The 115,343-nt window shown below is 39.5% G+C and carries 111 protein-coding genes, 2 tRNA genes and 1 pseudogene (1 of these 114 running past the window's edge); 81 read left to right on the top strand and 33 right to left on the bottom strand.

Annotated elements, in window-relative coordinates:
- The 14 genes in view from F3G76_RS07060 to F3G76_RS06995 are tightly spaced (at most 12 nt apart) and all read left to right on the top strand, a layout consistent with a single transcriptional unit that may run on beyond the window.
- Positions 1 to 71 carry the end of a hotdog family protein gene (locus tag F3G76_RS07060; protein WP_149706309.1) on the top strand. 373 nt of this gene lie to the left of the window's left edge, so 71 of the gene's 444 nt are visible here — the last part of the coding sequence; the start codon falls outside the window, past its left edge; the stop codon is at positions 69 to 71.
- Positions 64 to 783 (top strand): 3-oxoacyl-ACP reductase FabG, encoded by a 720-nt coding sequence (fabG, locus tag F3G76_RS07055; protein ID WP_149706308.1) that lies wholly within the window; start codon positions 64 to 66, stop codon positions 781 to 783. The genes F3G76_RS07060 and fabG (F3G76_RS07055) overlap by 8 nt, the downstream gene beginning before the upstream one ends.
- Positions 783 to 2,036 carry a beta-ketoacyl-ACP synthase gene (locus tag F3G76_RS07050; RefSeq protein WP_149706307.1) on the top strand — a complete coding sequence of 418 codons (1,254 nt, stop codon included), beginning with the start codon at positions 783 to 785 and terminating at the stop codon, positions 2,034 to 2,036. The genes fabG (F3G76_RS07055) and F3G76_RS07050 overlap by 1 nt, the downstream gene beginning before the upstream one ends.
- Before the next feature lie 12 nt (positions 2,037 to 2,048).
- Entirely contained in the window at positions 2,049 to 2,465 is a 417-nt protein-coding gene (locus F3G76_RS07045) for a hypothetical protein (RefSeq protein ID WP_012140384.1), read from the top strand.
- Entirely contained in the window at positions 2,465 to 3,133 is a 669-nt protein-coding gene (locus F3G76_RS07040) for a beta-ketoacyl synthase chain length factor (RefSeq protein WP_149706306.1), read from the top strand. The genes F3G76_RS07045 and F3G76_RS07040 overlap by 1 nt, the downstream gene beginning before the upstream one ends.
- Complete coding sequence (locus tag F3G76_RS07035; RefSeq protein ID WP_223227442.1) at positions 3,060 to 3,869, top strand: lysophospholipid acyltransferase family protein; 810 nt, start codon at positions 3,060 to 3,062, stop codon at positions 3,867 to 3,869. Before F3G76_RS07040 ends, F3G76_RS07035 begins: the two co-directional genes overlap by 74 nt.
- Positions 3,853 to 4,110 (top strand): phosphopantetheine-binding protein, encoded by a 258-nt coding sequence (locus F3G76_RS07030; RefSeq protein ID WP_012140381.1) that lies wholly within the window; start codon positions 3,853 to 3,855, stop codon positions 4,108 to 4,110. Before F3G76_RS07035 ends, F3G76_RS07030 begins: the two co-directional genes overlap by 17 nt.
- Positions 4,111 to 4,112: 2 nt before the next feature.
- Positions 4,113 to 4,358 carry an acyl carrier protein gene (locus tag F3G76_RS07025; RefSeq protein ID WP_087582919.1) on the top strand — a complete coding sequence of 82 codons (246 nt, stop codon included), beginning with the start codon at positions 4,113 to 4,115 and terminating at the stop codon, positions 4,356 to 4,358.
- A complete protein-coding gene (locus F3G76_RS07020) occupies positions 4,348 to 4,893 on the top strand; it encodes a COG4648 family protein (RefSeq protein ID WP_149706304.1) in 546 nt (181 codons plus the stop codon). The genes F3G76_RS07025 and F3G76_RS07020 overlap by 11 nt, the downstream gene beginning before the upstream one ends.
- Positions 4,883 to 6,439, top strand: coding sequence for an AMP-binding protein (locus F3G76_RS07015; protein WP_149706303.1), 1,557 nt, complete (start codon positions 4,883 to 4,885; stop codon positions 6,437 to 6,439). The genes F3G76_RS07020 and F3G76_RS07015 overlap by 11 nt, the downstream gene beginning before the upstream one ends.
- Positions 6,436 to 8,046, top strand: a complete 1,611-nt coding sequence (locus F3G76_RS07010) for a glycosyltransferase family 2 protein (protein WP_149706302.1) — start codon at positions 6,436 to 6,438, stop codon at positions 8,044 to 8,046. The genes F3G76_RS07015 and F3G76_RS07010 overlap by 4 nt, the downstream gene beginning before the upstream one ends.
- Positions 8,043 to 8,471 (top strand): acyl-CoA thioesterase, encoded by a 429-nt coding sequence (locus F3G76_RS07005; protein WP_188116272.1) that lies wholly within the window; start codon positions 8,043 to 8,045, stop codon positions 8,469 to 8,471. Before F3G76_RS07010 ends, F3G76_RS07005 begins: the two co-directional genes overlap by 4 nt.
- Positions 8,468 to 8,986 (top strand): LolA family protein, encoded by a 519-nt coding sequence (locus tag F3G76_RS07000; protein WP_149706300.1) that lies wholly within the window; start codon positions 8,468 to 8,470, stop codon positions 8,984 to 8,986. The genes F3G76_RS07005 and F3G76_RS07000 overlap by 4 nt, the downstream gene beginning before the upstream one ends.
- A complete protein-coding gene (locus tag F3G76_RS06995) occupies positions 8,983 to 11,211 on the top strand; it encodes an MMPL family transporter (RefSeq protein WP_149706299.1) in 2,229 nt (742 codons plus the stop codon). Before F3G76_RS07000 ends, F3G76_RS06995 begins: the two co-directional genes overlap by 4 nt.
- Positions 11,212 to 11,261: 50 nt before the next feature.
- On the opposite strand, the gene F3G76_RS06990 is transcribed toward F3G76_RS06995, so the two are convergent.
- Together F3G76_RS06990 and F3G76_RS06985 are read right to left on the bottom strand one after the other, a co-directional pair.
- The gene (locus F3G76_RS06990) at positions 11,262 to 12,512 is read right to left on the bottom strand and encodes a pectate lyase family protein (protein WP_149706298.1); all 1,251 of its coding nucleotides are present in this window, start codon (positions 12,510 to 12,512) and stop codon (positions 11,262 to 11,264) included.
- Between the two features lie 88 nt (positions 12,513 to 12,600).
- Positions 12,601 to 13,698, bottom strand: a complete 1,098-nt coding sequence (locus F3G76_RS06985) for a CinA family protein (protein ID WP_149706297.1) — start codon at positions 13,696 to 13,698, stop codon at positions 12,601 to 12,603.
- 95 nt (positions 13,699 to 13,793) lie between these two features.
- On the opposite strand from F3G76_RS06985, the gene ileS reads away from it, so the two are divergent.
- From ileS to dapE, 15 genes are all read left to right on the top strand, one after another.
- Complete coding sequence (gene ileS / locus F3G76_RS06980; protein ID WP_149706296.1) at positions 13,794 to 16,550, top strand: isoleucine--tRNA ligase; 2,757 nt, start codon at positions 13,794 to 13,796, stop codon at positions 16,548 to 16,550.
- A 99-nt stretch (positions 16,551 to 16,649) separates the two neighbouring features.
- Complete coding sequence (gene gatA, locus F3G76_RS06975; protein ID WP_149706295.1) at positions 16,650 to 18,008, top strand: Asp-tRNA(Asn)/Glu-tRNA(Gln) amidotransferase subunit GatA; 1,359 nt, start codon at positions 16,650 to 16,652, stop codon at positions 18,006 to 18,008.
- Between the two features lie 4 nt (positions 18,009 to 18,012).
- A complete protein-coding gene (gene guaB, locus F3G76_RS06970) occupies positions 18,013 to 19,461 on the top strand; it encodes an IMP dehydrogenase (RefSeq protein WP_149706294.1) in 1,449 nt (482 codons plus the stop codon).
- Positions 19,461 to 20,567 carry a homoserine O-acetyltransferase MetX gene (metX, locus tag F3G76_RS06965; RefSeq protein WP_149706293.1) on the top strand — a complete coding sequence of 369 codons (1,107 nt, stop codon included), beginning with the start codon at positions 19,461 to 19,463 and terminating at the stop codon, positions 20,565 to 20,567. The genes guaB and metX overlap by 1 nt, the downstream gene beginning before the upstream one ends.
- 3 nt (positions 20,568 to 20,570) lie before the next feature.
- The gene (gene xseB / locus F3G76_RS06960; RefSeq protein ID WP_004317712.1) at positions 20,571 to 20,762 is read left to right on the top strand and encodes an exodeoxyribonuclease VII small subunit; all 192 of its coding nucleotides are present in this window, start codon (positions 20,571 to 20,573) and stop codon (positions 20,760 to 20,762) included.
- Positions 20,755 to 21,549, top strand: a complete 795-nt coding sequence (locus tag F3G76_RS06955; protein ID WP_149706292.1) for a carbon-nitrogen hydrolase family protein — start codon at positions 20,755 to 20,757, stop codon at positions 21,547 to 21,549. Before xseB ends, F3G76_RS06955 begins: the two co-directional genes overlap by 8 nt.
- Positions 21,546 to 22,103, top strand: a complete 558-nt coding sequence (locus F3G76_RS06950; protein ID WP_149706291.1) for a DNA-3-methyladenine glycosylase I — start codon at positions 21,546 to 21,548, stop codon at positions 22,101 to 22,103. Before F3G76_RS06955 ends, F3G76_RS06950 begins: the two co-directional genes overlap by 4 nt.
- 154 nt (positions 22,104 to 22,257) lie before the next feature.
- Positions 22,258 to 23,793, top strand: coding sequence for a flavocytochrome c (locus tag F3G76_RS06945; RefSeq protein ID WP_149706290.1), 1,536 nt, complete (start codon positions 22,258 to 22,260; stop codon positions 23,791 to 23,793).
- Between the two features lie 339 nt (positions 23,794 to 24,132).
- Positions 24,133 to 24,486, top strand: a complete 354-nt coding sequence (locus F3G76_RS06940) for an MmcQ/YjbR family DNA-binding protein (protein WP_149706289.1) — start codon at positions 24,133 to 24,135, stop codon at positions 24,484 to 24,486.
- 86 nt (positions 24,487 to 24,572) lie between these two features.
- Positions 24,573 to 25,880, top strand: coding sequence for a UDP-N-acetylmuramate--L-alanine ligase (murC, locus tag F3G76_RS06935; protein ID WP_149706605.1), 1,308 nt, complete (start codon positions 24,573 to 24,575; stop codon positions 25,878 to 25,880).
- Entirely contained in the window at positions 25,880 to 26,197 is a 318-nt protein-coding gene (locus F3G76_RS06930; RefSeq protein ID WP_149706288.1) for a hypothetical protein, read from the top strand. Before murC ends, F3G76_RS06930 begins: the two co-directional genes overlap by 1 nt.
- Complete coding sequence (locus F3G76_RS06925) at positions 26,191 to 26,532, top strand: hypothetical protein (protein ID WP_149706287.1); 342 nt, start codon at positions 26,191 to 26,193, stop codon at positions 26,530 to 26,532. The genes F3G76_RS06930 and F3G76_RS06925 overlap by 7 nt, the downstream gene beginning before the upstream one ends.
- A complete protein-coding gene (locus F3G76_RS06920; protein WP_149706286.1) occupies positions 26,532 to 28,736 on the top strand; it encodes an endonuclease MutS2 in 2,205 nt (734 codons plus the stop codon). The genes F3G76_RS06925 and F3G76_RS06920 overlap by 1 nt, the downstream gene beginning before the upstream one ends.
- Before the next feature lie 96 nt (positions 28,737 to 28,832).
- Positions 28,833 to 30,743, top strand: a complete 1,911-nt coding sequence (locus F3G76_RS06915) for an EAL domain-containing protein (RefSeq protein ID WP_149706285.1) — start codon at positions 28,833 to 28,835, stop codon at positions 30,741 to 30,743.
- On the top strand, positions 30,743 to 31,834 hold the full coding sequence (dapE, locus tag F3G76_RS06910; protein ID WP_149706284.1) for a succinyl-diaminopimelate desuccinylase: 1,092 nt from the start codon (positions 30,743 to 30,745) through the stop codon (positions 31,832 to 31,834). The genes F3G76_RS06915 and dapE overlap by 1 nt, the downstream gene beginning before the upstream one ends.
- 48 nt (positions 31,835 to 31,882) lie before the next feature.
- On the opposite strand, the gene F3G76_RS06905 is transcribed toward dapE, so the two are convergent.
- Entirely contained in the window at positions 31,883 to 32,104 is a 222-nt protein-coding gene (locus tag F3G76_RS06905) for a hypothetical protein (RefSeq protein WP_188116271.1), read from the bottom strand.
- Positions 32,105 to 32,307: 203 nt separating this feature from the next.
- Between F3G76_RS06905 and F3G76_RS06900 the strand changes: the two genes are divergently transcribed.
- Positions 32,308 to 32,613 carry a hypothetical protein gene (locus F3G76_RS06900; RefSeq protein ID WP_223227441.1) on the top strand — a complete coding sequence of 102 codons (306 nt, stop codon included), beginning with the start codon at positions 32,308 to 32,310 and terminating at the stop codon, positions 32,611 to 32,613.
- An 86-nt stretch (positions 32,614 to 32,699) separates the two neighbouring features.
- Here the strand turns inward: F3G76_RS06900 and F3G76_RS06895 are convergent, their stop codons facing one another.
- Positions 32,700 to 33,530: a peptidylprolyl isomerase gene (locus F3G76_RS06895; RefSeq protein ID WP_021088961.1), complete on the bottom strand. Its 831-nt coding sequence runs from the start codon at positions 33,528 to 33,530 to the stop codon at positions 32,700 to 32,702.
- 70 nt (positions 33,531 to 33,600) lie between these two features.
- Here F3G76_RS06895 and gltX point away from each other — a divergent pair, with 70 nt between their 5' ends.
- The 6 genes from gltX (at position 33,601) to F3G76_RS06865 (ending at position 38,412) form a co-directional block, all read left to right on the top strand.
- The gene (gltX, locus tag F3G76_RS06890) at positions 33,601 to 34,980 is read left to right on the top strand and encodes a glutamate--tRNA ligase (protein ID WP_012140345.1); all 1,380 of its coding nucleotides are present in this window, start codon (positions 33,601 to 33,603) and stop codon (positions 34,978 to 34,980) included.
- The gene (locus F3G76_RS06885; RefSeq protein WP_149706283.1) at positions 34,977 to 36,230 is read left to right on the top strand and encodes a malic enzyme-like NAD(P)-binding protein; all 1,254 of its coding nucleotides are present in this window, start codon (positions 34,977 to 34,979) and stop codon (positions 36,228 to 36,230) included. The genes gltX and F3G76_RS06885 overlap by 4 nt, the downstream gene beginning before the upstream one ends.
- 90 nt (positions 36,231 to 36,320) lie before the next feature.
- Positions 36,321 to 36,947, top strand: a complete 627-nt coding sequence (upp, locus tag F3G76_RS06880; protein WP_004317747.1) for a uracil phosphoribosyltransferase — start codon at positions 36,321 to 36,323, stop codon at positions 36,945 to 36,947.
- A 9-nt stretch (positions 36,948 to 36,956) separates the two neighbouring features.
- A complete protein-coding gene (locus F3G76_RS06875; protein ID WP_021092069.1) occupies positions 36,957 to 37,463 on the top strand; it encodes a ribonuclease domain-containing protein in 507 nt (168 codons plus the stop codon).
- A complete protein-coding gene (locus tag F3G76_RS06870) occupies positions 37,460 to 37,732 on the top strand; it encodes a barstar family protein (protein ID WP_149702019.1) in 273 nt (90 codons plus the stop codon). The genes F3G76_RS06875 and F3G76_RS06870 overlap by 4 nt, the downstream gene beginning before the upstream one ends.
- Positions 37,729 to 38,412, top strand: coding sequence for an MqnA/MqnD/SBP family protein (locus tag F3G76_RS06865; RefSeq protein WP_087581328.1), 684 nt, complete (start codon positions 37,729 to 37,731; stop codon positions 38,410 to 38,412). Before F3G76_RS06870 ends, F3G76_RS06865 begins: the two co-directional genes overlap by 4 nt.
- A gap of 199 nt (positions 38,413 to 38,611) precedes the next feature.
- Here F3G76_RS06865 and cooS read toward each other — a convergent pair whose 3' ends face one another.
- Positions 38,612 to 40,651, bottom strand: coding sequence for an anaerobic carbon-monoxide dehydrogenase catalytic subunit (gene cooS / locus F3G76_RS06860; protein WP_087586796.1), 2,040 nt, complete (start codon positions 40,649 to 40,651; stop codon positions 38,612 to 38,614).
- 153 nt (positions 40,652 to 40,804) lie between these two features.
- Here cooS and F3G76_RS06855 point away from each other — a divergent pair, with 153 nt between their 5' ends.
- From F3G76_RS06855 to F3G76_RS06840, 4 genes are all read left to right on the top strand, one after another.
- Positions 40,805 to 41,722: an ABC transporter substrate-binding protein gene (locus tag F3G76_RS06855; protein WP_149706282.1), complete on the top strand. Its 918-nt coding sequence runs from the start codon at positions 40,805 to 40,807 to the stop codon at positions 41,720 to 41,722.
- Complete coding sequence (locus F3G76_RS06850) at positions 41,719 to 42,444, top strand: ABC transporter permease (RefSeq protein WP_103566546.1); 726 nt, start codon at positions 41,719 to 41,721, stop codon at positions 42,442 to 42,444. Before F3G76_RS06855 ends, F3G76_RS06850 begins: the two co-directional genes overlap by 4 nt.
- Entirely contained in the window at positions 42,441 to 43,184 is a 744-nt protein-coding gene (locus F3G76_RS06845; protein WP_107915356.1) for an ABC transporter ATP-binding protein, read from the top strand. The genes F3G76_RS06850 and F3G76_RS06845 overlap by 4 nt, the downstream gene beginning before the upstream one ends.
- Positions 43,185 to 43,389: 205 nt before the next feature.
- A complete protein-coding gene (locus F3G76_RS06840) occupies positions 43,390 to 45,225 on the top strand; it encodes an aryl-sulfate sulfotransferase (RefSeq protein WP_149706281.1) in 1,836 nt (611 codons plus the stop codon).
- Positions 45,226 to 45,270: 45 nt separating this feature from the next.
- Here the strand turns inward: F3G76_RS06840 and F3G76_RS06835 are convergent, their stop codons facing one another.
- Genes F3G76_RS06835 through gatC form a run of 10 tightly spaced genes read right to left on the bottom strand, consistent with a single transcriptional unit; the run spans position 45,271 to position 53,384 of the window.
- Complete coding sequence (locus F3G76_RS06835; RefSeq protein WP_149706280.1) at positions 45,271 to 45,867, bottom strand: hypothetical protein; 597 nt, start codon at positions 45,865 to 45,867, stop codon at positions 45,271 to 45,273.
- A gap of 27 nt (positions 45,868 to 45,894) precedes the next feature.
- The gene (locus F3G76_RS06830; protein ID WP_103642992.1) at positions 45,895 to 46,683 is read right to left on the bottom strand and encodes a shikimate dehydrogenase; all 789 of its coding nucleotides are present in this window, start codon (positions 46,681 to 46,683) and stop codon (positions 45,895 to 45,897) included.
- Positions 46,680 to 47,573 (bottom strand): SPOR domain-containing protein, encoded by an 894-nt coding sequence (locus tag F3G76_RS06825; protein WP_149706279.1) that lies wholly within the window; start codon positions 47,571 to 47,573, stop codon positions 46,680 to 46,682. Before F3G76_RS06825 ends, F3G76_RS06830 begins: the two co-directional genes overlap by 4 nt.
- A 9-nt stretch (positions 47,574 to 47,582) precedes the next feature.
- Complete coding sequence (locus tag F3G76_RS06820) at positions 47,583 to 48,125, bottom strand: DUF1882 domain-containing protein (RefSeq protein ID WP_012140331.1); 543 nt, start codon at positions 48,123 to 48,125, stop codon at positions 47,583 to 47,585.
- A complete protein-coding gene (locus F3G76_RS06815; protein WP_149706278.1) occupies positions 48,125 to 49,369 on the bottom strand; it encodes a serine hydroxymethyltransferase in 1,245 nt (414 codons plus the stop codon). Before F3G76_RS06815 ends, F3G76_RS06820 begins: the two co-directional genes overlap by 1 nt.
- On the bottom strand, positions 49,366 to 50,874 hold the full coding sequence (gene lysS / locus F3G76_RS06810; RefSeq protein ID WP_223227457.1) for a lysine--tRNA ligase: 1,509 nt from the start codon (positions 50,872 to 50,874) through the stop codon (positions 49,366 to 49,368). Before lysS ends, F3G76_RS06815 begins: the two co-directional genes overlap by 4 nt.
- A gap of 4 nt (positions 50,875 to 50,878) precedes the next feature.
- Positions 50,879 to 51,346 carry a Fur family transcriptional regulator gene (locus tag F3G76_RS06805; RefSeq protein ID WP_002941362.1) on the bottom strand — a complete coding sequence of 156 codons (468 nt, stop codon included), beginning with the start codon at positions 51,344 to 51,346 and terminating at the stop codon, positions 50,879 to 50,881.
- Positions 51,343 to 51,960, bottom strand: coding sequence for a CvpA family protein (locus F3G76_RS06800; protein ID WP_035160621.1), 618 nt, complete (start codon positions 51,958 to 51,960; stop codon positions 51,343 to 51,345). Before F3G76_RS06800 ends, F3G76_RS06805 begins: the two co-directional genes overlap by 4 nt.
- Positions 51,960 to 53,093 carry a type IV pilus twitching motility protein PilT gene (locus tag F3G76_RS06795; RefSeq protein WP_021085022.1) on the bottom strand — a complete coding sequence of 378 codons (1,134 nt, stop codon included), beginning with the start codon at positions 53,091 to 53,093 and terminating at the stop codon, positions 51,960 to 51,962. Before F3G76_RS06795 ends, F3G76_RS06800 begins: the two co-directional genes overlap by 1 nt.
- Positions 53,094 to 53,096: 3 nt before the next feature.
- The gene (gatC, locus tag F3G76_RS06790) at positions 53,097 to 53,384 is read right to left on the bottom strand and encodes an Asp-tRNA(Asn)/Glu-tRNA(Gln) amidotransferase subunit GatC (protein WP_021085025.1); all 288 of its coding nucleotides are present in this window, start codon (positions 53,382 to 53,384) and stop codon (positions 53,097 to 53,099) included.
- A 124-nt stretch (positions 53,385 to 53,508) separates the two neighbouring features.
- Here gatC and F3G76_RS06785 point away from each other — a divergent pair, with 124 nt between their 5' ends.
- Genes F3G76_RS06785 through F3G76_RS06760 form a run of 6 tightly spaced genes read left to right on the top strand, consistent with a single transcriptional unit; the run spans position 53,509 to position 56,984 of the window.
- The gene (locus F3G76_RS06785; protein WP_103602128.1) at positions 53,509 to 54,072 is read left to right on the top strand and encodes a hypothetical protein; all 564 of its coding nucleotides are present in this window, start codon (positions 53,509 to 53,511) and stop codon (positions 54,070 to 54,072) included.
- Entirely contained in the window at positions 54,072 to 55,079 is a 1,008-nt protein-coding gene (locus tag F3G76_RS06780; RefSeq protein ID WP_103589950.1) for an L-seryl-tRNA selenium transferase, read from the top strand. The genes F3G76_RS06785 and F3G76_RS06780 overlap by 1 nt, the downstream gene beginning before the upstream one ends.
- The gene (locus F3G76_RS06775; RefSeq protein ID WP_103637364.1) at positions 55,076 to 55,408 is read left to right on the top strand and encodes a hypothetical protein; all 333 of its coding nucleotides are present in this window, start codon (positions 55,076 to 55,078) and stop codon (positions 55,406 to 55,408) included. Before F3G76_RS06780 ends, F3G76_RS06775 begins: the two co-directional genes overlap by 4 nt.
- Positions 55,395 to 56,024 (top strand): type III pantothenate kinase, encoded by a 630-nt coding sequence (locus F3G76_RS06770; RefSeq protein ID WP_103637365.1) that lies wholly within the window; start codon positions 55,395 to 55,397, stop codon positions 56,022 to 56,024. The genes F3G76_RS06775 and F3G76_RS06770 overlap by 14 nt, the downstream gene beginning before the upstream one ends.
- Positions 56,021 to 56,635: an ATP phosphoribosyltransferase gene (hisG, locus tag F3G76_RS06765; RefSeq protein ID WP_002941288.1), complete on the top strand. Its 615-nt coding sequence runs from the start codon at positions 56,021 to 56,023 to the stop codon at positions 56,633 to 56,635. The genes F3G76_RS06770 and hisG overlap by 4 nt, the downstream gene beginning before the upstream one ends.
- A 37-nt stretch (positions 56,636 to 56,672) precedes the next feature.
- On the top strand, positions 56,673 to 56,984 hold the full coding sequence (locus F3G76_RS06760) for a DUF6980 family protein (protein ID WP_199906762.1): 312 nt from the start codon (positions 56,673 to 56,675) through the stop codon (positions 56,982 to 56,984).
- Between the two features lie 409 nt (positions 56,985 to 57,393).
- Here F3G76_RS06760 and F3G76_RS06755 read toward each other — a convergent pair whose 3' ends face one another.
- The 10 genes from F3G76_RS06755 to tupB form a co-directional block, all read right to left on the bottom strand.
- Entirely contained in the window at positions 57,394 to 58,719 is a 1,326-nt protein-coding gene (locus F3G76_RS06755; protein WP_103637366.1) for an aminotransferase class V-fold PLP-dependent enzyme, read from the bottom strand.
- An 88-nt stretch (positions 58,720 to 58,807) separates the two neighbouring features.
- Positions 58,808 to 58,996 carry a hypothetical protein gene (locus F3G76_RS06750; RefSeq protein WP_002941192.1) on the bottom strand — a complete coding sequence of 63 codons (189 nt, stop codon included), beginning with the start codon at positions 58,994 to 58,996 and terminating at the stop codon, positions 58,808 to 58,810.
- A 25-nt stretch (positions 58,997 to 59,021) separates the two neighbouring features.
- Complete coding sequence (locus tag F3G76_RS06745) at positions 59,022 to 59,765, bottom strand: winged helix-turn-helix domain-containing protein (protein ID WP_002941311.1); 744 nt, start codon at positions 59,763 to 59,765, stop codon at positions 59,022 to 59,024.
- Complete coding sequence (fdhD, locus tag F3G76_RS06740; protein ID WP_149706277.1) at positions 59,758 to 60,540, bottom strand: formate dehydrogenase accessory sulfurtransferase FdhD; 783 nt, start codon at positions 60,538 to 60,540, stop codon at positions 59,758 to 59,760. The genes F3G76_RS06745 and fdhD overlap by 8 nt, the downstream gene beginning before the upstream one ends.
- Positions 60,541 to 60,759: 219 nt before the next feature.
- The gene (gene fdh3B / locus F3G76_RS06735) at positions 60,760 to 61,401 is read right to left on the bottom strand and encodes a formate dehydrogenase FDH3 subunit beta (RefSeq protein ID WP_149706276.1); all 642 of its coding nucleotides are present in this window, start codon (positions 61,399 to 61,401) and stop codon (positions 60,760 to 60,762) included.
- A gap of 1 nt (position 61,402) precedes the next feature.
- On the bottom strand, positions 61,403 to 64,225 hold the full coding sequence (locus F3G76_RS06730; RefSeq protein ID WP_223227440.1) for a formate dehydrogenase subunit alpha: 2,823 nt from the start codon (positions 64,223 to 64,225) through the stop codon (positions 61,403 to 61,405).
- Between the two features lie 30 nt (positions 64,226 to 64,255).
- Positions 64,256 to 64,429: a twin-arginine translocation signal domain-containing protein gene (locus F3G76_RS06720; protein ID WP_002941238.1), complete on the bottom strand. Its 174-nt coding sequence runs from the start codon at positions 64,427 to 64,429 to the stop codon at positions 64,256 to 64,258.
- Entirely contained in the window at positions 64,419 to 65,114 is a 696-nt protein-coding gene (locus tag F3G76_RS06715; RefSeq protein ID WP_103599520.1) for a TorD/DmsD family molecular chaperone, read from the bottom strand. The genes F3G76_RS06720 and F3G76_RS06715 overlap by 11 nt, the downstream gene beginning before the upstream one ends.
- A gap of 245 nt (positions 65,115 to 65,359) precedes the next feature.
- Positions 65,360 to 66,313 carry a tungstate ABC transporter ATP-binding protein TupC gene (tupC, locus tag F3G76_RS06710; RefSeq protein WP_149706275.1) on the bottom strand — a complete coding sequence of 318 codons (954 nt, stop codon included), beginning with the start codon at positions 66,311 to 66,313 and terminating at the stop codon, positions 65,360 to 65,362.
- A 9-nt stretch (positions 66,314 to 66,322) separates the two neighbouring features.
- Positions 66,323 to 67,015: a tungstate ABC transporter permease TupB gene (gene tupB, locus F3G76_RS06705; protein WP_149706274.1), complete on the bottom strand. Its 693-nt coding sequence runs from the start codon at positions 67,013 to 67,015 to the stop codon at positions 66,323 to 66,325.
- Between the two features lie 71 nt (positions 67,016 to 67,086).
- Between tupB and tupA the strand changes: the two genes are divergently transcribed.
- Together tupA and F3G76_RS06690 are read left to right on the top strand one after the other, a co-directional pair.
- Entirely contained in the window at positions 67,087 to 67,905 is an 819-nt protein-coding gene (gene tupA, locus F3G76_RS06700) for a tungstate ABC transporter substrate-binding protein TupA (RefSeq protein ID WP_103558927.1), read from the top strand.
- A 258-nt stretch (positions 67,906 to 68,163) separates the two neighbouring features.
- A complete protein-coding gene (locus tag F3G76_RS06690) occupies positions 68,164 to 70,407 on the top strand; it encodes a molybdopterin oxidoreductase family protein (protein ID WP_223227439.1) in 2,244 nt (747 codons plus the stop codon).
- Between the two features lie 277 nt (positions 70,408 to 70,684).
- On the opposite strand, the gene F3G76_RS06685 is transcribed toward F3G76_RS06690, so the two are convergent.
- The 8 genes and pseudogenes from F3G76_RS06685 to mraY all read right to left on the bottom strand — a co-directional run bounded on the left by F3G76_RS06685 (position 70,685) and on the right by mraY (position 82,401).
- Positions 70,685 to 71,707, bottom strand: a complete 1,023-nt coding sequence (locus F3G76_RS06685) for a tyrosine-type recombinase/integrase (RefSeq protein WP_188116270.1) — start codon at positions 71,705 to 71,707, stop codon at positions 70,685 to 70,687.
- Between the two features lie 147 nt (positions 71,708 to 71,854).
- Positions 71,855 to 71,945, bottom strand: a tRNA-Ser gene (locus F3G76_RS06680).
- 30 nt (positions 71,946 to 71,975) lie between these two features.
- Positions 71,976 to 72,051, bottom strand: a tRNA-Phe gene (locus F3G76_RS06675).
- 126 nt (positions 72,052 to 72,177) lie between these two features.
- Positions 72,178 to 77,473, bottom strand: a pseudogene (locus F3G76_RS06670) (hypothetical protein).
- Between the two features lie 66 nt (positions 77,474 to 77,539).
- Positions 77,540 to 79,420, bottom strand: a complete 1,881-nt coding sequence (locus F3G76_RS06665) for a hypothetical protein (protein WP_149706272.1) — start codon at positions 79,418 to 79,420, stop codon at positions 77,540 to 77,542.
- A 174-nt stretch (positions 79,421 to 79,594) separates the two neighbouring features.
- Positions 79,595 to 80,812, bottom strand: coding sequence for a UDP-N-acetylmuramoyl-L-alanine--D-glutamate ligase (gene murD / locus F3G76_RS06660; protein ID WP_149706271.1), 1,218 nt, complete (start codon positions 80,810 to 80,812; stop codon positions 79,595 to 79,597).
- A gap of 5 nt (positions 80,813 to 80,817) precedes the next feature.
- Complete coding sequence (locus F3G76_RS06655; protein WP_149706270.1) at positions 80,818 to 81,333, bottom strand: hypothetical protein; 516 nt, start codon at positions 81,331 to 81,333, stop codon at positions 80,818 to 80,820.
- 3 nt (positions 81,334 to 81,336) lie between these two features.
- Complete coding sequence (gene mraY, locus F3G76_RS06650) at positions 81,337 to 82,401, bottom strand: phospho-N-acetylmuramoyl-pentapeptide-transferase (RefSeq protein ID WP_149706269.1); 1,065 nt, start codon at positions 82,399 to 82,401, stop codon at positions 81,337 to 81,339.
- A 79-nt stretch (positions 82,402 to 82,480) separates the two neighbouring features.
- Here mraY and gpmI point away from each other — a divergent pair, with 79 nt between their 5' ends.
- The 33 genes from gpmI to F3G76_RS06485 form a co-directional block, all read left to right on the top strand.
- The gene (gene gpmI, locus F3G76_RS06645) at positions 82,481 to 83,944 is read left to right on the top strand and encodes a 2,3-bisphosphoglycerate-independent phosphoglycerate mutase (protein WP_149702986.1); all 1,464 of its coding nucleotides are present in this window, start codon (positions 82,481 to 82,483) and stop codon (positions 83,942 to 83,944) included.
- A 36-nt stretch (positions 83,945 to 83,980) separates the two neighbouring features.
- Positions 83,981 to 84,724, top strand: a complete 744-nt coding sequence (gene fabG / locus F3G76_RS06640) for a 3-oxoacyl-ACP reductase FabG (protein ID WP_021083753.1) — start codon at positions 83,981 to 83,983, stop codon at positions 84,722 to 84,724.
- 86 nt (positions 84,725 to 84,810) lie between these two features.
- Positions 84,811 to 85,044 (top strand): acyl carrier protein, encoded by a 234-nt coding sequence (acpP, locus tag F3G76_RS06635; RefSeq protein ID WP_002941395.1) that lies wholly within the window; start codon positions 84,811 to 84,813, stop codon positions 85,042 to 85,044.
- A gap of 34 nt (positions 85,045 to 85,078) precedes the next feature.
- Positions 85,079 to 86,290: a beta-ketoacyl-ACP synthase II gene (locus F3G76_RS06630; RefSeq protein WP_149706268.1), complete on the top strand. Its 1,212-nt coding sequence runs from the start codon at positions 85,079 to 85,081 to the stop codon at positions 86,288 to 86,290.
- Position 86,291: 1 nt separating this feature from the next.
- Positions 86,292 to 87,227: an acetyl-CoA carboxylase carboxyl transferase subunit alpha gene (accA, locus tag F3G76_RS06625; protein ID WP_002941254.1), complete on the top strand. Its 936-nt coding sequence runs from the start codon at positions 86,292 to 86,294 to the stop codon at positions 87,225 to 87,227.
- A 204-nt stretch (positions 87,228 to 87,431) separates the two neighbouring features.
- Positions 87,432 to 88,286 carry a CbrC family protein gene (locus F3G76_RS06620; RefSeq protein WP_149706267.1) on the top strand — a complete coding sequence of 285 codons (855 nt, stop codon included), beginning with the start codon at positions 87,432 to 87,434 and terminating at the stop codon, positions 88,284 to 88,286.
- A gap of 11 nt (positions 88,287 to 88,297) precedes the next feature.
- Positions 88,298 to 89,140: a YwqG family protein gene (locus F3G76_RS06615; RefSeq protein ID WP_149706266.1), complete on the top strand. Its 843-nt coding sequence runs from the start codon at positions 88,298 to 88,300 to the stop codon at positions 89,138 to 89,140.
- Between the two features lie 432 nt (positions 89,141 to 89,572).
- Positions 89,573 to 90,187 (top strand): riboflavin synthase, encoded by a 615-nt coding sequence (locus tag F3G76_RS06610; RefSeq protein WP_103557720.1) that lies wholly within the window; start codon positions 89,573 to 89,575, stop codon positions 90,185 to 90,187.
- Positions 90,188 to 90,197: 10 nt separating this feature from the next.
- Positions 90,198 to 90,917: a purine nucleoside phosphorylase YfiH/LACC1 family protein gene (locus F3G76_RS06605; RefSeq protein ID WP_149706265.1), complete on the top strand. Its 720-nt coding sequence runs from the start codon at positions 90,198 to 90,200 to the stop codon at positions 90,915 to 90,917.
- Positions 90,907 to 91,116 carry a hypothetical protein gene (locus F3G76_RS06600; RefSeq protein ID WP_002941393.1) on the top strand — a complete coding sequence of 70 codons (210 nt, stop codon included), beginning with the start codon at positions 90,907 to 90,909 and terminating at the stop codon, positions 91,114 to 91,116. The genes F3G76_RS06605 and F3G76_RS06600 overlap by 11 nt, the downstream gene beginning before the upstream one ends.
- A 10-nt stretch (positions 91,117 to 91,126) precedes the next feature.
- On the top strand, positions 91,127 to 92,266 hold the full coding sequence (iadA, locus tag F3G76_RS06595) for a beta-aspartyl-peptidase (protein WP_149706264.1): 1,140 nt from the start codon (positions 91,127 to 91,129) through the stop codon (positions 92,264 to 92,266).
- Between the two features lie 190 nt (positions 92,267 to 92,456).
- Complete coding sequence (rpsB, locus tag F3G76_RS06590) at positions 92,457 to 93,245, top strand: 30S ribosomal protein S2 (protein WP_107770635.1); 789 nt, start codon at positions 92,457 to 92,459, stop codon at positions 93,243 to 93,245.
- A complete protein-coding gene (tsf, locus tag F3G76_RS06585) occupies positions 93,245 to 94,309 on the top strand; it encodes a translation elongation factor Ts (protein WP_002941206.1) in 1,065 nt (354 codons plus the stop codon). Before rpsB ends, tsf begins: the two co-directional genes overlap by 1 nt.
- Complete coding sequence (locus F3G76_RS06580) at positions 94,309 to 94,953, top strand: ABC transporter ATP-binding protein (RefSeq protein WP_002941236.1); 645 nt, start codon at positions 94,309 to 94,311, stop codon at positions 94,951 to 94,953. The genes tsf and F3G76_RS06580 overlap by 1 nt, the downstream gene beginning before the upstream one ends.
- Positions 94,954 to 95,043: 90 nt before the next feature.
- A complete protein-coding gene (gene fliR / locus F3G76_RS06575) occupies positions 95,044 to 95,805 on the top strand; it encodes a flagellar biosynthetic protein FliR (protein WP_149706263.1) in 762 nt (253 codons plus the stop codon).
- 56 nt (positions 95,806 to 95,861) lie between these two features.
- Positions 95,862 to 97,415, top strand: a complete 1,554-nt coding sequence (locus tag F3G76_RS06570; protein ID WP_149706262.1) for a Highly acidic protein — start codon at positions 95,862 to 95,864, stop codon at positions 97,413 to 97,415.
- Positions 97,416 to 98,027, top strand: a complete 612-nt coding sequence (gene gmk, locus F3G76_RS06565; RefSeq protein ID WP_149706261.1) for a guanylate kinase — start codon at positions 97,416 to 97,418, stop codon at positions 98,025 to 98,027.
- A gap of 51 nt (positions 98,028 to 98,078) precedes the next feature.
- Positions 98,079 to 98,300 (top strand): twin-arginine translocase TatA/TatE family subunit, encoded by a 222-nt coding sequence (gene tatA, locus F3G76_RS06560; protein ID WP_021087958.1) that lies wholly within the window; start codon positions 98,079 to 98,081, stop codon positions 98,298 to 98,300.
- Positions 98,301 to 98,309: 9 nt separating this feature from the next.
- Positions 98,310 to 99,893, top strand: coding sequence for an arginine--tRNA ligase (argS, locus tag F3G76_RS06555; RefSeq protein ID WP_149706260.1), 1,584 nt, complete (start codon positions 98,310 to 98,312; stop codon positions 99,891 to 99,893).
- A 32-nt stretch (positions 99,894 to 99,925) separates the two neighbouring features.
- Entirely contained in the window at positions 99,926 to 100,891 is a 966-nt protein-coding gene (locus F3G76_RS06550) for a Gfo/Idh/MocA family oxidoreductase (protein ID WP_107930122.1), read from the top strand.
- Positions 100,891 to 101,466, top strand: a complete 576-nt coding sequence (locus tag F3G76_RS06545; protein ID WP_188116269.1) for an acyltransferase — start codon at positions 100,891 to 100,893, stop codon at positions 101,464 to 101,466. The genes F3G76_RS06550 and F3G76_RS06545 overlap by 1 nt, the downstream gene beginning before the upstream one ends.
- 3 nt (positions 101,467 to 101,469) lie before the next feature.
- On the top strand, positions 101,470 to 102,558 hold the full coding sequence (locus F3G76_RS06540; protein ID WP_149706259.1) for a DegT/DnrJ/EryC1/StrS family aminotransferase: 1,089 nt from the start codon (positions 101,470 to 101,472) through the stop codon (positions 102,556 to 102,558).
- Between the two features lie 13 nt (positions 102,559 to 102,571).
- Entirely contained in the window at positions 102,572 to 103,558 is a 987-nt protein-coding gene (locus tag F3G76_RS06535) for an NAD-dependent epimerase/dehydratase family protein (RefSeq protein ID WP_149706258.1), read from the top strand.
- Positions 103,559 to 103,920: 362 nt separating this feature from the next.
- Positions 103,921 to 105,909, top strand: coding sequence for an asparagine synthase (glutamine-hydrolyzing) (gene asnB / locus F3G76_RS06530; protein WP_149706257.1), 1,989 nt, complete (start codon positions 103,921 to 103,923; stop codon positions 105,907 to 105,909).
- Complete coding sequence (locus F3G76_RS06525) at positions 105,902 to 106,744, top strand: methyltransferase domain-containing protein (RefSeq protein WP_149706256.1); 843 nt, start codon at positions 105,902 to 105,904, stop codon at positions 106,742 to 106,744. The genes asnB (F3G76_RS06530) and F3G76_RS06525 overlap by 8 nt, the downstream gene beginning before the upstream one ends.
- 5 nt (positions 106,745 to 106,749) lie before the next feature.
- Positions 106,750 to 108,192 (top strand): lipopolysaccharide biosynthesis protein, encoded by a 1,443-nt coding sequence (locus F3G76_RS06520; protein WP_149706255.1) that lies wholly within the window; start codon positions 106,750 to 106,752, stop codon positions 108,190 to 108,192.
- An 11-nt stretch (positions 108,193 to 108,203) separates the two neighbouring features.
- Positions 108,204 to 108,911: a polysaccharide deacetylase family protein gene (locus F3G76_RS06515; RefSeq protein WP_149706254.1), complete on the top strand. Its 708-nt coding sequence runs from the start codon at positions 108,204 to 108,206 to the stop codon at positions 108,909 to 108,911.
- Positions 108,908 to 109,816 (top strand): DapH/DapD/GlmU-related protein, encoded by a 909-nt coding sequence (locus F3G76_RS06510; RefSeq protein ID WP_149706253.1) that lies wholly within the window; start codon positions 108,908 to 108,910, stop codon positions 109,814 to 109,816. Before F3G76_RS06515 ends, F3G76_RS06510 begins: the two co-directional genes overlap by 4 nt.
- Positions 109,817 to 110,245: 429 nt before the next feature.
- Positions 110,246 to 111,121: an NAD-dependent epimerase/dehydratase family protein gene (locus F3G76_RS06505; protein WP_149706252.1), complete on the top strand. Its 876-nt coding sequence runs from the start codon at positions 110,246 to 110,248 to the stop codon at positions 111,119 to 111,121.
- Positions 111,118 to 112,176, top strand: a complete 1,059-nt coding sequence (locus F3G76_RS06500) for a glycosyltransferase family protein (RefSeq protein ID WP_149706251.1) — start codon at positions 111,118 to 111,120, stop codon at positions 112,174 to 112,176. Before F3G76_RS06505 ends, F3G76_RS06500 begins: the two co-directional genes overlap by 4 nt.
- Before the next feature lie 6 nt (positions 112,177 to 112,182).
- Complete coding sequence (asnB, locus tag F3G76_RS06495; protein ID WP_149706250.1) at positions 112,183 to 114,012, top strand: asparagine synthase (glutamine-hydrolyzing); 1,830 nt, start codon at positions 112,183 to 112,185, stop codon at positions 114,010 to 114,012.
- Between the two features lie 17 nt (positions 114,013 to 114,029).
- On the top strand, positions 114,030 to 115,109 hold the full coding sequence (locus F3G76_RS06490) for a glycosyltransferase family protein (RefSeq protein ID WP_149706249.1): 1,080 nt from the start codon (positions 114,030 to 114,032) through the stop codon (positions 115,107 to 115,109).
- A 14-nt stretch (positions 115,110 to 115,123) separates the two neighbouring features.
- Positions 115,124 to 115,343 (top strand): glycosyltransferase (locus F3G76_RS06485; protein WP_223227436.1); only part of this gene is annotated, 220 nt, incomplete at its 3' end.

Genomic DNA, 115,343 nt, shown 5'->3' with positions numbered 1-115,343 from the left:
TTGGCGCAAGGGCGGTTTTAAACGTGATGAGCCCTGATGAAGAATTTGTAAAAAAGGCACTTAGTGAGTAAGAGAGTATTGATAACTGGATCAAGTAGAGGCATAGGAGCTAGCATCGCTAGGAGCCTTGCTAATGAATACGAAGTGGTGCTTCACGCAAGAAGTAAGAGCGATGAGCTTTTAAAGATGGCTAGCGAGCTTGGGGCTAAATTTATGACATTTGACGTGGCTGACACTGCTGCGGCTAAAGAAGCTATAGAAGCTGACATGGAGGCAAATGGCGTCTACTACGGCGTTATTTTAAATGCTGGCATAACAAGGGATAATACCTTTGTTGGGCTAAGTGATGAAGAGTGGTTTGACGTGATAGATGTAAATTTAAATGGCTTTTACAACGTCCTAAGACCAGCGCTAATGCCTATGATAAGGACTAGAAAGCCAGCTAGGATAGTGACATTAAGCTCTGTTTCAGGGGTCATTGGCAACAGAGGTCAGGTGAATTACTCAGCTAGCAAGGCAGGCATCATAGGTGCTAGTAAAGCCCTTGCAGTCGAGCTTGCCAGCAGGGGCATAACAGTAAACTGCGTGGCACCAGGGCTTATAAAGACAGATATGAGCGAAGAAATTTTAAATAGCGACTTTTTAGATGAGGTGCTAAAGGCCATACCTGCAAAAAGAGCTGGCGAGGCAGATGAGGTGGCAGGACTTGTTAAATTTCTACTAAGTGACGAGGCTAGCTACATCACAAGGCAGGTCATCGGTGTAAATGGAGGACTTTGCTAATGCGTGTATTTGTCACAGGTATCGGCGCAGTCAGTGCTTTTGGCAACAGCTGGGAGGAGATGAGGGCTAAATTTCTTGAAGGCAAAAATGCCGTGAGATATATGAGCGAGTGGGAGGACTATAAGGAGCTAAACACGCGCCTAGCAGCACCCATCATAGACTACAAACACCCGCAGGAGTGGGACAGAAAACAGCTAAGAAGCCTTGGCAAGGTCTCAACTTATAGCGTGCACGCAGCTGGGCTTGCCTTAAAAGACGCTGGCTTGCTAAATGGAGAAGATTTGCAGGCTACAAATTTAGACCCAAGTGTGCAAGATGGCAGGATGGGCGTGGCAAGTGGCTCAAGCACTGGTAGCACCGACTCTATCCTTGACATGGCAAAGCTAGTTTTGGACATGGATAGCGGCTTTAACGCAAATACCTACATAAAAATGATGCCTCACACCACGGCGGCAAATATCGCGCTATTTTACTCGCTAAAAGGGCGCATCATCCCTACATCTTCGGCATGTACGAGCGGCTCACACGCCATTGGCTACGCGTACGAGAGCATAAAAAATGGCAGCATAGATATGATGCTAGCTGGCGGGGCTGAGGAGCTTTGCGTGAGCGAGGCGTACGTCTTTGACAAGCTCTATGCGACTAGTGTCAAAAACCACGCGCCAAATTTGACACCAACGCCGTTTGAAAAAGATAGAGATGGCTTGGTGCTTGGCGAGGGGGCTGGATTTTTAGTGCTTGAAAGCGAAGAGAGCGCCTTAAAAAGAGGAGCTAAAATTTACGCTGAGGTCGTTGGCTTTGGCTCTACGTGTGACGGCACGCATATCACTAGACCACAAAGTGCTACGATGAAAGCAGCGATGAGCCTAGCACTCCGCGCGGCAAAACTAGAGCCAAAAAGCATTGGCTACGTAAATGCCCATGCCACCGCGACAAAACATGGCGATATAGCTGAAAGTATCGCTACAAACGAGCTTTTTGGAGAGGATATCGCCATTAGCTCACTTAAAAGCTATCTAGGTCACACGCTTGGCGCTTGTGGCGGGCTGGAGGCGATAGCAAGCATAATGATGATGAGAGAAGAGCTATTTTTCCCAACTATAAATTTAAATGTAACTGATCCTGAGTGTGCAAAGCTAAACTACTTAAAGGAGCCAACGCCGATAAAGACGGACTTTGTGATGAGTAACAACTTTGCATTTGGCGGTGTAAATACATCTTTGATATTTAAAAGAGTAGATAACAAATTTTAAAAAGGATAAAAAATGAAAAGATTAGTTTCATTAGTTGCCGTTTTGGCATTTGCCTCAAGCCTTAGCGCAAGAGATGACGTGAAGTACCACTCACTTGACTTTCTAAACGGCCCAAAGGCTAAAGAATTTTTGCTACCAAACGTTAGCATCAGCTTTGGCACAGGATACACTGGCAAGGTGATCGTAAGAGATCTAACGTCAAACAAAAAGACAAATGGCTTTAATAAAAGCGACGAAGAGGCTTGCCAGATCGCACTTCTCTCTGCTTTAAAGTCATTTCAAGAAAGAGCGGTGAAAGAGGGCGGCACGAAGGTTGTAAATTTGACTGGATATTACAAAAAACAGCCATTTAACTCTAAAACTCAGTTTCAGTGCGGCAGCGGTTCTTTGATGTCTGGCGTCACATTAAGAGGCGACATCGCGAAATAATGAAATTTCAAGTTGATTTTTATGACGCTATAGCTTATGGCGAGATCAGCAAGGATCTGGCTAGATATAAAAAAGAATTTGATCTAGCAAAGATCCCGCCGATGCAAAGAAGAAGGCTAAGTAGTGCCGCAAAGTGCGCTTTTAGCCTGCTTAGTAGTTTTGAGAGTATCGACATGCCAGTCATTTTTAGCTCTTATGAGGGCGAGATAAATCGCTGTTTTGAGCTAGAAACTGCGCTTGCAAAGGCTGAGCCAGTATCGCCAACGTCGTTTTCACTCTCTGTGCATAATGCTATATCGTCGCTTCTTGGCATCGAAGCTAAAAATCATAATGAAATTCTAGCCATATCCTCTTTTAGCCCAGTAGAAGATGCGCTGCAAGCTGCGTTTTTGAGGCTAAATGACGGATATGAAAAGGTGCTCATCCTTGCCTATCATGAGTCGATATCGCAGAGCTATTTTGATGAGAAAAAGCCATCATTTATGCTAGCGCTCGTCGTTTCAAAGGCAAAAGATAAGAGAGTCTTAACTCTAAAAAGAGTGGAAAAAGAAGAAGAAATTTCAGAAAATTTACTGCAAAGCTTTATCGTAAATTTTGACCCAAATTTGGCAAAAACGTGGCAAAGCAGTAGCCATTTTTCATCTTGGAATTTTAGTTATGAGCCTTAAAATTTTAAGAGCTGGATTTTTATTTTCTTTTTTTGCGCTCATTTGCATAAGTGGCGATCTTTTGTTAGTGCCAGTCGTGCTTTTAGGGCTAAATAAATTTAAATTTTTGCAAAATTTATGCCGAGATCTTGTTAGAGTTTCTTGGGGATTTTTTATAAAAGTTACTAAAATTTGTGGGTATCTGGACTATAAATTTGAGCTTACTAAGCTAAATGGCGGCTCAAATTTAGTCATCGCAAACCACCCTTCGCTGCTTGATGTGGTCTTTTTGGTCTCAAGATTTAAAAGGATAAACTGCATCGTAAAGGGCGAGCTTGGCAAAAATGTATTTTTATTTGCGGCTATTAGGGCGTGCAACTACATACCAAACACAAATAACGAGGAATTTTTACAAAAAAGCGTAGATGTTTTAAAAAGCGGCGAAAATTTGCTCATTTTCCCAGAGGGCACACGCACGAAAGAGGAGATCATCTTTCATAAAGCAGCCGCATATATGGGCATAAAAGGCGCGTCTAACGTGGTTTGTGTGGGTATAAATATGGCTCCAAGAAGCCTTAGAAAAAATGAGCCATGGTACAAAACGCCAGATGAAAAGATAAAGTACGTCTTCAAAGAGCTAAAGAAATTTGAAGTTGGTGAGTTTTTAAAAGATAGGCCAAGCCCCGTAAGGGCTAGAGCACTACACGAAGAGATAAGTAAAATTTATAAGGAGGAATTTAGTGAAAGAACTAGTTAATGAGATAAAAGAGCTGATCATCACAAGCTTAAATTTAGAGGATATGAAGCCAAGCGATATCGACGAGAACGCGCCGCTTTTTAGCGAGGGGCTCGGGCTTGACAGCGTCGATGCACTAGAGCTTGGGCTAGCTGTGCAGAAAAAATATGGCCTCGTGCTTGACTCAAAGACAGCAAATTTAAAAGAGATATTTTTTAGTGTATCTTCTCTTGCAAAATACATTTACGAAAATAGGAAATAACAATGAGCGAAGTAGAAATTTTTGAAATTTTAAAGAAGGCTTTGATCGAGCTTTTTGAGATAGACGAGAGCAAGATAAGGCCTGAAACTAGGATATATGAGGACTTGCAGATAGATAGTATAGATGCTATTGATATGATTGATTACATCAAGCGCCAAACTGGTTATAGACTGATGCCAGAGGACTTTAAAAACGTAAAAACGCTCGATGATATCGTAAAAGCCGTAGCAAAGAAATTTGAAGCATAAGATAGTAAAAGTAGCGCTAGTTTTAGCAAGCATCGCCTACCCTTTGGTGCTATTTTTTTGGCAAAAAGGTGCAACTCTTATCTTTTGCGCTCTTTGTGCTCTTTGGCTGGCTAGGGCTTATTTTGAAAGCGCTAAAACAAGGCAGGTTTGCTTAGCGGCTGGGCTATTTTTTGCAGTTTGTGCTATTTTTAGAAGTGTAAATTTAGCGCTTTTATACCCAAGTATCGTAAGTCTTGGCTTTTTGGCGATATTTTTTTACAGCTTAAAGGGCGAGGCAGTCATAACAAGGCTTGCTAGGCTAAAAGAGAAAAAGATAGATGAAAAAGTCGTTAGCTACACAAGAGGGCTAACTAAAATTTGGTGCTGGTTTTTCGTTTTTAACGCAGCTTTTGCCTTTATTTTGGCGCAGTTTGAGGATAAAATTTACTGGAGCATTTACTGCTCATTTGTATCTTATATCTTGATGGGAGTTTTGTTTTTTGGCGAAATTTTATATCGTAAAATTTTTATTTTAAAGAGGGAAAATGGATTTTAAAAAGTGTCTAAAGGCATTTAAATTTGTGGATATCAACAAGGATCTTTATGAGTACGCAGCTACTTTTGGGGCAAATTTAAAAGAGAAAAATTTAAGCGAGATAGAAATTTATCTAAGCCAGAGTTTTGACTTTTGCGCTGCTTTTTTTGGAGCACTTGGGGTTGGTGTAAAACCTATCTTGCTTGCAAAGCCGATATATAGCGGGGATAAATTTGTCATTAATGATGAAAATTTTGGTGATTTTTTAGACTTTAGCAAGAGCATGGAGCTAAAATTTGATCAAAATTCTACATTTTTTATCCAGACCTCAGGCTCAAGTGGAGCTAGTAAAAATATCCAAAAAAGCCTTGGCGCGATGATAGATGAGGGGATATTTTTAAAAGATGAGCTGGGATTTGGCGAGGAGGATAAATTTTTTGCTAGCGTCTCGCACCAGCACATGTTTGGCCTTACATTTAAGGTCTTTTTGCCGCTCATCTCTGGCGCAAAGGCCGTTAGCAAGGAGCTAAACTACCCAGAGGCGATCTTTGAACTTGACCTTACAAATTTAAGCTTCGTAACAAGCCCAGTCCTGCTTCAAACGCTAGTTTCTAGCCCAAGAGCGGCTGAAATTTCAGGGCTAAAAAACATCATCTGCGCAGGCTCAGCGCTAAAGAGCGAGCTAAGAGCAAAGATAGAAAGCTTAAGTAGCGCTAGGATAATTGAAATTTATGGTAGCACCGAAACTGGCATAGTTGCTAGAAATTTAGGCGATGAGCTTTTACTTTTTAGCAAGGTAAAAGCTGGTCTTAGCGAGGACGAGGCGCTAAATGTGAGCTCGCCTTGGTGTGAGTTTTTCCAAACTAGCGACTGGGCGCAGATAGATGGTAGCAGGCTCACGCTAAAGGGCAGGATCGATAGGATCGTTAAGCTAAATGACAAAAGGGTCAATCTAATAAGTATCGAAAATAAGATGTTTGAAAGCAGCCTTTTAAAAGACTGCTACTGCGACACGCATCCTAAGTTTAAGCGTCTAGCTGCGCTTTTGGAGCTTAGCGACGAGGGGGTGAAGCTCTTTAGAGATAGCGGCAAAAAGGGCGTTGTAGCAAGGCTAAATGAGCTTTTAAGGCCTGAGTTTAAAAATAGTGTTAGATATTTTAAGATCGTTAGCTCGCTTTGCAAAAACGCTCAGGGCAAGTTTTTAAAGGCAAATTTTAAGCTGCTTTTAGAAAAAAACGAGGAGCTTTCTTGGGAGAAAAGTAGCGAAGAGGGCGTTTATAAATTTAAGACAAAGCTAAGTCCTGCGCTTGGCATTTTTATGGAGCATTTTCCAAATTTACCGCTTTTGCCTGGCTTTGTGCAGCTCGATTTTGTGTTTAAATTTGCAAGAGAGATTGGCGCAGAAATAGGCGATCAATGTGTGGTGGAGAATTTGAAATTTTTAAAATTTGTAAGGCCAAATGACGAGCTTTGCATAGAGATTTCGCAAAGAGATGAGAAGATTTACTTTGAGATATTTTGTAATGGCGCTAGAAGTGCTGTTGGCAGGATAAAGCTTGGCTTATGAAGACGCTCTTTATCATACCATTTTACAACCATCCAGAAAAGATAAAAGCCCTTTGTGAGGCGCTTGCGAGATATGATCTACCCATTTTAATAGTCGATGATGGATCAGATGAAACTTCAAAAAAAGCTTTGCTAAATTTGAGCGAATTTGGTGTAGAAATTTTAACAAGAGCGCAAAACGGCGGCAAGGGAGCTGCGCTAAAAGATGGCTTTAGGCACGCTTTGCAAAATGGCTACACGCACGCGTTTCAGATCGACGCTGACTTTCAGCACGATATAAGCTTGGTAGCGGAGTTTTTAGAGCTTAGCAAAAGATATCCAAATGACCTAATCATGGCTGATCCAATTTACGGCGAGGACGCGCCAAAGTCGAGGTTTTATGGGCGAAAGATCACAAATTTTTGGGTTAAGATCAACTCTTTAAATTTTGACATCAAAGACGCGATGTGTGGCTTTAGAATTTATCCGCTAAAAGAGCTTGAGAGTGCGACCCTCCAAAGTAGCTCAAATAGGATGGAATTTGACATGGAGATCTTGGTAAATGCCGTGAGATCTGGCGTAGAGATAAAGTGGATAGCGCTAAAAGTAAGCTACGAAGCTGGCGGCGTTTCGCACTTTAAAATGCTAAAAGATAACGCACTAATAAGCCTCATGCACGCTAGATATTTTTTTACTTTAGTGCCATTTTTGCTCGGTAAAGCCTTTAAAGGACAAAAATACGCATGGTGGCAAAAGGGCGAGAGATCAAACGAATTTTTTCTTAGAGTTAGCCTATTTTTAACTAGAAATTTGCCTATATTTCTCATAAAACCTATCGTTATCATCGTCGTTTGCTTTTACTATCTCTTTTCAAAAGTTGAGAGAGAAAATATAAGAGAATTTCTTTTAAATGTAGAAAAATTTAGCGGTAAAAAGCCGGCAACTGGCGTTTTTAGCAACTTTTACGACTTTGGCATAGCAATATGTGATAAATTTCGCATCTGGCAAAATGGCGTGCTTGAAAGCGAGCTAGAGCTTAGTAAATTTAACAGCATTAAAGATGAGTTTGAAGCTTCAAAGCGTGGTAGGATCGTGCTTACAAGCCATCTTGGTAATGTAGAAATTTGCAAGGCGCTCTCACTTAGATCGCCAAATTTTCGCATGATCATCTTGGTTTATAGCAAGGGTAGCGAGAATTTTTATAAAATTTTAGAGCAGATCAGCAAGGGGCAGATCAAATTAATAAGCGTTGAAAAGCTTGATGCGGCTGCGATGATGCAGCTAAAAGAGGCGGTTGAAGATGGCGTAAATATCGGCATAATGGGCGATAGGACGCCGCTTAATGGAGATAAATTTATAAGGCTTAGCTTTCTTGGCAAGGAGGCTAAATTTAACTACGGCCCATACCTGCTAGCTGGCATTTTGGGAGTAAAAATGAGCGCACTTTGGTGCATAAAAAAGGGCGATAAATTTGACATAGAGCTAAGCGATATCGCTGATGAGATAAAGCTTAGCAGAGACCGCAAGGCAAGCGTCCTGCCATACGTGCAAAGCTATGTAAGGCAGCTTGAAGCAAGAGCGTGCAAGAACCCGTCGCAGTGGTTTAACTTTTTTGATTTTTGGAGATGAGAGTGAAAATTTCACACGTTAGCACATTTAAAGTGGCGTTTTTTGACGTTGATAGTATGGAGGTGATGTGGCATGGCAACTACGTCAAGTACCTAGAAATAGCGCGTTGCGAGCTACTTGACAAGCTAGGATACAACTACATCGCTATGAAAAAAGATGGTTACGCCTTTCCTATCGTAAAGCTTGACGTAAAGTACGTGCGACCAGCCTTTTTTAACGACGTCATAAAGGTCACGACGACGCTTAGCGAGTGCGAAACATTTTTGAAATTTCACTACCTTATAGAAAATGAAAAGGGTGAAAAAATAAGCGAGGCAAATACAGCCCAAGCTGTCATCGAGATGAAGAGCTTGCAAACTTGCTTTGAGATGCCAGAAGCCCTAAAAAAAGCGCTTAAAGCCTACAATGAAAAGGAGAAAAGATGAGAAAAATAGCTCTTTTTTTAGCCATTTTTATATCTTGCTTTGGCTATGAGCTAGGTGAGCTTAAAAATATAGTAAAAACAGATGGAGTAAGCGGAAATTTTACGCAGACAAAGAGTCTGGCTGGCTTTAACAAAAGCATAAAAAGCTCTGGCGAGTTTAGGCTCGAAAATGGCGGTCTTTACTGGGATACGCTTGAGCCTGTCGCTTCAAAGGTTTTTATAAACAAAGATGGCATTTTCAAAAACGAAAATGGCAAGCTTGAAAAAACAACGGCAAATTTTGATGAAAAGCTCTTTCTTGCTATCATCAGCCTTGATGAGAGCGAGCTTAGAAAAGAATTTGACATAAAGACAGGCGGCAGCCTAAAAGAGTGGAGTATAGAGCTAAGCCCTAAAAATTTACTCTTTAAACAAATTTTTAAAACTATAAAGATAAGTGGCGACAAGGCGGTAAAAAAGATCGAGCTTGACGAGGTAAGCGGCGATAAAACGCTAAATGAGTTTAGTATAAAATGAAAAAACTAGCCACGATTTCGGCTTTTATCTTTGTTTTTTTAGCCTCGCTTGGATATTCGCTTGCGAGCCTAAAAAACGTCCAAACTGATATCTTTTCACTGATAAATTTCAAAGACGCCAAAGAGGCAAAGGTGCTAAAAGAGGTGCAAGATGAGATGGCGTCAAATTTTTTGGTACTGGTAAATTCTAAAGAGCTAGCCAAAAACGTGCAAAGCTTGGCGCTTAAAAGCTCGCTTTTTAAGAGCTTTGAGGCGAACATCGACTTAAATTTAAATGATATAAAAAGTGACATCAATCGCTCAAAGATCGCTCTTTTAAGTAGGGGTGATTTGGAGCTTTTAAAGAGTGACAAAAACGCCTTTTTCAAAAAGCGCGCAGAGGAAATTTTTAACAGCTTTAGCTTTAGACTTTTAAATATAAATGATGATTTTTTCTCGCTAAGTAGCGGTTTTAGCGCAAAAAATGGCAATGTGAGCTTAAATTTAGCAGATCTCATGCTTGAGGTAAAGGACGGCAAAAAGAGCTTTTTCTTGCTAAAAGGCGAGCTAAAAAAGGGAGCTTCGAGCGAGGGGCTAATAAATTTTTATAACGAGCTAAATGCGCTAAAAGTTGGGCAAAACGAGCTTTTTGTACACTCAAGTGCGCTTTATCAGGCATTTTCAAAGCAAAAAAACGAGAGCGAGAGCCTTTATATGAGCGTGGTTTCGCTTAGCCTAACCGCTATATTTTTGATGCTTGCTTTTAGAAATTTGCGAATTTTTTATGTGATATTTATCGCTGCATTTGGCTTTAGTGTGGCATTTGCAGGCACTTTGCTCTGCCTAAATGAGCTAAATATCCTTACTATTTTAATAAGCACTAGCCTCATTGGCCTTATGTTTGACTACGTCTTGCACTGGCTTAGCAAAAACGAGGGCGAAGCGATCAGGGCTAGCAGCATAAAAAATATGCTAAAAATTTTCTTACTAGGCCTACTTATCACGCTTAGTGGCTATCTTGCTTTTACTTTTTCTGATCTTAGGCTGCTTAAAGAAGTGGCGCTATTTTCGGCATTTGCGCTAGTTGCTGCTTTTTTAGCTAGCTACTTTTTCATGCCTTTAGTCTTTGAAGGGGTGAAATTTTATAGATCAAAGGTTTTTGATGCGTTTTTAACTAAATTTTGTAAGCTCTCAGACGTGGCTGCAAGGCATTTGGGGCTTAAATTTCTAGCTATCTCACTTATTTTGCTAGCTATTTTTCTTGGTTTTGATCTTAAAAATTTATCAAAAAGCGAAAACGTAAAAGACTACTCAAATATGCCAAAGAGCCTGCTAGCGGACTCTTCTTATATCTTAAGCCTAACTGGCAACAACCAAAACACGATGATCGTGACAAGATCAAGAGGTGACATTTTGGGAGGTGAAAAGAGCCTTTTAGATGAGCTAAAAAAGAGAAATTTGATAAAAGATGAGAGCTCGCTAAGCGATATGTTTTTAAGTAAAAGCGAGCAGAATGAGCTAAAAGAGGCCTTTAAAAAGGCGCTTGATGATGAGCAAATTTACGCGATTTATGAGAAATTTGGCTTTAGTAAAGATGAAGTGCGAAGTGAAATTTTAAAGGTTTTGAGCGAAAAAGAGCTTAGCGCGAATGAAATTTTGGCTCTAAAATCTATGAAGGATTTTAAGAAATTTATGCTTGATGAAAATGCAAGTGTGGCTTACGCGAGTGGCTTTGTAAAAGGGGCGGCAAGTGATGAGCTACTAGAGCGCCACAACGCTTTTAGTCTAAATTTCGCTAGCTCGCTAAATGAGAGCCTAACTCAGGCAAAAGAGCTTGCACTAAAGCTAAAAATAGCAGCTCTTGTGGTCGCGTTTTTGCTGCTGTGGGTTTATTTTAGTGCGCTTATCTCGGCACTTGTGATGGGCGTCATCATCTTTGGCGTGCTTCTTACGCTCTTTATCTTTGCTGTTTTTGGCGTAAATTTAAGCATTTTTGGCGTCTTTGGGCTTATCCTTGCAAGCGCTGTGGGGATTGACTACATGATATTTGCGCTAAATGAGAGCCTTAGCGAAAAAGAGCGAATTTATGGGATATTTTGCGCATTTATCACGAGTTTTATCTCGTTTTTTACGCTCTCTTTTAGCCAGACCGCCGCTCTTAGCGTCTTTGGGCTAAGCGTTAGCCTTTGCGTGCTGATATATGGGCTATGTGCTAGCGTTTTGGCTTGTAAAAATATAAAAATTTAGCTTTGTTTTTATGCCCCAAGCGTTTTGGCTAGCTCGGGGCTTTGGTGATATTATTTTATAACGGCTAGTTTGCCTGTGCCTGCGTTTTTATTTACCTCGTTTTGGACGCTTAAAGCTTCTAGGAGCTCAAATTTATATGGAGGCTCAAATGGCGGCTTGGTTAGCTTTTCGCAAACGCTGCCTTTTTTAGAAAGGTCTATGTTGCCGCTTTCAAAAATGGTACCTTTGTTACATTTGTAGCTTATCTTGACGCCATTTGTAAAGTAGTTGTTTTGAGCGTATATTAGTGAGCCAAAGCGCACTCCAATGGCGTATTTTTGGTCATAAAAGCCATCTTTTGAGTCGTAAAAGTTGTTATAGATGTGCACCTTTGCATTGCGTGCCATAGGTAGGCGTTGCGCGCAGTTGTCAAAAATGTTATGAGCGACCGTTATAGTTCTAGTTTCGCTGCTGCCGTCCGAGTCTCTTGAGCCTATTAGCATCGTTTTGTCGTGGTTTTCAAAGATGTTGTGCGAGATCGTGATAGCCGCACTATCCCCCTTGATGTCGCACAGTCCGTCGTAGGTTTGCCATTTAGTAAGCTCTCCGCCTGCTAAATGCACATGGCTAAGATCCACAGTGTCCTTAAAATGGCAGTGATCTACCCAGATGTTTTTGCTTGATTCTATACTAACGCCGTCATATTGCGCGTTAAAGCCGTCATTTTTTTGTACATCTGGAAATGGATCAAAAGCATCTTCGATCAGCATGTTGCGGATCGCGATATTTTGGACATTTTTTAGCGAAAGTGAGCCACCTTTTATGCCTGAGTTTTCGCCTAAGCCGATTATCGTGGTATTGCTAGCTACCGGCACTACGATGAGCTTTTTGTATTCGTTGGCTAAATTTTTGCGAAGCGCTGCTAGCTTTGGATCTTGCGAACCATCTAAAAATGCACGGCACGAAGCGCCGTAAGCCTGCATAAATTTAGTATAAGTGTCAAACTCGCCACTGCTAATCTCACTTATAAATTTATCCAGCCCATCGCTATTGCCATTTTGCGGGATCTTGCCTTCGCTAAGGTCTATGAGCCCATCCACATAGATGACGTAACCACCCATTTTGGCGTATTTTACGAGCTCTTGCCTATTTTGGATGGCGACTTCTTTGCTCTCTTTGCCGGCGTATCCGCCAAAATTTTGCTCTGCACCAATGCTAGCGTAACCAAAGGGCGAGTCGCTTGCTTTTATCTCGCCTGCTTGTGTTTTGGCACTAAATGCAAATAACGAAAAAACAGCTAGAAACAATATCTTTTTAAACATCTTTAGCCTCCTAAATTTGGCTTTTGTTTTTGATATTTTATTGCAAATGTCGCCGTTAAATTTAGTGCTATTTTTAAAAAGATAAAATTTACGCGAAAAATATCTCGCTTTTTAGACGAAGCAGGCATAGATAGGCGCTTAGCACGCTTTGCTCTCTAACGTAGTTGCGCTCCCCTTTTAAAAGTAGCCTCTCAACCTCGATGTTGCCGTTTCTATCGCCAGCTGCGACATATACCGTGCCAACTGGCTTGCTAGCTGTGCCACCGCCTGGTCCTGCGATACCGCTAATAGCAAGCGCAAAGTCCGCATTTGTCGTGCTTAGCGTGCCTTTTACCATCGCTTTTACGCAAGGCTCGCTCACGGCTCCGTAAGTATCTAAAATTTCATCCTCAACGCCTAGCCACTCGTGCTTTATGTGATTTGCGTAAGTCACCAATGAGCCATCAAAGCTGGCTGAGACGCCGCCATATCTTGCAAATTTAGCCGCCGCAAGCCCAGCCGTGCAAGACTCAGCAAATGAAATTTTAAGCCCCTTTTGCATGAGCTTTTTTGCTACAAATTTGATCACATCTTTTTGCGGGATAAATTTTTGCGAAAATAGCGTTTTTACCCCTTGTAAAAAACTCTCGATCTGGCCAAATTTATTGCTTTTTGCCCTTACTAGTATCAAATTTGGCAGGATCTGCGCAAGAGTGATATCAACTTCATAAGTTTTAGCAAGTGGCAGCATAAGGATCTTCGCGCTATCTGCGTCGATGTCTATTAGATGAAAGTAACTAAAATCAGGCTCATAGTCGGTGAGAAACTCGCCTAGTTCTTCATTTGGATTAGCTTTTATGAGATTTATCTGAGCGTTATTTAGGCTGGCTAGAAAGCTATTTTTTGAGTAGTCTAAGCTATCTTTAAGGGCAAGTGTCGTGCTATCTTTTAGCTCGAGCGAGCCCCCTGTTAGCGTCGCTACGATCTTTGCAGCGATGGCAAAATTTTCATCCGAGCCAAAAATGCTTACAAAGTCGTAATCTTTTGATAAATTTTCGATGATAAAAGGTAGCTCTTTGCTATTTTTTGGAGCAAAACTGACCACTCCAAGCTCGCCAAAATGATCCTCGTAACTTTGAAAAATGTAGTTTAGAAATTCTCTATTTATCTCAAGATCTTCGCCTATTATCAAGATACTTTGTCTCATTTTTAAGCTCCTTTTTTTGCCTCATTATACTATTTTTCAGTGTGATTTAACCAGCACAGGTGTAAAATTAGCAAATTTTAAAATCAAGGTAAAAAATGGACTACAAAGAGACACTTTTACTCCCAGAGACAAATTTCCCGATGCGCGGAAATCTCCCACAAAATGAACCACAAAGACTAAAATCATGGTACGAAGAGCGCAAGGTTTATGAAAAAATGAAGAAAAACCGCCAAAATACGGCTAAAAGCTTCAACATCCACGACGGCCCTCCGTATGCAAACGGACACCTTCACATCGGCCACGCATTAAATAAAATTTTAAAAGATATCATCACAAAAACGCACTATTTTTACGGCGAAAACGTCCGCTATGTGCCAGGCTGGGACTGCCACGGCTTGCCTATCGAGCAGCAAGTCGAAGTAAAGCTTGGCGATAAGAAAAAAGAGCTTAGCAAGGTCGAGATCAGAGAGCTTTGCAGACAGCACGCGAGAGAATTTATAGACATTCAGCGAAATGAATTTAAAAGCCTTGGCATCATCGGCGACTTTGAAAATCCATACATGACGATGAAATTTGAGTTTGAGGCCGACATCTACAAAGCACTTTGCGAGATCGCTAAAAAAGGGCTTTTGGTTGAAAGAAGCAAGCCAGTTTATTGGAGCTGGGCGGCTAGATCAGCGCTAGCTGAAGCTGAGGTCGAGTACGAGGAGAAAGAAGACTACTCTATTTACGTAGCGTTTGAGCTTGATAGTGACGCGTTAGAAAAGCTTGGCGTAAAAGAGGCAAGCGCTGTCATTTGGACGACCACGCCTTGGACACTTCCAGCAAATCAAGCCATAAGCCTAAATCCAGATGAAATTTATGTGCTAACGGCTGAAAATTTGATCTTTGCAAAGCCACTACTTGAAAGCGTTGTGCAAAGTGGCCTAAGCAAAGGCGAGGTCAAAAAAGAGTTTAAATCAAGCCTACTTGAAAACACTCACGCGATAAATCCACTAAACGGCAGAAAGTCTAAATTTTTACTAGGCGATCACGTCATGATGGATGGAGGTACTGGACTTGTTCATACAGCTCCAGGACACGGCGAGGACGACTACTACGTCTGTTTGAAATATGGCTTTAGCGAAATTTTGATGCCAGTTGATGATGGTGGCTGCTACGATGAGAGCATAAAACATCACGGACTATTTAGAAGCGACGTGGTAGATGAGTTTGTCGGCATGCACATCTTTAAAGCAAATGAGAAAATTTTAGAGCTACTTGGCAAAAGCTTGCTTAGCGTATCTAAATTTAGACACTCTTATCCATTTTGCTGGAGAACGCACAAACCTGTCATTTATAGAGCCACAAAGCAGTGGTTTATTGCTATGGACGAGGCTAAACTAGGTGGCAAAACGCTTAGACAAACAGCGCTAAAAGAGCTTGAAAAGGTTAAATTTTACCCAAGCGTAGGCATAAAAAGAATAGGCTCGATGATAGAAAATCGCCCAGACTGGTGCATCTCTCGTCAGCGTGACTGGGGCGTGCCTATCGCGTTTTTCAGAGATAAAGCGACAAAAGAAGTTATATTTGATAGTGAAATTTTAGACCACATCGTGGCTATCTTTAAAGAAAAAGGCGCTGATGCGTGGTGGGCGCTAAGCATAGACGAGCTTTTACCAAAGGGCACAAAATACAAGTCTGAAAATTTAGAAAAAGTGATGGACATCCTTGACGTTTGGTTTGATAGCGGCTCGACGTGGCATGCGGTCTTGCAAAGCGACAACTACGACGCTGGCAAATACCCTGCAAGCATGTATCTAGAGGGCTCAGATCAGCACCGCGGCTGGTTTCAAAGCTCGATTCTAGTAAGCACAGCTATAAATTCTCACGCACCTTATGAGAGCATCCTAACTCACGGCTTTACAGTCGATGCTAAGGGCGAGAAGATGAGCAAAAGTAAGGGCAACGTCATCGCTCCACAAGACGTGGCTAAGACTCACGGCGTGGAAATTTTACGCCTTTGGGTTGGCATGAGTGATTACTCAAGCGACCTAAAAATAAGCGAAGATATATTAAAACAAATAAGCGAGCAGTATCGCAAAATCCGCAACACTATCCGCTTTTTACTAGCAAACGTAAATGACCTTGAAAGCTTAAATACAGAGTTTAACATCCTTGATAAGTGGATCTTAGCACGTGCTAAAAAGGTCTTTGACGAGGCGAGCGCTTGCTTTAGAAATTACGACTTTTCAAAGGGCTTTAACATCCTTTTAAATTTCCTATCAGCCGATCTTAGCGGCGTATATCTTGACGTTTGTAAAGATAGACTTTACTGCGACGCAAAAGACGCCCCAAGAAGAAGATCAGCTCAAAGTGCGATGGCGATCATAACAAAGGCGCTTTTGCCACTTATCGCTCCAACGCTTACTTACACTGTCGATGAGGTGATGGACTACGCTCCAAAGATCATCAAAGGCGAGGCAAAAGACGCGTTTGATCTAGTCTATAAGCCAATCAAATTTGATCTTAGCTTTGAAGATGAGCTGCTTTTTGCCAGCAGGGAGAAATTTAACGAGATCGTGGACGTTCTTAAAAAGGACAAAAAGATAAAATCAACCCTAGAGCTAAGCCTAGAGACCACAAACCACAACATCACAAGCTACGACGAGCGCGAAGTGGCCGACCTTTACATGGTAAGCTCAGTTAGACCTTACGATGATAGCGAGCCACTAGCTGAGTTTGAGCTTGAGGGTGATAAATTTAAGATCATAGCAAGCAACCTTCACAAATGCCCAAGATGCTGGAAATTTAACGCTAGCAAAGAAGATGCGCTATGCCCAAGATGTGAAGAGGTCATAAGTGCTAAGTGAGCCAGTAAGCGCAACTATCATAGTCGCAACGATCGCTGCGGTGGTCGTTGTTAGCTTGTTTGGCATATTTTTGGTTAATAAATTTAAAGGATAAAAATAGTGGTAACTTTAAAAGAAGCTTTGAAATTGTCAGCTGAAGAGATAAAAAATTTAAGAGCCGAGCTTGAGGCGAAGATCATAAAAGAAAAAGAGCTTGGCGCTTATGTCGAGCAGCTAGCAAATTTAGAGATCGCAAAACTAGGCGAGGGTGTGCCCATCGCTATAAAAGACAACATCCAAGTAAAAGGCTGGAGCGTCACGTGCGCTTCTAAAATTTTACAAGGCTACGTAGCGCCTTACAACGCAACCGTTATCGAGAAGCTACTTAGTAAAAATTTAGCTCCATTTGGTCGCACAAATATGGACGAATTTGCGATGGGAAGCACGACTGAGAGCTCATTTTATGGCAAAACACTAAACCCACTAAATCACGCTCACGTCCCAGGTGGCAGTAGCGGTGGCTCAGCAGCAGCAGTCGCAGCTGGCCTTGCAGTAGCCGCACTTGGTAGCGACACTGGTGGCTCGATCCGCCAGCCAGCGGCATTTTGCGGATGCGTAGGACTTAAGCCAACTTATGGCAGAGTGAGCAGATATGGCCTTGGCGCCTACTCAAGCAGCCTTGATCAAATAGGTCCGATCGCTCAAAACGTAGAAGATGCAGCCATTTTATATGACGCGATCGCTGGACACGATCCAAAAGATAGCACGAGCGCAGATGTGCCGTTTGTGAGCGTTAGCGACAAGATAGATGGCAACAAAAAGCTAAAAATTTGCGTCATCAAAAACTACGTAGAAAACGCAAGCGAGCAGACAAAAGCTGCTTTAAATTTAGCTATCGAAAAGCTAAAATTACACGGCCACAGCGTAACTTACACAAATTTTGAAGACTCAAAATATGACGTCGCTGCCTACTACATCATAGCAACCGCAGAGGCAAGCGCAAATTTAAGCCGCTACGATGGCGTGAGATATGGCAGACGCGCAGATGCTAAAAATTTAAAAGAGCTATATATCAACTCACGATCTGAGGGCTTTGGCGAAGAAGTAAAAAGAAGAATTTTGCTTGGTACATTTGTGCTAAGTAGCGGATACTACGATGCTTACTACATCAAAGCGCAAAAAGCAAGAGCGCATATAAAAGCTCAGTACGAGAAAATTTTAGAAGAAAATGATCTCATATTCATGCCAGTTGCCCCAAGCACAGCTTATAAATTTGGAGCACACAGCGATCCGCTTCAAGCCTACCTAAGCGACATCTACACGATCAGCGTAAATTTAGCAGGTCTGCCAGCTATCTCTGTGCCAGTTGGCAAAGATGATCAAAATTTAAACGTGAGCGCCCAGCTCATCGCAAAAGCGTGGGACGAACAGACCTTGATAAATGGTGCTAAGAGCCTAGAAAATTTAATAAAAGGATAAAAATATGAAGATAGTAAAGAGAGCTTTAACATTTGAGGATGTGCTTCTTGTGCCGCAATACTCTGAAATTTTGCCAAAGCAAGTTGATGTAAAAACCAGGATCAGCAAAAATGTCACGCTAAATATCCCGATCGTCTCTGCTGCGATGGATACGGTGACTGAGCATAGAACTGCTATCATGATGGCAAGGCTCGGCGGTATCGGCGTCATCCACAAAAATATGGACGTCGAAAGCCAAGCAAAAGAGGTCAAACGCGTTAAAAAAAGCGAAAGTGGCGTCATCATCGATCCTATCTTTATAAATCCAGAAGCAACCGTGGCTGAAGCTCTAAGCCTTATGTCAGATCTTCATATTTCAGGTGTTCCAGTCATCGACAAAGACCGCAAACTTATAGGAATTTTAACAAACCGCGATTTGAGATTTGAAACAAATATGAGTACTTTGGTAAAAGACCGCATGACAAAAGCACCTCTTATCACTGCGCCAAAGGGCTGCACGCTTGATGATGCGGAGAAAATTTTCTCTCAAAACAGGGTTGAGAAGCTACCTATCGTCGACAAAGACGGCAAGCTTGACGGCCTTATCACCATAAAAGATCTAAAAAAACGCAAAGAGTATCCAAACGCAAACAAAGATAGCTACGGCAGACTTCGCGTGGCTGCGGCTATTGGCGTGGGTCAGATAGAGCGCGCTAAAGCGCTAGTCGATGCTGGCGTAGATGTCATCGTCATCGACTCAGCTCACGGCCACTCAAAGGGCATCATCGATACTTTAAAAGAGGTAAAAGCAAATTTTAAAGTTGATGTCGTAGCTGGCAATATCGCAAATCCAGCAGCCGTAAAAGACCTAGCAGAAGCAGGAGCTGACGGCATAAAAGTAGGCATCGGACCAGGGTCTATTTGTACTACAAGGATCGTTGCTGGCGTTGGTGTGCCTCAAATTTCAGCGATTGACGACTGTGCAAGCGAAGCAGCGAAATATGGCATCCCAGTTATCGCAGACGGCGGTCTAAAATACTCAGGCGACGTGGCAAAAGCTCTTGCAGCAGGGGCAGCTTGCGTTATGGCAGGTAGCTTGCTTGCAGGTTGTGAAGAGAGCCCAGGCGAGCTTATAACATTCCAAGGTCGCCAGTACAAAGTATATCGCGGTATGGGATCGATCGGCGCTATGACAAAGGGCAGCTCTGACCGCTACTTTCAAGAGGGCACCGCTCAAGACAAGCTTGTACCTGAAGGTATCGAAGGCCGTGTGCCATTTGCTGGCAGCATAAAAGATGTGATCCATCAGCTAATAGGCGGCCTAAGAAGCGCTATGGGCTATGTAGGCGCAAAAGATATCCCAACTCTTCAAGAAAGAGCTGAATTTGTCGAGATAACAAGTGCAGGACTAAAAGAGAGCCACGTCCACGACGTAGTTATCACTCACGAGGCACCAAACTACAAAGTTAATTAGTGTTAGAGCTGCAAACTAGAACTATTAAATTTAACGAGCCACTTTATCTTGAGAGTGGCCGTATGCTATCAAATTTCAAGCTTATTTATGAGACTTACGGCACGCTAAATGCTGATAAAAGCAACGTTATCGTGATCTGTCACGCCCTAACTGGCTCGCACCACGCTGCTGGCACATACGCAGGCGATGAGAAAGCTGGCTGGTGGGACGGGCTAATAGGCAGCAAAAAGGCGGTAGATACCGATAAATTTTACGTTATTTGCGTAAATATCTTAGGCTCATGCTTTGGCTCGACCTCGCCGCTAAGTGTTGATCGAAGTAACGGCAAAGAGTATAGGCTAAATTTCCCAGTCCTTGCCATAAGCGACGTGGTAAAGGCGCAGATGAGGCTATTTAGCGAGCTTGGCATCACGAGGGCAAGAGCCGTGATAGGCGGCAGTCTTGGCGGTATGCAGGCACTTTGCTACGCTATCGAGTTTCCAGAATTTGCGCAGGATATCATAATGCTTGCAAGCACCTACCAGACTAAGCCTTGGGCGATAGCGTTTAATAAAATAGCCATCGAAGCCATTTTAAACGATGAAAATTTTAAAAACGGCGAATACGACGTGGAATTTATAAGAAAAAATGGGCTAAAAGGCATGGCTTACGGCAGGATGGCAGGGCATATCAGCTTCTTAAGCCCTGATAGCATGGATAAGAAATTTGGACGCAACTACGTCGAAACTGACGGCCTTTACGATCTTTTTGGACATTTTCAGGTCGATCGCTATATGGAGTACAACGGCTATAACTTCCCAAAGAGGTTTGACCCACTAAGCTACCTATATATCGTAAAGATGATGAATATCTTTGACTGCACAAGGCACTACGATAGCCTAAAAGACGCCCTTGCGCCGATCAAAGCAAATTTGCATCTAGTTGCTTTCAAAGGCGATCTACTCTTTCCGCCAAGCTGCATGAGAGAAATTTATGACGCACTTTGCGAAATGGGGCGGGAGGCAAAGACAAATTTTATAGAGATAGATAGCAACTACGGCCACGACGCATTTTTGGTCGAGATAGAAAAATTTGATGGATATATAAAAAATATATTAAAAGGATAGAAAATGGAGCAAAAAGAGCAAAGTTTTGAAGAGAAATTAGCCCTTGCTGATAAAATTTTAAACGATCTAAATAAAGATGATGTGAGCTTAGAAAACAGCATAAAGCTGCACGAGCAGGGCAAAAAGCTCTTAAACGAGGCAAGAGAAATTTTAGAAAACGCAAAACTTAGCATAAAGCAGGTGGATGATGAGTAAAATTTGCGCCCTTCAGCTACCAACGCAGCCCTTAAGCGAGGCGAGGCTTGATTATTACCTTAAAATTTGCGCGGATGAAAACGCAAGGCTGGTTGTGCTTGGCGAATACGTGCTAAATAGCTTCTTTAAAGAGCTTGCTAGCATGCCAAAAAGCCTCATAAAAGAGCAGAGCGAGCGCAAAAAAGAGGCGCTCTTTGCGATGGCAAAAAAGTATGATCTAAACATCATCGCACCTATCATAAATTTAAAAGGCAAGGAGATATTTAAAAGCCTAGCTAAATTTAGCCAAACGCAAGTAAAGCTATACGACCAGCAAATTCTCATGCCATATGCGCACTGGAACGAGGCTAAATTCTTTAGCAACGCAAGCGAAGAGCTAAATTTACCTATCTTTACATACGATAAATTTAAGGTTGGCGTCATGTTTGGCTTCGAGGCGCACTTTGATGTGTGCTGGGCCTATATGAGCGCTAAAAAGGTCGATATCGTGCTTGTGCCAACGGCTTGCACGTTTTTCTCGCAGGCGCGCTGGGAGGAGCTTTTAAAGGTTAGAGCTTTTACAAACAACGTCTATGTGCTTCGTGTAAATCGCGTGGGGAGCCACAAGAGCGATGATGAGCAGTGGAGTTTTTATGGCGATTCGATGCTTATTAGCCCATTTGGCGAGGTTAAGAACAGGCTTGGCAAAAATGAAGAGATGATGATCGATGAGCTTAGTAAAAAGGAGCTTAGCGAGGCTAGAAGCACCTGGGGCTTTATGCAGATAGAGGCGAAATTTAAAAGATGAAGCGCTGCGTCTGGGCTGAAAAGAGCGAGTTTAGCAAGAGCTATCACGACTGTGAGTGGGGCAGGGCGGTCAAAGATGATAAGAAATTTTTTGAAATGCTCATTTTAGAGGGCTTTCAAGCAGGCCTTAGCTGGGACTATGTGCTACAAAAAAGAGCTGGGCTTGCTCAAATTTTAGACGGCTTTGACGCAAAAAAGATCGCTAGCTATGACGAGGCAAAGCTTCAAAGCCTTTTAAGCGACGATCGAGCGATCAAAAACCGCCTTAAAATTTACTCTCTGCCAAAAAATGCCAAGGCTTTTTTAGAGCTTTGTGCCGAGTTTGGCTCGTTTTATAACTACATCTATAAATTTACAAATGGTAAGCGCGTGATAAACGACATAAAAAGCGCCAAAGATATGCCAGCAAGTAGTGAGCTTTCAAAGTGCATCTCAAAAGATATGAAAAAGCTTGGCTTTAAATTTGTAGGTGCTGTGATCATCTACTCGTTTTTACAAGGCGTTGGCGTCATCGATGATCACGAAAATGAGTGCTTTTGCAAAGGTAAAATTTAAACTCACCACCACCTTTAATCTTAATACAAAATAAATAATTTTAAGTAATCTTTATCATAAATAATCCTATAATTTTAGTAATCACAAAGGGTTTTAAACTAAGGTGTAAATTTAAAATTTACAGGCTTGTGCGTAACACTAAAAAGGAGACGCTATGAGTAAAGTTTCTAGACGTGATTTTATAAAATTTGGTGCTGTTTCGGCTCTTGCTGCAAGCGGACTTTATGCGAGCGATATGCCAGTCTTTAGAGATAAAGATGTCAAATTTGACGAAGAGTGGGATGTCGTTATCATCGGTAGTGGCTTTGCTGGTCTTGCAGCTGGTATCAAGGCAAATGAGCGAGGCAACAAGGTTCTTATCTTAGAGAAAATGGGGCGAGTTGGTGGCAACTCTGTAATAAATGGCGGAATTTTTGCCGTGCCAAACAGCGAACTTCAAAAGAAAAATGGAGTCAAAGACTCAAAAGAACTCTTCATCTCAGACTGCGTAAAAGCTGGCCTTGGGCTAAACCACGTGGAGCTTCTTGGTATCCTTGCTGATAGAGCGGTCGATACTTTTAACTTCACCGTAAAACACGGCGCAAAATACCTAGATAAGCTACTTCTTGAGGGCGGTCATAGCGTGCCAAGGACTTACTACACTGAAAATACAAGCGGCTCTGGCATCGTTCAGCCTCTAGCTGAGACGTTTAAAAATTTACAAGACTGTGAGCTTAGAACAAGGTGCAAATTTGATGAGTTTGTAACCGATGAAAATGGCGCAATAGTAGGCGTTGCAGTCCGAAATGACTATAAATTTGATAAAAATTTATTTAGCGATGACAAAGAGAACAAGAGTGGCGAGCGTAAATTTATAAAGGCTAAAAAAGGCGTCGTGCTAGCAAGCGGCGGCTTTTGCAGTGATAAATTTTTTAGAAAGCTTCAAGACCCACGCGCTGTGCCTGAATTTGACACTACAAACCACCCAGGCGCAACTGCAGGCGCTTTGATCTCAGCCCTAAAAATAGGCGCTTTGCCTGTTCAAATTGGCTGGATACAATACATCCCATATAAATGCCCTGACGAAAAAGGCAACGGCATCACAAGTAAATTTGCCTCACAAGCTGCCTTTAGATACGGCATCTCAGTCGATCCAAAGACCGGCAAACGCTATATGAATGAGCTTGCTGATCGCAAGATAAGGGCTGATGCTATGTTTAGGATAATTGATGCTAAAAACGACAGCTATCCTATAAATTTATGTGACTCAGTAGCTGCTGCAAAGCTAGTCGAGAGCGACCTTGCAAATCCTATGAAAAACGGCGTCATAATGAAATTTGACACGCTAGCAGACCTTGCTAAACACTACAAAATGCCAGCTGGCGAGCTAGAAAAAACGGTTGAGAGATATAACGAATTTGTTAAAAAAGGCAAGGATGATGATTTTGGTAAGCCAATCAAGCTAACTGATGGTATCACCATCTCGCAAGCTCCATTTTACGCTATGCGCGGCGCTCCAAAGCTTCACCACACAATGGGCGGCGTAAAGATCAACACCAAAGCTCAGGTGCTAAACATAGACGATGAGCCGATCAAGGGACTTTACGCTGCTGGCGAGGTCACTGGCGGTACGCACGGAGCTAGTAGGCTTGGTAGCTGCGCGATACTTGACTGCTTGACATTTGGTATGATAGCTGGTGAGAATATCTAAATTTACTCGTGCTAAATTTGGAGGCAGTTTGTTTTGTTATTGGCTTATGCAGGCAATGCTAGCCTCCATATCATCGGTACAGAGTTTAAAATTTTGTTTTTTATTAGTAAATTTAAAAACTTTCATTCGCTCACAAGAATTAGCTACTAAATTTTGGCTTCGCTTACAGCTTAGCTCAAAATTTAGAGCCGAAATTGCTCGCTCATGAAATTTTAAAATTTACAAATAACGTGCGAGGGGTTTAGGGGATTTAAAAAGGGGGATAAGGGGACGGCTTCGTAATTCAAGTCCCCTTGTCTCCCTTTTAAATAAAATGATAATTTTATTTCGGAGTGAAATTTGAAACGAAGCGACGTTGAGAGATATATAAAAGAGAAATTTGACATTTTGGGTGAGCAAATTTTCCCAAAATATCCAAAATTTAGTGTCTTTCGTCACAAGAAAAATGAGAAGTGGTTTGCGCTGCTTATGCAGCTAAGCGCTAGTAAGCTTGGCCTTGAAAGTGACGAGATGATCGAGGTTTTAAATCTAAAATGCAGTCCAGATCTAGCCATGGTGCTAGTTGATGAGAGGCAAATTTTTAAAGCATATCACATGAATAAAAAGCACTGGATAAGTGTAAATTTAAACTCCAAAATCTCACAAAAAACCGTTTTTGACCTGATAGATGAAAGCTTTAGCTTAAGCAAATAAAAGCCATTTTTCAGCCTTAAATTTAGTAGTTTTTGTTAAAATCACGAAAAACTTAAGGATAAAATTTGCAAGAGCTAAACAACGAGATCAAAAAAGTCCATTTCATAGGCATCGGCGGCATCGGCATCTCAGCCATCGCTAGATTTTTACACGAAAAAGGCCACAAGATAAGCGGCAGCGACATCAAAGAGAGCAAGACGACGCTTGAACTTCAAAATGAGGGCATCGAGGTCATCACGCCACACTGCAAAGAAGCGATAAAAGACCAAGACTTCGTGGTCTATTCAGCTGCGATAAAAGAGGACAACATCGAGCTAGTGGAGGCTAGAAGAAAGGGCATAAAGTGCTTTTCAAGAAAAGAAATTTTGCCTTATGTGCTTGAAGATAAGTGCGTTTTCGCAGTTGCTGGCGCGCACGGCAAGAGCACGACTTCAGCGATGCTAGCAAGTCTCATCGAGGGCTCAGTCATCATCGGCGCTATCTCAAAGCAGTTTGGCTCAAATATGCGCTACGCCAAAAGCGATAACGTCGTATTTGAGGCTGATGAGAGCGATTCTAGCTTTCTAAACTCAAACCCATATCTAGCCATCGTCACAAACGCAGAGCCAGAGCACATGGAGCACTACGACTACGATCTAGCTAAATTTTACGCAGCATACAAGGGCTTTTTGGAGCGCGCGAAAGTTAGGGTGATAAACGCTGAGGACGAGTTTTTGAGCACGCTTAAGCTTGATGCGATCAGGCTTTATCCAAGCACCGACATCACGGAGCTTACGATGGTGGTAAGAGACTATCAGCCATACACCAGCTTTAACCTTAAAAATTTAGGTAAATTTGAAGCCTTTGGCATGGGCGAACACATCGCTATAGACGCATCTTTGGCTATCCTTGCTGCGATGCATGAGACGCCGCTTAAAGACATAAGAGAAAATTTACTAAATTTTAAAGGCATCAAAAAGCGTTTTGACATACTTAGCGCAAACAAAAATTTCGTCCTAATCGACGACTACGCACACCATCCAACCGAGATAAAAGCGACGCTAAAATCAGTCTTTGAATACGCCAAAATTTTAGGTATAAAGAGCGTCACAGCGATATTTCAGCCACACCGCTACACAAGACTTAGCACAAATTTACCTGGCTTTAAAGAGTGCTTTAAGGGCGTTGATGAGCTTGTCATCTTGCCAGTTTATGCAGCTGGAGAAAATCCTATCGAAGTTGATATGAAGAGCGAATTTAGCGAGTATAACCCGATCTTTACCGACAAGGTCGAGAGGGTTGAAGAGGGGATAGAATTTATAGATGAATTTGGCGTGAAAAACCGCCTAAGTGACGGCATCGTAGTTGGCTTTGGAGCAGGCGATATCAGCGTGCAGCTAAGAGGCGGATATTGATGGATCTAAGCAGCTTTAAGCCTCAAGATGAAAATGAAATTTTAAAAGAGATAAAAGAAAAAGAGCTTAGTGAAGAAGAAATTTCAAGCCTTATAAATTTAGGTAAAAAAGATATCTTGATAGCCCTTGCAAGGTCGCAAAAGCTAAGTAGCGCTCAGATAAAAAATATGCTGCCAAATGCCCCATATCTAGCCGTTTGCTTGCTGGTTGAAAAGCAAGATATCAGCGAGGTTAGAGCTGAAATTTTAGAAAAGATCAAGCCTCATGCTGAGCTTTACAAGGAGCTCATCGCAAAATATAAGGGCGTAAAATGGTAAGAAATTTGATAATAATCGCCGGCGTGATGCTGCTTTTTGGAGCGATCTGGGCGATAAAAGATGAAAAGATCAGCAAAGGCATAAAAGCGCTTGTTAGCGCGGTGCTTGTAGCGATCCTTGTTTGTGTCTATTTTTACGAGCAAAATTTATCCAAAAACGAGGACGCCATTTCAAAGCTAGTGACTGACTTTAAGCAGGGCAAAGTGCTAAAATGTGGAGAATACAATGTTAGCGCTGAGAAATTTAACTACGAATTTGGCACGGCGTCATTTTTAGCTAAAAGAGAATTTAGCGATCTCTCAGGCGTCATCGTGCCTATAAAAAGTTGTGAGTAATGACTGAAGAGATATTTTTAAAGCTAGATCTAGGCGAGTATCTGGATAAATTTAACTCCTTTTTAGCAAGGCAAAAACCGCTATTTTTACAAGGCGACAGCAAAATCCACTTTGAAAACATCAGTGAGCTTTCAAAGTATGATTTTAAAGCGCCTGATGAGATAAAAGAGCTTGATGATGCGCTTATGAGACTTAGCAAGCAAGCAGTGCTTCACATCAGCGAAATTTACGAGTTTGCAAAGATCATTAAGTATTTTTCATATCTAAAAAAGCAAAAATTTGAAGGCAGGCTTGGCGAGTGGATCGCTAAAGTTGAAATCCCTGAAGCGATGAGCCAGATGGCAAACAGCTTTGATGAAAACGGCGAGTTTAGCGACAGCGTGGATGAGAGATTTGCTGCGATAAAGCAGGCATTTAGCGAGAAAAAGCGCCAGATCGACGCTGAGCTTAAAAAGCTCATCTACTCAAAGCACATCACGCCCTATCTAGTCGATACCCAGACGCACTACATCAACGCGCAAGAGGCACTTTTGGTGCGTGGCGGCTTTAATCACGCCCTAAAAGGCACCGTGATCGCTAGAAGCTCAGGCGGCTACTTCTACGTCGCACCTGCAAGCACCGAGCGCCTAAAAAAGGAGCAAAGCGAGCTACTTGATAGAAAAGAGGAGATTATTTTTGAGCACTGCAAGAAATTTAGCCTGCAGATGAGCAAGAGCCTGCTCTTTTTGAAATTTATAAATAACGCTTTTGATCAGTTTGACGCCTATCAAGCGCGTGTAAATTTGGCTAGATCACGTGACTATGAGTTTGTTTTACCAAATAGCTCGCATGTTATAAAGCTTGAGAAATTTGCCCACCCAGCGCTAAAAAACCCAAAAAGCGTGAGTGTGGATTTTAGCAAAAAAGTGCTTTTAATAACCGGCGTAAATGCTGGCGGTAAGTCGATGCTTTTAAAATCAATCATCTCAGCCACGCTGCTTGCAAAGTATCTGCTGCCTATGCGTATCGACGCAAACCGCTCAAGCATCGGCTCTTTTAAAGAATTTGATGCGATCATAGAAGATCCGCAAAGCGTGAAAAACGACATCTCGACCTTTGCTGGCAGGATGGTGCATTTTGCAAGGCTTTTTACTAAAAAATCGATCATCATCGGCATCGACGAGATTGAGCTTGGCACCGACTTTGAGGAGGCTGCGAGCTTGTATGGCGTCATGATAGAGCGCCTCATCACTCAAGATATCAAAATGATCATCACGACCCACCACAAGCGCCTTGCGATGTTGCTAGCTAAGAATCCAGAGGTTGAGCTAGTGGCGGCACTTTACGACGAGGCGGCTCAAAGGCCTAAATTTGAGTTTTTAAAGGGCACGATCGGCAAGTCTTACGCCTTTGAAACGGCGGCAAGATACGGCATATCTCAAAATTTAGTGGCGCAGGCAAAGAAAATTTATGGCGAAGATAAAGAGAATTTAAACGAGATCATCACAAAGACGCTAAATTTACAAACCAAGCTTGATGAGGGGATAAAAGAGGTTACGTCAAAAGAGGAGCGGCTGGAGCGCTTGCTTGAGGAGCAAAAAGAGCTAAAAGAGAGAAATGAGATCAAACTAAATGCGACTATTTCGCGCCTTGAAAAAGAGTATTATGAAGCGATAAATGCGGCAAAAGCTGTTATAAATTTCAAAGACATTAAAGACAAGCAAAGAGCGCTAAACGTGGCAAATGAGAAAAAAGCTGCCATCGTTAAGCCTAAAAAAACTGAGCGTGAGAGCCTAAAAGTAGGCGATAGAGTGAAGTATGAAAATATAAAAGGCACGGTTTTAAGCATCTCTAAAAATGACGCGATGATCGAGTCAAATGGCATAAATTTACGTGTGCCACTTGAGCTTTTAAGAAAAAATGGCAACGAAGTGGTCTTGCCTAAAAAAGGCGGCGTAAGTTTAAGCGTAGATAAGCCAAAAACAGCCTCGCTCTCGCTTGATCTGCACGGCATGAGAGCTGACGAGGCGATAGCTAAGCTTGATAAATTTATCTCAGATAGCCTTGTTATGGGATTTGACGAGGTTAGCGTATTTCACGGCATCGGCACTGGCAAGCTTGCCTTTGCTGTTAAAAATTTCTTAAAAGAGCATCCAAGCGTGAAAGAATTTCACGATGCACCGGCAAATCAAGGCGGATACGGTGCAAAGATCGTTAAGCTTTGAGCTAAATTTTTAATTAAAAAATGAAAGAAATTTTTTATTTAGCTTGGATATAATCCAGTAGAAAAATTTAAATTTAAGAAAGGAAGTTTAAACTTTATGCCAGGTGACGAATCGCAAAAAAAGCACTTTAGTATGGTTAAAACTGTCACTTTGGTCGTTGTTTTGCTTCTTGCTTTCTTTGTAACTGAAAATTTAACTATCTACTCGTATAAATACAACAACGCGCTCTCTACAAACAACTTTGATCTCAAAAAAAAGACCGAGTATCTAACATCTCAATATGTAAATTACCTTAAAAATATAAGTAAATTTAATATTATAGATTTTCAAAATTATATAACCGATAACGCTGTTGGCGATGTCTTTTTACTAAAAGAAAATGGCAAAAACGGCTTTAAGATAGAGGCTTCTTCAGACAAAAGCCTCGTAAATAAAGACTACGAAGACAAGAGCTGTGGCGACATCTACTCGCATGATTTTCAAAAGGATTATTTCTGGGCTGAAATTTTGCCAGAAAACAGCGCCAAAGTATGTATGTTTGTTGCCGTGAATGACTATATTTTAGGCTTTAAAGCGCATATAGATCAAAGGATAACTGGCACTAGCGACCCATTTTATTTTCAGTGGCTGATGAAAAACATGGCTCTCACTTTGATCTTAAGCTCGATTGGTCTATTTTTAGGGCTTGCGGTCTGTCTTTGGTTTGTATTTAAGTATCTTAACATCAAATTTGACTATCTAAAAGTAAAAGAAGAGAGCACTACTAAGATCGCCCAGTTACAAGAGAAGCTATATATCGATCCGATGACTGGGCTTTTTAACAAGGCAGCGCTCATAAAAGATGTGAGCGAGTATAAATATCCAAAAGTGATACTTATGGATATCGATGATTTTGGCAAGATGAACGACTACTACGGCAAATACGTGTGCGATCAGATACTAAAACAGATGGCAAATCTCATCAAAGAATTTGCAAAAAATGAGAATATGAAGGCTTATTGTATCGAGGCGGACAGATTTGCTTTGGTCGAAGATAATAACGACTTTATCGACAGATACGAAGAGCTAGCTGAAAATTTACTAGATATCTTTAAAGGCAGGATGCTTAGCATAAAAGATGAAAACGGCGTAGAGGTCGATGATATAGAAATTCACAACACCATAGGCTTTGCGCTTGATAGCGATCAGACTTTAAGAAAGGCAACCATCGCGTTAAAATCAGCCAAATCACTCGATAAAGACTATGTTTGCTACTTTAAAGGGCTAAGTCAAAAAGATGAATACGCAAATCAGATCGAGCGCTCAAAGCTTATCCAAAACGCTACGATAAACGATAACATCGTGCCGTATTTTCAGCCGATATTTGACGAGAAAAAGATCCCTATAAAATATGAATGCTTGATAAGAATTTTAGACCGCGACGATGTCATCTCGCCAAGCGTATTTTTGGATATCTCAAAGCGTATCAAGCGTTACGCAGACCTTGAAAAACAGCTCATTAAAAAGTGCTTTGAGCACCTCACTGAAGATCCAAATTTGGTTCTTTCTATAAATTTAAGCAGCCGAGATATGATAGATGGCGACGTCTCTGCGCTGGTTTTAAATTTACTAAACAAGCACAATGTCGCTGGCAGGATAGTTTTTGAGATAGTCGAAGACGAGGAGCTAAAGAGCGCTGAGCGCGTCTCAGTCTTTGTTGAGCGTGCAAAGAGCATGGGCGCTATGATAGCGATTGATGACTTTGGTTCTGGCTACTCAAATTTCTCTTACATCATAAAGATCAAGCCAGACTACGTGAAGATCGACGGCTCTATCATCAAAGATATCGATATCAATAAAGACTCATACGCCATCGCAAGCGCGATCGTGGCATTTGCAAAAGACCTTGGCATAAAAACGATCGCAGAGTATGTTCATTCTAAAGAAATCTTTAACGTCTGTAAGGAGATAGGCATCGACGAATTCCAGGGATTTTACTTGGGAATTCCTTCTAAAAAGGCGTTTTAGTGGTAGTTAGCTTTTTAAAAGAGCTTTTAAAATTTCGTTCTATCACGCCAGATGATGCTGGGAGTTTGGAATTTATCGCTAAATTTTTGCCTGACTTTGAGGCTAAATTTATAGAAAAAAATGGCACAAAAAATCTCATACTTTCTAAAATTTATGGAGACGGCGAGCATCTAGCCTTTGCAGGGCATGTCGATGTCGTGCCACCAGGAGATGGCTGGGAGAGCGAACCATTTACACCGCTTGAAAAAGATGGCTACATCTACGCAAGGGGCGCGCAGGATATGAAAAGCGGCGTGGCTGCCTTTGTTTGTGCTGCTAAAGATGCAAAATTTAATGGCAAACTAAGTCTTATCTTAACAAGTGACGAAGAGGGTGATGGCACTTACGGCACGCCTTTGGCACTTGAATATCTGCGTGAGATAGGGGATCTGCCCAAATTTTGCGTCGTGGCTGAGCCAACTTGTGATAAGAAATTTGGCGATAGTATAAAAGTCGGCAGACGTGGCTCGATAAATGGCAAGATCGTGATAAATGGCGTTCAAGGTCACGTGGCATACCCAGAAAAGTGCCTAAATCCAGTAAATTTAATAGCTCCACTTTTAAGCAAGATTGCAAATCACGATATGGACGGAGGGAGCGAGTTTTTTAGCCCAAGCAAGATCGTGGTGACGGACATTCGTGGTGGTATGCAGGTTTGCAACGTCACGCCAAGCGAGCTTAGCATAATGTTTAACGTTAGAAACTCAAATTTAACCGATGTAAATGACGTTGAGAGCTATCTTAGAAGCGTTTTAGATGGGCTTAGCTACGAGCTTAGTATAAAGCAAAGCTCAAAGAGATTTTTAACCAACAAAGATAGCAAGATCGTAAGAAATTTAATGGCATCTGTCACAAAGATCACAGGTGCTGCACCACTTTTAAATACAAAGGGTGGCACGAGCGATGCTAGGCATTTTGCTGAATTTGGTGTAGATGCGATAGAATTTGGCGTCATAAATGACCGCATACACGCTAAAAACGAACGAGTTAGCGTTGATGAAATAAATAAACTTTATGAAGTTTTTAAAGACCTGATAGAAAATTTTTACTAATCTCATTTGTCATCAAATAGTTAAATTTAATCGTCTTTTCTGGCTTTTCTAAGATAAATTTAAAAAACAGCTACATTTTACCTGAGAGCGAAACTGCTTCATTATATAGACCGCGCTTATTACCGCAACCACCGCTAAAATGGTGATCGTTATTATTAGAAGCGCCTGTTTGTCAGGATTTGAGTCTAGAAAGTAGCCAACTCCAAGCAAAACAGCACACCAAACCCTAGCATTAAGCGTGGTAAATAGGCAAGAACTAAAAATATTCATCTTAGCAAGCCCAACTGGCAGGCTGATATACTACGAATTTTAGAGATAAGGCGCGAGTTATACCTACAAATTTGCCGTATTTTAGATGATCCCACGCCCAAAAAAGTAGCAAATACACTGCAAAGGCGATAGGACTTTTGCTACCAATTATTGCTATTTTACTTTTGATAGCACTTATTAAAACTTGGCGAAAATGGCGCATTTTGCAAAGAAGTAAATTTTGCTCAGTGGGCGCTATCAGCAAAATTTTCGAGCGTGACTTTTCGATGTTTTATGGCATAGTCTCTATCGTTCTTTTTGCAAGCATCACAAATTTAGTGCTAAATCAATACAAATTTGGCTTTGAAGCTCAGTTTTTTGTTTTAAGCATGGGAGCAGGTGCAGCAATAAGTCATAACTTTATCTTAGCAAGCTCAGGAGCTGGCATCACACCTTATGCCCCGTATGCCGTAGCAACCCTTATATCTACGCTATTTACGTTGGATTTTTCACTAAAAAAGCTTAAATAAATTTGGCTGCTTTTACAGGTTTTTGCTTATAAATTTTAAATTTAAATTTTAGAGAAATTTAGCCACCAAAGTGGCTAAATTTGAAGTTATCTTAGGATTTGAATTTTTGCTTTTGCGCGGAGTTTTTCGAAGTAATCACTCATTAATTTTTCTTGCTCGCCTTGGTAAAGCTCGTTTATAACGTTATCTTTTACATCAGCAAAGCTTGGTGTATATGAGCCAATCTTCTCTTTTACTAAAAACATATCAAAGCTATCAGGTCCTTGCAAAGGCTGTGTGTAGTCGCCGTTATTCGTGCTTGAGATGATCGCAGCAAGTCTTGGATCTATGCTTTGATAGTCCAAACTGACCTCTTGCGTTTGCACGCCGTCTAGTAGCTTCGGACTTGTCTTTTGAGCCTCAAGTAGCTCAGGGTCTTTTGCTCTATAAACTACGACTCTAGCGGTGCTAAAGACCTTAAATTTGTCAGGATTAGCGTCAAAATACGCCTTTGCTTTTTGCTCATTTATGTTTTTGCCAGCCTCAGCAGCTATGCTTTTATAAAGTTTTTCTTGAAGCATCTTGTGCTCTAGGTTGTTTTTAAAGTCCAAAAAGTCCATGCCTTGGGCTTGGATAGAGCTTCTAAACTGCGAATTTGTCATGCCATTTTGCTTTGCGATCGCCTCGATCCTGTCGTTTAGCTCAAAAGGTGTCACGCTTAAATTTAAGTTTTTTATCTGCGCATCTTCAAGCCTATCTCTGATAAGCAAATTTAAAGCGTCCTGCTCTGTTGTCTTTAGCTGTTCCTTCAAGCTATAAACCTCGTAAAGCGTGATAGGCTCGTTCTCCACGATAGCTGCGATGCCGTTTATCATCTGAGCTGAATATAAATTTAAGGCACTTAACACGCCAGCAGCCAAAAAGAGCAATTTTTTCATAATGAAACCTTTATTTAAGTATTTAGTAAATATAATTTTGGGCAATTATAACATAAAAATAAGGCACAAAATGATAGTTACTAGATTTGCTCCGTCGCCTACTGGATACCTACATATAGGCGGACTTAGGACAGCTCTTTATAATTATTTATACGCAAGAGCTAACAATGGAAAATTTCTGCTCCGCATCGAAGATACTGACTTAAAACGAAACTCAGAAGAAGCCACGCAAGCCATAAAAGAGGCATTTGCTTGGTGCAAGCTAGATCACGACGGCGAAGTGACCTATCAGTCAAAGAGGTTTGATCTTTACAAAGAGTACGTTAAAAAGCTGCTTGATGAGGGCAAAGCCTACAAATGCTACATGAGCAAAGAGGAGCTTGAGGAGCTTAGAGCTAGCCAAGAGGCAAGAAAAGAGCGCCCAAAATATGATAATAGATATAGAGATTTTACTGGCACGCCTCCAGCTGGCATCGAGCCAGTCATCCGTATAAAAGCCCCACTTAGCGGCGAGATCGTCATACATGACGGCATAAAAGGTGAGGTTAAATTTAAGGTTGAAGATATCTTAGACGACTTCATCATCGCAAGAAGCGACGGCACGCCAACATACAACTTCACAGTTGTGATAGATGATGCGCTAATGGGCGTAACAGACGTTATTCGCGGCGATGATCACCTCTCAAATACCCCAAAACAGATCGTTCTTTACGAGGCGCTTGGTTTTAAGGTGCCAAAATTTTATCACGTCGCTATGATAAACGGCGAGGACGGCAAAAAGCTTAGCAAAAGGCATGGCGCGACCGACGTTATGGAGTATAAAAAGATGGGCTACTTGCCTGAAGCGCTCTTAAATTTTCTCGTTCGTCTTGGCTGGAGTCACGGCGATGATGAGATTTTTACTATCGAGGATATGCTTAAATACTTCAATCCAAACGATATCAACAAAAGCTCAAGCACCTACAACGCTCAAAAGCTTGACTGGCTAAATTCTCACTATATAAAAACTTTGCCTTATGAGAGGCTAGCGCACGATATGCTCGAGTTTGGCGTGGATTTTAAGGCTTTGGTAAAGGGTGAGCTACTGCTAAATTCGCTCCGTGAGAGATCAAAGACACTAATTGAAATGGCAAATAGCGCAAATGCTATCATCAACGCTCCAAAAAGCTATGACGAGAAAGCTTGGGCTAAATTTATAAATGAAAATAGCAAAGAAATTTTGGCTAAATTTGCTCAAATTTTAGACCGTGACCTTGACGCAAAGGGCTACGAGGAGCTAACTAATAAATTTTTAGAGCAAAATGGCTTAAAACTAAAAGACCTGGCTCAGGCTCTAAGGATAGCGCTAACTGGCTCAAGCGTGAGCCCAAGTATCTTTGAAGTGCTTGAAGTAGTAGGTAGCAACGAGATCAAAAACAGAATACAAAATTTATTAAAGGAAGAGAAATGACACATGTAACTAAAGAAGAGGCACTAAACTACCACATCGGCGGTAAGATCGAGATCAGGGTAAAGACACCTTGCGAGACTTCAAGAGACCTTTCGATGGCCTATACACCAGGCGTTGCTGAGCCTTGTAAAGAGATAAATGCAGACACTGAACTAGCTTATAAATATACAAATAAAGCAAATTTAGTAGCTGTCATCACCGATGGTACGGCTGTTCTTGGTCTTGGCGACATCGGCGCTATCGCTGGTAAGCCAGTTATGGAGGGCAAGGCGGTGCTATTTAAGAAATTTGCAAACGTTGATGCCTTTGACATCGAGCTAGACGAGCACGATCCTGATAAGATCGTTGAGATTTGCAAAGCTCTAGCTCCTACATTTGGCGGTATAAATTTAGAAGATATCCGCGCTCCAAAATGCTTTGAGATAGAAAGAAAGCTTCAAGAAGCAGTCGATATCCCTGTAATGCACGATGATCAGCACGGCACAGCGATGATAACAAGCGCTGGCATTATAAATGCGATGGAAATTTCTGGCAAAGATATATCTAAGATAAAGATCGTAGTTAGTGGCGCAGGTGCAGCCGGCATCGCTTGCGCAAAGATGTATAAAGCACTTGGCGCAAAACACATCGTGATGATAGATAGCAAAGGCGTCATCCACTCAAAAAGAACAGACCTAACTCCAGAGAAGGTTGAATTTGCGCTTGAGACCGAGGATAGGACACTAGCTGATGCGATGAAAGGCGCTGATATGTTTTTAGGTCTTTCTAAGCCTAGCGTTGTGACAAAAGAGATGGTTGCGTCGATGAATAAAGAGCCTATCATCTTTGCTTTGGCAAACCCAGTGCCTGAAATCTTCCCAGAGGACGTTGTAGCTGTAAGAGATGACGTTATGATGGGCACAGGCAGAAGCGACTATCCTAACCAAGTAAATAACGTTTTGGGCTTTCCATTTATCTTTAGAGGCGCGCTTGATGTTAGGGCTAAAAAGATCACTGAAAATATGAAAATGGCAGCAGCTAAAGCACTTGCACAGCTTGCAAAAGAGCCAGTGCCAGCCGAAGTTTTAAAAGCAAGTGGCGTTAGCGAGCTAAAATTTGGCAAAGAGTACATCATCCCAAAACCATTTGACAAGCGCGTACTAACAGCGGTCGCTCCAGCAGTTGCAAAAGCTGCAGTTGAAGATGGCGTAGCGAGAGTAAAAGATTTTGATGTTGAGGCTTACAAAGCCAAACTTGCAAAAGGTTTTTAATCAAATTTAGCCCAAATTTTGGGCTAAATTCTCCTCTTGGCATTTTGTAAAAGACAAACCTTGTAAAAACAGTAAATTTAAGGACAAAAAATGCAAAACGTGAAGCTCATCTCACACCCATTGATCGAGCATAAATTAACCATTTTACGTGATAAAAACACCCAGCCTTTTCAGTTTCGCATGCTAGTTGATGAGATCAGCTACCTTATGATCTTTGAGGCGACTAGAAATTTAAAGGTAAAAGATGTCAAAGTCCAAACACCAGTTGCGGTGGCAGACGCAAAGAGGCTCACTACAAAGGTGATGATATGCCCTATTTTAAGGGCTGCTCTTGGCATGCTTGATAGCGTCTTTACCATCATCCCAGATGCGAGCGTTGGCTTTTTGGGCTTTCAGCGAAATGAAGAGACAGCGCAGGCTGAGTTTTTCTACGCAAAGCTTCCAAAAGACGCAAAAGAGCGCATGGCGATCATCATAGATCCTATGTTTGCGACTGGTGGCACGGCGATAGATGCGGTCAAATTCTTGCGTGAAAAGGGCGTTAAGGAGATCAAATTTATCTCTATCATCGCTGCACCTGAGGGACTAAAGAGATTTAGCGAAATTTACCCAGACGTCGAGGTCTATACGGCATCGATCGATGAGAAATTAAACGAGAAAAACTACATCGTACCAGGTCTTGGCGACGCTGGCGATAGAGTTTTTAACACACTTTAAGGGCTAAATTTGAACAAAAGACTTTTGCCGGCTTTAGTCGCCTTTGTCATTGCTATCATCATTGGCACTTTCTTTTTTTCAAAAGAGGGCGGCGAGGCAAACAAAAACGCTCAAATTTTACTTGAGCAGCTAAACAAAGAGGGGCAAAAGAGCCAGAGCCTTGCAGAAAACGGCTCATACACCTCAAAAGATGAGGTCGCACTTTATATCTATAAATTTAACAAGCTGCCAAAGAATTTCATAACTAAAAAAGAGGCACTTGAACTTGGCTGGGACGCAAAAAGCGGAAATTTATGGCAGATAAGCGGCGGCAAAAGCATAGGTGGGGATAGGTTTTCAAATCGAGAAAAGAGGCTGCCTGAGGCTGATGGTAGAAAGTGGTTTGAGTGCGATGTGAATTATAATGGCGGCAGACGTGGCGCTGAGAGAATTTTATATTCAAACGACGGACTTATCTACTACACGCCAGATCACTACGAGCATTTTTACCTGCTTTATGAGAAGAGGATGCAATGAAAATCGTGATCTTAGACGCCAAAAAAATGCTCGAAAAAGAGAAGATGCATGAGTATTTTGCAAAGAAATTTGACCTGCCAGAGTACTACGGCAAAAATTTAGACGCGCTCTTTGACTGCCTTTGTGAGATAAATGAGCCAACGCTTATAAAGCTAAAAAATGAAAATGCTTTGGATAGTGCCACGAAAGAGAGCTTAATCCAACTATTTCGCGATGTTTGCAACGAAAATGAGCTAGTTAAATTTGAGCTTGTAAAAGATGAAAAATGATATTTGGAAAGATTGATTATCTAAATTTACTCCCATTTCACGTATTTTTAAAATCAGCCCAACTAAGCTCTCAGATAAAAAAGGCGATCGAGTTTAAAAAGGGCGTGCCAAGCAAGCTAAATAGGGCACTAAATGCCAGAAAGATCGACGCTGCGGTTATCTCAAGCATAGCTAGTAAAAAGGCAAATTTAAAGAAGCTAAATTTTGGAATAGTCGCCAAAAAAGATGTAAAAAGCGTGCTTGTGCGCAAAAACTCAGCCCCAAAGCCAGATCCTGCCTCAGCTAGCTCAAACGCCCTTGCAAAGATACTTCATCTAAATGGCGAGGTGATCATAGGCGACAGGGCGCTAAAAGCATACTTAAGCGAGGGCAAAGAGTGCTTTTACGACCTTGGTCAAATTTGGCACGAAAAGACAAATTTGCCATTTGTTTTTGGTAGATTTTCTTACGTAAAAAATGGCTCGTTTTACAAAAGGCTGGTCGCAAAATTTTTACAAAAAAACGTTAAGATCCCAAACTATATCTTAGCCAAGTACGCTAAAAGTCGCGACATAAGCGAGCAAGATATCAAGTGGTATCTTAAATTTATAAGCTACAAAATAGGCCCAAAAGAGCAAAAATCACTCCGAAAATTTTTTAAAGAACATAGGTTTTTAAGAGAGGCTGTATCGCAGGCTTAGATAAATTTAGACTTTATAAATGTTTAAAGTTGCGATACAAAAATCCATCTAGGATTAAGACTTAACCTTATTTTTAGCAAAATCACAAAAGTATTTTAGAAGCAAAATTTCATCTTATTTTTGATCACATTTGATAAGATCTGCTCCGCCAAAGTGGCTTTTTGGAGCAGACTAAAGTGCTAGAGTTTGTAAATTTATCTTACGCTCTCCAGCCAAGTTTTTCTCGTTTTGCTTTCATATCAGCTACGATATTTTCAGCAAGTGCGACAGGATCAAGATTTACTACCATTTTTGAGCCAAGGATCGGCAATGTGCCATTTGCCATAAATTCCTCAACATTTTTTGAGCCTTGAACAGGGGCAAATACGCAGTGGTAAGATGAAATTCCAAGTAGTCTAAAGCCAAGTGCGGCATCTATGCCCTTTTCATTTGACCACTCAGGGCTTGAAAATGCGTATGGCAGGTCTTTGATGTCAGTACTTAAGTTTTGACTAAGCGCATTAAACATCGCTGAAGCCCTAGCGTTGTCCAAGCACTCGCCCATGTGCCAGATCGGTGGGATCTTATAAGGTGCTAAAAATTCTCTCAAGCTATCGCCGCAGTATTCAAGCGCATTTGCATTGCAAAGTCCTGTTTTTAGTAGTGGAAATGAGGCGCAGCCGTTTGTCATTATTAGGACATTATTTTTTAGAAGCGTTCTAGCTACATTTACGACAGCTTTTTCATAAACTACGCGTGGATTTGAGCAGCCGACTAAATTTACAAGTCCAAGTATCTTGCCCTCTTTTATCGCATCAGCGATGACCTGCGTTGAGCCAAAAATTTTATTTACATTTTCTAGTGAAAAGCCCATTTTAGCTTCGACTTCGTATTGCGGGATATGCACTGGTATGCCTTTTCTAGCTTCATGGCTCTCAAGCGCTCTATATAAAATTTTCTCTGCGATCTCGTGAATTTCACTCATATTTGAGTGATGATGATCAAAGCCGATGTGCTCAGCTCCAGGAAGCCTTGCAGAGTCGCTTGTAGTGATGACTGTCGTTTTAAAGCACCTTGCTACCTCCATAACGGTAGGATAGACATCTTGCACATCAGCTAGCCAAAGATCAAGCGCCCCTGTGCCAACGACAAGCTCTGCGCCAACTGCGTTTGAAAGCGGTATAACGCCGTCGTAGCGATACATAGCCGAAAGTCCGTTACAGCAAACACCATAAAACTGAATGCCTAAAGCACCCTTTTCTTTGGCTAAATTTTGAAATTTCTCGCTCTTGCCAAGCTTAACGACGACACTTACTAAAAGTGGAGAGTGTCCGTGAAGCGCGATATTTACGTAGCCTTTTTTGATAGCGCCTAAATTTATCTTTGAGTCATTTAGTTTTGGCAGACCAAATAGACAATCCATCGCAATAGACGTGCCAAGCGTGCTTGACCAAGCGTAAGCTAGGCCTGTGCGGAAAAACTGCTTCATTACATTTCGCCAGTCGCCATCTGTGCCAGTGCTCGTTCTATGAAGGCTCTCTGTAACCTCGTGATAGACGCCTATTGGCAAGATATCAAGCTTTTTCCACACCTCTTGACGCTCTTTTGGAGCAAAGGTCTTTATGGCTTTATGCTCTTGTGGCAAGGTGCGAGATAGATCTTCAAGTAAGATATCAGCGATCTGCGAGGCAAGCTCGTTTATGCTTTTGCTCTCATCAAGTCCAAAAGCCTTTGCAACTGCACGCACTTTCTCTTCGCCTTCTATTGGGATATTTAGCTTACCAGTTGCTGCGTTTTTAAGAGCTAGCATGTTTTCTCTGCCTCTTGCGCCGTGAGCCGCAGCACCGCCAGCTACGTGACGGAGTAAATTTCTAGCTACGATGACATCTGCATCAGCGCCGCACACGCCACGAGTTGCCTTTGATGTGATCTTGCATGGTCCCATAAAGCAGATCTTACAGCAAATTCCAGCCATGCCAAAGGTGCATTGTGGCTTTTGCTTGTCAAATCTATCAAAAACAGTCTCGATCCCCATATCTTGCATTTTTAGGAGCATTTCGCTAACGGCTGGATCAGGTGTCTCTTCGATTACTTTTTGCTTATTTGGAAAGGTTTTTTTATAAAGTGAGATAGCATTTGAGTAGTCTGTAAATTCTGCCTCGTCTTTGTAGTCATAAAAGCCTTTTTCATTTGGCTTAGCCTCTTTATCAAGTCCGTATTTCTGGATCTTGATGCCTAAAATTTCGTCGTTTGTTTGCATTTTTGCTCCTTATGCAAGTAAATTTTATCTTTTGGATAAGTCTTGGATTATATCATCAAAAATTTTCACAGAGATTGATTTAGGATAAATTTAGTGTAAATTTTAGATTTGGTTACTATAATTACACACTTAAAATAAAATTCAGGAAAATTTATGACCAGGCGTTATGCTTTACAAATTTTAGGCTCTTTCTTGGCTCTTAGTAGCCAAAAAGCTCTAGCAAGCACTCCAAAGATCGGCGTAAAAATAGGCTTTGTGCCGATAAGCGATCATCTATGCATCATCGCTTCAAAACTCTATAAAAGTGAAAATTTCATGATAGTGCCTATTAAATTTGCCAGCTGGGTTGATCTAGCTGAGGCGCTTAGGGCAGGGGCGATTGACGGGGCTTTTATGCTAGCTCCACTAGGTCTTATGCTAAGAGCAAATGGCGCAAAGATAAAGACAGTGCTATCAGCTCACAAAAATGGCTCAGCCCTTGTGGCTAGAAGCGACGTGATCGGTCTTAAGCAGCTTGCTGGCAAAAAGATCGCTGTGCCTTCAAAATTTAGCATGCACTATTTTTTACTTGATACTATCTTAAAGCGTGAAAATATGAGTGTAGATATCATTGAGATGGCGCCACCTGAGATGCCTTTTGCGCTTCTTAGCCATCAGATAGACGCTTATATCGTGGCTGAGCCATTTGGGCAAATGGCGGTAAATTTTAAAGGCAGGGCGAAGAATTTACTCTTTTCAAAAGATATAAAGCCAAATCACATCTGCTGTACACTAAATTTTCAAGAAGAGATCCTCTCAAAGCCTTATTTTAATGAGCTTTTAGATGCTTTTAGAAAATCAGCAAGCTTTATCACAAAAGATCACGAAAAAAGCGCACTTTTGGGCAATGAAATTTTAAGTCAAAATGCAAATTTATTAAAGCTAGTGCTTGATAAAGAGATCGTAAGCTACGACGATCTAAGCCTAAAAGCAGAGGAGTTAGAGGAGCTAAAAGAATTTCTAATCAGCAAAAATTTAGGCAATCAAAAACTAGCAAATTTAGAGATAAACTCATACTTGGAGCAAAGATGAAATACCTTTTTCAAATTCTCGTTTTAGCCCTAGCTTTGCTTATCTGGCAAGCTTTTAGTGGGGACTTAGTACCAAGCGTAAAAGAGGTGGTAGGTGCATTTTTCGAGCTTGCAAAAAGCGGCAAACTGCTTCTTGGCGTCACTGACTCACTCATTAGATACGTCATAGGACTTCTCGTTGGCTCGCTTGTTGCGGTTTTGGTTGGACTTATATTTGGACTTTTTCCTAAATTTGCAAACGCGTTTGAGCCGCTTATCGGGCTTTTACGTCCTATTTCGCCGATTGCTTGGATACCTTTGATAGTCCTTGCCTTTGGTATCGGCGATAAACCGACCATTTTCATCATCGCTTATGCGATATTTTTTCCTATGCTACTTCTTACTATAAATGCCGTAAAAAGCGTGCCAAATGAGCTTGTTTTAGCGGCTCGTGGCTTTGGAGCTAGCAAAATGCAAATAATCACTGGCGTCATCATGCCAGCAAGTCTTTTTAGCATCATCTCAGGGCTAAAGCTAGCAGCGAGCCTTGCTTGGATAAATTTAGTAGTTGGCGAGATGGTGGGAGCGCAAAGCGGGCTAGGATATCTCATAATAGACGCTAGAAACCAGCTTAGGATAGATAGCGTAATGGCGGTGATTTTTGTGATCGGCGTGATAGGCATCGTGATAAATTTCATCTTTTCGCTCATTGAAAGATACGCAGGGGAGAGGCTTGGACGATGATAAAGATAAAAAATTTAACCAAATCTTTTGGGGACACTAAAATTTTAAAAGGGATAAATTTAGAGATAAAGCAGAATGAATTTTGCGTTTTGCTTGGCGGCAGTGGCTCTGGCAAGACGACACTTTTAAACATCCTAAGTGGCACGAGCGAGCTTAGTAGCGGTGAAATTTCGATGCAAAATAAAATTTATACAAAGAAAATTTCACTAGACAAATCTCGCCAGATCATCACTCAGACCTACTCGCTAATGCCATGGCTAAGCGCAAAAGATAACATCAAATTTGCCCTAAAATGCTCTGGTATAAAGGATAAATTTGAACAAGAAAAGAGAGCTAGCAAATTTCTGGAGCTTGTTAGTCTTTCTCACAAGGCTGAGCTCTTCCCACACTCGCTAAGTGGCGGCCAAAAGCAGCGTGTCGCTATAGCAAGGGCGCTTAGCTTAAGCCCTGAGGTGTTGTTTTTAGACGAGCCATTTTCTGCACTTGATCCAATAACAAGGACAAATTTACAAAAAAGCTTAAAGCAGATGTCAAAGACTCAAACCACTATCTTTGTCACGCACGATATCGATGAGGCGCTATTTTTGGCTGATAAGATCGTGATCTTGCACGATGGCGTGATTATAAAAGAGATAATCAATCCAAATTTTGGCGTGCATGATCTAAAGTATTTTGAGCTAAAAGCTAAAATTTTTGACCTCATAAATGGCGAAGATAACGAGGTTGAATACGCCATTTAATAAATTTTAAATATATTTTTAAATTTTAAGCTATTATTAATCTTAGCGTTAAATTTATGTTATAAAGATTTACTACAATTACACACAAAGCAAATCATTTTTGTTATTCCTTTTACTGATTGAGGCCTTGGTTTTTGCCGAGGCTTTTTCTAAATTTTATAAGCTTTATGAGTAGAGTTTATAAAATTTATTTAAAGGAGATGTTATGAGAAAGACTTTGTGTTCTGTTGCGCTTGCTTCTGCACTTTGTACGGCTGCTTTTGCCATTGGTGGTCCAAGCGGAGCTAAACTTGACTACGCTATAACAGGAGCTATCGGCGAAGTAGTGGTAAATCCATACGACACAGCGCCTCTTACAGCAGTCATCAAAAATGGCGGCTACACACTAAGCAACGCTAAGGTCACTATCGTGCCAAAACAAGGTGGTCAGGTGATAAGCTACAAAGTGGCTGACAAGCATCTTCGCACACATGGCGGCATCCCAGTTTTTGGCATGTATCCTGACTATCAAAACACCGTTGAAGTCGAGTACGACAAGAGCTACAAGGGCAAGACTGAGCATATAAAAGAGAGCTATAAAATTTACGCCCCAGCTATCTACCTAGAGAGCGCTGGCACGCCAAATCAAAAGGGCGCGTTATTTGATAAGATCGAGGTTACTAAGCCTGCGAGCGCTAAATTTGCAAACCGCCTCTACTATGTAAATAACTTTGTAAATAAAACAGGCAAGGGCACAAAAGTCGTTTGGAACAACCCAGCTGGCGGTGCCATCGAGTGGAACTACAGCCCAAATAACTTCATCCTTGATACAAAAGGCGAGGTTAGATGGTATCTTGAACCAAGCAAAATTTACGACCTAAAACAGCCATTTCACGCTGGCGTTATGATGGGCTTTAAGCAAAATGACGACGGCGCTATGACTTGGGGATATGGCCAAAGATACGCAAAATACGACATCATGGGTAGAGAAATTTTCAACCGCGAGCTACCAGCTAGCTACAACGACTTCTCACACTCGATGGACGTAGCACAAAACGGACACTACTTCTTGCGCGTGGCAAATGCCGACTACAAAAGGGCTGATGGCAAAAACGTAAGAACAGTGCGCGATGTGATCGTCGAGCTTGACCGCGACGGCAACGTAGTTGATGACTTTAGACTATATGAAATCCTCGATCCTTACCGCGACATCGTGCTAAAAACGCTTGATCAAGGCGCAGTTTGCTTAAACATAGACGCTAAAAAAGCAGGCCACACAGCAAGCTCTGATGAGCTTCAGTCTATGGATACACACGATAAATGGGGTGACATAGTTGGCGCTGGTCCAGGACGCAACTGGGCGCATGTAAATAGTGTGGATTACGACCCAAGCGATGATAGTATCATCATCTCAAGCCGCCACCAAGACGCAGTTATAAAGATCGGTCGTGACAAACAAATAAAATGGATCATGGGCGCTCACAAGGGCTGGAGCGATAAATTTAAAGATAAGCTCCTTCAGCCAGTCGATAGCAAAGGCAACAAGATCGTCTGCGAAGATGAGTACTCAAAATGCCCAGGATACGAGAGTGACAAAGGTGGTTTTGACTGGCAATGGACGCAACATACGGCATTTAGGATAGACAGCAAGTCTAAAAAAGGCGAAATTTATCTAAGTGTCTTTGACAACGGCGACACAAGGGGCATGGAGCAACCAGCCATCGCTGGCATGAAATACTCTCGTGCGGTCGTTTATAAGATCGATGAGAACAAAAAGACCGTTGAGCAGATCTGGGAGTACGGCAAAGAGCGCGGTAAAGAGTGGTATAGCTCAGTTACAAGCCTTACGCAGTATCAAGATGACCTTGATAGTGTGATGGTCTATTCAGCCGTTGCTGGCATGCAGTTTGACATCGCAAAAGGTCGCCCAGTAGGACTTCCTAGCCCGCACATCGATGAGTTTGAGTGGGGTGCAAAAGAGCCTAGCATCGAGATAAAGATGACAAATGCTATGGGCTATCAGGCGTTTCCATTTAGCTTGCAAAAAGCGTTTGAGAAATAAATTTTTTCCTCCTTTGCTTCGGCAAGGGAGGCTTTTAGTTAAAATTTATTTGCTGTTTTGCTCTTTTAAAACGACCTTTGCATTTTTCTCTCTTTTACAAAACTCTAAAAAATTTAATCCACTTTTTGTATCGTCATTTAGCCCTATGCATCCAAAACCTCTCTCATCATGCGGATAAAGTGCTAAATTTAGGCTTGGAAAGATAAAAAAGCACCACTCATTTAAGGAGTATGTATAAAGCATGAGTAGTTTAGCTAGATCTTTGATCTCATCAAATCTCAGAGCATCTATCCTAAGGCAGATGGCAGGCAGCAAAATCTCACCATCTAAACCAAGATCAAAGTGCTCATTTGGCTCTTGCAAGATGCCTAGCTTTTTAAATTTATCGTGCAAATGTTTTATTTCAATCGTTTCATCGCTCAAGTTAGTATCGTCGTAGTTTAAGGCGCTTATGACAAATGCTTCATTTTTAAATTTATTAAAATATTTATCAAAAAGCTTTAGTGCGGTATCTACGCCAGAAGCCCAGTTTTCATCCTCTATCTCAAAAAAGCCTATCCAGTTTTTAGAGTGACTAAAGGAGTTAAAATTTATATCGCTAAGCTTTAGAGCCTTATTTATCAAGCTTGATGATTTTTCCATTTTGTTTAATGCACTCTTGCAAGAGCTCTATAAACTAAGAGCCTCTCGCATAGAAATTTCTATCTTTTTCTCATCAAGGCTGCCATTATAAAATAAATTTAACGCTAAAACCGCTTGATACAAGAGCATATCAGCTCCATCTTTGCATGCTAAATTTTGCCTTTTTGCCTCTTTTAAAAATGGCGTTTGCTTGCCGTAAATAACATCAAATGCAAATTTAGCGCTTTTTAAAATGCCATCTAAAATCTCTTTTGGTGCTGGCAAAAGGTCATCTTTTAGCCCTGCTGAGGTCGAATTTACCACTAGATCAAATTTATGCTCTTTATAGTCATCCCAGCTAAAGCACTCATAGTGATCTTTAAATTTATCAAGTCTTGCCTTGCTTCTATTTAGTATGCAAACATCTATGTTTTGTGATTTAAGTGCGTAGGCTAGGGCATTTGCGGTGCCTCCAGCTCCAAGGATGATAGCGCTTTTTGCCTCTTTGAAATTTGATATCGCTTTTAAAAAGCCAGGTGCGTCAGTGTTGTAGGCATAAATTTTCTCATTTTTTAGCACCAAAGTGTTTGCAGAGCCTATTTTACGTGCTGCTTCTGAGGCCTCATCAGCTAAATTTAGAGCAAATTCTTTATGCGGGAGTGTGACATTTGCGCCGTTTAGTTTTAAGGATTTAAATTTATTGATTAGCTCATTGCCATCTTTTAGCAAAACCCTTGTGTAAAGGGCATCAAGAGCCAGATCGGCAATGGCTTTGTTGTGTAGTCTTGGAGATACCGAGTGAGCTATCGGATCTCCAAAAACTGCGAAGGTTTTCATTTTGCTCTAAAGACAAAAGCGTCTTTATTGACATCTTTTCTTATGTCATTTACAGCTTTTTGTAGCCCTTTTTCATCAAACGGACCAACTAAAATTTTAGTTAGCTCGCCAGCTTTTATAGTTTTGTAGCTATAACCTTTGGCTGCTATTTTTTTCATGTAGTCGGCATTTGGGTTAAATTTACTAGTTGCAAATACTTGAACATAAGAGCCTTTTGCGACGCTCTCAGCTTTTGCTGGAGTTTCAGCTTTTTTCTCTACTTTTTCTGCTTTTGCAGGAGCTTCAGCTTTTTTTTCTACCTTTGTTTCAGGTTTTTTCTCAGCTTTAGTTTCAGCTTTTTTATCTGCTTTTGCCTCAGTTTTAGCTGGCTTTGCTTCAGGCTTTTTCTCTACTTTAGATTCGCTTTTTGTTTCAGCTTTTTTAGCTGGAGCTTCTACCTTTGTCTCAGCTTTTTTAGGTGCTTCAGCTGGATGCTCGACAGCTTTTACTACCTCTTTTGGCTCTTCAGTTTTAGGAGCTGATTTTGCACCTTCTTTATCTTTTAGCTTTTTGATCATATCTTCAAAATCATCTTGTTGCTTATTTTCAGGCACGATAGGCACTTGCTCGAAAAGCTGAGTATCGCCTTTTTTAACATCTGAATTTGTATCTTGTGCAGGCACCTGTGTATCGACTGGCTGCTCTGCTGGCACTGGAGGCAGAACTAGTCTTGAGTCAGCTTCGTTTTGTGCTTGTGTTGAGTCGCCTGAGTTTATAAGCTTCATGGCTACGATGATGATTAAAAATAGTATAACAAGAGCTGCTATAAACATAAGAAGTTTCTTTAGTTTTGCACCCTTTGCCTCATCATCTTTTTCTAAAAGTATATCTTTTAACTCTTCGTTTTCCATTATCTCTCCTTACATATATTTTGACCAACTTGCCCCGCGCTCTTTTTGATAGAGGTTATATGGCAAAGTTAGGATGTTAAATTCTTTTGGCATGTCGATATTTGGGAACATTCTCCACTCTTTGGCTAACTTTTGTGAGAGCTTTGCGCTTAGCATATTTGCAAGCGTGCAAGCTTCATTTAGCGTAGTGTGACCTTTATGCACATAAAGGTGTAAATGTCCTGGGGTCTTAGTCTCATAGGCTGTGAAATTTATAAAGCCTTCTTCTCTTAAAAGAAGCTGCGCTCTATGCCAAAACCTATCTGGAGTTCTGCCATTGTAGTCAAAGACTATGTTTTCGACCTTGTCACTTGCATTGATTAGCGAGTGGGCGATTATAGCTTTGCCCTCCTCATGCTCTTTCATGACACTATAAGTTAGTGGTTCGTTGATCTTTTCAAATTTATCAAAGAAAATTTTACCCTTGTACTCTATCTTATTGACGATTGTGTCACGTTTGATGTAGTAGTGGGTCGTTATTATCTTTATAAGAGATGTATCAATACTTTGCATCAAAATGTCGCTTTATCGTAGATTATAAATTTATGAGCTAGCTCTTTTAACTCGCCCTTGATCTTCTCTTGTAAAGATGTGTTGTTGATGTCGCTTAGCACGTCAGCGATCTTGTTTGCTATTAGCTCAAATTCAGCCTCTTTCATGCCACGAGCTGTTAGAGCTGGGCTACCTGCACGTATGCCGCTTGTGATAAACGGACTTCTTGACTCGCCTGGAACTGTGTTTTTATTTACAGTTATGCCAGCATTTCCTAGAGCGATATCTGCATCTTTTCCGCTAAAATCGCGGTTTAAGAAGCTCATTAGGATTAGGTGGTTATCAGTGCCGCCACTTACTAGATCAAAGCCTCTACTTATTAGCACTTCGCCAAGTTTTTTAGCGTTTGCTTTTACTTGTTTAGCATAAATTTTCCACTCAGGGCTAAGGTTGTGCTTAAAGCCAACTGCCTTTGCAGCGATGACGTGAACTAGTGGGCCGCCTTGGATGCCTGGGAAGATAGAAGAGTTTATCTTTTTAGCGTACTCTTCGTTGTTTGTCATGATGATACCGCCTCTTGGGCCTCTTAGAGTTTTATGTGTAGTTGAGCTTACGACATCGCAGTGTGGGAAAGGATTTTGATGCTCTCCAGCCACTACAAGACCCGCTATGTGAGCAACGTCTGCAAAGAGTATCGCACCAACAGCGTCAGCTATCTCTCTAAATTTCTTAAACTCGATCTCTCTTGTGTATGCGCTCGCGCCACAAACGATCATCTTTGGTTTTACTATCTTTGCGATATCCATAACTCTATCGTAGTTTATGCGACCATCAAGCTCGACGCCGTAAAAGAAGCTCTCATACATCTTGCCAGAGCTGCTTACCTTTGCGCCGTGTGTTAGGTGTCCGCCATGGCTTAGATCCATGCCTAAAATTTTATCGCCTGGGTTAAGCAAAGCACCATAAACGCCTTGGTTTGCCTGAGAGCCTGAGTTTGGCTGAACGTTTGCGAATTCGCATCCAAAAAGCTCTTTGCATCTATCGATAGCGATTTGCTCGATCTCATCGACAAATTCGCAGCCACCATAGTATCTCTTTCCAGGGTAGCCTTCGGCGTATTTGTTTGTTAGGATTGAGCCCATCACTTCCATGACTTCTGGATATGTGAAATTTTCGCTAGCGATCATCTCAAGGTGGTCACACTGGCGTTTTAACTCTAAATTTACTAGGTCGTAAATATCTTTATCATAGCTTTGCAAACTCATTTTTCGTTCTCCTTTGTCTCAGTTTTTAGTGGCCTCATCGCTGGGAAGAGGACAACGTCGCGTATTGATTTTTTATCTGTTAAAAGCATGACAAGCCTATCGATGCCTATGCCTTCGCCTGCAACTGGTGGCATGCCGTATCCTAGGGCTTTTACATAGTCCTCGTCCATCTCGTGAGCCTCGTCATCGCCTGCATTTTTAGCGTCGATCTGCGCCTTAAAGCGGTTGTATTGATCGATCGGATCATTTAGCTCGTTAAAGCCATTTGCAAGCTCTCTACCAGCGATAAATAGCTCAAATCTCTCTGCCACGTCAGGATTTGTGTCGCTTCTTCTTGAAAGTGGGCTTATAGAGATCGGATAGTCGATGACAAAAGTTGGGTGTATTAGCTTGCTCTCTACGTAGTTATCGAAGAGTTCAGCCTGCAAGTGGCCAAGGTCAAGCTTCTCGTTTGCCTCAAAGCCATCAGCTCTTAGTTTTGTTAAAATTTTATCCTTATCATTTACCACATCTTCGGCAAGTCCGCCTATCTCAACTAAGGCTTTTTTATAGCTTATGCGTTTAAATGGCTTGCTAAAATCAATCTCCATGCCATCAAAATTTATCACTTTCTCCATGCCAAGTTTTTCTAAAATGACATTAAATAGATCCTCTGTGATGCCCATTAGATCGTGGTAGTTGTGATATGCCCAGTAAAACTCGATACTTGTAAATTCAGGGTTGTGGGTTAGGTCCATACCCTCATTTCTGAAGTTTCTATTCATCTCATAAACAGCCTCAAAGCCACCAACTACAAGACGTTTTAGATATAGCTCGGGAGCGATTCTTAGGTATCTCTCAACTCCAAGGGCGTTGTGAAATGTCACAAATGGTTTTGCATTTGCGCCACCAGCTATTGGGTGAAGCATCGGAGTTTCAACCTCTAAAAAGCCCTTTTCTTCAAAAAATCTTCTAATCGTGCTTATAATCACTGAGCGCTTTTTAAAATCAGCCCTAACTTCAGGGTTCATTATCATATCAAGGTATCTTTGGCGGTATCTTGTCTCAACATCAACTAGCCCATGGTACTTCTCTGGAAGCGGACTTATCGATTTTGTAGCTAAGCTAAGCTCATTTACGTGCATTGAAAATTCGCCAGTTTTTGTTATAAAAGCGTAGCCTCTAACATAGACGATGTCGCCTATTTCTACATATTTTTTAACGATTTTAAACCACTCTGGATCAAGCGTCTTGTTACTAAAATAAATTTGTAAATTTCCATTTTCGTCTTCAATGTTTGCAAAGACTGCTTTACCAGCGTCACGGATCAGCTTTATCCTGCCTGCAAGGCCAACTAGCTGCCCCTCTGCTTTTTTCTCTTCTGTATCTTTTATATAGTTAAATTTAAGTCTAAATTTAGAGATATTCATATCTCTTCTAAGAAAATGTGGATATGGATTTATGCCTAAATTTCTAAGCTCATCTATGCTTTCTAATCTTTGAATTTCGTGTTGGTTGTCAAATATCACCTTACTTTCCCTTTATATTATTTTTTGAACATTTTTCGCAAATTCCATAAAGCTGCATCATGTGACCAGTTAGTTTAAAGCCATGCTCTTTTGCGATGCTTATCTGCCTTTTTTCTATCATAGGATCTTCAAACTCTATGATAAGGCCGCACTTTCTGCATATCATGTGGTCGTGGTGTGGCTTTGTGGCAAGCTCAAATTTCTTGCCTTGTGAGCCAAAGCTGATTGATGTTACCATCTCTGATTCTTCTAGTAAATTTAGCGTCCTATAAACAGTTGCTATGCCGATATTTAGCTCAGGATAGGTCTCTTTTATAAAAAGATATAGCCTCTCTGGCGTAAAGTGTTCGTCGTTGTTATAAAGCGTTTTTAGTAAAATTTCACGTTGTTTTGTATATTTTAAACCGTTGTCGCGAAGAACTCTTTTAAATTTCTCAAGCAAGGCATCGTATTCTAAATTTTCTATCATTTTTCTTCCCCTTTAGTGACGTTTGTGTCGGTGTTTGTGCTTGCATTTGCATCCATTGATATAAATGCATCACTCTTGTTTGTATCCTTTGGTCTTACTACCATCTCATCTAGCTCATTTTTGATGTTTTTCACATCAATATTTGTTATCCATCTACCAGTTTCAAGTAGGAGCGGATAGACCTTGCTATTTGTAAAGTATGGCTCGATCATTTTATTTAGCGAAGTGCCTGACATTACGGCAATGACTGCTGAAAATGTGAGGAAAATTTTGCCACTTCCCATGACAAATCCACCAAGCCTGTCTAAAAAGCCAAGTCCGCTTACTGAGACTATCTTTGATAAAAATTTGCCAACTAGCAGACAAACTAGCCAAAAAACTAGCCAAAGTCCGATAAATGCGACAAATTGTAAAAATGAAGGATTTTCAAATTTATAGATATTTTTGCTTATGAAGCTTTCAGCTACATCTGAAAATCTACTAGCGACAACTAGACCGCCGATAAGTCCGATAAGTCCAAAAGTCTCTTTTATAAGCCCGTTGATTATGCCTTTTACACCAAGTATCAGGACAAGGGCGATGACGATAATGTCAAACCAAGTTACTAAATCCATCATACAGTTCCTATTAAATTTTGAAGTTCTTGCTGGCTAGTCGAGTAGGCTAGCGCGTTTTCTTTTGTGATCAAGCCCTCTTTTAGCGCTTTCATCAGTGCTTGAGTCTGCGTGCTCATGCCAGTTTGTTGCTGATTTAGCTGCATTTGAGAGTAAATTTGATGCACTTTATTTTCGCGTATCAAGTTTGAAATCGCCATATTATTTATCAAAATTTCATGCACAGCGCACCTTCCGCCACCTATTTTTGGTATCAGACTTTGTGAGATGACGGCAGTTAGCGAAACGCTAAGCATATTTCTTACTTGAAGCTGCTCGCTTCCATCAAAGCTATCAACGATCCTATTTATAGTTTGTATGGCTGAGTTTGTGTGAAGCGTGCCAAAGACTAGGTGTCCAGTCTCAGCCGCTGTAATAGCCGTAGAGATCGTCTCTCTATCCCTCATCTCGCCCACAAGTATGATATCTGGGTCTTCGCGAAGTGCAAATTTTAGCGCCTTTGAGTAAGAGTGCGTGTCGGTACCTATGTTTCTATGTGAAAACAGGGCTTTTTTGTTGTTATGCACAAACTCTACTGGGTCCTCAACAGTGATGATGTGCTTTCTATAATTTAAATTTATCTCATTAAGCATCGCAGCAAGCGTCGTTGATTTACCACTGCCTGTTGGTCCAGTAACTAGGATAAGGCCTTTTTCTCGTTTGATGATATATTTAAAAATTTGTGGTGCATTTAGATCATCAAGCGAAGGGATATCGATAGGTATGATACGAAAAGCTGCGGCTAGATCGCCATTCATCGTGTAGTAATAGTTGCCACGAAAGCGACCAATATTTGGAAGCTCTATGGCAAAGTCAAGCTCTTTATTGTTTTCAAGCTCGCTCTTTTGGGCGTCAGTGATCAGAGCGTAGCATAAATTTTCTATATCTTTGCCACTTAGAACGCCAAATTCAAGCGGCCTTAAAGTGCCATCTATCCTTATCTGAGGCTCAGACCTTGAGACTAGGTGGAGGTCGCTGGCTTTATTAAAAACAACAGTTTTTAGAAGCGTTTGGATGTCACCAGAGAGATTGCTCTCTGATGCTTTGGTTTGGGCATCCGAGCTTTGCGCTCTTAGTTGTTCGATTAGATCCATATTTTACTCTATGATCTTTGGCACGGCAAAGAAGTGTCCTTCGCGTGAAGGGGCGTGCTTTAAAATTTCATCGACAACGTCACTTAAATGTGGCTCATCTTCTCTTAATGGAGTGCCACCTTTTATAGAGCTAACTACGGCCTCATCGCTGCTTAGATCAAGCTCGTTTAAAACATCGACAAAAGATACGATTTCACTTAATTGCTTCTTAATCTCTTCTCTTTTTTCATCATTAATTTGTAATGCGGAGAGTTTTTCTAGTTTATTTAAGAGAGTGTCGTCTATTTGCATTATTAAGCAACCTTTTAATTGATTTTGAGGCATTATATCACATTCAAGCTTTAATTTTGGGCTACTTTTAATTTAATTATGCTAAAATCTGCGAATTAAAATTTTTCAAAAACAAGGAAAAACGTTGGCTATAAAAGAAGACTTAACCGAGATAAAAAAAGAGATCGACGCCCAGGAGCAGTTTCTTGAGAGTATGATCAAGGGAGAGCGTTTTTTTAGGAAATACAAAACTTTGCTGATCGTGCTATGCGTGGCAGCTATCGTCGCACTCATCGGATTTTACGCTAGTAAGGTTTTAAACGACAACAGAGTTGAGGAGGCAAATTTAGCCTATTCAAAGCTTATCTTAAATCCAAATGACGCAAGCGCTTTAAATGTTTTAAAGGAGAAAGAGCCAAGCTTATATGCACTTTTTTCACTTGGGCAAATGCTTGATAAAAACGATACAAAGGGCATTAGCGAGCTTGCAAATTTAAAAGTAAATCCGATCGTAAAAGATATCATCCTTTCGCAAACTGGCGATGCAAATACTCAAATTTTAAGCGAATATAACGCACTTTTAAAAGGTTTTGAGCTTTTAAAAGAAAACAAGATCAAAGAGGCAAACGACGAATTTAACAAGATCGCACTTGACTCACAACTACAAACTTTAGTTAAAAATTTAAAACACTATCAGGGAATAAAATAATGAAAAAACTTACACTATTCTTGGCTTTTGCCTTGGCTTTAGTTCTAAGCGGATGCGGCACAAAAAGACAATATTTTGAGCCTGCGCAAACTTCTGGTGAGATATCTTTGTCAAAAGATCTTCCTTCTTACATAAAATCAGCAAATGCAAATGGCGCAACGCTTGATAATGGCAACATCATCACGAAAAATGGGCTAAACAAAAGCGTTACCTTGCCTGAAAATTTCAATTTCTTAAACGAAAACAACGGCTTTGTCATCTCAGCTAGCATAAATGGCGATCTAAACGTGACTGATCCTAGCGGCCACAGCGTTTATAGTGGTAAATTTCCAACTGCGATTGTAGCAGCTTCGCTTGATCAAAACCAACTTGCAGCTATCAGCGCATCAAACCACATCTACCTAATCGATATCAACACAGCTACGACACTAATGGAGTACAGCTCATCTGACATCGCAGCGGTTGATTCAAGAGTTGTGGCACCTTACTTTATGAGTTCACTCATCGTCTATCCAGCACTTGATGGCAAAATTTACATCGTACAAAAAGATACTGGTAGAATTTTGCGCGACGTTGTCGTAAGCTCTGAAAATTTCTTTAACAACATCATATTTTTAGGCGTTGAGGGCGATAACCTAATCGCAGCAACAGCTAAAAAACTAATCGTCATCAACCCAAGCCAGACAGTATATTATGACGGTGAGATCAAAGATGTGCTAGTTCATAACGATGAAATTTATATCTTTAAAAAAGATGGCACGATCGTAAGAACAGACCTCATGCTAAAAGAGCAAAATAAGGTAAATTTCAAATTTGCTATCTTCTCAGCGGCTACTATCATCAACAATAAGCTCTATGTCATCGAAAAAACAGGCTATGTTATAAAGACAAATTTAGACCTTAGCGGAGCTGAAATTTATGAATTTAGCGACGAGATAAAAGATAAAAGCTTCATGGGCAATGGCGCATTTTACTACGATAACGAGTATGTTAATCTAGGGCAATGAACCAAAAAATTTGGGAGCTTTTTGAAGCTAAAAAGATCTTGCTAAGAGATCTAAAAAGGCTTGACCTTAGCGAATTTACCAAGAAACGCTCGCTTGAGGCGTTTTTTGGTGTCGATACAAAAAATTTCTACGAGATCGTTTTTTTAAGAAGTGCAAAGAGCAGGCTTTTGCTTAAAGAAGCCAGCGAGATAAATGAAATTTGCACTAAATTTGAAGAGAAATTTCAAACCAAGATCAAAAAACGTGTGATCTTTTACAGCTCTCAAATTTGCTCAAAATCTCTAAACTACTTCAAAGAAGAAGGCTGGAGCTGTTATGATTTTGTGTGATATCGGCAACACCAACGCCTCTTTTTTGCAAAATGGCAAGATCACACATATAAAAGTTAGCGAATTTAAAAACTATAAACCAAACGAAAAGGTCTATTTTATCTGCGTAAATGAAGAAATTTTGCGCATGATAGATAAGGACGAAATGTTTATAAATTTAGAGCCTTACTTTGAGATAGACACGATCTATCAAGGTCTTGGAGTAGATAGAAAAGCAGGGTGCTATATGATAAATGATGGCGTTATAGTAGATGCCGGAAGTGCTATAACCGTTGATATAATGGCAAACTCGCTTCATCTTGGAGGCTACATCTTGCCTGGCATCGCAACTATGTTAAACGCCTACAAAAGCATCTCGCCACGCCTTGATGTGACACTAAATTCGCAAATAGACATCGATGCGTTGCCTCAAAAGACGAGCGATGCTGTGAGTTATGGCATCATAAAGCCCATTATCACGCTCATTTCAAAGTTAGCAGGCAGCAAAAAAGTCTATTTTACTGGCGGAGATGGCGACTTTTTGTCTAAATTTTTTAAAAATGCCATTTGCGATAAGATGCTGATCTTTCGTGCCATGCAAAAAATAATCGATGAGAAAAAGGAAATTTTAAAATGATAACAGTAGCCTTGCCAAAGGGCAGGATCGCAGAAGATACACTTGAAATTTTTAGAAAAATTTTTGGTTCGAGCTTTATGTTTGAGGATAGAAAACTCATCCTTGAAGAGGGAAATTTTAGATTTTTAATGGTTCGCAACCAAGACATACCAACTTACGTCACCGAAGGAGCCGCAGATATCGGCGTGGTCGGCCTTGACGTGCTTGAAGAGCATAAGCCAAATGTAGTGAGGCTACTTGATCTACAAATAGGCAAGTGCAAGGTCTGCATTGGCATAAAAAACGAAGATGAGCTTGATTTTTCAAGGTCTGAGCTAAAGATCGCTACAAAAATGCCAAATATCACTAGAAACTACTTTGCAAAGCTTGCCGTTGGCGTGAAGATCATTAAGCTCTATGGCTCGATCGAGCTAGCACCACTTGTTGGGCTAAGCGACGCGATCGTCGATGTGGTAGAGACTGGCTCAACCATGAAGCAAAATGGACTAAAAGTGGCTGGCGACATCATGCAAAGCTCAGCCTATCTGATCGCAAATAAAAATAGCTTCATCATCAAAAAAGATGAAATTTTGGAGCTTTATCAAAAGATAAAAGATGAAATTTCAAAGTAAAATTTGAAAAAATGTAAATAGCACAAATAAAGAAAAAATGGTTAAGGTAAAACACTGTTGCTCTCAAATGAAAGAGGCAACGAAATTAAATTGTAAGATTCATAACAATATTTATGATTGCCCAGACGTGCTTATTTCGTATTATCCTAAATTTGATGAATATGGAATTATCGTTCACGATGGTGGCACAAGCAGTATTTCAATCAAATTTTGCCCTTTTTGTGGTACAAAATTACCAAAATCAAAACGAGATAAATGGTTTGACAAAATGGAAAAATTAGGAATAGATATTGATAATGATGAAATTCCTAAAGTATATTTAAATTATGGTTGGTGGTTGAAGAAGTGATTGAAAATTATTTTTTAACTCTTTTTAATCAACGTAAAAACTAGTTGTTGCCAATTTCAAACGGCTATTACATAAAAGATCTTTAGAAATTTCTATTTAACTAGATGTAAAAACAAGATAAAATGCTTAATATTTTTTGTCCACTCACAATGGTGGCGTGTTTTGTTAGAGTTTCTTAAGACCGAGCAGGTATAGCTCTGTACAAAAACAGCAAATTTGCTTTAAATTCTGCTGGCAAAATTTGATCCAAGATGGTAAATTTTATTTGATACAGTTAAAATTTAAATGGGAAGAAAGAGTAAAATTAGATTAAAAAAATATAATTGTTTTTGCATTTTAAAATGGCAATCTAAATTTAAATTTTTAACTTTTCTTGATAGTTAAATTTAGCAGAAAACAAAAATTTAACCTAAATTTTACCGCCAAACATCTCATACATCGCCTTTTCCTCGCCCCAAAGCTCGCGGTGCTTTTTGATAGATGATTTGATAGCGTTTATGAGATAGAGCACATCCTCTTTTGTGTGCGTGTAGTGCATACTCACCCTTACAAAACCTGGCTTTTTCTCTAAGATCTTATTTTCTTTAAGTCCCAGCAGATCAAAAGCATAAGGTCCAGCGCACATCACGCCAGCGCGACTTTGTATGCCGTAGTTGTTGCTAAGTGTTGCGGCAAAGTCATATGGCGAAATGTCTCGCACATTAAATGAAAAAATAGGCAGTTTTTCTGCATTTTTAGGGCCATAAATGGTGATATCTTCGATACTGCTAAGCTCTTTTTCAAAGAAATTTGCCAGTTCATCTTCGCGAGCTTTGATATTTTCTACTCCGACACTTGCTTGCAGGCTGTAAGCTAGACTTGCTCGCACCAGCCCCAAGATAGATGGCGTGCCAGCCTCTTCAAGCTGCTCGACATTTTTTATAAAAAGGTGCTTTGAAGGCGTTGCAAGAGCGATGGTGCCGCCACCTGCGAAGCTTGGTATATCGCTTGTATAAAGCTCTTTTTTGATCGCCAAAAGCCCACAACTACCAACTCCACCAAGTAGCTTGTGAGGCGAAAAAAAGGCTGCGTCAAAGTAATCGGCATCTAAAATTTCATGCGAGCTGGTCGCTGCGCAGTCAAATGCCACCACTCCGCCAAATTTTTTAACGAGTGAGTAAATTCTCTTATAGTCGGTTTTCACGCCTGTGACGTTTGAGGCGGCGCTAAAGCAGGCGATGATCTTTCTTTTTGCGTTTAGTTTTAGCGTCCTCTCAAGCATCACGTAGTCTATCTCGCCGTTTTCATCAAGTGTTATGCGCTCGCAGTCGCAAAGTCCTTCGCGAAAGCTGATCTCATTTGAGTGGTGCTCATACGGGCCAACAAGCACGAGTGGTAAATTTACGCTTCTTAAATTTGCTTCGCCGATCAAGGCTCTTGTGGTTGGCGGCAGATAAATCCCCATTATCTCCTGAAATTTCTTTATCGCAGCCGTTGCGCCTTGACCTGTTGCGATGAGATAAAAGCTCTCATCAAGCCCCAAAAGCTCCTTTAACTCGGCTCTTGCGTTTTCGTAGCGTTTTTGCGTTAGCACGGCACTTGAGCTGCTGTCTGAGTGTGTGTTTGCGTAGGTTTTTAAAAATTTTGAAATTTCATCTTCGATAGGCGCATAGGCAAGGCCTGAGGCCGTGTAGTCAAAATAGTAAATTCCATCTTTTAAAATGATATTTTTTCTTACTTCATCTATAGTTGGCACGATTTTCCCTTTGGCTAAAAAGCGCGATTATAATGAAATTTTGTATAAAGTGAGGTTACAAGCGGGCAGGGCGCCCACTCGCGTCTGTTTATTTGTTTAAGAAGTTTTTCTCTAACCACTCGTTAGCTTTTGCTTCACTCTCAAATCTTTGGCTCTTAGCAACTTGGTTTGCACCCTCATAAAAACGGATACGAATGCCGTCTTGAACGCTATCGATCTTGATTCTAGTGATCTTATCTTTGTTTAGATAAGTCCTGTCGTTTAGTTTTACATACATGTTTTTCTCCTTTTAAAAATTTGGTTTATTTTTTATCGTTTTTCTTCTCGTCTTGTTTTAAAAATAGCTCTTTAAAGCGCTTATTTGCGTAGTCTTCGATGTCATTTTGAAGCTGTTTATAGGCGTTTATGAGCTCATGAGCCCTATCATTTAGCGTAGTGCCAGCACTATCTCCGCCACCTTGCTTGGTCGTAAAGAGATCTTCTTTTAAATTTTTTTGCAAAATTTGCAGATGTGACCAGCATTTTTTATAGTTCATACCTAAAATTTCAGCTGCCTTTGATATCGAGCCAACCTCGGCTATAACGTCTAAAACCTCGGTTTTGCCCTTGCCAAATATAAGCTCGCCCTCGTCGTTTTCTATCCAAGTCTTCGTCTTTACTCTCATCTTTTTGCCTTTCTTTTCCTTAAAACAGCCTAGCTGACAGTACTTCACATCAAAGCCGTAGTCTCTAAGCGTCGAGCGCATGGTCTTTAGCCCGCCGTTAGCCGCCGCCATCTCTCTTGCATCTTTGCAAAAAACTCTGCCCTTTTCGTCGCTCACTTCTTTTAGTTTTAGTGACAATGTAAATTTACCTCGGTCTTTATCCAAGCCACCAAACTGTCCAAGCTCGCAGTTGTCTATCTTGATGCCTAGCCTGGTTGCCTCGTCGCTTACTTCGCCGACCTCTATGCCAAGCTTGTTTGCGATCTTAAAAGCCGTGCCGCAGTCAAGTTTGCCACTTTTATTTAGCGTTTGTTTTATTAGCTCTTCTAAATTTTTACTCATAAATTCTCTCTTCGCCACTATAAACGTTGATATTTTCGCCCCTTGCAAAACCACAAAGTGTAAGCTCAAATTTACGAGCGATCACCACGCCAAGGCTAGTCGGTGCTGTCCTTGAGATAAGCGCTGGGACGCCGTGCATAACAGCCTTTGCGACCATCTCTGAGCTAAGCCTGCCACTCACCATCAAAAATGAATTTGCTAAGTTAGCTCCGTCTAAAACGGCCTTGCCAACGGCCTTGTCGATCGTGTTGTGCTGAGCGATATCCTCGCCTATGTAAAATTTATCTTCGCTTACAAAAAGCTTTGCCGTATGCACGCAGCCAGTCATCTCGTAAAGCTCGCACTGCGTGTAAAACTCCTTCATTTGAGCAAGGATCATATCTTTGTTAAATTTAGCTCCGCTTTTTACAGCTCTTGCTGCCATCGCCTGTGGGTCGATATTTGCCGTTGAGCTTCTGCCACAGCCACTTATTATGACCTTTTCTTCGTCAAACTGCTCTAGGCGTTTTTCGTTCACTTTGGCGCTTACATAGACGCTTAGCTCATCGCTTGAGAGCCTAACTTCAGCTATATCCTCTGGCTTTGTGATGACGTTTTCACTGATCAAATAGCCCAAAGCAAGCGCCTTTTGATCCGTTGGCGTTGCCATGACGGCACCAAATTTTTTGTCATTTATGTAAATTTCAAGCTTGATCTCACGCACCAAAATATCATCAACCTGTGCTTTTTGCTCGCCTTTATATTTGATGATCTGCGTTTTATAAATCGGTTCCATCTTGCTCCTTGAAGTTTTCACAAATGATAGCCCAAAAAGCTAAATTTAATTTTGGATTGTAGTAAAAACTTGCTTAAACAAAGCAAAAAGCTTAAACGCATTTTGATACGAAATAAACGTTATTATAATTAAAATTTGATATGCAAAATAGGCATATTTCTTAAAGTATAAAATTAGAGAAAATAACAAATTTTATAGGTGCAAAAAGCACCTATAAATTTACGCTTTTAGTTTTAGTCTGTCGCCAGCGTAGTAAGCGATCTTCCAAACAGTAGTTTGTTTTAGATTCTTTTCACCATAACCTCTTGCAGCAACTCTGTCATTGTAGATTTTTTCGATCACATCTGACTCGCCAACTAACAAAGCCTTTGTAGAGCACATCGCAGCACAAACTGGCACCTTGCCCTCAGAAATTCTATCTTGTCCATATACTTCGCGCTCTTCTTCACTATTAGTTGGTAGCGGACCGCCTGCACACATGGTGCATTTATCCATTACGCCCCTTGCACCAAACGCACCATCTTTAGGGAATTGTGGCGCACCAAATGGACAAGCATATAAGCAGTATCCACAACCTATACAGATATCTTTATCGTGAAGCACGATGCCATCAGCTCTGATGTAGAAACAATCAACCGGACAAACAAGCGAACAAGGCGCGTCTTCGCAGTGCATACATGCGATTGATGTTGAAATTTCTTTGCCGGGTACACCTTCATTTAGTGTGACGACGCGGCGTCTTCTAACGCCAATAGGCAACTCATGAGCTTCATCACACGCTACCGCGCAACCATTGCAATCAATACATCTATCTGTGTCGCAGTAAAATTTAAGTCTATTGTTATCGTTAAATGTGCTCATATTATGCCCTTTCTATGCGGCAAAGACCGCCTTTTGTTTCTGGAATTTGAGTGTTGATATCATATCCATAGTTTGTTACGGTATTTGCACTCTCGCCAACCGCAAATGGCAAAGTTCCTTCTGGGAAATTTCCAGTCATATCAACACCTTGCATATATCCAGCCCAGTGGAATGGCAAGAAGATCATATCAGGCTTGACTGATGGCACGATCCTTGCACGAACCTTGATCTTAGTGCCCTCAGGTGAATGAACCCAAACAAAATCCCAATTTTTAATACCATGTTTAGCCGCTAGCTCTGGGTGGATGTCGGCAAACATCTCAGGCGTAATGCGTGATAGATACTTACTAGCACGCGTCTCCATACCAGCACCACTGAAATTTACAAGACGAGCTGTAATAAGGTTGATAGGGAATTCTTTTGAGAAGTCCTTACTTTGTTGCAAGCTTTCAAATTTAGTATCAACGCGGTATTGTTTTGCTTTATCTTTAAAGCTTGGATACTTCTTGGCTAGATCTGGTCTTGGTGAGTGGATCGGCTCTCTATGCTTAGGGATCTGATCAGCAAATGTCCAAACGATAGTTCTAGCACGTGCATTGCCATACGGAGCGATGTTTTTCTCCAAGCATTTTGTTGCTATGATATTACTATCATCAGTTGACCAGCTGGCTCCGATCCTTGCTTTTTCATCATCAGTTAGTGTGATGCCTAAAATTTTCTCGATATTGTCTTTTTTGATCTCAGGATATCCGCCATTTATAGATGAACCAACTGGCGCTGAGCCTTCAGCTGCTAGCTGACTAACACCGTTGTGCTCTAAACCAAAGCGGTTTCTAAAGCCCATTCCGCCTTCGCGAACTGATTTATGTGTATCATAAAGTATTGGGCTACCTGGGTGATTTTCTGTCCAGCATGGCCATGGGAGTCCGTAGTATTCGCCCTCAACAGGAGTGCCAGGCTTGCCAAGAGATGTTACTTCATCGAATTTATCCCAGTTCTCTTGGTGGCGTTTCAAGCGCTCAGGTGTCCAGCCAGTCATACCGATAGTTTTTATAATATTTGCTATCTCGTGAGTAGCAGCTTCTGGCCATTCTATCTTGCCGTCAGCATCCCTTATAGTGCGAGTTAGCTCGTCATAGAAGCCTATACGTTTAGCTAGTTCAAATAACAATTCATGATCAGGTATGCTCTCATAAAGTGGTTTGCATACTTGGCTTCTCCATTGACCACTTCTGTTTGTAGCTACGACTGTGCCGCTAGTTTCATACTGAGTTGAAGCAGGTATGATATATACATTATCTTTTTTATTTGTTATAACGGCAGCGTCATTTACAAACGGATCTACACAAACAAGTAACTCAAGCGCATCAAGACCCTCTTGAACCTTTGCTTGTTGTGCAGTAGATGTGATACCATTTCCTATAACTACAAGAGCTTTTAGGCTATCTCCTGCATTATCGATCGCATCATTACCATCTTTACCATTTAGCGTACCAGCCCACCAGCGTGCAAGTGAAAATCCTGGCTTAAACATCCACTCAGGCTTGATAAAATTCTTTTGCAGCCACTCGAAATCAACCTTCCACATTTTTGCAAAATATTTCCAGCTTCCTTCATTTTTAGGGTAATAACCAGGTAGGTTGTCTGGTAAATTTGCCATATCAGTTGCACCTTGAACGTTATCGTGGCCTCTTAGGATGTTACATCCGCCACCACTTACGCCCATGTTGCCAAGCACTAGTTGCAAGATCGGAGCTATACGAGTGTTTGAGCTACCTATTGTGTGCTGAGTTAGACCCATCGCCCAAACGACTGAGCCAGGGCGGTTTTTAGCATAGACTTCTGTGATCTCTTTAAGAGTTGCAGCTGGCACTCCAGTCACATCTTCAACGACTTCTGGTGTCCATTTTGCAGCCTCTTCACGAATCAGATCCATACCATAAACACGGTCATCAATAAATTTCTTATCCTCCCAGCCATTTTCAAAGATGAGATTCATCATGCCATATACAAAAGGTATATCCGTTCCTGGGCGAATTTGTGCGAAATAATCAGCCTTTGCAGCTGTTCTTGTATATCTTGGATCGATTACTATTAGCTTAGCGCCCTTTTCTTTTGCTTTTAAAAAGTGTCTAAAGCCAACTGGGTGATTTACCGCTGGGTTTGATCCGATTATAAAAATAGACTTCGCGTTTTGGATATCTCCAAGGTGATTTGTCATAGCTCCATAACCCCAAGTATTCGCCACACCGGCGACTGTAGAGCTGTGTCAAAGACGTGCTTGGTGATCTAGGTTGTTTGTCCCAAACATCGCAACGAATTTGCTTATATAGTAGCTTTGCTCGTTGCAGTCTTTTGCTGATCCTAAAAACATTACTTGCTCTGGATTTTTCTCGCGGTAAGCTTTTAGTTTTGCACCGATCTCGTCAAGTGCTTGCGTCATAGAGATGCGTTGCCACTTGCCACCAACTTTTTTCATCGGGTATTTTACACGGCAGTGTGAGCGCACCATATCGATAACGTCTGCTCCTTTACAGCAGTGACCACCAGCACTTACTGGGTGATCTTGTGCTACTTCTTGACGTACCCATACACCATTTTCTACCTCTGCTAGCACTCCGCATCCTACAGAGCAAACTGTGCAGACAGTTTTTACTATTTTTGAGTCTGGAAATGGGTTTGCCATCTCTTGAGCTGTTGCTTCTCTTGTGACATTGCTTGCTGCAAAGCCGGCCGCTCCACAAGTACTTGCTAATGCAGCCATTTTTAAAAACGATCTACGACCGATGTTGTTTGGCGTAGCGTTTAATCTAGCTTCAGACATTTTCATCCTTTCTTAAATTTCTATCAAATTTTATTTTGCTTGTTTGTAGTAAAGTTCCCAGTTTTTGCTTCTTTTATAAAGCACCTCGGTCTTTTTACTCTTTCCTGATTTTAAATTTTCATTAGCATTTGCTGCTACCGCACCACTTGCTGCCACAGCGCCAACTAGACCGACTTTTTTTAGAAATTCGCGTCTATTTTGCATATGTACCCTCCGTTCTTAGTTTTCTTATCCTATTTTTTTCTCTTCTTATGCTTTCAGATCTTGAAAGACCATCGCTCTTTTTGTGGTCTATCTTGACTGGTTTTGGTGAGTTTAGTGCCACGCGCTCAAACGCGATAAATTCGTTTAGCAAAACGGCCACATCCTTGTAAATTTCACTATTTTTATGCTCGTATAAATTTTCTATAAACTCATCAATGTTTGGATTTATAATATTTTTAAAAAGCTCCTCTTCGCACTCGTCAAATTTACCGATAAACTCGTTCATAAGCGTAAAGACAAAGCCCACGTTATCTTCATTCTCTTTAAATTTACTCTCATCTCTTCTGATGTTTGTCTTAGCCAAAATTTTACGCACATCAGCGCAAGCATGCCCCACCTCATAACCCTCATCGTAAAAAGAGAGCGAGTTTCGAAGCGGACTTGGCGGAGTGTGAAAAATGTCATCAAATTCGGTGATCAAATTCTCTGGATTTTTTTCATCAAATTTACTTTTTATATTTGCAACAGCATGCGATACTTTATCATTTAGGCTGTATTCTTCTATGAGATCAAGCATTTTACTAAGGCCATCAAATCTCTTTTCATCTTCACTAAATACGAAAAATTTAGAGAAAGTAGCGTAGTAAAGTTTTCTGCCAGCTGCAAATTCCTCTTTTGTGCTCACCTTTTTCCTTAAATAGTTTTTTAACGACACTGAAACTATACAATTAATTGCCTTATTAATGTGGCTTAAAATAAAATAAATTAGAAAAGTTAAAAAAAGCTTAAATATGCCTTAATTGCATATTTAAAAACGCCATTTTTAGGGAGTTATATAAGATATGATTTTTTAGCAGGATTATTAAAATTTAGCTGTTTTTTGATATCCATTTTTATTTTTGGACTAAATTTAAAGAGTGGGAGCAAATTTTACTCCAAAGCTAGCATCGAGCCATCTTCAAATTCTAAAAATACTCTCTCGCCGATCTTTGTAATTTCATCATCGTGGCTAAAAATTTTGATCAAAAAGTCGCCAACTTTGACCTTCAAAAGCTTTTCATCGCCCATATAAAGCGAGGCTGAGTGCAAAACCCCTGAAATTTGACCCTCCCCACCTGTTTTAGAAATTTTTATCTTGCTTGGGTTGATCGTGATCTTGCTTTTACCTTTAAAATTTGAAGGTAAATTTAGCTTCGAATCATCGCCAAAGCTTAGCACGCCACCTTCTATCTCAAAGATATTTTTGTATTCAAACTCGCAGACTCTGCCTTTGTGCAAAAACACGCACTCGTTTGCTAGCATACTAAGCCACTTCTCGTCGTGACTTGCGATGACAAAGCCGCAGCCATATTTCTCGTGCATCAAATTTATAGCCTTGCTAAAGAGCTTTGAAGTGCCGATATCAACGCTATTTGTCGGCTCATCAAGCAGATAAAATGGCACTCTTAAAGAAAGCGCAAGTGCAAATGCGATGCGCTGCGTCTGCCCTGAGCTTAGCTCAAAGTGGCGCTTATCTAAAAATTTCTCATCAAGTCCTACAAGAGCGAGTGCTTCGCTAGTTCGCTCATCAAATTCGCTTAGTAAATTTCTACTTTTTAATATGGCTTTGAAATTTTCTCTCACACTTCTTTTTAAAAGGGCAGGCTCAGGCAGCAAAACGCAAATTTTACGCAGCATTTCAAGGCTTGGTTTATTTTCACCCCAAAGTGAAATTTCCCCACTATTTGGGCTTTGCAAGCGTGAGAGCACTCGTATTAGCGTGCTTTTGCCGCTGCCGTTGCTGCCCATTAGAGCGGTTATCTTTTTAGTATTTATATCAAGGCTTGGGATATTTAGGATCTCGCTTTTGCCGTAGTTTAGGTGTAAATTTCTTATCTTTATCAAAATTTGCTCCTATTTGTCGAGTTTTCTTAGCGCAAAGATCGCTAAATTTACTAAAAATGCGATAAATATCAAAACCATCGCGAGCGCTATACCCATGGCAAATTCACCCTTGTTTGTCTCTAGCGAAACGGCTGTGGTGATCGTGCGGGTAAAGTACTTGATGTTGCCGCCTATCATCATCGCAACGCCCACTTCAGCCACGATCCTGCCGTAAGCAGTGGCGATAACTACCATGAGAGCGTAGCGTAGCTCATAAAGCACGCAAAAAACTAGCTTTGGGGCTGATAGGCGTAAATTTAGGATAGTTAGATAGTGCTTTTTCTCCATATTTTCAACCACGCTTGCAGTAAGCGAGATGATGATAGGAAGGGCAAGCACAAACTGGCCTAACATGACCGCTTTTAGCGTAAAGAGTAAATTTAAGCTACCAAGCGGGCCATTTCTCGTGATGAATGCGTATAAAATAAGACCAATGGCAACCGTTGGCATGGCTAGAGCCGTGTCACTTAGAAGGCGTAAAATTTTGCGACCTTTAAAGTCATAAAAGCCAAGTATAAAACCAAGCGGAAAGCCTACAATAACAGCAAAAAGTATCGACACGCTTGATGTGTAAAGGGTAGCCTTGATGGCTGAATATGTTTCAAGATTGCCGTTTAAAAGTAGATTAAAGGCTTCTGCAAAGCCGTGAAGTAAAAAATCCAAATATTATTCCTAATTTTTTATTCATATTATTTTAATATGCTATAATACCACATTTTCTAAAAAGGAGAAAAATGAAAAAGATTATTTTAGGCTCACTAGCAGCCGCAGTTTTGGCGTTTGGCGCTGACAATGAACTAATCATGGCGACTACAACAAGTACAGATAACACTGGCTTGCTTGACGCGATCTACCCAGTTTATAAGGCAAAAACAGGTGTTGATATAAAATGGACAGCTGTTGGTACAGGCGCAGCTCTAAAGCTTGGCGAAGACTGCAACGCTGACGTACTTTTCGTTCACTCACCAAAAGTTGAGAAAGAATTTGTAGAAAAAGGTTTTGGCTTAAAAAGAAATGCCGTAATGTACAATGATTTCGTCGTTATCGCTGATAAATCTATCGCTGATAAATTTAAAGGTAAAGATATCAAACAAAGTTTTGAGCTTATCAAAAAAGATGGTATCAAATTCTTCTCACGTGGCGACAAATCAGGCACAGATAATAAAGAAAAAGGCATCTGGAAAAAGATCGCTGGCGAAGTCCCTGAAAAAGATAGCTGGTATATGCAAACAGGTCAAGGCATGCTAGCTACGATAAATGCTGCTGCTGAGCAAAAAGGTGTTACATTTACTGACCGCGGTACTTACATTAAATATGAAGCAAACCAAAAAGGTCATCCTGAGATGGTCATCATCAACGAGGGCGACAACGACCTTAAAAATTTCTACTCTCTAATCGCAGTAAATCCAAAACACTGCCCTAAAACTGACATCGAAAATGCAGAGAAATTTATAAAATGGGCGACAAGCGAAGAGGGTCAGAAATTTATAGGTGACTTTAAACTTCTTGATAAGCCACTTTTCACTCCAGACGCAAACACACGCAAGAACTAATTCAAAGGGCGAGCAATCGCCCATTTTTTATAAATTTTCATAATCTTTAAATTTATTTTTAATCACTTAAGCTAAAAACCAAATTTAAAATAAGACAAAAAATGGTAAAAAGCTCCGTAAATTCAGCGTCAAAGTAATATGCAAATTTTGCATATTACTTAAAATTTTTTTAAATAAAATAATTAATTTTAAAACTACTTTTATTTTATAAGGTATATAATAACCGAACTATTAGAAATATTACTTGAAAGGAAATCTATGCAAAAGATTGTTCAAACAACCTGTCCGTATTGTGGAACTGGTTGCGGCATAGACCTTATCGTAGAAAACGGTAGGATAGTCGATGCAAAGCCGACTGAGAACCACCATGTAAATGATGGCGAGTTGTGCTTAAAAGGTATGTTTGGTTGGGAATTTGTAAATTCTCCAAAACGTTTAACTAAACCAATGATGAGAAAACTAAACGGAGAGTTTAACAAAGAGGGCAAACTTGAAGAGGTTAGCTTTGAAGAGGTTTATGAATTTTTAGGAAAGACTTTTAAAAATAGCGTTGAAAAATATGGTCCAAGCTCTATCATGGGCTTTAGTTCGGCTCGTTCAAACAACGAAGACAACTATGTATTTCAAAAATTCTTTCGTGCTTTAGGAAGTAACAACGTAGATCACTGCGCTCGTCTTTGACACGCTCCAACAGTGGCAGGTCTTGCCAGCACCCTTGGAAACGGAACGATGACAAATGATCTTGTTGAATTTGCGACTGATACAGATGTATTTTTACTAATAGGCACAAACACAAGCGAATGCCACCCTATCATCGCTATGCAGATGCAAAGAGGTTTAGAGCGTGGTGCAAAAATGATCGTTGTGGATCCAAAACGCACCGATATGGCTAAAAAAGCCGATATATTCTTGCAAATTCCAGTTGGCTCAAACATCAAAACACTAAACACAATGATGAACGTCATCATCTCTGAAAATTTACAAGATACAGAATTTATCGAAAAATATGCAGAGGGTTTTGAGTATCTAAAAGAAGCCGTAAAAGACTTCACTCCTGAGAGATTTGAGCGTGAGACTGGTGTCAAAAAAGAGCTTATAACTGAGGCTGCTAGGATGTATGCAAAAGCTGGCAGTGCTGCCATTTGCTACACTATGGGTATCACTCAGTTTAGCGACGGCACATCAAATGTATTCTCGCTTTCAAATTTAGCGATATTAACAGGAAATTTAGGTAAAAAAGGCGCTGGAGTAAATCCACTTCGTGGACAAAACAATGTTCAAGGCTCATGCGATATGGGCGCACTACCTAACGTCATCCCAGCAGGTGCAGTAAATAGCGCTTACGCACAAGAGCAAGCTCGCAAAGTTTGGCACTTCGAGCTTAATCCAGTGCCTGGCTTTAAACTAACATACGCACCTGATAAGATGGATAGCGGCGAGCTAAAAGTGCTTTACGTTTATGGCGAAAACCCTGTTATGAGTGACCCTTGGACAGAGCACTTTGTGCATGCTACACACCACTTAGATTGCTTTATCGTGCAAGATCTATTCTTTACTGAAAGTGCTCAAAAGGCCGATGTCGTCTTACCAGCAGCTGGTTGGGGAGAGAAAGATGGAACATTTATCAACACATCTCGCCGCGTTCAAAGGACTAGAAAAGCAAGCGAACCAGTAGCTGGCGTAGAGCCTGACTGGAAAGTAGTTTGCAACATCGCAAAGGCTATGGGACTTGAGGGATTTGACTTCTTAAGTGCAGAAGAGGTTTGGGACGAGCTTAGAAAACTAATGCCTAAATTCTTTGGTGGTATCAGCTACTATAGACTTGAAAAACTAGGTGGCATCAGCTGGCCATGCCCTGATGAAGATCACCCAGGTACACCTGATCTTTATACCGATCACAAATCAATGCTACCTGATGGTAAATTCCGCCTAGCTCCAGTACTTTACGCTGACGATAAAGATAAGCGTGCGAGCATGGAGGCTGAATTTAAAGCCAAAATGCATATACCTGATGGCTATCCAGTAGGCTCAGGTGCGATGAGCGAAGTACCTGATGAGGTCTATCCTTGCTTATTTACAACAGGTAGAAAAGTTTATCACTACCACACTGGTACGATGACAAGAGAGTGCCCACCGCTAGAGTATGGTGCTGGTATCGAAGGTCCGCTAATCGAAGTAAGCCCTGATATCGCAAGAGAAAGAGAGCTAGAAGATGGCTGCTACGCAATGGTAGAGAATAAACGTGGTAGGATCGCAGCTAAACTTCGCGTAAATCCTGACCTTAGAGAAAGCACGATATTTACGACTTTCCACTATAGTGAGGCTGACGGTAACGAGCTTGCAAACGCACAAGACCACGACCCACTCTCAGGTATCACACCTCTTAAGATCACTATAGCTAACATAAAAAAATTAAGCGAAGAAGAGTATATAGCATTTAGACAACAAAACGAGATGTCTATGCACTCTGAAAAACCTTATCTTTCACCTGTTAGATCATAATTTCAAGGGCGCAATGCCCTTGAATTTTTAATTCAAATTTTCATAGCAAATCAACTTTTATTAATTAAATTTTTCTATTGTTTTAGATGAAATCTCATAGTAAGAATGGGTTGTTTTTATAAAATTGCTATGAAGTGCTATCTCTATTTTTTCTTTCACATCTATCAAGGCTCTTAGACTTTTAAAGCTTGTATGCGTCGGCTAAAAGCGTTGTTGGCTTTAACTTTTAAATTCTGTGATCACTAATTGGCGTGAGAGTTTAGGTATTATTTTTCTTTTAGCTGACTAAGGCAAAATTTTTGGCTGTTTTTGAATTGTCACCCAAATACTCAATATTTTTATGTATCGTAATTTGCCTATATTTGCTAACGCCTCCTTTTTGCTTGGCAGTCTTAACATTTATAAATTTTATGCCATCTTCTTCGCCTACGCTTTTACTATCAAGTTGCCAAATTTCATTAAGTCTTAGCCCAGTATGAAGAGCAAACATCATATAGTTTCGTAGATCAAGCCTTTTTGTAGCAAAAACTATTTTTAATTCATCTAGACTAAAGTTATCTTTTGGTGACTTCTCGTCGGCTGAAATTTTAAAAGATGTAAGCATTTTAAAAGGATTGGTCGTGAGCTTGCCCATCTTTATGGCATAGTCAAAGAGCCTCTTTGAGTAAGATGTGTAGTTGTTGATGGTCTTTTTATTAAGCTTTTTGCTAGCTAGAGTTGTTTGAAAATTTTCAGCATCGCTGTAGATAAACTCTTTACCTTGATGATCTTTAAAAAACTCATCAAGGAGCTTGCCAGTCTTAATATAATAGCCCTTGGTCTTATCACTAGATTTTAGCTTTAAACACTCTGTTTGCGCATATCTTTTAGCTACTGCTTCAAAAGATAGCGGCGAGGTTTCTTTTGGATTTAAAGATGCATCCAATAATGTTTTGAGCTCTTTTTCAAGCTTTTCTTCTGGAGCCACTAGATTATAAAATTTAGCTATCACCTCTTGTGAGAGCTCTTTATATTCGCTAACATCTAAAAATATGCCATTTTGTTTAATGCACCGCTCATTTAGTCTTTTAATGTTTATCAAGGCTCTTAGGCTTTTAGAGTTTGTATGTGTTGTGGTTATCTTTTTAGCAAGAGCTTCGTTGGCTGCGGCTTTTATAGAATTTGCCAGTTTTACCGCCTCATCTAGATCTTTTGTGAAAAGGCAAAATTTAACAGTTAGCTTTTTGCTATCTTTAAGAGCGGTATCAAAAAAGTAAAAATTTGGTCTGTTGGGAACCTTGGTGATCAATCTAGAGCTCATAGAATGATCCAAATAGTTTCTGTAACAAAAGTGCAAATTTTCTGTAACAAAGCTGATTTGTCTGAAATTTAAGACAAAAATATCTGCTAATAAATGCAGTTAAAACATCGAAATTTAGGGAAGTTTGGAAAAAAAATATTGTGTTGGTGGCGGACAGAGAGGGATTTGAACCCTCGAGCCCCGATTAAGAGCTGCACCCTTAGCAGGGGTGTGGTTTCAGCCGCTCACCCATCTGTCCACGTTCAAGAAAAATTTTATTAAAAAGAAATGGTGGTTAGAGGCAGAATCGAACTGCCGACACGCAGATTTTCAGTCTGCTGCTCTACCGACTGAGCTATCCAACCACCTTGATAAAAGAAATTGGATTATACATTTTAAATATTTAAACTAAGTTTAAAAATCTACAAGAAGCTTTTGTTTTTAAAAACTTTAAATATAAAACTATAAATTTTAGCCCGACAAAGTTAAATTTAATGCACCAAATTTACTACACTTACATCTTTATCTATCTCGATAAAAAATGTTTGTGCGCCAGCTCCGCTGCCATATACGCCTTTATAGACTTGATTTACAGCGTGACCGCTACCATCAACTGCTACTTGGTTATGTGTATCGCCTAAAGCGCTATGCTTTAAATTTAGTGCTGCCACTTCGCTGTCTGTTGCTTGTGTAAAGATAGTTCCTTTGCCCTCTAATGCCACTTTGTCATTATTATCGCCTTTGATCTTTAACACGGTATTTATGCTTTTTAGACCACCATCTGTTACTTGTGCGTCTATGATATCAAGCACGCTTTTAGCGTCTAGCCCTATCGAGACCGCCTGAGTGCTCTTGCTGCCAAGCTGTAAATTTTCAAAGCTCTTTAGTTTATCATTTAGGTCAGCCACTCTGCTAAGATCGATATTTTCAGTAAAGATGAGCGTATCAACGCCATCTTTTGCGTCTATCTTGTTGCCTTCATAGGTAAATGTATTGTTTTGATCATCTCCTTCGTGAGTGATTTTGATATTTTTATCTATCTCAACGAAAAATGTTTTTGTGCTAGTTCCATCTGTGTATGTGCCCTTATAGACGTGATTTACTGGAGTGTCGTAGGAGTCGATGATCGGCTTGCCGCTTGCATCTTTATATGTTTTCCATACATCTGGGTTATGCGCTGGATCTGGTTGAAATTCTCTTACACGTCCGTGACCGTCAGTTTCTACTTTGTTGTAGCTGCCACCTATGGCTTTGCTGTGCTTCCAGTTTAGCAAAGTGACCTCTTCGTTTGTTGCTAATTCAAATTTATTTGTGCCATCATTTATTAGTTTTACGATGTCGTTGCTATCTCCTAGTATCTTTAAAACTGTATTTATGCTTTCAGTGTCAGATACGGTTGTTAGGGTTGAGTATTCGCCCTCTGTTATCTTTGTTGTTCTAGAGTCTATTATGTCAAGAACATTTTTTGTGTTAAATGATATTGAAACAGCCTGGTTTTCTGTGCCTAGTTGCAGGCGTTCGAAGCTTTTTAGATTATCATTTAAATTACTCACCTTTTCTAATTTTGTATCTTCAACAAATATCAGCTTATCAACGCCACCTTTTGCGTCTATGCTCTTACCATTGTAGATAAAGACATCATTTAGGTTGCTACCTTCAAGGTTATCATTATTGTGTTTGAGATGTATTACTTTGTTAAAGTCATCCGTGTCATCGCCAAAATATTTTGTCGGCTTACTACTATCTTTTTCTTGATTTATTAAGCTTCTATACCCTTTTTTACCAGCTTCAATACCATCTTTTTCATCGCTAACATATCCTTTATCATGTAGGGCTTTTACATAGCTATCACTAAAAAGATGCGTGCCGCTATCCTCTGAGCCTATGATTTTATAGTCGCTAACACCTTGTGACCTCTTCTTGATCATTATGTCTAAGGATGTATCTCCTGTCCTATCAACATAATCAACCTCTATCCTATAAAATCCTTTTTTTAGATTATAAATATAAGTGCCATTGTGAAGACCAGGATTTCCTCCACCCCACCAATACGCCCACTTTCCAAAAGTTTTATCTGCTATTTTTACATCTATCATATCTTGAAAGTGTTTTGCTGCTATATTGTATTGACCATCTTCTTTTATATATATCCAACCTTTCATTTTCATGATCAGATCAGTTCCTACAGGCTCCGCCTCTTCAAGGACGTAGTTTCCTGTCTTGTTTAGGTTATAGTGTGCACCAGTATGATCGGTATCCTTTGCATCTGGAGAGTGTCCTACTTTTGCCATATCGTTTGTGTTTAGCTCACCTGCGTGCGGTCTTGTTGATTTTAGCTGCCAGTCTTTACCTCCTTGAAAAGAAAGCTCATTATAAGTTGTGGTAGCACTTACACCTGCCCATTTGGTCCATGCCTCATAGTGATTTGCTACGTGATATCCATATCCTCCAGGTGAGATATTGTCCGCTCTTGGACCAGTTGTAACTGCTGGGTCATATGACCAAAATTCTGTATTAGTGCAGTCAAAAAACCACATATCAACATCAAGCCCTTTGTTTGCTACCATAGTCACGGTTTGAACAGCTAAATTTCCCGCATCATCTAGTCTTTCTACTATGTAGTTTTTGCTGCCAGTGTTTTGCGCTACGTTAAAGCTTCCAGAGTAGCTTAAATTTCTATCAAGTGTCAGTGTCGTCTTCTCAGATGTCTCAGCGTCTATGACCTCTACATCTTTTGATTTTTCATCGTGTGGATTGTTTGCAGCTTCGCCTTTGCCGCTAAAATTTATAGCGTAGTTGCCAGAGCCGTTTTTTATATTGTCAAAGTCAGATTCTATTAGCTTGTCAGGCTTTGAGTCAAGATCGACTGTGATAGTTAGGTTATCATCTCTTTGAGGCATGCCGTCAGTCCCCACGTAGGTGGCGTCTATAATGTGGTGAGTTCTATCTAGCTTTTTGCCAACCTTTTCAAAGTCAGCTATGACGGTGTTATTCTCGATCTTGGCTATAAAGCTATCACTTAGACCTCCATTTTCGTCTTTTATCTCGATTAGCACGTAGCCTTTACCGTCACTTGTGGTATCTGGCTTATTTATACCAAATTTAATGTATGGCTGTTCGTCATTCGTAAGAGCGATGTTGTAGTTTATCTTTTGGGTAGAATTTGACTCATACTGGCTTGTTGAGATGATATGCTCGTAGTTCTCTTCGTTTAGGTATTTTGCAGAGTGGATATCAGCATTATCTATCTTTGTAACAAGTTTTACATCATCTATATAGTCAAGCACACCAAAGGCAAATAGCCTGCCGCTTGAAGTGCCTGATATGGCACTTCCATCGTCTTTTATAAGGGTCGCATCGACTAGGGTCGGGCGCTTGCTACTTACCGTCACGTCTGCTATGGTGATAGCGCCGTCACTTATCACTTTTATATCGCTTGGATCTTTTTTGTTTATCATATGCACGCCATCATCGTCTAGGATGTAGCTCACGGTTGATTGTTTGTTGGTAAGCGGGTTTAGGATGCTTATTTTTAGCTCATCTTTTGGCACTGCGCTACTTGGGAGATAGACCTTTACATCAGAGGTCGTTATAGATCCAGTGGTGTCATCTATGAGTCCGTCTCCGTCAGCGTCTTTGACAAATTTCGCCACCGGGCTGTCGCTAAATTTTATCTCATTTGTATCGCTCTCGCCTTTGTTGCCAGCCTTGTCCATCATGGTCGTCGTTATGCTTGTGGTTTTGCCATGCTCTATTGGCACTGTGATCTTAAATTTACCATCATTTAGTGGCACTTCATTGTGATCAGGAGCGATTATCTTGCCATTAGTGTATGTGTAAATTTTGTGCGTTTTGCTGCCGTCTGGATTTGTGACATCGATGGCTATCTTATCGCCTTCTTTTATCACGCTTGGGATTTTTATAGAGGCCTCAGTTTTTGTTGGGTCGCCGTCATTGTATCTGTTTTCTGATGTATCTATCCTGCCATCTGGAGTTCTATTGCTAGAGCCCAAGTCACTATCAAAGCTTATCTTGGCTGATTTTACAGGTGGAGCTACCACGACGCTTGGAGTGGTTTGGCTACTTGTGCCATTTGGTTTTGGCGTGCCATGCCCGTCATTAACCGCTGTGTTTATAGATACACTTGAGCCAGGTGTCACTGGCACGCTTACGCCTGGCACTTCAAATTTACCATTAACTATTGGCACTACTACGCTTGGGTTATTTTTATCATAGACGCTTGTGCCATCGTCGCTTACGACAAATTCTTTTGGCGAGCCACCTATGTTTATAGTGACGCTCTCTTTTGGTTTTATGGTGCGAGGTAAATTTATCTCAACCTTTGAAGTGCCATCTCCTATCTCGTCGCTACTTATCAGCCCATCGCCGTTTTTATCAGCTGTTAGCGTCACTTTGACGGTGTCACTTACGCTGCTGCTTGGCGTAGTGCTTGTGGCTGAGACGTTGCCAAATTTATCAACTACGCCAGTTTCTATGCTACTTCCTGCTGTGATGTTTGCGATATTTGGCACGCTAAAGCTAACTGCGCCATTTTCATCGGTAGTAAATGTATAGGTATTGCCGTCCTCGTCAGTGGCTGTGCCATTTTCTTTATCTAGCGTAAATTTCTTCTCAACTGGCGGTTTGCCCGGTTCATTTAGCTTAAACGTGATCTTATCTCCAGTGCTAAGCTCGTCAGGCACTATAAATTTCATACCGCTAGTTTGCGTGCCGCTGCCATATCCTAGCTCGGTCGCATCTATCACGCCGTCGCCATTTTTATCAAGATCAAGCGTGGCTGTCACTTTTGAGATGGCTGGCGTGTCGTTTAGCTCATAGGCAGTTGGCGGCGCGGTAAATGTCCTGCCACCAGTGGTGTATGAGCTTGTCACGGTCGTTTTGCCATGGTTTAAAATTTCAACCCCAGTGATCTCTGCTTCGCCATTTACGATAGGTATAGGAGGTGCTCCAGTAGGCGTGCCGGTGCTATCAACTGGGATTAGCTCGTTTGTAGCAGTATTTATTTTGTAGTTGCTAGTTTTGCCGCCACCTTTCATATTTGTCTTTATCGTGATGATGTCGCCATTTTTGGCAACATCTGGGATATCAACGCCTATGCTTGTGATTGATCTTTTTGCCATCAGGAGTTTTTGGTAGCGAGTTTAGCTGTGCTCCTCCTAGAAAGCCCTTTTTCTCGCCAGTGTCGCTTGTGAGGTTAAAATTTAGCACGATGTTTGGCTCTGGTGGTGTAAAATTTAGGTTTTCGGCGCCAAATCCAGCGTAAGAGACCCCGCCGATTTTTGCCTCGCCAACTGGCCATTTGACCTCGTCATGCCTAGCTTCAAGAGTACGCAAACCAGTGTAGAAGTCGTAGATGTTTGAGTAGTGGCCACCTAGTTCAAATTTGATGCCACCACTGCCAGCAGAGGCGAAGTTATGTGGTGATGAGCCGTGAGGAGATAGCTCTTGATGGGAGATTTGATCATCATCATTTGCGTGTTCTTTGTGATTTTCAAGGATGTTTGCGTTTTTTGGGATGACTAGCTCGCCTTTATGCTCAGCAAAGACATTTATAGTGTGAAATACCGAACTAAAGCCGACATAAGCCTTTTCGCCGTCATCAAAAACAATGGTAAGGTTCGAGTTTTCGCTCGTTTTTATATCGTCACCAAGGTAAATTTCATCGCCTTTGTGCAGCACCCTCATGGTGCCGTCCCTGCTTATGGCGATGGCTTCACCCTTGATCTTTTTGATAACGCCAATCCTTATGGCGTCAAAATTTGGCATTTTTTCATCCCTGTAAATGTGTGTAATGTAATATCGGAAAATCTCTTAAATTTTATATAGTTTGTACTACATCACCTCGACATGTACGTTTTTATCTATCTCGACAAAAAATGTCTGCCCAGCGTTATTTTCGCCTTTATAGACTTGATTGACCGCTTCGCCACCAACCTCATTGAGCTTGTTATCATCAGCTCCGATGACGCTATTTTTTGCATTTAGGGCGGCTATCTGGGCGCTTGTAGCTTTTATGAAATTTCCAACGAGCTGCACCACGTCGTCGCTATCACCTGAAATTTTAAGGATGGTGTTTAGGCTCTCTAAGCCATCAGGTCCTTTGGTAGGGTTGGAGTCTATCATGTCGCTTATGTTTTGCCCATTTAGCGTTAGCTTTACAGCCTTTTTGTCATCAAGCTCGATGCGCTCAAAGCTCTCAAGGCGCTTATCTAGCTCACTTATCTTTGTTAGATCCACATTTTGGGTAAAAAGTAGTGTGTCTATACCACCTTTTGCGTCGATATCGTGTGAGTTAAAGATAAATTTGTCATCATCATTACTACCAACGTCTTTTGTGCCTTCAAATTTTAGCTTATAAGGCTCATCAAAATCGCTTGCATTATCGCCAAATTTCACACCATTTATTTCTTTTGCCTTATAAAATGTATCGCTCTCTTTTGTCACAAGACCTTTTTGGGCAAGAGCCTCCATATAAGCGTTGCTGACTAGTTTTATGTTAGGGTCATCTGAAATAATTTTATTAGTAGGGCTGATGCCAGAGAATGCTGTAAAATTATAACTATATCTATCATCAGATACTTCTATATGTACTTTATAAAAGCCGTAGTCTTCTGTTAAATTTAGGCTACTTGTGCTTACGCCTTGTGAGGCATTGCCTTCATCTCTGCCGCCATTTTTACTTGCCGATCCAAATGGCTGCCATGAAATTTCTCTACCATCAAATTCAAACTTAATACTTTGCCTTTCAGGCTTTGCATCATAATAAAAATTGTTAATATCACTACGATTTTTTATAAATATCCAGCCATCCATGCTGACCATTACTCCATCTGCTGTTATCTTGGACTCATATAGTTTATAGTGTCCGTTTAAATTGTGTGGCTTGAAGGGGCTGGTCATATTTTCGCTTAGTCTATCATTGGCATAGTCTGCATTTGAAGCTCTGCCTATCCTAGCGAGCTCCATAGCTGTCGGAGTACGGTCGCGTAGTCTGCTAGCTTTAGCTGGATCTGATGTGTCGAAATATCCAGGATCAGCCTGTTGCCCACTATAGTAATATAGGTCATTAAAAGTACTTGTCGCACTTACGTGATGGCTTGCACTCCACTCTTTTAGTATGCTTTTGCTATTATGCTCTATATCATAATAATCAAGTAAACGACCACCATTTCTAACGGAGTCATAAAGCCAGATATCTGCGTCCAGTCCTCTGTTTGTGACATTTAACACATTTATGGTATCTATAAATGGCTCTTCTTTTGGTTCTGCAGCGCCGCCGCTTTTTTCTACCAGCGTGCTAGAGGCACCTGAGACGCTTTTTAGCTCACTTGGCTGGGCGCTACTTACGTTTGACTCTAAAGATCTGTGTTGGTTGTAAATTTGATGGATATTTGCGCTATGTCCGCTTGTGACAAAGCTAGCAGCACTTAGAGATATGCCCTCGCTTGCGCCAAAGCTGTTAGAGTGCTCGCTCTGCTCATCTGCTTCTTTTGCTGAGATTTTTAAAATTTCATCTAAATTTATGCTTTGATGAGCGTTTAAATTTACCTGCTCGCCATTTTCTAAAGTGATCTTGGCGTCTAAATTTTTAGTAAAAATTTTCTCACCAGCGTAAATTTCATCGCCATCTTTTAGCATTTTTATGCTTCCATCTTGGCTTATGACGTAAATTTCACCCTGAATGTCTTTTATGATCAGCTTTTTTTCTTTCATATCTTTCCTCGTTGTATTCTAAGCCATATCGGATAAATTTATAAAATATGTATAGCTAAGGTCTTATTTTGCGAGGATTGTAGCAAGATGAGCTAGATATTATCGTTGTTTTACGTCAAAGTAATACCTGTAAATTTATGAAATAGCAGGGTAAATTTAAGAGAAAATTGTGCTTTAAAGAGCCCTTATAAACTCTTTAAATTTATCTCCTCGCTCGGCGTAGCTCTTAAACTGATCAAGGCTCGCAGCTGCTGGGCTTAAAAGCGCTATCTCGCCACTTTTAAGCTCTTTGCCGATTTCATTTACAGCATTTTGTAAAAAGTCGCATTTTAGGGCAGGCACGCTAAATTTAGCAGCTAAATTCATAAGTTTGTCGCTGTTTGAGCCGATTGCGTAAATTTTGACCTTAAGACCCTTTAAATTTTCAAAGAGCTCATCCATGCTAACGCCCTTGTCGTCGCCGCCTAAGATTAGGTGCATGAAGTGGTCTTTGTAGCGTTTTACGGCTTGAATGCTCGCATCTATGTTGGTCGCTTTTGTGTCATTGACCCAGGTTCGCCCCATCTTGTCGGTGAGCTCTTCAAGCTTGTTTGCCTCGATGACAAATGTGTTTAAAAGTGCCACGTCGCAGCGGTCAAATAAAATTTTCTCCACCGCAAGTGCCAGCAGTGCGTCAAGTAAAAACGGCGTTTTAAAGGCTATATCCTTCAAAATTACACCACAAAAACGAGCAAGATCGCTCTCGTCTTTATAGGCGATCACTTTGGCTTTTGTAGGTGTTTTAGCGTAAATTTCAGGCACTATCGCTACGCTAGTTTCACTCATGCTAGCAAGCGGCTTTAGCTTGGCCTTTTCGTACTCGCTCATGTTGCCATGCCAGCTTAGATGATCTGGAGTGATCGGCAAAAGCACGTAAATTCCTGGTGTGGCGCGCTTTGTGTAGTGCAGGGTAAATGAGCTAGTCTCAAGTATCCAAATTTTAGCGTTTGGGTCTAAAATTGCTAGCGCGATACCGACATTGCCACCCATGACAGAGCCTTTGCTCTCTAGCAGGTGCTGCATCATCTTTGTAGTCGTCGTCTTGCCGTTTGTGCCGCTTATCCAGACATTAAATGGCAAATGCGCCTTGTAAATTTCATAAAAATAGTCATATTCGCTAACTAAATTCTTAGCTTTTTTGATAAGCTCGTGGTGAGGCGGGATGCCCGGGCTTGGTATCTCTAGGCTGCTTTTTGCTGGGTCAAATTCGCTAACTGGCAAAATAGTGTTGCCAAACTCATCTTTTGAAATTTCGCTAAATTTATCATCGTAGATATCCCAAAAGCCATCATTCACGAAGTTTTTAGCGATAGCTTTTGTCGTGCCACCATAGCCAAATAGTGATTTTCTCATGCTTTTTATCCTCTTTTGCTCCATAAAATTTCTATTATCTCGTTAGCGCTAAGCTCACGCATCACGCCCTCTATCTCGCGGCGCTCAAAGAGCTCAAAGCTAAATGTATCAGCAAAATTTAGCTTCAAAAACTCTGCAAAATATGCGCCTTTGCAGGCAAATTTTACTCTTATATAAAATGCCTCTAAAAAATCATCATCAAATTCAGGCACAGGCGCTAACATACGCTCCACGATCTGCCTAAGCTCGTCTTTTGTGATATCAGGCACTACTTTTGGCTCTGGCAGGGCGATGTCAAAGGCGAGATTTTCAGCCCCCTCGGCCTCCCACCACTCATGCAGGCTAAATTTACTCATATCTTTGCCGCTTATCTTGGCTAGACGCTCTTCTACTTTGCGGTACTCTTCGCCGTCCTCATCGTCATTTTCGTCGCAAAAGTCGGTGTAGGCTAAAATTTGCTCCAAAATTTCATCATACTTTTTTCTAGCACTCTCAAAGTCAGGCTCTATCTGCGCTCGCATGATCTACCTGATCTTTAGCGCCGTTAGTGCGATCAAATTTGCTAAAAGCGCGATGATCCAAAAGCGCACGATGATCTTATTTTCCGCCCAGCCTTTTATCTCAAAATGGTGATGTATAGGCGCCATTAGGAAAATTCTGCGTTTAAAAATTTTAAAGCTACCCACCTGCAAGATGACGCTTAGGGTTTCAACGACAAAGATGAGGCCGATGATGATGAGTAAAATTTCATTTTTGGTCGCAACACCCATAAAACCGATATATGCGCCGACGCTCAGGCTGCCACTATCGCCCATAAAGACCTCGGCCGGATGGCAGTTAAACCACAAAAAGCCCATGAGCGAGCCAATGAGCGCAGAGGCTACGACGACGCTCTCGCCAACGCCTGCGATCTTTGGTAAAAGCAGGTACGAGCTAAAGACAGCGTGGCCGCAGATGTAGGCAAAAACGCCGAGAGTTAGAAGCGAAAATATCGATGGCACCGCGGCTAACCCGTCAAGTCCGTCTGTTAAATTTACCGCATTTGAGGCTGCGACGATGACTAGCGTCCAAAAGAAAATGGCAAAAATTTTCATGTCAAAGATCGGCTGCTTGTAAAATGGCAGGTAAAACTCGGTGTTTAGCTCTTTGCTGATGTATAAAAAGGCTGCGAGCAAAAAGGCGATTAGAAACTGAAAAAAGAGCTTTGCCTTTGGGCTTATGCCGGCGTGGTTTTTCGCACCTAAAATTTTGCTGTAATCATCCTTATAGCCAAGCAAAGTAAAACAAACTAGGCAAAAGAGCGATGCTAGTACGAAAGCGTTATCAAGCCTAGCGCAGATGATCGTGGCGATGACTGCAGTAAAAACAAAGACAAGTCCGCCCATGGTTGGCGTTTTGGCCTTTTTTTGGTGAGTTTGTGGCGCGAGCTCGTAGATAGGCTGTGCGGCGTTTTTTGCCTTTGCCCAGGCGATAAATTTAGGCATCAGATAAGCTGTCAAGATAAATGCTATGAAAAACGCGATGCCAGCGCGAACGGTGATATACTGAAAGATATTAAAATTTAAAATTTCGTAGATATAGTAAAACATAGGGGCCTTTATTTTAAAAAAAAGCAATTTTAGTATAATGGCCTTAAAAATTATCTAAATTTAAGGATAAAATTTAAAAATGGCTCAAAAAACTATACTTATAATAACTGATGGCATTGGATATAACAAAAATGGCAAATTTAATGCATTTGAGGCGGCCAAAAAGCCAAACTACGATAAATTTTTTAAAGAAATTCCAAACTCACTCATAAAAACTTCTGGAAACGCTGTGGGGCTACCTGAGGGGCAGATGGGAAATAGCGAAGTAGGGCACATGTGCATAGGAAGCGGTCGAGTTTTATATCAAAATTTGGTCAAAATTTCACGCAGCTTTGATGACGGCTCAATAGCAGAAAATGAAGCGCTAAAAGCTCTTTTTAAAAAGTGCAAAAAAATTCACGTCATGGGGCTATATAGCGACGGTGGCGTGCACTCTCATATGGAGCATTTTGACGGCATGTGCGAGCTTGCTAGTAAAAATGGCTGCGAAGTTTTTGCCCACGCTATAACCGACGGACGCGACGTTAGCCCAAATAGCGGTCTAAATTTCATCAAAAGCTTGGAGGCTAAATTTAAGGTAGCGACCGTTTGCGGGAGATTTTACGCGATGGATAGAGATAAACGCTGGGAGCGCGTAAAAGAGGCCTATGATAGCCTAGTAAATGGGGCAAATTTAAGCGATCTAGCACCAAGCGAGTATCTACAAAAAAGCTATGATGAGGGCGTGACAGACGAGTTTGTAAAGCCAGCAAGCTTTAATGGCTTTAAGGGCATAGGCAAAGATGACGGCGTGATCGTAATAAATTTTAGAAATGATAGAGCAAGAGAGATTTGCCAGGCTCTAGGCGAGGAGAAATTTAGCGAGTTTGAGCGACCTTTTGCTATCAAAAATCTAATCACCATGACCGAATACGACGCAAATTTTAAATTTGAAGTGCTCTTTAAAAATGAAAAGATAAAAAACACTCTAAGCGAGGTCATAGCAGCTGCTGGACTAAGGCAGCTTCACACGGCTGAGACTGAAAAATACGCCCACGTAACATTTTTCTTTAATGGTGGCGTCGAGGAGCTAGCTAGCAACGAAACTAGGGTGCTAATCCCCAGTCCAAAGGTCAAAACCTACGACGAAAAGCCAGAGATGAGTGCTGCTGATGTTTGCAAGGCTGTGCTAAAGGGCATGGAGGACGAGCAAGACTTTATCGTAGTAAATTTCGCAAATGGTGATATGGTGGGGCACACTGGCAACTACGAAGCTGCTATAAAAGCCGTAGAGGCAGTGGATGCAGCTCTTGGAGAAATTTACGCCAAGGCAAAAGAGAAAAACTACGCGATGATCATCACGAGCGATCACGGAAACTGCGAAGAGATGCGTGATAGCAGCGGCGAGCTACTGACAAATCACACGACCTACGACGTCTTTTGCTTTGTGATGGCTGATGGGGTAAAAGAGCTAAAAAATGGCGGACTAAATAACATCGCGCCTAGCGTTTTAAAACTCATGGGGCTTGAAATTCCAGCTGAAATGGACGAGGCGTTATTTTAAATTTGATAATATAAGCAAAATTTATAAGGAGAATTTATGAAATTTAGCGGAAAAAACGTGCTAATAACAGGTGCAAGCAGAGGTATCGGCGCACAAATCGCAAAGACGCTTGCAAATATGGGCTTAAAAGTGTGGATAAACTACCGCTCAAAGCCTGAGATAGCAGACGCTTTGCAAGCTGAAATCGAGCAAAATGGCGGCAAGGCTGCGGTGATAAAATTTGACGCGACAGACGAAGATGAGTTTATAAAAGGTATAAATTTGATAGTTGATAGCGACGGTGAGCTAAGCTATCTCGTAAATAACGCTGGCATCACAAATGACAAGCTAGCGCTTCGCATGAAAACTAGCGAATTTACAGATGTGATAAATGCAAATTTAACTTCAGCTTTCATAGGATGTAGAGAGGCTTTGAAAGTGATGAGTAAAAAGCGCTTCGGAGCAGTCGTAAACGTCGCATCTATCGTTGGTGAGATGGGAAATGCTGGACAGGTGAATTATTCAGCCAGCAAGGGCGGACTAATCGCCATGAGCAAGAGCTTTGCAAAAGAGGGCGCAAGCAGAAATATCCGCTTTAACAGCGTAACTCCGGGCTTTATCGAGACTGATATGACGCATGGACTAAGTGACGAGGTGAAAAAAACTTATAGCGATAATATCCCGCTAAAACGCTTTGGTAGCGCTAGTGAGGTGGCCGAGGCTGTGGCATTTTTACTAAGTGATCACGCGAGCTACGTGACTGGCGAGACACTAAAAATAAACGGCGGACTTTATATGTAATGAAATTTCAGCAAGTTTTGAAATTTAAAATAAATAAAAGCGTAAATATTATAAGATAACAGACATTTTTTATAAGGAGACCTTAAATGGCAGTATTTGAAGACGTAAGAGACGTAGTTGTAGAGCAACTAAGCGTAGATCCACAAGCGGTAAAACTAGAGTCTAAAATCATCGAAGATTTGGGCGCTGATTCACTTGACGTTGTAGAGCTAGTTATGGCTTTAGAAGAGAAATTTGAAGTAGAAATTCCTGATAGCGAAGCAGAGAAATTAGTAAGCATTCAAGACGTTGTAAATTATATAGAAAAACTAGGCAAATAATTTAAATTTGCATAGTTTGATTTAAGGAGATGTATTGAAACGAGTCGTTGTAACTGGTATTGGCATGATAAACGCACTTGGTCTTGATAAAGAGAGCTCTTTTAAGGCTATTTGCGAGGGTAAAACAGGTGTGAAAGAGATCACGAACTTTGATGTAAGCGAATTCCCTGTTAAAATTGCTGCCGAGATAACTGATTTTGATCCAAATAGCATTTTAGACGGCAAAGAGGTGAAAAAAGTAGATCGTTTCATACAGCTTGGCATAAAAGCATCTAACGAAGCTATGGCTGATGCGAATTTTAAGGAGTTTGACGCTCATAAATTTGGTGTTAGCTCAGCTGCTGGTATAGGTGGTTTGCCAAATATTGAGAAAAACTCAATCACATATTTTGAAAAAGGTGTAAAGAGAATTTCGCCATTTTTCATCCCATCTGCACTTGTAAATATGCTAGGTGGCATAGTTTCAATAAATCACGGACTAAAAGGTCCAAATTTATCAAGCGTAACAGCTTGTGCAGCAAGCACTCATGCGATATCACAAGCAGCAAAATGCATAATGATCGGTCAAGCAACAAATATGCTAGTTATCGGTGCTGAGTCTACTATCTGCGGCGTTGGTATAGGCGGTTTTGCAGCGATGAAAGCACTCTCAACTAGAAACGATGAGCCAAGCAAAGCTTCAAGGCCATTTGATGCAAACCGCGATGGCTTTGTAATGGGCGAGGGCGCTGGCGCACTTGTGCTTGAAGAGTACGAGTCAGCTGTTGCAAGAGGAGCTAAAATTTACGCTGAAGTAGTTGGATTTGGTGAGAGCGGAGATGCACACCATATCACATCACCAACACTTGAAGGTCCATTAAGCGCGATGAAACAAGCACTTGATATGGCAAAAGGCGTAAAGATAGACTATGTCAATGCACATGGTACTTCAACGCCTGTAAATGATAAAAATGAGACAGCTGCACTAAAGGCTGTTTTTGGTGATAAATGCCCACCAGTTAGCTCAACCAAAGGTCAAACTGGACACTGCTTGGGTGGTGCTGGTGCGATCGAGGCTGTCATATCTATAATGGCAATGAGAGATGGCATCATCCCTCCAACGATAAACTACGAAACGCCAGATCCAGACTGTGATCTAGACTACGTTCCAAATAAAGCTAGAAAAGCTGATATAAAAGCTGTTATGAGCAACTCATTTGGCTTTGGTGGAACAAACGGCGTCGTGATATTTAAAAAGTTGGATTAAGATGTCAAATTATTTAGATTTTGAAAAGAGCATAAAGCAAATTGATGAAGATATAGCAAATGCTAAGATCAGAGGCGATGAACATGCTGTTGAAATTTTAAATAAGAACCTATCTAAAGAGATATCAAAAGTATATAAAAATTTAAACGAATACCAACGTTTACAACTTGCTCGTCACCCAGATAGACCATACGCTATTGATTATATAAATTCATTTTTAGTTGATGGCTATGAGATCCATGGCGACAGGGCATTTCGCGACGACCCAGCAATAGTCTGCTACATCGGCTATATCGGAGGCAAAAAGGCTGTCGTTATAGGTGAGCAAAAAGGTCGTGGCACTAAAAATAAACTAAAAAGAAATTTTGGTATGCCTCATCCGGAGGGTTACCGAAAGGCTTTACGCGTAGCAAAATTGGCTGAAAAATTTAACCTACCTATCTTATTTTTGATAGACACTCCGGGCGCATATCCTGGTGTTGGCGCTGAAGAGCGAGGTCAAAGCGAGGCCATAGCTAGAAATTTATTTGAATTTGCAAATTTAAAAACTCCAATAATAGCTGTCGTTATCGGTGAAGGCGGAAGTGGCGGCGCTTTAGCAATAGGCGTGGCTGATAGACTTGCTATGATGAAAAACTCTGTCTTTTCAGTCATCTCACCAGAAGGTTGTGCAGCGATACTTTGGAACGACCCAGCTAAACAAGAGCAAGCCACAAAATCTATGAAGATAACGGCTGATGACTTAAAAAATTTATCGCTTATAGATGACGTGATAAACGAGCCGATAAATGGAGCTCATAGAGATAAAGATGGTGCTGCAAAAGCACTTGCAAACTACTTCATCTCAGAGTTAGCCGAGCTTGAGAAGCTTGATATAAACGAGCTTGTCGCAAAAAGAATAGACAAAATCCTCTCTATCGGAGCTTATGAAGAGTAAAATTTATAGTCGCAAGCGAGTTGAAAGTTTAAGTAAATTCGCTTGTGGCTCTCCTTTACGCTAAATTTAATGTGCCTTTTTTAAATTTTAAAAATTAAACAATTTTATATTTTTATCCCACTCTTTTAAATTTTTAATAACTCATCTATGCGACTTTTAAGTCTTTAAAGCTAAAATTCTTAGCAAATTTCATAAAGGCTATTTGTGGATAAATTTCAAGAAAAATATATAAATCTTTCAAAAGATTACTACAAAAATAACGGCAATGCGGCGAGCGTGGAGGCTTTGTATCAGTTCAAAGAAGAGCTTGAGGCAAGCGAGGATATGCAGGCAAAGAGCGTTTTAGTAGATATTTATCAGCTTTTGTCTATGCAAAAGAGCGCTTATGAGCTACTTTTAAAGATACACGATAGAAACGACAAAAAGCAGCTAAAAACGCTTGGTTATCTTTCGCAGTTTTTGGATGAGGGCGACAAATGGGCGGTGCCAAGGCCAAAAAGCAAAGAGCAAATTTCAGCCCAAAAGGCACAGGCAGCCACCTTGCCAAAATTTCGCTATCATCCAGAGCCATTAAAAACTGGCGCATTTAAAGATGATATGTGTGTCATCTGCGAGTGTTGCGGTAAAGAGACAGAAATTTATTACAACAATGGCGTCTATAGCGAACAAGATGTTACCTATCTTTGCCCAGCCTGCATAGCAAATGGCACAGCTGCCAAGAAATTTGACGCTACCTTTGTTCAAGACGCCGACAAGCTTGCCACGGATGACACCAAAAAAGATGACGAGCTTTTTAGAAGAACACCTGGCTATGAGAGCTGGCAGGGCGAGCACTGGGTGGCATGCTGTGATGATTATTGCGCATTTTTGGGCGATGTGGGCACGAAGGAGCTTTTAGAGCTTGGCATAGCAGACGAGGTTTTTGATGACTACGCAAAAAGGGACGATTACGACGTAAAAATGGCTCGCGAGCTGCTTGTAGCTGGCGGCGACTTTGCTGGATATTTGTTTCGCTGCTTGCACTGCAAAAAGTATCACATCTACATTGATGCTTGCTAGAAAGGTAAAATATGGATCTAAATGAAATTTATAAAGGCTGCAAAGAGCGCGGTCTGGAGGGACTTTTTGAGTTTTTAAAGCCAATGGCTAAAAATGCTATAAAGATAGATACGCAGGCTAAAAGTGACGGTGATATCGCCATTGGAGCGTCTAAATTTGGAGGGCAGCCTGATCTGCCAGCTAGCGTGCCATGGCCATCAAATGAAAACGGCGCGCTTAGCTTTGTGGCGCAGATAAATTTTGCTGAAGTTGGCAAATTTGACACCGATGAGTTACTACCAAAAAGTGGCATGCTCTATCTTTTTTATGATATAAATTTACGCATTTGGGGCTACGACCCTGCTGATAAAAAGGGCTTTGCCGTGATCTTTTCTGAGGCAGCTAAAGACCAACTTGCTCGCCAAAACATTGGTGGCGTAAATTTCACATTTGGCGCACGCTCTCTTAGCTTTAAAAACGAGCTAAATTTGCCAAGTTTGCAAAGCTCGCTCGTGCCATTTGGTAAATTTAGCGAGGAGGAGTGGGAGGCATATCACGAGGTCATCGAGCCAAGCTGGCAGGCCAAAGAAAACAAGCTACTTGGTCACTCTGACAACATCCAAGACGGCATGGAGCTAGAGTGTGAGCTAGTCGCAAATGGCCTTGACTGCGGCGATGGCAGCGCCTATCACCACCCAAACATCGCTGAGTTTGAGAAAAATGCCGCCCAGTGGCAGCTGCTTTTGCAGATAGATAGCGACTGGGAGAGCGACATGGACTGGGACGGAGAGGGTAGAGTTTATCTGTGGATAAAGAGGGACGACCTAGCGGCGCGCGACTTTAGCAAGACGTGGCTAGTTTTGCAGACAAGCTAGGGGCGAAATTTAGCTAAAAGCTTTTGATATGCGTCTGGTAGTAAAATTATTATTGCTGTTTTTTTGGCGAGCCATATAAATTTCGCGCGTAGAATGTGTAAAATTAAAAATTTAAAGGCAAATAGCAGGTGAAATTTATGCTAGCTAGATCAAGTTTAAAACCTTTTGCAATTTGCCGCCAGTTAAATTTACCTTGCAAGTGACTTTTGCTACCAAACTAGTGGCTCATCGCTAATTTGCTAGCTTTTTTATTTCTTTTTCTAGGTTGCACTCGCGTTTTTTGTTTTTTGCGTGACCGCTAAAAACCTATCTTAATGTCAGTTGCGATATTTAGCCTTTATACCTTTTAAATTTCACAAAACTAGCAGAGCTATCCATGCGCCAAATTTAGGCAAAATTTAGTAAAATCCTTAAAAAATTTAAAGGCAAAATATGTTTAATGGCTTAATCAGGGAGCTTGCCGAGGTCATTAGCTACTCGCAAAATGTTTTACGCCTAAAGGCTAAATTTCGCCCAAATTTAGGCGACAGCATCGCAGTAAATGGCGCTTGCCTAAGCGTGATAGAACTATATGATGATGGCTTTAGCGTAGAGCTAAGCGCAGAGAGCAGGGCAAATGTCGCGGTTGAAAATTTAAGTGGCTTGGTGCATATCGAGCCAGCGATGAAGCTTGGAGAGCGCGTGGATGGGCATTTGATGCAAGGGCACATCGACTTTATCGGCGTGATCTCGGCTATAAAAAAGCATGAAAATGGCGTTGATTTTTACATAGACCTGCCACGTGAGGCGATGGCTCTGATGGCAAACAAGGGCTCGGTGGGCGTCGAGGGCGTTAGCCTTACGATAAATGAAATTTTGCCAAAGGGCATAAGGCTAACGATCATTCCGATCACGTTTAGAGATAGTCTTTTTGGCACTTTCAAGGTCGGCAGGCGCGTAAATATCGAGAGCGACCTGCTGGCTCGCTACGTGGCTAGGATGCTTGAGAGCAAGCAAAATGGCGGCCTTAGCTGGGACGAGGTCGAGAGAATTTCAAGCCTTTACTAAGCGAGCGAAGATGCGTGAAAATTTAGAGATCGTTTTTGATAGAAATGGCATCACGGCTGGCTTTACAAACAGGCTTGGCGGCGTGAGTGAAGCTAAATTTAGCTCGCTAAATTTGGGCGATCACGTGGGTGATGAGCTAAGAGATGTCATAAAAAATAGAGAAATTTTGGCTAGAAATTTGGGCGTTAGGCAGCTTAAATTTATGAAGCAGATCCACTCGGACAAGGTCTTTGTTCTTGAAAACGAGGACGACGAGCTACCAGAGTGCGACGCTGTGATCACAAATTTAAGCGATGTAGGCATCTGTGTTTTGGTGGCTGACTGCTCGCCGGTCGTGATGATAGATGAGAGGCGGGGCGCTATCTGCGTGGCTCATGCAGGCAGAGCTGGCGTGACGCTAAAAATTTGCACAAAAGCAGTTAAGCTTATGGGCGAGAAATTTGGCTCAAGAGCGGGCGAGATGAGTGTCTTTGTCGGAGCAAATATAAAAGGCGGCTGCTACGAGGTGGGCGAGCTTGACCTTGGGGAATTTAACGCATATAAGATAGGTAGAAATTTTGATATGAACGCAGCCTTGAGAGATGAATTTAGCGCACTTGGGGTTAGAAATTTAAACTTTAGTGAAGTCTGCACACACTGCGATGAGAGATATTTTTCATACCGAAGAGACGGCGTGTGCGGTAGATTTTGCGGATTTGCAGTGAAATTTAAGGATAAAAATGGGATATGAGAGCTTTAAAAATCCACTAGCGGCAAAAATAGCTCAAAACGCTAGAAATTTGGGCTTTGAGCAGCTTATGAATGAAGAGTTTGTGCAGATGCTACTTAGCTCAAAAAAGATGGAGCTAAGTGCCGTGGATAGGGAAAATATCGAGCAAATTTTTATAAAACTGATGGAGATAGAAGAGAAAGTACAACTTAGCAAATAAAGGAGAAAATATGCTTTTACTTAAAAATGCTAATCTATACACGCCAAAATTTCTTGGCAAGCGCGATGTTTTGGTAGGTGGCGGTAAAATTTTAGCCATCGGCGAGGGGCTAAGCTTTAGCGTAGAAGGGCTTAGCGTTTACGACCTAAAGAGCAAAATTTTAGCTCCAGGTCTGATTGATCAGCACGTGCATATCACTGGTGGTGGCGGTGAGGCTGGATATCACTCAAGAACGCCTGAGATCACGCTTAGTCAGATCGTAAAATACGGCACTACGACGCTTGTTGGCGTTTTGGGGACTGATGGTGTCACCAGAAGCCTAGAAAATCTCTACTCCAAAGCAAAAGCGCTCGAGTTTGAGGGCATATCGACCTTCATCCACACCGGCTCATACGCAAGCCCCTGTGTGACATTTACCGGCGACATCGCAAAGGACCTCATACTAATCGACAAAGTAATCGGCGTAAAGATCGCACTGACCGACAACCGCGGCAGCTACGTCTCAAAAGAGGAGCTCATTAAGATCCTAAGCAAGATACGCATAGGGGGCATGGTCTCTAAAAAAGGTGGCGTGCTTCACATGCACATGGGAGGGCTGAGTGAGAAATTTGACAACGTCTTTAAGGTGATAAAAGACTATGAATTTCCAGTTCATTACTTCTCGCCGACACACTGCGCTAGGACGAAAGACCTGTTTAACGAGGCTTTGAAATTTCAAAAAATGGGCGGAAACATCGATATCACAAGTGGTGGGAGTAAATTTGCCCCACTTCACGAGGTGGTGGCTTATGGTCTTGAAAATGGGCTAAATTTAGAGCGTCTAACGATGAGCTCTGATGGCAACGGCAGCGTGCCTAAATTTAACGAAAATGGCGAGCTAGTGGGATACGGCTGCGCGTCATGTGCGTCAAATTTAGAGGTATTGCAAGCTTTGGTGAGAAATAAAATTTTAAAGATAGAAGATACTTTGGCTTTGATGAGCAAAAACGTGGCGAGATATCTAAATTTAAGCCAAAAAGGCGAGATAAAAGTTGGCAATGACGCTGATCTTTGTGTCTTTGATGAGGAGCTAAATTTATATGACGTGATCGCAAAAGGCGAGTTTTGCGTTAAAGACGAAAAGGTCGTTAAAAAAGGCTTTTTCGAGTAAATTTAAAGAAATTTGCGCTTTATTTGTAGCTAAAGAAATCTTTAAATTTAGCTTCAATAAAGCCAAGTTTCAATATAATCCAAGCTTTATTTCACACACGACAATCCTAAATTTGGTTGTGCGAAAGCATTAATGGTCGTGGAGGATAAAACTAAATTCAAGGCAAAATGCCTAAAACAAGGAGAAACTCATGGTAACTATGAGAGATTTATTAGAGTGTGGCGTACATTTTGGTCACCAAACACGCCGCTGGAACCCAAAGATGAAAAAATTTATCTTTGGCGAGAGAAAAGGTATCTATATTATAGATCTACAAAAGACTATCCGCTACTTCCGCTACACTTACAACATCGTTCGTGACGCAGCTGCTGAAGGTAAGTCAGTACTATTTGTTGGTACTAAAAAACAAGCTATCGACGCTATAAAAGAGTACGCTGAAAAATGTGGAATGCCTTATGTAAATCACCGCTGGTTAGGTGGTATGATGACAAACTTTGGTACTATCCGCCAGTCTATCCGCAAACTAGAAGTTATCGAGACTATGGAAGAAGATGGTTCGATAAATTTACTAACTAAAAAAGAGGCTTTGATGCTTCGCCGCAAAAAAGAGAAGCTTATCGCAACTCTTGGCGGTATCCGCAATATGAAAAGCCTACCTGATATGATATTTGTTGTTGATACAGTTAAGGAAAAGATCGCCGTTCAAGAGGCAAATCGCCTAAAGATCCCAGTTGTAGCACCGATCGATACAAACTGCGATCCTGACGTTGTTGATTATCCTATCCCAGGAAACGATGACGCGATCCGCTCTGTTCAGCTTTTCTGCCAAGAGATGGCTGAGGCGATCAACGAAGGCAAATCACTTCTTGAGCAAGATGGTGGCGAGCAAGCTGCTGGCGAAGAAGTAAGCCAAGACGAGAAAGACGCAGTTATAGCTGAGGCTATGAGCGAAGAAGACTTTGGCGAGGACGAAGAGTAATGGAAATAACTGCACAAATGGTAAAAGAGCTCCGCGAATCAACCGGAGCTGGCATGATGGACTGCAAAAAGGCACTTGGCGAAGCAAATGGCGACATGGAAAAAGCTGTTGACATCCTTCGCGAAAAGGGCCTAGGTCAAGCTGCTAAAAAAGCTGACCGCCTTGCAAGCGAGGGCTTAGTAAGTGTTGAAGTTTGCTCAAAATGTAAAAAAGCAACTATCAGCGAGATCAACTCTGAGACTGACTTTGTTGCTAGAAACCCACAGTTTCAAGCACTTGCAAAAGATACAACAGCTCACATCCAATCAAGTGGCATAAAAACAGTTGAAGAGCTAAATACAAGCACTTTAAACGGTGTTAAATTTGAAGAATACTTCAAGACTCAGATCGCAACTATCGGCGAAAACCTTGTAGTTCGCCGCTTTGAGACTATTAGCGCTGATGATAAGGGCGTGGTAAATGGCTATGTTCACTCAAATGGCCGTGTCGGCGTACTTATCGGTGCAGCTTGCGAAAGTGCTGAAGTTGCAAACAAAGCAGCTGAATTTATAAGAAATTTATGTATGCATGCAGCTGCTATGAAGCCAAGCGTTATAAGCTACAAAGACCTTGATAAAGATTTTGTTGAGAAAGAATTTATCGCACTTCGCGCTGAGCTTGAAAAAGAAAATGAAGAGTTAAAACGCCTAGGCAAGCCACTTCACCACATCCCTGAGTATGCTAGCCGCTGCCAGATAGGTGAGGCTGAGCTTGCAAAAGCTACAAAAGCGATAGAAGAAGAGCTAAAAGCTGAGGGCAAACCTGAGAAAATTTGGGACAAGATCATCCCTGGCAAGATCGAGAGATTTTACGCTGATAACACAGTGCTTGACCAACGCCTTACACTTTTAGGTCAGTTTTATGTAATGGACGATAAAAAGACTATCGAACAAGTTATCGAAGAGAAGAGCAAAGAGCTTGGCGGCAAGATCGAGATCGTAAAATACGTTCGTTTCGAGCTTGGCGAAGGCTTAGAGAAAAAAGTAGATGACTTTGCTGCAGAAGTTGCTGCCCAAATAGGCTAATGGAAATTTTAAGAGCGTCTAATCTAGGCTTTGCGTATGATTATACGCTCTTTAACAATATAAATTTAACTCTCAATCAAAAACAAAGCATCGCGATAACTGGCGTTAGCGGTTGTGGCAAATCAACGCTTTTACACATACTTTCAACACTTTTAAAGCCAAATTTTGGCGAGGTCATCTACCAAGATAGATCGATCTATGAGCTTTCTCAAAACGAGCTTTTGGCTATTAGAAGGCTTCATTTTGGCATCATTTTCCAGTCGCACTATCTTTTTAAAGGTTTTAGTGCTTATGAAAATATCGAGCTTGCAAGCATTTTATCTGGCGAAAATATAGAAAAAAATGATCTTGAAGCGCTTAAAATTTCAAGTGTGATAAATCAAAAAGTTGGTGAGCTAAGTGGCGGCCAGCAGCAGCGCGTCAGTATCGCTAGAGTGCTTACCAAAAAGCCAAAGATCATCTTTGCAGACGAGCCAACGGGCAACCTTGATAAGCAAACAGCAAATGAAGTGATGCAAGTTTTATTTGACTATATAAATGAAAACAATGCTGCTCTTGTTCTAGTCACTCACGACAACGACCTAGCCGCAAAATGTGACAACTCATACAAGCTTGAGAACAAAGAGCTTGTGCAAATTTCTTAAAATTTAGCTTCAAATTTCTAAAAACTACCGCTTAAATTTAAAAAACAAAGTAAAATTTTGTAAAATTAGTAAAAAATTTAAAAGAGCAAAATGGAACTAGTAGAATTTTTTGGAGCCGATAAAGCAATAGTTTTTATGCTTTTATTTGCACGCCTAAGCGGTCTCGTCGTCTTTTTTCCATTTTATTCGCACAATCAAATTCCTCTTAGCGTAAAAACGCTTTTAGTTTTTGTCCTTTGCGTCGTGCTATTTCCAATCTCAAAAGCTCATGAAAACTCTATAAATTTCTTAATCGGCGAGATATTAGGCGAGGTTATGCTGGGTCTTTGTGCTGGACTTATGCTAACCATCATCTTTGCCACGCTTCAAATGGCAGGCGAGCAAATATCGATGGTCATGGGCTTTTCGATGGCGTCGGTGCTTGATCCGCAAACTGGCACAAACTCTCCAGTCATTGCAAACCTTATAAATTTCATCGCGCTATTAACATTTTTGGCATTTGACGGCCACCATTTGCTCCTTCAGTTTTACGCTAGCTCGCTTGCTGTTGTGCCTCTTGGCGATTTTTATCCACGACCTGGCATCATGAGCTATGCGATAAATTTATTTACAAATTTGTTTATGTTTGGCTTTATTATGTCATTTCCAATTATCGCTCTCTCTTTGCTCTCAGACTCCATTTTTGGCATGCTCATGAAGACGATGCCGCAGTTTAACCTACTGGTCATCGGCTATCCTATCAAAGTGACGATCGGATTTTCCGTTTTGATAGCCATTTTAGCAGGCATTATGAAGATCATGAGCGACCTACTTTTAAAAGTGATAAATGATCTGCCGGCTCTGTTTTTTTAAGAAAATAGCAATGAAATTTATCATAGAATAGGCTTTTACTATTACAAGGAGGGATGATGAAAGTTGCTCTAATAAATAAAAATCCAGCAGTTTCACGTCTGATAACTTTAAGTCTGAATAAAATCGGCACCGAATATAGCGAATTTGAGGATCTAAATGGATTTGACGATGCTCAGTTTGACTTTATCATAATCGACAGTGACGTGGATAGTAGCGAGCTAGCTACAGATAAAAAGGTGATGTATCTAGCAAGTCGTGGCGAGAGCAAACCAGAATTTGCTACTTTGATGCTTGAAAAACCATTTTTACCGACTGAATTTATAAGTGTTTTTGAGCAAAATATCCCAAAAGATGAGCCAGTTGCCGAGCAAAATGCTAGTGAGCAGGGCGAAAGCGACTTTGGTGATTTTAGCGACGAGGCTATAAATTTTGACGAGATGTCAGGGTTTAAGCTGCCTGATATCGATACAAATTTAGAAAATTTCGCAGACCTTGATAAAGAGCTTTTAGAAAGTGGCATAGATAGCCCAAGTGAGGAGATTAACGAGAGTGACTTGCAAGAGGAAAATGAAGCTAGCGATGTGGATGCTTTAGAAGAGCTTGAGGACCTGCAAGAGCTTGCTAGTGAGGACCTTGCTGATGAGAGCGTGGATGAAGAGACTAGCGAAGCGATAAGTGATGCAAATGAGAGCGAAGAGAGCAAAGATGGCGATCTAGCAGAGCTTAGCGCGCTTGTCGATGAGATAGAAAATATGCCAGAAGAGTCTGAAGCAGATGAAGAGCTGAATAAAAATTTAGATGATATTATTAGCCAAAATGACGTTGCAGGCTTGGTCGATGAAGAGAACGCGGGTAGCGAGCTTGACGAGATAGATCAGAGTAAATTTGAGCTTAGTGAGATCGATTCGCTTGATGAAGAGCTAAATAGTGAAGAGGCTGATGAGGAAAATAAAAATTTAGACGATACTGAGCTAGATGTTCAAAATTTAGAGCAAGAAGAGCTAAATTTAGACGAACTAGCTAAATTTGATGATGAAGATAGCCTTGAAAATGAGATAAATTTAGAAGATGAGCCTAAAGATGAGGAGAATTTAGATGAGATCTCTGAGGCTGATGAAGAGCAAATTCAAGTAGATGATGAAAAAGCAGAAGAAGATATAGAAGAGGCTCTGGATGAAATTTCAAGTGAGGAGCTAGAAAATTTAGAGCCTAGTGATAGCGAAAACGCTTCTAGTGAGATGCCAGTAGAAGAGTTAGAAGATGTGAGCGAGCCAGAAGCCAAAGAAGATCTAGGTCTAGTAGATGAAACTTTTGAAGAAGAAAATGCTCAAGAAGAAAACGCACAAGAAGAGAGCAAAGACGCGGCATCAAGTGAGTTAAATTTTGACGTTGTATCGATAGATGATATAGATGAAAACACGATGTTGGCGGCATTTGGGCTAAAAGATATACCTCAAACAAGCTCAAAAAATGATGCAAAAGAAGACTATAAAGAAGAGCTAACTAAAAAGATCACAAAACACGTCCACGAGTCGCTAAATGAGAGCTCACTAAGAGATGTGCTAAAAGATATGAACATCAAGATAAATATAAGTTTCGAGGAAAAGTAGTTGCAAGGACAAATTTTAGTAGTTTCGGGACCTAGTGGAAGCGGCAAAAGCACGCTTTTGGGCCGTCTTTTAAAGGAAGAGAAAGACCTATATTTTTCTATCTCAAGCACGACAAGAGCCAAAAGAGAAGGCGAAGTTGATGGGGTGGATTATTATTTTATAAAAGAAGATGAATTTAAAAGCGGCATAAAAAAAGGCGAGTTTTTAGAGTGGGCGCAGGTGCATAAAAACTACTATGGCACGAGCCTAAAGCCAGTTTTAGCAGCGCTTGAAGCTGGAAAGATAGTGATATTTGACATCGATGTGCAGGGCTTTCACATCGCACTTGAGAAATTTAAAAGCTACATCACTTCAGTTTTTATCACAACTGCGAATAAAAAAGAGCTAAAAAGACGCTTGAAAAACCGCGGAACAGATAGTGACGAAACGATAGAAAATCGCTTAATGAACGCAGTTGGAGAGATGGAGTATATTTTAGAGTATGATTATTTTTTAGTAAATGATGATATAGAAAAGAGCTATAAAGGGTTAAAATCAATCCTTCGAGCGATGAGGTTAAAAAGTGCTAAGATAAACTTAAGAAATGTCATCGACGAGTGGATAGATTGTTAGAAATTCAGGAATTTATGATAATATTTTGAGAAAATTTGATAAGGAGAAAAGATGGGTTCTTTTAGCATTGGCCACTGGTTGATCGTTTTAGCGATCATTGTATTACTTTTTGGAGCAAAGAAGATCCCAGAGCTTGCAAAAGGACTAGGTAAGGGCATAAAGACTTTTAAAGCCGAGATGGAGGACACAACCCCTGAAAAGAGCGAGAAAGTCGAGCATAAAGAAGAGAGTGCAGCTAGTCAAAAGATAGAAGAAACAACTAAAAACGCGTAGGTTTTAGAGTTGAAAGATAAAGTAAAAGCTGAAATTTCAAAGGTTTTAGAGCGAGAATTTGTGCTTGAAAAGCCAAAGGATAAAAATTTAGCCCACTATGCGACGCCGCTTTTTAGCCTTGCAAAAGAGCTAAAAAAGTCTCCAGCTATAATAGCTAGCGAATTTGCTGATAAATTTAGTGATAGCAAGATAGTTGAAGCTAGCGCGGTAAATGGCTACTTAAATTTCAAGCTCAAAAGCGAATTTTTAGATGAAATTTCAAAGCAAATTTTGCTAGATAGCGAAAATTTTGCAAAAGAAGATGCGAAAAAAGATAGCTATTTAATAGAATACATCAGCGCAAATCCGACTGGGCCGCTTCACATCGGACACGTTAGAGGCGCAGTTTATGGCGATACTTTGGCAAGACTTGGCAAAAGGCTTGGCTACGATATCTCAACAGAATACTACATAAACGATGCTGGCAATCAAATAGATCTGCTTGGCACATCGATATCACTTGCGGCTAAAGAGCAGCTTTTTAACGAAAGTGTCGTCTATCCAGAGAAATATTACCGCGGGGATTATATTTTAGATATTGCTAAGCTTGCAAATGAGAAATTTGGCAAGGAAATTTTTTATGACGAGAGCAGGAACCTTGAGCTTGCTGAGTTTGGCAAGGATATCGTGCTTGAAATTATCAAAAAAGACTTGGCTGATGTTGGGATATTTATAGAGAGCTGGGCTAGTGAAAAAGCTCTTTATGACCGTCTGGAGCCAACAATAGAAAAGCTAAAACGTTCAAATCAAATGTATGAAAAAGAGGGCGCTATCTATATCGCTTCTACCACACTTGGCGACGATAACGATAGGGTTGTGGTTAGAAATGACGGCAGACCGACATATTTAGCTGGCGACATCATCTATCATAACGCTAAATTTGAGAAAAATTTTGACCACTATATAAACATTTGGGGCGCGGATCACCACGGATATATCGCAAGGCTAAAGGCTGCGATAAATTTCCTTGGTTACGATGAAAACAAGCTTGAAGTGATACTTATGCAGATGGTTAGTCTGCTAAAAGAGGGCAAGCCATACAAGATGAGCAAGCGCGCTGGCAATGCCGTGCTTATGAGTGATATCGCAAGCGAGATCGGTGCTGAGGCGCTTAGATTTATTTTTATAAGCAAGGCAAACACGAGTAGTTTGGAATTTGACGTAGATGAGCTTAAAAAAGAGGATAGCTCAAACCCTATTTTTTATATAAATTACGCTCACGCTAGGATAAATCAGATCTTTGCAAAGGCTGGAAAAAGCGTCAGTGACGTGATAAATGCGGACTTTGAGTGCCTAGATGAAAATTCTAAAAATTTACTTTTTGAAGCGCTTATCTTGCCTGAAATTTTAGAGGATGCTTTTGTCTCAAGGCAGCTTCAAAAAATACCAGACTATCTAAAGTCACTAGCTGCTAGCTTTCATAAATTTTATAATGAAAACCGCGTGGTTGGAAATGAAAATGAAGATAGCTTGTTAAAAGTCTTTGCAGTCGTTGCTGTCTCGATAAAAACAGCATTTAACATAATGGGAATCACAGCTAAAGATAGGATGTAAAATTTAAATTTCAGATAAAAAGGATTATTAAGATGAGTGGTGTAAATTTTGGTTTAATAGGCGCTAGTGGATATATAGCTCCAAGGCATATGAGGGCTATTAAGGATACAGGCAATGAACTGATTGCAGCCCTAGATCCTTATGATGGAATAGGAATAATGGATAGCTATTTTCCTCAAGCTTATTTTTTTACTGAATATGAAAGGTTTGATAGATTTGTTGATAAGTGGCGAAGAAACGGTAATAAAAAAATAGAGTATATTGCGATAACTACTCCAAATTATCTACACGACAGTCATATTCGTTTTGCCCTAAGAAGCGGAGCAAATGCTATCTGTGAGAAGCCACTTGTTTTAAATCCGCATAACATAGATCAATTAAAAATAATCGAAGAAGAGAGTGGCAAAAAAGTATTTAATATTTTACAGCTAAGGCTTCATGAGTCAATTGTTGCATTAAAAAACAAAATTTCAAAAGAGCTTTTACAAAATCCAGACAGAATTTATGATGTAGATTTGACCTATTTAACATCTCGTGGTAAATGGTATTTTATATCATGGAAGGGCGATGAAGATAAATCTGGTGGTGTTGCTACAAATATTGGAGTGCATTTTTTTGATATGCTCTCTTGGATTTTTGGACCTATAGAGGAAAATATAGTTCACCTTAAGCAACCTGATGCAAATGCAGGATATATGAGGCTTAAAAACGCAAATGTTAGATGGTTTTTGTCTGTCAACTATGATTATATTCCTGAGAATATAAAAAACAGCGGAAAAAGAACTTTTAGAAGTATTAAGGTCGATGGTGACGAAATAGAATTTTCTGATGGTTTTACTGATTTGCATACCAAAAGCTACGAGCATATCCTTTCTGGAGAAGGTTTTGGTTTGGATGAGGCTAGAAATTCTATTAATATTGTTTCAAGCATAAGAAAAATGTCGCCCATTGGTTTAAGAGGAGAATATCATCCTTTTTGTAAAAAGGTGGTAGAATAATGCCATATTTTGCTCATGAAAGTTCGTTTATAGATAGTGACGTAATAATTGGGGAAAAAACAAAGATTTGGCATTTTTCTCATATATTAGCCAATTCTATTATTGGACAAAATTGTTCATTTGGTCAAAATTGTGTTGTTGGACCAAATGTTAGAGTCGGTAATGGCGTAAAAGTACAGAATAATGTTTCAATATATGAAGGTGTTGAAATAGAAGATGATGTGTTTTTGGGACCATCTATGGTTTTTACAAACGTTATAAATCCACGCGCTTTTATCATTAGAAAAGAAGAATTTAAAAAAACACTTTTAAAAAAAGGCTGTAGCATTGGCGCAAATGCTACTATAGTTTGTGGTGTTACTATCGGTGAGTATGCTCTCATAGGAAGTGGAGCTGTTGTAAATCGCAACGTGAAACCTTATGCGCTTATGGTTGGTGTGCCGGCGCGACAAATAGGTTGGGTTAGTAAGGCAGGAAATACACTGAAATTTGATGGCAATGGATTGGCTGTTGATGATTTTGATGGTAGTAGTTATAGGGTAGTTGATGAAAATTTAATAGTAGTAAAAGAGTAAAATATGAATATAGATTTTGCAAATTTAGCGTATCAACATGAACTTTACAAAGATGAAATCGAGAAAGCTATTTTAAAGGTTGCTAGAAATTGTAACTTTATAATGGGAACTGAAATTTCTGAATTTGAAACGGAACTAGAAAAATATATAGATGTTAAGTATGCCATAAGCTGTAGTAGTGGAACTGACGCTATTTTGATGGCTCTAATGGCTATTGATATAAAACCTGGTGATGAGGTTATTACAACACCATTTACTTTTATAGCAACTTCTGAAATGATTGCTTTGCTTGGGGCAAAACCAGTTTTTGTTGATATTGATGAAAAAACTTATAATATAAGTGCCAGTAAAATAGAAGCGGCCATAACTTCAAAAACAAAAGCCATACTTCCAGTCTCGCTTTATGGTCAGCCTTCCGATATGGACGAAATTTCAAAAATAGCCAAAAAACATAACCTAAAGGTTATAGTTGATGGTGCGCAGAGTTTTGGCGCAACCTTTAATGATGTCAAAGATTTGGTTCTTGGTGATATTGCTACTACATCATTTTTCCCAGCTAAACCACTTGGCTGTTATGGTGATGGTGGTGCTGCTTTTACAAATGATGAAAATTTTGCGGTAAAGTTAAAATCTTTACGCTTACACGGGCAGTCAAAAAGATATCATCATCAATATATTGGTATTGGTGGTAGATTAGATACTATTCAAGCAGCTGTCTTGTTGGTAAAACTTGGACATTACAAAAAAGATTTATCATTAAGACAAGAAGTGGCATCTAAATACACAGATGCATTGCAAGATAAAAATGTAATATTGCCATACATTGATAGTAGAGCTCAGTCAGCTTGGGCACAGTATTCTATTAGAATAAAAAATAGAGATGAAGTGCAGCTAAAATTAAAAGAAGCCGGTGTGCCAACAGCTGTACATTATCCTATGCCACTTCATTTGCAGGAGTGTTTTAAATATTTAGGATATAAGTCCGGGGACTTCCCTATAGCGGAAATGATTTCAAATGAGATAATGAGCTTACCTATGAATCCATATTTAAAAGATGTGGAAATTGAATTTATTGTAGAAAATTTAAAATAAATAGGATGTAAAAATGAATAATAATAAGCTACAAGATGCTAGAGTTCTAGTTATAGGTGCAGCAGGCTTTATAGGGGGATTTGTTGTAAGTGAGCTTCTTAAGGAACCAGTTAAAGAGGTTATAGTTTATGATAATTTTACTCGTGGAAAATTGGATAATATAAGAGAAAGTCTTAAAGACCCAAGGTGTCATATTTTCTCGTATGGCGGTGATGTTAGGGAGGTGGATGTTTTGGATAAAGCGATGGAAGGTATAGATTACGTTTTTCATCTTGCTGCTATGTGGCTTTTGCATTGTAAAGATTTTCCAAGGACTGCATTTGATGTAAATATAGCTGGTACATTTAATGTACTTGAGGCTTGTGTAAAGCATAAAGTTAAAAAACTAATTTATAGTTCATCTGCTTCTGTGTATGGTGATGCAGCGGAAGTTCCTATGAAAGAAACACATCCTTTTAATAATAAAAATTTTTATGGAGCTACAAAAATAGCTGGTGAAGCCATGTGTACTGCTTATAATGATAGATATGGTTTGGAAATTATAGGACTTAGATATATGAATGTATATGGTCCTGGACAGGATCAGCATGCCGTATATAGTGGAGTTGTACCTATTGTTTTAAATAAAATAGATAGAAATGAGGAACCGTCTATTAATGGCGATGGGTCTCAAGCTTATGATTTTATATATGTTGAAGACATTGCAAGATGTAATGTACTTGCTCTTAAATCGGATGTGAAATTTGGTTTTTATAATGTTGGTACAGAAGTGCAAACTACAATAAAAACACTTTGTGAAACGATACTTAGACTTAAAAATTCGAATTTAAAAATAAAATTTATACCATATAGTGCAGATGATGCTAGACAACTTGTTCAAAATCGCATAGGCTCAAGAGAAAAAGCAGAAAGAGAATTGGGGTTTAAATATAAATACTCATTAGAGGAAGGCCTTAAAAAGTTGATTGCTTGGCGTGAAGCAAATGGGATTATAGGGTAGGTAGTATTATTTTTTGGTTTTTTAAAATGATACAACAGAGAGAAATATAAACATAAAATGGATATAAATAATAGTAAAAGCTAAGATTTGATTTCAATATTTGTTTTTTCGCAAATCTAGTATAGGATTAATTTTATTATTAATATGTTTTTGTTACAAAATTAAATTAGTTTGTGATTGAATGGATAAACTAAAATATATTCCTAGTATATATATGTATGATGTATATATTATATCATCAGAGAAAAAGTAATTTTAAAAAACTAGTTTTATTGCATTTACACAATAAACATTGTTTGCATGATAGTGGTTTTGTATGGTTTAAAATAAGATGAAGAATATTTAAAGAGGTAGTAGTTAAAATGTGTGGTATTGTTGGTGCAGTTTCATTAAATTCTAAAAGTATTCTTGTTGATTGTGCAAAACCCATGGCCGATAGTATTGCTCACAGGGGTCCTGATGATGCGGGATATTTATTTTTTCATACTGGCTCTAGACACTATAACTACAAATTATCTTTTTTTCAAAATCTAACCGATGATGAATTCAAAAATATAGACGGCATGCTTCCATCTATTGAGTCTGATTCTATGAAAAGGGAACTATGTTCCCATGATTATGATTTATTTCTGGGGCATAGGAGGCTTGCAATACTTGATACAAGCTATGCCGGCCATCAACCCATAAGTGATTTATCTAAAAATATTTGGGTTGTTTATAATGGTGAAATTTATAATTTTCAAGAAATAAAAAATGAGTTGATAAAAATAGGGCACAAATTCAAAAGTAATACAGACACAGAAGTTATTGTATATGCTTATATAGAATGGGGTGAAAAATGTATCGAGAAATTTAACGGTATGTTTGCTTTTTGTATATATGATAACTTTAAAAAACGTATTATTCTTGCGCGTGATCGCTATGGCATAAAGCCTATTTATTATAATTTAACCAAAGATAGAACTCTTATTTTTGCAAGTGAAATAAAGGCCATTTTAAAATACAAAGACTATGAAACACAAGTTGACAAAGAAGCATTGCTTGAATATTTTACTTTCCAAAATATTTTTACAAATAAAACTCTTCATAAAAATATACAAATTTTAGAGGCTGGACATTTTCTTGATATAAATTTAAAAACTAAAGATATTAAAAATATTAAATTTTGGGACTTTAGCTTTAAAGAAGAAAATTTTAAAGATGAAAGAGAGTGCATAGAGGAACTAGATAGACTTTTTAACCAAGCAGTTAAAAGGCAGTTGGTTGCCGATGTGCCAATTGGTAGCTATCTTAGCGGAGGTTTAGATAGTGGCTCTATAGTGGCTATTGCTGCTAAAAATATTCCTTGGTTAAATACTTTTACTGTAGGCTTTGATCTAAATAGTGCAAATGGTATAGAGCTTGGATTTGATGAAAGATCAAAGTCTGAATACATGTCATACAAATTTAAAACAGAACACTACGAGATGGTTTTAAAGTCTGGTGATATGGAGAGATGTTTAAAAGATTTTGCCTATCATCTTGAGGAACCTCGAGTTGGACAGAGCTACCCAAATTATTATGCGGCAAAACTCGCTAGTAAATTTTCTAAGGTTGTTCTAGGGGGTGCCGGTGGCGATGAGTTATTTGCCGGATATCCTTGGAGGTATTATAGGGCTGTAAATAATATAAATTTTGATGATTATGTGGATAAATACTATGGTTTTTGGAAGAGACTTTTGCCAAATAAGGATCTAAAGGAGCTTTTTTTTCCAATTGCAAAAGATGTTGAGAATGTATGGACTAGAGATATTTTTGCAAACATTTTTATAGATAAGAAAACAGGACAAACACCAGAGGAGTATATAAATCATTCATTATATTTTGAAGCTAAAACTTTTTTACACGGACTTTTGGTAGTTGAAGATAAGTTATCAATGGCACATTCTCTAGAAACTAGAGTGCCATTTTTAGACAATGATTTGGTTGATTTTGTTCAGAAAATACCAGTAAGATTTAAACTTCGGAATTTAAAAAATGTTGTAAATGTAGATGAAAACTCCATAGGAAAGCTGCAAAAGACAAATGATGGGAAAATGATACTACGAAAAGCTATGAAAAAATATATACCAAGTGAGATAAATAATGCTATCAAACAAGGATTTAGCTCTCCTGATGAAAGTTGGTTTAGGGGGGATAGTATGGAGTTTGTTAGAACAAAACTTTTAAATAAAAATGCTAGAATATACAACTATTTTGATAAAAAAACTGTTGAGAGATTATTGGAAGAACATTTAAATGGTAGGCAAAATAGAAGACTTTTTATTTGGAGTTTACTAAATTTTGAAGAATGGAACAATATTTATGTGTGATAAAAAAGAAAAATACAAGTTAACAAACGTTGGTTTTACTAATGAAAACATAGTCAGTACCTACATTACAACAGAGTTAATAGAAGATACTGTGCAACTCGAAAAACAAGATGCTAGTATTGATCAGTATATGGAGACTCATTTATTGGGAAAACATTCAGATGAAATAATTTTTTTAATGAATGAATTTCAAGCGTTTATGTCTTTGAATATAATTGGTAACTTGGAACATAAATTTGTACTTGATGTAGGATGCGGCATATCTAAAACGTATCCTATATATTTTAATAAATTAAAGAATATAGGATTTTTATCATATGTTGGACTTGATCCATTTGATGTCAATAAAACAGACAGAGAGTATTTGTTTATAAATGGAAAATTTGAAGGCTTAAATAGATATTTGGATCATAAATTTGATTATTTGATCTTTAGTACCAGTCTTGATCATTTTGAAAATTTAGAAGATGTAAAAGATGAAATTAGGAAAGTATTAAAACCAAATGGTATCGTTTTTTTTTGGATTGGTTTGCATGATTGTGATTTGGTGGCTAGACAATCTATTTATAAATTTTTTGAACATTTTAAAATATTAAATTTTAAAGATCTAATTATTAAGATGATTAAAACACCTTTATACTTATTTCTATTATATAAAGCAATGAGGAAAAGATCATACAAACTGAATAATAAAATTCCATTAGATGATTTGCATTTCCATTATTTTACGCGATCTTCGATAGATAAATATATAAAAAGCCTGGGTGGTTCTGTTGTTGACACTAAAATAGTGCCTTTTTCAAATTCAATAATGTATGCAGTTGCTATCTATTAAAATTAATGAAAAGGGAATTGCTTTCTAATAGTCTTATTTATATTATTGGCAACATTATGACAAAAGGTTTGTCTATTGTGCTGTTGCCAATATATACCAAATATATTACTGCTGAGGACTATGGGCTATTTGATTTGATATTTATTGCTTCTAATATTGTTAACATACTCCTAACATTTGAAATTTCAATTGCAATTGCTAGGTTTTATCAATCTTCTAGTGATATCGATCGGAGAGAATATGTTTCTACAGCATTTATATTTATTTTATTTACTTATACTTGTTTTTTAACTTTTGCCTTATTTTTTAGTAAAGAGTTGACTTTATTGATTTTTAATGGTAATAATTTTGAATATTTTTCTCTTGCCTGTTTTGTTATTTTTACGAATGGAATATTCTATTTTATCCAAGGAATTCTTAAGTGGGAAATTAAGCCATTACATAATATAATAACCTCTGTGGTAAATGCTTTGTGTATTGCCATTATTGCTATACCACTATTATTATGTGGTTTTGAATTATTCTCTTTATTGATCGCACAAATACTTGCTAACGCTACTTCAATTATTCTTGCTTTTTATTATTCAAGAAATAATTACTCTATGCTTTTTAATTTTTGTAAATTTAAAGAGCTTATTAAATTTTCTTATCCATTTGTTTTTTCTAGTATATCTATTTTTATTGCAAATAGTATAGATAGAGTAGCAATTGGTAATTTACTTGGATTGAAAGAACTTGGAATTTATAGTATAGCATACAGGTTTGCATCAGTTGTTTCTCTTGTTATGGTTGGTTTTCAGTGGGCTATAATGCCATTGGTATCTAAATATTATAATGATCAAAAAACTAAAAAAGATATATCAATTATATTTAGTTTTTTTTCAGTATGTGCTATATTTATTGTTTGTGCCAGTATTTTGTTTTCAAATGATGTTTTGTTTATTTTTGTAAATAATGACTTTTATGAATCGGCAAAATTTGTTCCGTGGCTTGTTATGGTAATGTTTTTCTCAACCATGTATGTATTTTTCCCTGGAATATTTTTATCTCAAAAAACTGTATATACTTTTATAATTACTTTAATAGCAGCTGTTTTAAACACATCTCTAAATTATACTTTGATCCCATACTATGGGTTGTATGGTTCCGTTTTTTCTACGCTATTAAGCTCTTTTTTGGGAGCTTATTTATACGGCTTTATTTCAATTAAACTATATCGTGTCACATATAGTGTAGTTAGAAAAATTTGTGTTTTACTATTTATAATCTTTGTTAGCTATTTCTTAAGAAATTTTTTTTATGAAATTTCTCTATCAAATTTTATTATAAAATGTATTTTTGCATTATTTTTGTTTTTTACCATTACTTTATTGATCACTAATAAGGAAGAAAAGATACTGCTTAAGTTGTTTTATGATAAAGTAAGATCCAAAATGAGTACCAGATAGGGAGTAATATTTTGTTTGATTGTAAATTTTATCGTATGTTGCTTGATAAGTTTAAAGAATATGGTTTTTCATTTAACTATTTTGATAATTTTAAGGATAAAAGTTGCATCTTAAGGCACGATATAGATGTAAGTCCAAAATTAGCATTAGAGATGGCAAAGCTAGAACATAAATTAGGTGTCAATTCGACGTTTTTTTTTATGGTTAGAAGTCCATTTTATAATCTATTTAGTAGGGCCAATGATAATATTGTAAGACAAATTATTGACATGGGTCATTGTATAGGGTTGCATTATGATGAAGGATACTATTCTAAAAATATTAGTTTACAAGAACTTGTAGACAGTGAAATTTTAATGCTCGAAAAAAATTTTGATACAAGAATAAATGTAGTATCTTTTCATCAGCCGTCAAAAAAAATAATAGACAATTCTATAGGAATAAAACAGATAAATACCTACGATAAGAGTTATTTTCGTGATATTAAGTATGTATCTGACTCTAATATGATTTTCAAGGATGATATTATTGACATAATCACTAGCGGCGTATATCCTAAAATTCAAGTATTGATACACCCTATTTGGTGGATGGCCTGTGGTAATGACACTGAAGAAAAATTTATAAGTGCTATAAAATGTAATTTTGAACAAGAGCAAGAACAGGTTGTAAATACAGAAAGAGCATATGGAAATAGAAAGGACATAAAATTTATATGATTATTACAGTAGAAGATATTTTGTCATTTTTAGGTATAAAATCCAATATAGAAAACTGTGATATGGAGATAAACAAATTTACAAGTATATCTGCACTAGAAGATGGTGCCGTGTCGTTTTTGACTAAAAAGGATTTTGTTTTTGATAGTACCAAAAAGGCTTTGATTATTGCTTGTAATCATATTATTGATGAAAACAACCAAGCAATAGTCGTATATAGTAAAAATCCACGTTTGGATTTTATAAGGGTTCTTAATAGGTTTTTTCTTGTCAATAAAAAAAATATTATTTCAAGTACAGTAATTATAGGGAATAATGTTACTATAGGGAATAATGTTGCCATAGGAGAGTATAGCGTGATTGGTGACAATGTTAAAATCGGTGATAACACCGTCATTAATAATCATGTTGTTATTGCAGAGAATACAATAGTTGGAAAAAAATGCTATATTAAATCTGGGGCTATTATAGGCGAGGACGGATTTGGGTTCGAGCGAGATGAATATAATAGGCCAATAAGGTTTCCCCATTTTGGAAATGTTGTAATAGGGAATGAGGTAGAAATTGGAGCAAAAACAATAATTGCAAGAGGGGCACTAAATTCTACAATTATTGGCGATAATACAAAAATAGATGATAACGCATTTATTGCTCATAATGTAAAAATAGGTAAAAACACTATGATAGCAGCTTGTTCTGAAATTAGTGGAAGTGCAAAAATTGGCAATAACTGCTGGATAGGCCCAAATTCTACCATTAGAGATGGTGTTAATATTGGGGATGGATCTTTCTTGGGAATCGCGTGTATTATTTCAGATGATATTTTACCAAATTCTAAAATAGGAAATATTTCTAATTTGAGTTTTAGGGATATTGTAAAAATAAATAAAATAATAGGTAAGTAATAGTACGAAAATAAAAACAATACCAATTTACGAAATTAAAATTGGTATGAGTGAGAGTTTAGAATATGTAGCAACAGATGAAAATATACTTAAATTTGCTCAAATTTCTGGCTATAGCAATCTTATTCATTTGGATGAAGAGTGCGTCAAAAATACAAGATATAAAAACAACCCATGGTGTGATGTCCGCATCTTTATTTAATTTTTGAAACAAGACTTCCGGGGACTGGTTGTGTTTTATATTTTACATTTAAAACTTGTTTGTATTTTTGATGCGGTAGGGGGGGGTGATCGTTAAAGTAGTAGGAGTTGATCAAATAAAAAGAAGAGTTTTTTGCAATATCATGTTTTGTAAAAAAATGATGGTTATTGATGGAGAGGCTGAGATATATTCTATAAAAATCAATAAAGTTAAAGGTGCTTAATTAAATGAACATAATGATAATTGGTGCAAATGGTTTGCTTGGTATGTATTTGGTTGATATTTTAAAAGATAATACTAATTTATTTGCTGTTGTTAAAAATAAAAATAAAATAAAATTTGAAGATAATAAAGTTAATGTTGTAGAAATAGATCTTGCAAATTTTAATGTTGACACACTCCCAAAGTCGATTGATGTTGTATTTTACTTGGCTCAATCGAATAGATTTAGAGAATTTCCAGATGGAAGCAATGATATGTTGGATATTAACATATGTGCTCCAAGTAAAATAATACAATGGGCTGTCAAGAATGGAGTGAAGAAATTTATTTATGCTTCAAGTGGTGGAGTTTATTCAAATCAACCATATCCTGCCAAAGAGTTTTTTCAAATAGACGCAAATCAAAAACTGGGATTTTATTTGAATAGCAAACTGGCTGCGGAAATGCTTTTGAAAAATTTTGCGCCCTTTTTTGAAACATTTGTTATTCTTAGACCTTTTTTTATGTATGGGGTTGGACAAACTAGCACAATGTTGATTCCGAGATTAATCAATAATATTATAAATGGAGAAAAAATTCTTTTGAGCGGTGTAGACGGTATAAAAATTAATCCAATTTACGTACAAGATGCTGCGCGTATTATTGCTAAAACTATTGATTTAAATGGGGAACATATTTTTAATATTGCTGGAGACGAGATTGTGAGTATTAGGCGGTTGTCTGGAGCAATAGGAGAAGTGGTTGGTAAAAAACCTATATTTCATCAAAATAGTGTTAATGGTAACGATCTGGTAGGTGACATCTCTAACATGGTTGAAAAATTGGATAAACCAATAATAAAAATACTTGATGGTATCAATAAAATGGTAAAAGCTTTATGAGAGTACTACATCTTCCAACGTCTGTAGGTGGTAATGCTTGGGGATTATCTCAAGCGGAGAAAACTTTAGGTATATATAGCCAGGTTCTTATAGAAGAAAATAATTGGTTGAATTACAAAAGTGACATTTGTCTCAATTTGCAAGGTAGAAATAAATATTATAAAGCCTTTAGAAAATTTTATGAATTTTTAAAAATACGAAACAAATATGATATCTATCATTTTAACTTCGGAACTTCTTTGCTTAATTTTCCTAGTTATAATTTATATTGTTTAGATTTACCATTTTATGGGGGCAAAAAAATCATAACTTATAATGGATGTGATATTAGGCAAAAATATAAGACAATTGATAGGGTTTCATTCTCTCCGTGCCATGAGTATTATTGTAATGGTGGGCAGTGTAATAATGGCACAATGGACAAAAGGCGAGTTAAACAGTTGGAGAAAGTTGAAAAATATGTTGATCATATTTTTTCTTTAAATCCAGATCTTATGTATTTCTTGCCAAAGAAAAAAACGACATTTTTGCCTTATATTATAGCAGGTTGGAATGAAATTAATAATGAAAAATATATAATAGAAGATAAAATAAAAATTGTTCATTCCCCAACAAATAGATATGGTAAAGGATCTGCTTATATATTAAAGGCCTTATCAAATTTACAGAAAAAATATAACAATATAGAAATTCAAGTAATAGAAAATGTTTCACATCAAGATGCATTGGCTCTTTACAAAAAAGCAGATATTGTGATAGATCAGATTTTAGCTGGCTGGTATGGTGCTTTTGGTGTTGAGGTTATGAAAATGGGCAAGCCACTCGGTGTTTTTATAAGAGAAGAGGATTTAAGGTTTGTCCCAAAAGATATGGCTAAAGATATCTTGGATAGTGTTATAAATATAAATCCATTTAACATAGAAGATGAGCTGTCAAAATACCTAGATAATATTGATTTATTATATAAAAAGAGTCAAGCTTCTGTTGATTATGTAAATAAATGGCACAACCCCTTGAATGTGGCAAAGATAGTTCAAAATATATATGAAAGTTGATTTTAAATGTGTGGAATAAGTGGAATAATAAATAAGAGCAATGTTGCTGTGGCAAAAGATGAAATAAAAAATATGAATGATTTGATAGTTCATAGAGGGCCAGACGATGAGGGCTTTTTTTATGGCAAAAATTTTGCATTAGGACATAGAAGATTATCTATCTTGGATCTTAGTAAAGATGGTCATCAGCCTATGAGCTATATGGAAGATAAATATACAATAACATATAACGGTGAAATTTTTAATTATTTAGAGATAAGAAAAGAACTTGAAGAATTTGGATATAAATTTAACTCAAAAACTGATACTGAAGTTATTTTAGCAAGCTATGATCGATGGGGCAAAGATTGTGTCGAAAAATTTAATGGAATGTGGGCTTTTGCAATATATGACAAAAAAGAAGATATATTGTTTTGTTCAAGAGATAGATTTGGAGTAAAGCCATTTTATTTTACACAGACAAAAGATAAATTTGTATTTGGCTCTGAAATAAAACAACTTTTAAATTTATGCAATGGCAAATTTGTAAACAAGACCTTGCTAATTGATTTTTTAGCTACCGGTATACTAGAACATACTAATGAAACATTTTTTGAAGGCATCTATAAGTTAGAGCAAGCTCATAATATGATTTATGATTTAAAAACTCATAATTTTAAAATTAAAAAATATTACGATATAGCATTAAATGAAAATAATAAAAAATTAGATGAAACTCAAAGCGTAGATTCGGTTTCAAAAAATTTAAAACAAGCAATTAAGTTGAGGTTGAGATCGGACGTTAAAGTCGGAACTTGTCTTAGCGGGGGGCTTGATAGCTCGAGTGTGGCAGCGCTTGCTTCTATGGCATATACCAATAATGAGGAAAAATTTATAGCCATTCATGCAAAATCAATAGAGAAAAGTACAGATGAAAGTATATATGCACAAATGGTGGCGCAGCATTGCGACTTAAATTTACAAATAGTGGAGCCAAGTACACAAAAATTTATTGATAACATACAGGAAGTTGTTTATACGCAAGAGGAACCATTTGGTGGCCCATCTATTTTTATGCAGTATTTTGTTATGCAAAAAGCAAAGGATTTAAACTGTAAGGTTATGTTGGATGGCCAAGGTGGTGACGAGACTCTACTTGGATATGAAAAGTATTACCCAGCAATTTATTTAGATATGTTTAAAAATTTTGGTTTAGTGTACTGTTTAAAAGAGATAATGAGGTCAAATAAAAATAACTCAAAATTGAGTTTATTTGGGATATTGAAATATATAGTTGGAAGTTTATTTTTTGGGATAAGAAAAATTTACATTAAAAGAAATGTTAGTTTTTTAAAAGCTTTTGAAAATAAATTTTTATTCTTGGAAAATTTGTCAAAAAAATATTTCAATATAGATGAAATGCAAAAATATGAAATTTTTACCACAAATTTACCAGCGCTTTTGAGATATGAGGATAAAAACTCAATGAGGCACTCTATCGAAACCAGGCTCCCATTTGTAGATTATGTAAATTTAGAAAATTCTCTGAGCATAAATGCAAAATATAAAATTAAAGATGGTTGGAGTAAATATGTCTTAAGAAAGGTCATTGATAGTATTTTACCAAATGAAATAGTTTGGCGAAAAAATAAATTTGGTTTTAATGCACCTGACAATATTTGGTTAAATAGCATCAAAGATAAAATGAAAGAGGATATATTAGGCTCTGATATTATTAAATCTGTTGCCGATATGGAGCATTTAAAATTTAAGCTTAATAGTATGAACATACTCATAATGTGGCGTCTTTATTGTGTGAGTGTTTGGGAGAGAGTTTATGATGTTCATGCAAAGTAGTATTATAAGATTATAGTATGAAAATATTGTATGTTGTTGATGAGAGTATACTTGCTGGTAGCCATTCTGGAGTTATAAAAAAAGTTAAGAGTCAAGTTTTATTTTGGCAGCAGCAGGGTCATCAGATTTGTTTTTTTTCAATTTTTGATAATGCGTTGTATGATAGCGACCTTAAAATGGTGACTAGTTTTAGGCGAGTCAATTTTAAAAAATTCGGCAAAATTGGATCATTGTTTAGGATTTATTTTTCTACTTATTTTTTAACGAAAGTGCATCATATTGTTAATTATGATTTGATTTATACTAGATATATTCTTTTTACTCCATTTTTCTACTATCTTGCGAAAAAGAAGCGTGTTATTATGGAGATAAATTCAAATGATGTAACAGAATATAAATCCAGATCACGTTTGACGCATTTATATAATTTGATAACCAGAAATATAATTTTAAAAAAAATATCGGCATTTGTTTTTGTAAGTCATGAATTATCAAATATTTTTAGCTATTTTGGTAAAAAAAGTATCGTTATAGCAAATGGAGCAGATGTAAAAAAATATCCCATAAAAAATAATACAAACACTAGACCAAGGTTAGTTTTCGTTGGTTCAGTTGGACAAAAGTGGCATGGTGTTGATAAGATAGTAGAAATGGCTAAAAATTTGACCAAATATGACTTTATAATAATTGGGCAGGATGGCTGCAATACTGATAATTTAAAATATATGGGAAGGATGTCTAGCGACAGAGTGATCGATGAAATTGTAAAATGCGATGTCGGAATAGGCACATTGTCTATATATATATATAAAAAAATGAGAGAAGCATCTCCTCTGAAAACAAGAGAATATTTATCTTGCGGACTTCCAATAATATATGCTTATGAGGATACAGATTTACAAGACATAGAAAAATTTGCCTTAAGACTGGATGAGGATAATATAGATTTAAGTAAGATAAAGGTATTTGTTGATAGCGTATTTAATAATAACAATATCAACATTCTTGCCAGAAAATTTGCTGAAGAAAATTTAGATATAAGAATTAAAGAACAAAAAAGACTGGAATTCTTTAAAGAAATTATGGGGGAACAGTGAATATAAAGAAAATAATGTTTGTAGCAGATGCTGGCTCAATACATACCAAAAAATGGGTAGACTATTTTATTGAATCTGGATATGATGTTTTTTTGGCAACTTTTTCCAAAATAAATATAACAAACTGTAAAAATATTTTTTTTCTTAGTGATAAAACTGTTGATAATAGAGGAGGTAACTATTATTATTTATTCTATATTTTTAAATTAGCTAAAATTTTAAATGAAATTAAGC

The sequence above is a fragment of the Campylobacter concisus genome (assembly GCF_902460575.1).
In the GTDB taxonomy this organism is placed as follows: Bacteria; Campylobacterota; Campylobacteria; order Campylobacterales; family Campylobacteraceae; genus Campylobacter_A; species Campylobacter_A concisus_AW.
Note: the sequence above shows the minus strand (reverse complement) of the source record. Positions and strands in the feature narration are given on the sequence as shown.

Coding starts and splice junctions, on each gene's coding strand:
- upp (WP_004317747.1), top strand. CDS start 36,321: ATGCAAAACGTGAAGCTCATCTCACACCCATTGATCGAGCATAAATTA.
- F3G76_RS06720 (WP_002941238.1), bottom strand. CDS start 64,429: ATGCAAAATAGACGCGAATTTCTAAAAAAAGTCGGTCTAGTTGGCGCT.
- cooS (WP_087586796.1), bottom strand. CDS start 40,651: ATGCAAACAAACGACGAAATTTTAGGCATCAAGATCCAGAAATACGGA.
- F3G76_RS06955 (WP_149706292.1), top strand. CDS start 20,755: ATGAGTAAAATTTGCGCCCTTCAGCTACCAACGCAGCCCTTAAGCGAG.
- F3G76_RS06930 (WP_149706288.1), top strand. CDS start 25,880: ATGGATCTAAGCAGCTTTAAGCCTCAAGATGAAAATGAAATTTTAAAA.
- fdhD (WP_149706277.1), bottom strand. CDS start 60,540: ATGGAACCGATTTATAAAACGCAGATCATCAAATATAAAGGCGAGCAA.
- F3G76_RS06655 (WP_149706270.1), bottom strand. CDS start 81,333: ATGCGAGCGCAGATAGAGCCTGACTTTGAGAGTGCTAGAAAAAAGTAT.
- F3G76_RS06945 (WP_149706290.1), top strand. CDS start 22,258: ATGAGTAAAGTTTCTAGACGTGATTTTATAAAATTTGGTGCTGTTTCG.
- mraY (WP_149706269.1), bottom strand. CDS start 82,401: ATGTTTTACTATATCTACGAAATTTTAAATTTTAATATCTTTCAGTAT.
- F3G76_RS06665 (WP_149706272.1), bottom strand. CDS start 79,420: ATGAAAGAAAAAAAGCTGATCATAAAAGACATTCAGGGTGAAATTTAC.
- F3G76_RS06540 (WP_149706259.1), top strand. CDS start 101,470: ATGAATATAGATTTTGCAAATTTAGCGTATCAACATGAACTTTACAAA.
- murD (WP_149706271.1), bottom strand. CDS start 80,812: ATGAGAAAATCACTATTTGGCTATGGTGGCACGACAAAAGCTATCGCT.
- F3G76_RS07015 (WP_149706303.1), top strand. CDS start 4,883: ATGGATTTTAAAAAGTGTCTAAAGGCATTTAAATTTGTGGATATCAAC.
- fabG (WP_021083753.1), top strand. CDS start 83,981: ATGAAATTTAGCGGAAAAAACGTGCTAATAACAGGTGCAAGCAGAGGT.
- F3G76_RS06830 (WP_103642992.1), bottom strand. CDS start 46,683: ATGAAAACCTTCGCAGTTTTTGGAGATCCGATAGCTCACTCGGTATCT.
- ileS (WP_149706296.1), top strand. CDS start 13,794: ATGGACTACAAAGAGACACTTTTACTCCCAGAGACAAATTTCCCGATG.
- acpP (WP_002941395.1), top strand. CDS start 84,811: ATGGCAGTATTTGAAGACGTAAGAGACGTAGTTGTAGAGCAACTAAGC.
- F3G76_RS06815 (WP_149706278.1), bottom strand. CDS start 49,369: ATGAGTTTGCAAAGCTATGATAAAGATATTTACGACCTAGTAAATTTA.
- F3G76_RS07025 (WP_087582919.1), top strand. CDS start 4,113: ATGAGCGAAGTAGAAATTTTTGAAATTTTAAAGAAGGCTTTGATCGAG.
- F3G76_RS07005 (WP_188116272.1), top strand. CDS start 8,043: ATGAGAGTGAAAATTTCACACGTTAGCACATTTAAAGTGGCGTTTTTT.
- F3G76_RS06545 (WP_188116269.1), top strand. CDS start 100,891: ATGCCATATTTTGCTCATGAAAGTTCGTTTATAGATAGTGACGTAATA.
- F3G76_RS06885 (WP_149706283.1), top strand. CDS start 34,977: ATGACACATGTAACTAAAGAAGAGGCACTAAACTACCACATCGGCGGT.
- F3G76_RS06805 (WP_002941362.1), bottom strand. CDS start 51,346: ATGATAGAAAATTTAGAATACGATGCCTTGCTTGAGAAATTTAAAAGA.
- iadA (WP_149706264.1), top strand. CDS start 91,127: ATGCTTTTACTTAAAAATGCTAATCTATACACGCCAAAATTTCTTGGC.
- F3G76_RS06750 (WP_002941192.1), bottom strand. CDS start 58,996: ATGTATGTAAAACTAAACGACAGGACTTATCTAAACAAAGATAAGATC.
- F3G76_RS06920 (WP_149706286.1), top strand. CDS start 26,532: ATGACTGAAGAGATATTTTTAAAGCTAGATCTAGGCGAGTATCTGGAT.
- F3G76_RS06520 (WP_149706255.1), top strand. CDS start 106,750: ATGAAAAGGGAATTGCTTTCTAATAGTCTTATTTATATTATTGGCAAC.
- F3G76_RS06685 (WP_188116270.1), bottom strand. CDS start 71,707: ATGAGCTCTAGATTGATCACCAAGGTTCCCAACAGACCAAATTTTTAC.
- F3G76_RS06580 (WP_002941236.1), top strand. CDS start 94,309: ATGGAAATTTTAAGAGCGTCTAATCTAGGCTTTGCGTATGATTATACG.
- F3G76_RS06995 (WP_149706299.1), top strand. CDS start 8,983: ATGAAAAAACTAGCCACGATTTCGGCTTTTATCTTTGTTTTTTTAGCC.
- rpsB (WP_107770635.1), top strand. CDS start 92,457: ATGGTAACTATGAGAGATTTATTAGAGTGTGGCGTACATTTTGGTCAC.
- F3G76_RS06505 (WP_149706252.1), top strand. CDS start 110,246: ATGAACATAATGATAATTGGTGCAAATGGTTTGCTTGGTATGTATTTG.
- gatC (WP_021085025.1), bottom strand. CDS start 53,384: ATGCAAATAGACGACACTCTCTTAAATAAACTAGAAAAACTCTCCGCA.
- F3G76_RS06840 (WP_149706281.1), top strand. CDS start 43,390: ATGAGAAAGACTTTGTGTTCTGTTGCGCTTGCTTCTGCACTTTGTACG.
- fdh3B (WP_149706276.1), bottom strand. CDS start 61,401: ATGAGCACATTTAACGATAACAATAGACTTAAATTTTACTGCGACACA.
- asnB (WP_149706250.1), top strand. CDS start 112,183: ATGTGTGGAATAAGTGGAATAATAAATAAGAGCAATGTTGCTGTGGCA.
- F3G76_RS06915 (WP_149706285.1), top strand. CDS start 28,833: ATGCCAGGTGACGAATCGCAAAAAAAGCACTTTAGTATGGTTAAAACT.
- F3G76_RS07010 (WP_149706302.1), top strand. CDS start 6,436: ATGAAGACGCTCTTTATCATACCATTTTACAACCATCCAGAAAAGATA.
- F3G76_RS06925 (WP_149706287.1), top strand. CDS start 26,191: ATGGTAAGAAATTTGATAATAATCGCCGGCGTGATGCTGCTTTTTGGA.
- tsf (WP_002941206.1), top strand. CDS start 93,245: ATGGAAATAACTGCACAAATGGTAAAAGAGCTCCGCGAATCAACCGGA.
- F3G76_RS06990 (WP_149706298.1), bottom strand. CDS start 12,512: ATGTTTAAAAAGATATTGTTTCTAGCTGTTTTTTCGTTATTTGCATTT.
- F3G76_RS06760 (WP_199906762.1), top strand. CDS start 56,673: ATGGTTAAGGTAAAACACTGTTGCTCTCAAATGAAAGAGGCAACGAAA.
- F3G76_RS06770 (WP_103637365.1), top strand. CDS start 55,395: ATGATTTTGTGTGATATCGGCAACACCAACGCCTCTTTTTTGCAAAAT.
- F3G76_RS06745 (WP_002941311.1), bottom strand. CDS start 59,765: ATGAGTAAAAATTTAGAAGAGCTAATAAAACAAACGCTAAATAAAAGT.
- asnB (WP_149706257.1), top strand. CDS start 103,921: ATGTGTGGTATTGTTGGTGCAGTTTCATTAAATTCTAAAAGTATTCTT.
- F3G76_RS06510 (WP_149706253.1), top strand. CDS start 108,908: ATGATTATTACAGTAGAAGATATTTTGTCATTTTTAGGTATAAAATCC.
- accA (WP_002941254.1), top strand. CDS start 86,292: ATGTCAAATTATTTAGATTTTGAAAAGAGCATAAAGCAAATTGATGAA.
- F3G76_RS06795 (WP_021085022.1), bottom strand. CDS start 53,093: ATGGATCTAATCGAACAACTAAGAGCGCAAAGCTCGGATGCCCAAACC.
- F3G76_RS06550 (WP_107930122.1), top strand. CDS start 99,926: ATGAGTGGTGTAAATTTTGGTTTAATAGGCGCTAGTGGATATATAGCT.
- F3G76_RS06895 (WP_021088961.1), bottom strand. CDS start 33,530: ATGAAAAAATTGCTCTTTTTGGCTGCTGGCGTGTTAAGTGCCTTAAAT.
- hisG (WP_002941288.1), top strand. CDS start 56,021: ATGATAACAGTAGCCTTGCCAAAGGGCAGGATCGCAGAAGATACACTT.
- F3G76_RS06780 (WP_103589950.1), top strand. CDS start 54,072: ATGAAAAAACTTACACTATTCTTGGCTTTTGCCTTGGCTTTAGTTCTA.
- F3G76_RS06615 (WP_149706266.1), top strand. CDS start 88,298: ATGGATCTAAATGAAATTTATAAAGGCTGCAAAGAGCGCGGTCTGGAG.
- fliR (WP_149706263.1), top strand. CDS start 95,044: ATGGAACTAGTAGAATTTTTTGGAGCCGATAAAGCAATAGTTTTTATG.
- xseB (WP_004317712.1), top strand. CDS start 20,571: ATGGAGCAAAAAGAGCAAAGTTTTGAAGAGAAATTAGCCCTTGCTGAT.
- F3G76_RS06820 (WP_012140331.1), bottom strand. CDS start 48,125: ATGCAAAGTATTGATACATCTCTTATAAAGATAATAACGACCCACTAC.
- gltX (WP_012140345.1), top strand. CDS start 33,601: ATGATAGTTACTAGATTTGCTCCGTCGCCTACTGGATACCTACATATA.
- F3G76_RS06490 (WP_149706249.1), top strand. CDS start 114,030: ATGAAAATATTGTATGTTGTTGATGAGAGTATACTTGCTGGTAGCCAT.
- F3G76_RS07040 (WP_149706306.1), top strand. CDS start 2,465: ATGAAATTTCAAGTTGATTTTTATGACGCTATAGCTTATGGCGAGATC.
- F3G76_RS06905 (WP_188116271.1), bottom strand. CDS start 32,104: ATGAATATTTTTAGTTCTTGCCTATTTACCACGCTTAATGCTAGGGTT.
- F3G76_RS06835 (WP_149706280.1), bottom strand. CDS start 45,867: ATGGAAAAATCATCAAGCTTGATAAATAAGGCTCTAAAGCTTAGCGAT.
- F3G76_RS06825 (WP_149706279.1), bottom strand. CDS start 47,573: ATGGAAAACGAAGAGTTAAAAGATATACTTTTAGAAAAAGATGATGAG.
- F3G76_RS06525 (WP_149706256.1), top strand. CDS start 105,902: ATGTGTGATAAAAAAGAAAAATACAAGTTAACAAACGTTGGTTTTACT.
- F3G76_RS07000 (WP_149706300.1), top strand. CDS start 8,468: ATGAGAAAAATAGCTCTTTTTTTAGCCATTTTTATATCTTGCTTTGGC.
- F3G76_RS06775 (WP_103637364.1), top strand. CDS start 55,076: ATGAACCAAAAAATTTGGGAGCTTTTTGAAGCTAAAAAGATCTTGCTA.
- tatA (WP_021087958.1), top strand. CDS start 98,079: ATGGGTTCTTTTAGCATTGGCCACTGGTTGATCGTTTTAGCGATCATT.
- tupA (WP_103558927.1), top strand. CDS start 67,087: ATGAAAAAGATTATTTTAGGCTCACTAGCAGCCGCAGTTTTGGCGTTT.
- F3G76_RS06855 (WP_149706282.1), top strand. CDS start 40,805: ATGACCAGGCGTTATGCTTTACAAATTTTAGGCTCTTTCTTGGCTCTT.
- F3G76_RS06870 (WP_149702019.1), top strand. CDS start 37,460: ATGAAAATCGTGATCTTAGACGCCAAAAAAATGCTCGAAAAAGAGAAG.
- F3G76_RS06845 (WP_107915356.1), top strand. CDS start 42,441: ATGATAAAGATAAAAAATTTAACCAAATCTTTTGGGGACACTAAAATT.
- F3G76_RS06610 (WP_103557720.1), top strand. CDS start 89,573: ATGTTTAATGGCTTAATCAGGGAGCTTGCCGAGGTCATTAGCTACTCG.
- F3G76_RS07050 (WP_149706307.1), top strand. CDS start 783: ATGCGTGTATTTGTCACAGGTATCGGCGCAGTCAGTGCTTTTGGCAAC.
- F3G76_RS06570 (WP_149706262.1), top strand. CDS start 95,862: ATGAAAGTTGCTCTAATAAATAAAAATCCAGCAGTTTCACGTCTGATA.
- F3G76_RS06850 (WP_103566546.1), top strand. CDS start 41,719: ATGAAATACCTTTTTCAAATTCTCGTTTTAGCCCTAGCTTTGCTTATC.
- F3G76_RS06500 (WP_149706251.1), top strand. CDS start 111,118: ATGAGAGTACTACATCTTCCAACGTCTGTAGGTGGTAATGCTTGGGGA.
- F3G76_RS06865 (WP_087581328.1), top strand. CDS start 37,729: ATGATATTTGGAAAGATTGATTATCTAAATTTACTCCCATTTCACGTA.
- guaB (WP_149706294.1), top strand. CDS start 18,013: ATGAAGATAGTAAAGAGAGCTTTAACATTTGAGGATGTGCTTCTTGTG.
- F3G76_RS06605 (WP_149706265.1), top strand. CDS start 90,198: ATGCGTGAAAATTTAGAGATCGTTTTTGATAGAAATGGCATCACGGCT.
- F3G76_RS06600 (WP_002941393.1), top strand. CDS start 90,907: ATGGGATATGAGAGCTTTAAAAATCCACTAGCGGCAAAAATAGCTCAA.
- gpmI (WP_149702986.1), top strand. CDS start 82,481: ATGGCTCAAAAAACTATACTTATAATAACTGATGGCATTGGATATAAC.
- F3G76_RS06535 (WP_149706258.1), top strand. CDS start 102,572: ATGAATAATAATAAGCTACAAGATGCTAGAGTTCTAGTTATAGGTGCA.
- F3G76_RS06800 (WP_035160621.1), bottom strand. CDS start 51,960: ATGGATTTAGTAACTTGGTTTGACATTATCGTCATCGCCCTTGTCCTG.
- F3G76_RS06985 (WP_149706297.1), bottom strand. CDS start 13,698: ATGAGACAAAGTATCTTGATAATAGGCGAAGATCTTGAGATAAATAGA.
- F3G76_RS07045 (WP_012140384.1), top strand. CDS start 2,049: ATGAAAAGATTAGTTTCATTAGTTGCCGTTTTGGCATTTGCCTCAAGC.
- F3G76_RS06950 (WP_149706291.1), top strand. CDS start 21,546: ATGAAGCGCTGCGTCTGGGCTGAAAAGAGCGAGTTTAGCAAGAGCTAT.